106 protein-coding genes and 1 tRNA gene (2 of these 107 cut by a window edge) are annotated in these 113,557 nt (G+C 74.7%); 56 read left to right on the top strand and 51 right to left on the bottom strand.

What is annotated here, in order from left to right; genetic code table 11:
• The 4 genes from ACVJO7_RS00795 to ACVJO7_RS00780 form a co-directional block, all read right to left on the bottom strand.
• Positions 1–1,268, bottom strand: partial view of an FAD-dependent monooxygenase gene (locus ACVJO7_RS00795; protein ID WP_491671280.1) — the 5' portion only. Its footprint begins 1 nt before the window's first position; 1,268 of the gene's 1,269 nt are visible here — the first part of the coding sequence; the start codon lies at positions 1,266–1,268; only part of the stop codon is in view: it crosses the left edge, with 2 bases visible at positions 1–2.
• A gap of 139 nt (positions 1,269–1,407) precedes the next feature.
• Positions 1,408–1,920: a MarR family winged helix-turn-helix transcriptional regulator gene (locus ACVJO7_RS00790; protein ID WP_425563618.1), complete on the bottom strand. Its 513-nt coding sequence runs from the start codon at positions 1,918–1,920 to the stop codon at positions 1,408–1,410.
• A 67-nt stretch (positions 1,921–1,987) separates the two neighbouring features.
• Positions 1,988–2,302, bottom strand: a complete 315-nt coding sequence (locus tag ACVJO7_RS00785) for a hypothetical protein (protein ID WP_491671279.1) — start codon at positions 2,300–2,302, stop codon at positions 1,988–1,990.
• Positions 2,303–2,387: 85 nt separating this feature from the next.
• The gene (locus ACVJO7_RS00780; protein WP_344022658.1) at positions 2,388–2,981 is read right to left on the bottom strand and encodes a TetR/AcrR family transcriptional regulator; all 594 of its coding nucleotides are present in this window, start codon (positions 2,979–2,981) and stop codon (positions 2,388–2,390) included.
• Between the two features lie 274 nt (positions 2,982–3,255).
• On the opposite strand from ACVJO7_RS00780, the gene ACVJO7_RS00775 reads away from it, so the two are divergent.
• A complete protein-coding gene (locus tag ACVJO7_RS00775) occupies positions 3,256–4,152 on the top strand; it encodes an SDR family NAD(P)-dependent oxidoreductase (RefSeq protein ID WP_344022660.1) in 897 nt (298 codons plus the stop codon).
• Between the two features lie 53 nt (positions 4,153–4,205).
• Here ACVJO7_RS00775 and ACVJO7_RS00770 read toward each other — a convergent pair whose 3' ends face one another.
• Positions 4,206–5,909, bottom strand: coding sequence for a glycoside hydrolase family 13 protein (locus ACVJO7_RS00770; protein ID WP_491671278.1), 1,704 nt, complete (start codon positions 5,907–5,909; stop codon positions 4,206–4,208).
• A 90-nt stretch (positions 5,910–5,999) separates the two neighbouring features.
• Between ACVJO7_RS00770 and ACVJO7_RS00765 the strand changes: the two genes are divergently transcribed.
• Positions 6,000–7,022 (top strand): LacI family DNA-binding transcriptional regulator, encoded by a 1,023-nt coding sequence (locus ACVJO7_RS00765; protein WP_491671277.1) that lies wholly within the window; start codon positions 6,000–6,002, stop codon positions 7,020–7,022.
• Positions 7,023–7,041: 19 nt separating this feature from the next.
• On the opposite strand, the gene ACVJO7_RS00760 is transcribed toward ACVJO7_RS00765, so the two are convergent.
• Positions 7,042–8,166: a DUF418 domain-containing protein gene (locus ACVJO7_RS00760; protein ID WP_491671276.1), complete on the bottom strand. Its 1,125-nt coding sequence runs from the start codon at positions 8,164–8,166 to the stop codon at positions 7,042–7,044.
• A gap of 74 nt (positions 8,167–8,240) precedes the next feature.
• On the opposite strand from ACVJO7_RS00760, the gene ACVJO7_RS00755 reads away from it, so the two are divergent.
• The 6 genes from ACVJO7_RS00755 (at position 8,241) to ACVJO7_RS00730 (ending at position 14,020) form a co-directional block, all read left to right on the top strand.
• Positions 8,241–8,822: a TetR/AcrR family transcriptional regulator gene (locus ACVJO7_RS00755; protein ID WP_491671275.1), complete on the top strand. Its 582-nt coding sequence runs from the start codon at positions 8,241–8,243 to the stop codon at positions 8,820–8,822.
• A gap of 597 nt (positions 8,823–9,419) precedes the next feature.
• The gene (locus ACVJO7_RS00750; RefSeq protein WP_491671274.1) at positions 9,420–10,898 is read left to right on the top strand and encodes an NUDIX hydrolase; all 1,479 of its coding nucleotides are present in this window, start codon (positions 9,420–9,422) and stop codon (positions 10,896–10,898) included.
• On the top strand, positions 10,898–12,772 hold the full coding sequence (locus tag ACVJO7_RS00745) for an ABC transporter ATP-binding protein (protein ID WP_491671273.1): 1,875 nt from the start codon (positions 10,898–10,900) through the stop codon (positions 12,770–12,772). Before ACVJO7_RS00750 ends, ACVJO7_RS00745 begins: the two co-directional genes overlap by 1 nt.
• A 172-nt stretch (positions 12,773–12,944) precedes the next feature.
• A complete protein-coding gene (locus tag ACVJO7_RS00740; RefSeq protein WP_344022676.1) occupies positions 12,945–13,157 on the top strand; it encodes a hypothetical protein in 213 nt (70 codons plus the stop codon).
• Positions 13,158–13,173: 16 nt separating this feature from the next.
• Positions 13,174–13,545, top strand: a complete 372-nt coding sequence (locus ACVJO7_RS00735; RefSeq protein ID WP_491671272.1) for a cupin domain-containing protein — start codon at positions 13,174–13,176, stop codon at positions 13,543–13,545.
• A 49-nt stretch (positions 13,546–13,594) separates the two neighbouring features.
• Positions 13,595–14,020, top strand: coding sequence for an META domain-containing protein (locus tag ACVJO7_RS00730; RefSeq protein WP_344022680.1), 426 nt, complete (start codon positions 13,595–13,597; stop codon positions 14,018–14,020).
• Positions 14,021–14,036: 16 nt separating this feature from the next.
• Here the strand turns inward: ACVJO7_RS00730 and ACVJO7_RS00725 are convergent, their stop codons facing one another.
• Together ACVJO7_RS00725 and ACVJO7_RS00720 are read right to left on the bottom strand one after the other, a co-directional pair.
• A complete protein-coding gene (locus tag ACVJO7_RS00725) occupies positions 14,037–14,813 on the bottom strand; it encodes an alpha/beta hydrolase (protein WP_491671271.1) in 777 nt (258 codons plus the stop codon).
• A complete protein-coding gene (locus ACVJO7_RS00720; RefSeq protein ID WP_491671270.1) occupies positions 14,813–15,868 on the bottom strand; it encodes an alpha/beta hydrolase in 1,056 nt (351 codons plus the stop codon). Before ACVJO7_RS00720 ends, ACVJO7_RS00725 begins: the two co-directional genes overlap by 1 nt.
• Before the next feature lie 248 nt (positions 15,869–16,116).
• Between ACVJO7_RS00720 and ACVJO7_RS00715 the strand changes: the two genes are divergently transcribed.
• A complete protein-coding gene (locus ACVJO7_RS00715) occupies positions 16,117–17,721 on the top strand; it encodes an alpha/beta hydrolase (protein WP_491671269.1) in 1,605 nt (534 codons plus the stop codon).
• A 349-nt stretch (positions 17,722–18,070) separates the two neighbouring features.
• Entirely contained in the window at positions 18,071–18,538 is a 468-nt protein-coding gene (locus ACVJO7_RS00710) for a hypothetical protein (protein WP_491671268.1), read from the top strand.
• Positions 18,539–18,571: 33 nt separating this feature from the next.
• Here the strand turns inward: ACVJO7_RS00710 and tgmC are convergent, their stop codons facing one another.
• A complete protein-coding gene (tgmC, locus tag ACVJO7_RS00705) occupies positions 18,572–19,759 on the bottom strand; it encodes an ATP-grasp peptide maturase system methyltransferase (protein WP_491671267.1) in 1,188 nt (395 codons plus the stop codon).
• Between the two features lie 416 nt (positions 19,760–20,175).
• On the opposite strand from tgmC, the gene ACVJO7_RS00700 reads away from it, so the two are divergent.
• Together ACVJO7_RS00700 and ACVJO7_RS00695 are read left to right on the top strand one after the other, a co-directional pair.
• On the top strand, positions 20,176–20,637 hold the full coding sequence (locus tag ACVJO7_RS00700; RefSeq protein ID WP_344022692.1) for a DNA-processing protein DprA: 462 nt from the start codon (positions 20,176–20,178) through the stop codon (positions 20,635–20,637).
• A complete protein-coding gene (locus ACVJO7_RS00695) occupies positions 20,634–21,926 on the top strand; it encodes an NsdA family TPR-like regulatory protein (protein WP_491671266.1) in 1,293 nt (430 codons plus the stop codon). Before ACVJO7_RS00700 ends, ACVJO7_RS00695 begins: the two co-directional genes overlap by 4 nt.
• A 70-nt stretch (positions 21,927–21,996) precedes the next feature.
• Here the strand turns inward: ACVJO7_RS00695 and ACVJO7_RS00690 are convergent, their stop codons facing one another.
• The 4 genes from ACVJO7_RS00690 to boxC all read right to left on the bottom strand — a co-directional run bounded on the left by ACVJO7_RS00690 (position 21,997) and on the right by boxC (position 27,367).
• The gene (locus ACVJO7_RS00690) at positions 21,997–23,487 is read right to left on the bottom strand and encodes an NCS1 family nucleobase:cation symporter-1 (protein WP_491671265.1); all 1,491 of its coding nucleotides are present in this window, start codon (positions 23,485–23,487) and stop codon (positions 21,997–21,999) included.
• 74 nt (positions 23,488–23,561) lie between these two features.
• On the bottom strand, positions 23,562–24,200 hold the full coding sequence (locus ACVJO7_RS00685; protein WP_344022696.1) for a helix-turn-helix domain-containing protein: 639 nt from the start codon (positions 24,198–24,200) through the stop codon (positions 23,562–23,564).
• An 18-nt stretch (positions 24,201–24,218) separates the two neighbouring features.
• Entirely contained in the window at positions 24,219–25,640 is a 1,422-nt protein-coding gene (gene boxB / locus ACVJO7_RS00680) for a benzoyl-CoA 2,3-epoxidase subunit BoxB (RefSeq protein ID WP_344022698.1), read from the bottom strand.
• Positions 25,641–25,645: 5 nt separating this feature from the next.
• Positions 25,646–27,367 carry a 2,3-epoxybenzoyl-CoA dihydrolase gene (boxC, locus tag ACVJO7_RS00675; RefSeq protein WP_491671264.1) on the bottom strand — a complete coding sequence of 574 codons (1,722 nt, stop codon included), beginning with the start codon at positions 27,365–27,367 and terminating at the stop codon, positions 25,646–25,648.
• A 154-nt stretch (positions 27,368–27,521) separates the two neighbouring features.
• Between boxC and ACVJO7_RS00670 the strand changes: the two genes are divergently transcribed.
• The gene (locus ACVJO7_RS00670) at positions 27,522–28,103 is read left to right on the top strand and encodes a DUF3558 family protein (protein WP_491671263.1); all 582 of its coding nucleotides are present in this window, start codon (positions 27,522–27,524) and stop codon (positions 28,101–28,103) included.
• Positions 28,104–28,116: 13 nt separating this feature from the next.
• Here the strand turns inward: ACVJO7_RS00670 and ACVJO7_RS00665 are convergent, their stop codons facing one another.
• Both ACVJO7_RS00665 and ACVJO7_RS00660 read right to left on the bottom strand, forming a co-directional pair.
• Positions 28,117–28,560 carry a GNAT family N-acetyltransferase gene (locus tag ACVJO7_RS00665; protein WP_491671262.1) on the bottom strand — a complete coding sequence of 148 codons (444 nt, stop codon included), beginning with the start codon at positions 28,558–28,560 and terminating at the stop codon, positions 28,117–28,119.
• Positions 28,561–28,677: 117 nt separating this feature from the next.
• The gene (locus ACVJO7_RS00660) at positions 28,678–30,285 is read right to left on the bottom strand and encodes a benzoate-CoA ligase family protein (protein WP_491671261.1); all 1,608 of its coding nucleotides are present in this window, start codon (positions 30,283–30,285) and stop codon (positions 28,678–28,680) included.
• Positions 30,286–30,399: 114 nt separating this feature from the next.
• On the opposite strand from ACVJO7_RS00660, the gene ACVJO7_RS00655 reads away from it, so the two are divergent.
• Together ACVJO7_RS00655 and ACVJO7_RS00650 are read left to right on the top strand one after the other, a co-directional pair.
• Entirely contained in the window at positions 30,400–32,340 is a 1,941-nt protein-coding gene (locus ACVJO7_RS00655; RefSeq protein ID WP_491671260.1) for an AAA family ATPase, read from the top strand.
• Between the two features lie 26 nt (positions 32,341–32,366).
• Positions 32,367–33,179: a PIG-L family deacetylase gene (locus ACVJO7_RS00650; RefSeq protein WP_491671259.1), complete on the top strand. Its 813-nt coding sequence runs from the start codon at positions 32,367–32,369 to the stop codon at positions 33,177–33,179.
• Here ACVJO7_RS00650 and ACVJO7_RS00645 read toward each other — a convergent pair.
• Positions 33,165–34,301, bottom strand: a complete 1,137-nt coding sequence (locus tag ACVJO7_RS00645) for an acyltransferase family protein (RefSeq protein WP_491671258.1) — start codon at positions 34,299–34,301, stop codon at positions 33,165–33,167. The two genes, ACVJO7_RS00650 and ACVJO7_RS00645, sit on opposite strands and share 15 nt — an antisense overlap.
• A 358-nt stretch (positions 34,302–34,659) precedes the next feature.
• On the opposite strand from ACVJO7_RS00645, the gene ctaD reads away from it, so the two are divergent.
• The 3 genes from ctaD to ACVJO7_RS00630 are packed head-to-tail and all read left to right on the top strand — an operon-like array spanning position 34,660 to position 38,400.
• Entirely contained in the window at positions 34,660–36,414 is a 1,755-nt protein-coding gene (ctaD, locus tag ACVJO7_RS00640) for an aa3-type cytochrome oxidase subunit I (protein WP_344022714.1), read from the top strand.
• Positions 36,415–36,457: 43 nt separating this feature from the next.
• The gene (serB, locus tag ACVJO7_RS00635) at positions 36,458–37,681 is read left to right on the top strand and encodes a phosphoserine phosphatase SerB (protein ID WP_344022818.1); all 1,224 of its coding nucleotides are present in this window, start codon (positions 36,458–36,460) and stop codon (positions 37,679–37,681) included.
• A gap of 5 nt (positions 37,682–37,686) precedes the next feature.
• Complete coding sequence (locus ACVJO7_RS00630) at positions 37,687–38,400, top strand: peptidyl-tRNA hydrolase (protein WP_491671561.1); 714 nt, start codon at positions 37,687–37,689, stop codon at positions 38,398–38,400.
• A 22-nt stretch (positions 38,401–38,422) separates the two neighbouring features.
• Here ACVJO7_RS00630 and ACVJO7_RS00625 read toward each other — a convergent pair whose 3' ends face one another.
• A complete protein-coding gene (locus ACVJO7_RS00625; RefSeq protein ID WP_491671257.1) occupies positions 38,423–39,949 on the bottom strand; it encodes an FAD-dependent oxidoreductase in 1,527 nt (508 codons plus the stop codon).
• 89 nt (positions 39,950–40,038) lie between these two features.
• Here ACVJO7_RS00625 and ACVJO7_RS00620 point away from each other — a divergent pair, with 89 nt between their 5' ends.
• Complete coding sequence (locus tag ACVJO7_RS00620) at positions 40,039–40,596, top strand: TetR/AcrR family transcriptional regulator (RefSeq protein ID WP_491671256.1); 558 nt, start codon at positions 40,039–40,041, stop codon at positions 40,594–40,596.
• Between the two features lie 142 nt (positions 40,597–40,738).
• Here the strand turns inward: ACVJO7_RS00620 and ACVJO7_RS00615 are convergent, their stop codons facing one another.
• The 3 genes from ACVJO7_RS00615 to ACVJO7_RS00605 all read right to left on the bottom strand — a co-directional run bounded on the left by ACVJO7_RS00615 (position 40,739) and on the right by ACVJO7_RS00605 (position 44,304).
• Positions 40,739–41,644, bottom strand: coding sequence for an alpha/beta fold hydrolase (locus ACVJO7_RS00615; RefSeq protein ID WP_491671255.1), 906 nt, complete (start codon positions 41,642–41,644; stop codon positions 40,739–40,741).
• Positions 41,645–41,720: 76 nt separating this feature from the next.
• On the bottom strand, positions 41,721–42,137 hold the full coding sequence (locus ACVJO7_RS00610) for an organic hydroperoxide resistance protein (RefSeq protein ID WP_491671254.1): 417 nt from the start codon (positions 42,135–42,137) through the stop codon (positions 41,721–41,723).
• Between the two features lie 88 nt (positions 42,138–42,225).
• Positions 42,226–44,304, bottom strand: a complete 2,079-nt coding sequence (locus ACVJO7_RS00605) for an ATP-dependent DNA helicase (protein WP_486362824.1) — start codon at positions 44,302–44,304, stop codon at positions 42,226–42,228.
• A 144-nt stretch (positions 44,305–44,448) separates the two neighbouring features.
• On the opposite strand from ACVJO7_RS00605, the gene ACVJO7_RS00600 reads away from it, so the two are divergent.
• On the top strand, positions 44,449–45,339 hold the full coding sequence (locus ACVJO7_RS00600) for a thioesterase family protein (RefSeq protein ID WP_491671253.1): 891 nt from the start codon (positions 44,449–44,451) through the stop codon (positions 45,337–45,339).
• 100 nt (positions 45,340–45,439) lie between these two features.
• Here ACVJO7_RS00600 and ACVJO7_RS00595 read toward each other — a convergent pair whose 3' ends face one another.
• The gene (locus ACVJO7_RS00595) at positions 45,440–46,003 is read right to left on the bottom strand and encodes an isochorismatase family protein (protein ID WP_344022726.1); all 564 of its coding nucleotides are present in this window, start codon (positions 46,001–46,003) and stop codon (positions 45,440–45,442) included.
• 8 nt (positions 46,004–46,011) lie between these two features.
• Positions 46,012–47,316, bottom strand: a complete 1,305-nt coding sequence (locus tag ACVJO7_RS00590; protein WP_491671252.1) for a nicotinate phosphoribosyltransferase — start codon at positions 47,314–47,316, stop codon at positions 46,012–46,014.
• 37 nt (positions 47,317–47,353) lie between these two features.
• On the opposite strand from ACVJO7_RS00590, the gene clpS reads away from it, so the two are divergent.
• Both clpS and ACVJO7_RS00580 read left to right on the top strand, forming a co-directional pair.
• On the top strand, positions 47,354–47,662 hold the full coding sequence (gene clpS / locus ACVJO7_RS00585) for an ATP-dependent Clp protease adapter ClpS (protein WP_344022730.1): 309 nt from the start codon (positions 47,354–47,356) through the stop codon (positions 47,660–47,662).
• A gap of 22 nt (positions 47,663–47,684) precedes the next feature.
• Positions 47,685–48,236 carry a DUF2017 domain-containing protein gene (locus ACVJO7_RS00580; RefSeq protein WP_344022732.1) on the top strand — a complete coding sequence of 184 codons (552 nt, stop codon included), beginning with the start codon at positions 47,685–47,687 and terminating at the stop codon, positions 48,234–48,236.
• A 16-nt stretch (positions 48,237–48,252) separates the two neighbouring features.
• Here the strand turns inward: ACVJO7_RS00580 and ACVJO7_RS00575 are convergent, their stop codons facing one another.
• Positions 48,253–48,642, bottom strand: coding sequence for a 5'-nucleotidase C-terminal domain-containing protein (locus ACVJO7_RS00575; protein ID WP_491671251.1), 390 nt, complete (start codon positions 48,640–48,642; stop codon positions 48,253–48,255).
• A 729-nt stretch (positions 48,643–49,371) separates the two neighbouring features.
• On the opposite strand from ACVJO7_RS00575, the gene ACVJO7_RS00570 reads away from it, so the two are divergent.
• The 10 genes from ACVJO7_RS00570 to ACVJO7_RS00525 all read left to right on the top strand — a co-directional run bounded on the left by ACVJO7_RS00570 (position 49,372) and on the right by ACVJO7_RS00525 (position 55,915).
• On the top strand, positions 49,372–49,866 hold the full coding sequence (locus ACVJO7_RS00570) for a M67 family metallopeptidase (RefSeq protein WP_491671250.1): 495 nt from the start codon (positions 49,372–49,374) through the stop codon (positions 49,864–49,866).
• 114 nt (positions 49,867–49,980) lie between these two features.
• Positions 49,981–50,256 carry a MoaD/ThiS family protein gene (locus ACVJO7_RS00565; protein WP_344022738.1) on the top strand — a complete coding sequence of 92 codons (276 nt, stop codon included), beginning with the start codon at positions 49,981–49,983 and terminating at the stop codon, positions 50,254–50,256.
• 64 nt (positions 50,257–50,320) lie between these two features.
• A complete protein-coding gene (locus ACVJO7_RS00560) occupies positions 50,321–51,268 on the top strand; it encodes a PLP-dependent cysteine synthase family protein (protein ID WP_344022740.1) in 948 nt (315 codons plus the stop codon).
• Between the two features lie 107 nt (positions 51,269–51,375).
• A complete protein-coding gene (locus ACVJO7_RS00555) occupies positions 51,376–51,990 on the top strand; it encodes a rhomboid family intramembrane serine protease (RefSeq protein ID WP_491671249.1) in 615 nt (204 codons plus the stop codon).
• Entirely contained in the window at positions 51,987–52,859 is an 873-nt protein-coding gene (gene murI / locus ACVJO7_RS00550; protein WP_491671248.1) for a glutamate racemase, read from the top strand. Before ACVJO7_RS00555 ends, murI begins: the two co-directional genes overlap by 4 nt.
• Positions 52,856–53,221, top strand: coding sequence for a hypothetical protein (locus tag ACVJO7_RS00545; protein WP_344022746.1), 366 nt, complete (start codon positions 52,856–52,858; stop codon positions 53,219–53,221). The genes murI and ACVJO7_RS00545 overlap by 4 nt, the downstream gene beginning before the upstream one ends.
• A complete protein-coding gene (locus ACVJO7_RS00540) occupies positions 53,214–53,624 on the top strand; it encodes a hypothetical protein (RefSeq protein ID WP_344022748.1) in 411 nt (136 codons plus the stop codon). The genes ACVJO7_RS00545 and ACVJO7_RS00540 overlap by 8 nt, the downstream gene beginning before the upstream one ends.
• 8 nt (positions 53,625–53,632) lie before the next feature.
• Entirely contained in the window at positions 53,633–54,418 is a 786-nt protein-coding gene (locus ACVJO7_RS00535; RefSeq protein ID WP_491671247.1) for an MBL fold metallo-hydrolase, read from the top strand.
• A gap of 22 nt (positions 54,419–54,440) precedes the next feature.
• The gene (gene rph, locus ACVJO7_RS00530; RefSeq protein WP_491671246.1) at positions 54,441–55,244 is read left to right on the top strand and encodes a ribonuclease PH; all 804 of its coding nucleotides are present in this window, start codon (positions 54,441–54,443) and stop codon (positions 55,242–55,244) included.
• Entirely contained in the window at positions 55,241–55,915 is a 675-nt protein-coding gene (locus ACVJO7_RS00525) for a non-canonical purine NTP pyrophosphatase (RefSeq protein ID WP_491671245.1), read from the top strand. The genes rph and ACVJO7_RS00525 overlap by 4 nt, the downstream gene beginning before the upstream one ends.
• Before the next feature lie 39 nt (positions 55,916–55,954).
• Here ACVJO7_RS00525 and ACVJO7_RS00520 read toward each other — a convergent pair whose 3' ends face one another.
• Positions 55,955–56,359, bottom strand: coding sequence for a carboxymuconolactone decarboxylase family protein (locus ACVJO7_RS00520; protein WP_344022758.1), 405 nt, complete (start codon positions 56,357–56,359; stop codon positions 55,955–55,957).
• A gap of 130 nt (positions 56,360–56,489) precedes the next feature.
• Between ACVJO7_RS00520 and ACVJO7_RS00515 the strand changes: the two genes are divergently transcribed.
• Positions 56,490–57,116 (top strand): TVP38/TMEM64 family protein, encoded by a 627-nt coding sequence (locus ACVJO7_RS00515; protein WP_491671244.1) that lies wholly within the window; start codon positions 56,490–56,492, stop codon positions 57,114–57,116.
• 1 nt (position 57,117) lies between these two features.
• Here the strand turns inward: ACVJO7_RS00515 and ACVJO7_RS00510 are convergent.
• Positions 57,118–57,190 (bottom strand) — tRNA-Leu (locus ACVJO7_RS00510).
• A 579-nt stretch (positions 57,191–57,769) separates the two neighbouring features.
• A complete protein-coding gene (bcp, locus tag ACVJO7_RS00505) occupies positions 57,770–58,237 on the bottom strand; it encodes a thioredoxin-dependent thiol peroxidase (RefSeq protein WP_344022765.1) in 468 nt (155 codons plus the stop codon).
• 243 nt (positions 58,238–58,480) lie between these two features.
• On the opposite strand from bcp, the gene ACVJO7_RS00500 reads away from it, so the two are divergent.
• Entirely contained in the window at positions 58,481–58,702 is a 222-nt protein-coding gene (locus ACVJO7_RS00500; RefSeq protein WP_344022767.1) for a DUF3618 domain-containing protein, read from the top strand.
• A gap of 15 nt (positions 58,703–58,717) precedes the next feature.
• On the opposite strand, the gene ACVJO7_RS00495 is transcribed toward ACVJO7_RS00500, so the two are convergent.
• The 4 genes from ACVJO7_RS00495 to ACVJO7_RS00480 form a co-directional block, all read right to left on the bottom strand.
• On the bottom strand, positions 58,718–59,914 hold the full coding sequence (locus ACVJO7_RS00495; RefSeq protein WP_491671243.1) for an NAD(P)/FAD-dependent oxidoreductase: 1,197 nt from the start codon (positions 59,912–59,914) through the stop codon (positions 58,718–58,720).
• A 122-nt stretch (positions 59,915–60,036) separates the two neighbouring features.
• A complete protein-coding gene (locus ACVJO7_RS00490) occupies positions 60,037–60,813 on the bottom strand; it encodes a SigB/SigF/SigG family RNA polymerase sigma factor (RefSeq protein ID WP_491671242.1) in 777 nt (258 codons plus the stop codon).
• Positions 60,810–61,241, bottom strand: coding sequence for an ATP-binding protein (locus ACVJO7_RS00485; protein WP_491671241.1), 432 nt, complete (start codon positions 61,239–61,241; stop codon positions 60,810–60,812). The genes ACVJO7_RS00490 and ACVJO7_RS00485 overlap by 4 nt, the downstream gene beginning before the upstream one ends.
• A 119-nt stretch (positions 61,242–61,360) precedes the next feature.
• Entirely contained in the window at positions 61,361–61,780 is a 420-nt protein-coding gene (locus ACVJO7_RS00480; protein ID WP_491671240.1) for an STAS domain-containing protein, read from the bottom strand.
• Positions 61,781–61,946: 166 nt separating this feature from the next.
• Between ACVJO7_RS00480 and ACVJO7_RS00475 the strand changes: the two genes are divergently transcribed.
• Positions 61,947–64,223, top strand: coding sequence for a PP2C family protein-serine/threonine phosphatase (locus ACVJO7_RS00475; protein WP_491671239.1), 2,277 nt, complete (start codon positions 61,947–61,949; stop codon positions 64,221–64,223).
• A 276-nt stretch (positions 64,224–64,499) separates the two neighbouring features.
• Positions 64,500–65,051, top strand: a complete 552-nt coding sequence (locus tag ACVJO7_RS00470; RefSeq protein ID WP_344022781.1) for a hypothetical protein — start codon at positions 64,500–64,502, stop codon at positions 65,049–65,051.
• A gap of 205 nt (positions 65,052–65,256) precedes the next feature.
• Here the strand turns inward: ACVJO7_RS00470 and ACVJO7_RS00465 are convergent, their stop codons facing one another.
• The 3 genes from ACVJO7_RS00465 to ACVJO7_RS00455 form a co-directional block, all read right to left on the bottom strand.
• A complete protein-coding gene (locus tag ACVJO7_RS00465) occupies positions 65,257–65,580 on the bottom strand; it encodes a WhiB family transcriptional regulator (protein ID WP_344022784.1) in 324 nt (107 codons plus the stop codon).
• A 241-nt stretch (positions 65,581–65,821) separates the two neighbouring features.
• The gene (locus ACVJO7_RS00460) at positions 65,822–66,268 is read right to left on the bottom strand and encodes an STAS domain-containing protein (RefSeq protein WP_491671238.1); all 447 of its coding nucleotides are present in this window, start codon (positions 66,266–66,268) and stop codon (positions 65,822–65,824) included.
• A gap of 146 nt (positions 66,269–66,414) precedes the next feature.
• On the bottom strand, positions 66,415–67,797 hold the full coding sequence (locus ACVJO7_RS00455) for a DivIVA domain-containing protein (RefSeq protein WP_491671237.1): 1,383 nt from the start codon (positions 67,795–67,797) through the stop codon (positions 66,415–66,417).
• Positions 67,798–68,172: 375 nt separating this feature from the next.
• Here ACVJO7_RS00455 and cds1 point away from each other — a divergent pair, with 375 nt between their 5' ends.
• A complete protein-coding gene (gene cds1, locus ACVJO7_RS00450) occupies positions 68,173–69,276 on the top strand; it encodes an L-cysteine desulfhydrase Cds1 (RefSeq protein WP_491671236.1) in 1,104 nt (367 codons plus the stop codon).
• Between the two features lie 6 nt (positions 69,277–69,282).
• On the opposite strand, the gene ACVJO7_RS00445 is transcribed toward cds1, so the two are convergent.
• Together ACVJO7_RS00445 and ACVJO7_RS00440 are read right to left on the bottom strand one after the other, a co-directional pair.
• Complete coding sequence (locus ACVJO7_RS00445) at positions 69,283–70,491, bottom strand: amidase family protein (RefSeq protein WP_491671235.1); 1,209 nt, start codon at positions 70,489–70,491, stop codon at positions 69,283–69,285.
• Positions 70,488–70,880: an STAS domain-containing protein gene (locus tag ACVJO7_RS00440; protein ID WP_491671234.1), complete on the bottom strand. Its 393-nt coding sequence runs from the start codon at positions 70,878–70,880 to the stop codon at positions 70,488–70,490. The genes ACVJO7_RS00445 and ACVJO7_RS00440 overlap by 4 nt, the downstream gene beginning before the upstream one ends.
• 237 nt (positions 70,881–71,117) lie before the next feature.
• Between ACVJO7_RS00440 and ACVJO7_RS00435 the strand changes: the two genes are divergently transcribed.
• Positions 71,118–71,582 (top strand): acyl-CoA thioesterase, encoded by a 465-nt coding sequence (locus ACVJO7_RS00435; protein ID WP_491671233.1) that lies wholly within the window; start codon positions 71,118–71,120, stop codon positions 71,580–71,582.
• A 78-nt stretch (positions 71,583–71,660) separates the two neighbouring features.
• Here ACVJO7_RS00435 and ACVJO7_RS00430 read toward each other — a convergent pair whose 3' ends face one another.
• Positions 71,661–72,941, bottom strand: coding sequence for a glycosyltransferase family 2 protein (locus ACVJO7_RS00430; protein ID WP_491671232.1), 1,281 nt, complete (start codon positions 72,939–72,941; stop codon positions 71,661–71,663).
• 468 nt (positions 72,942–73,409) lie between these two features.
• Between ACVJO7_RS00430 and ACVJO7_RS00425 the strand changes: the two genes are divergently transcribed.
• A complete protein-coding gene (locus ACVJO7_RS00425; RefSeq protein WP_491671231.1) occupies positions 73,410–74,702 on the top strand; it encodes a competence/damage-inducible protein A in 1,293 nt (430 codons plus the stop codon).
• Between the two features lie 72 nt (positions 74,703–74,774).
• Here ACVJO7_RS00425 and ACVJO7_RS00420 read toward each other — a convergent pair whose 3' ends face one another.
• On the bottom strand, positions 74,775–75,374 hold the full coding sequence (locus tag ACVJO7_RS00420; protein ID WP_358488644.1) for a superoxide dismutase: 600 nt from the start codon (positions 75,372–75,374) through the stop codon (positions 74,775–74,777).
• Between the two features lie 108 nt (positions 75,375–75,482).
• Positions 75,483–76,037: a DUF1697 domain-containing protein gene (locus tag ACVJO7_RS00415; RefSeq protein ID WP_491671230.1), complete on the bottom strand. Its 555-nt coding sequence runs from the start codon at positions 76,035–76,037 to the stop codon at positions 75,483–75,485.
• A gap of 231 nt (positions 76,038–76,268) precedes the next feature.
• Between ACVJO7_RS00415 and ACVJO7_RS00410 the strand changes: the two genes are divergently transcribed.
• The gene (locus tag ACVJO7_RS00410; protein ID WP_491671229.1) at positions 76,269–77,522 is read left to right on the top strand and encodes an FIST signal transduction protein; all 1,254 of its coding nucleotides are present in this window, start codon (positions 76,269–76,271) and stop codon (positions 77,520–77,522) included.
• On the opposite strand, the gene ACVJO7_RS00405 is transcribed toward ACVJO7_RS00410, so the two are convergent.
• Together ACVJO7_RS00405 and ACVJO7_RS00400 are read right to left on the bottom strand one after the other, a co-directional pair.
• On the bottom strand, positions 77,497–78,645 hold the full coding sequence (locus ACVJO7_RS00405; protein WP_491671228.1) for an epoxide hydrolase family protein: 1,149 nt from the start codon (positions 78,643–78,645) through the stop codon (positions 77,497–77,499). The genes ACVJO7_RS00410 and ACVJO7_RS00405 overlap by 26 nt on opposite strands.
• A 57-nt stretch (positions 78,646–78,702) precedes the next feature.
• A complete protein-coding gene (locus ACVJO7_RS00400; protein ID WP_491671227.1) occupies positions 78,703–79,659 on the bottom strand; it encodes an SDR family oxidoreductase in 957 nt (318 codons plus the stop codon).
• 153 nt (positions 79,660–79,812) lie between these two features.
• Here ACVJO7_RS00400 and ACVJO7_RS00395 point away from each other — a divergent pair, with 153 nt between their 5' ends.
• Positions 79,813–80,682 (top strand): helix-turn-helix transcriptional regulator, encoded by an 870-nt coding sequence (locus ACVJO7_RS00395; protein WP_491671226.1) that lies wholly within the window; start codon positions 79,813–79,815, stop codon positions 80,680–80,682.
• A 6-nt stretch (positions 80,683–80,688) separates the two neighbouring features.
• On the opposite strand, the gene ACVJO7_RS00390 is transcribed toward ACVJO7_RS00395, so the two are convergent.
• Entirely contained in the window at positions 80,689–81,462 is a 774-nt protein-coding gene (locus ACVJO7_RS00390) for an IclR family transcriptional regulator (RefSeq protein ID WP_491671225.1), read from the bottom strand.
• A gap of 69 nt (positions 81,463–81,531) precedes the next feature.
• Between ACVJO7_RS00390 and ACVJO7_RS00385 the strand changes: the two genes are divergently transcribed.
• From ACVJO7_RS00385 to ACVJO7_RS00360, 6 genes are all read left to right on the top strand, one after another.
• Positions 81,532–82,779 (top strand): 4-hydroxybenzoate 3-monooxygenase, encoded by a 1,248-nt coding sequence (locus tag ACVJO7_RS00385; RefSeq protein WP_491671224.1) that lies wholly within the window; start codon positions 81,532–81,534, stop codon positions 82,777–82,779.
• Positions 82,780–82,823: 44 nt separating this feature from the next.
• Positions 82,824–83,543, top strand: a complete 720-nt coding sequence (gene pcaH / locus ACVJO7_RS00380) for a protocatechuate 3,4-dioxygenase subunit beta (RefSeq protein WP_491671223.1) — start codon at positions 82,824–82,826, stop codon at positions 83,541–83,543.
• A complete protein-coding gene (gene pcaG, locus ACVJO7_RS00375) occupies positions 83,540–84,112 on the top strand; it encodes a protocatechuate 3,4-dioxygenase subunit alpha (RefSeq protein ID WP_491671222.1) in 573 nt (190 codons plus the stop codon). Before pcaH ends, pcaG begins: the two co-directional genes overlap by 4 nt.
• Before the next feature lie 508 nt (positions 84,113–84,620).
• Entirely contained in the window at positions 84,621–85,184 is a 564-nt protein-coding gene (locus tag ACVJO7_RS00370) for a GtrA family protein (protein WP_491671221.1), read from the top strand.
• On the top strand, positions 85,154–86,074 hold the full coding sequence (locus tag ACVJO7_RS00365; protein ID WP_491671220.1) for an alpha/beta fold hydrolase: 921 nt from the start codon (positions 85,154–85,156) through the stop codon (positions 86,072–86,074). Before ACVJO7_RS00370 ends, ACVJO7_RS00365 begins: the two co-directional genes overlap by 31 nt.
• A 439-nt stretch (positions 86,075–86,513) precedes the next feature.
• Positions 86,514–86,750 (top strand): hypothetical protein, encoded by a 237-nt coding sequence (locus ACVJO7_RS00360; protein WP_491671219.1) that lies wholly within the window; start codon positions 86,514–86,516, stop codon positions 86,748–86,750.
• A 108-nt stretch (positions 86,751–86,858) separates the two neighbouring features.
• On the opposite strand, the gene ACVJO7_RS00355 is transcribed toward ACVJO7_RS00360, so the two are convergent.
• A complete protein-coding gene (locus ACVJO7_RS00355) occupies positions 86,859–87,689 on the bottom strand; it encodes a methyltransferase domain-containing protein (RefSeq protein ID WP_344025650.1) in 831 nt (276 codons plus the stop codon).
• On the bottom strand, positions 87,686–88,546 hold the full coding sequence (locus ACVJO7_RS00350; RefSeq protein WP_344025648.1) for a glycine/sarcosine N-methyltransferase: 861 nt from the start codon (positions 88,544–88,546) through the stop codon (positions 87,686–87,688). The genes ACVJO7_RS00355 and ACVJO7_RS00350 overlap by 4 nt, the downstream gene beginning before the upstream one ends.
• Before the next feature lie 544 nt (positions 88,547–89,090).
• On the opposite strand from ACVJO7_RS00350, the gene ACVJO7_RS00345 reads away from it, so the two are divergent.
• Together ACVJO7_RS00345 and ACVJO7_RS00340 are read left to right on the top strand one after the other, a co-directional pair.
• Positions 89,091–90,080: a glutathione S-transferase family protein gene (locus ACVJO7_RS00345; RefSeq protein WP_491671218.1), complete on the top strand. Its 990-nt coding sequence runs from the start codon at positions 89,091–89,093 to the stop codon at positions 90,078–90,080.
• A gap of 83 nt (positions 90,081–90,163) precedes the next feature.
• Positions 90,164–91,372: a glycoside hydrolase family 3 N-terminal domain-containing protein gene (locus ACVJO7_RS00340; protein WP_491671217.1), complete on the top strand. Its 1,209-nt coding sequence runs from the start codon at positions 90,164–90,166 to the stop codon at positions 91,370–91,372.
• Positions 91,373–91,387: 15 nt separating this feature from the next.
• Here ACVJO7_RS00340 and ACVJO7_RS00335 read toward each other — a convergent pair whose 3' ends face one another.
• Positions 91,388–92,497, bottom strand: coding sequence for an epoxide hydrolase family protein (locus ACVJO7_RS00335; protein ID WP_491671216.1), 1,110 nt, complete (start codon positions 92,495–92,497; stop codon positions 91,388–91,390).
• A 59-nt stretch (positions 92,498–92,556) separates the two neighbouring features.
• On the opposite strand from ACVJO7_RS00335, the gene ACVJO7_RS00330 reads away from it, so the two are divergent.
• Complete coding sequence (locus ACVJO7_RS00330) at positions 92,557–93,573, top strand: helix-turn-helix transcriptional regulator (protein ID WP_344025640.1); 1,017 nt, start codon at positions 92,557–92,559, stop codon at positions 93,571–93,573.
• On the opposite strand, the gene ACVJO7_RS00325 is transcribed toward ACVJO7_RS00330, so the two are convergent.
• The 4 genes from ACVJO7_RS00325 to ACVJO7_RS00310 form a co-directional block, all read right to left on the bottom strand.
• Positions 93,545–94,312 (bottom strand): beta-ketoacyl-ACP reductase, encoded by a 768-nt coding sequence (locus ACVJO7_RS00325; RefSeq protein WP_491671215.1) that lies wholly within the window; start codon positions 94,310–94,312, stop codon positions 93,545–93,547. The genes ACVJO7_RS00330 and ACVJO7_RS00325 overlap by 29 nt on opposite strands.
• The gene (locus ACVJO7_RS00320) at positions 94,309–99,924 is read right to left on the bottom strand and encodes an ATP-binding protein (protein WP_491671214.1); all 5,616 of its coding nucleotides are present in this window, start codon (positions 99,922–99,924) and stop codon (positions 94,309–94,311) included. The genes ACVJO7_RS00325 and ACVJO7_RS00320 overlap by 4 nt, the downstream gene beginning before the upstream one ends.
• A gap of 110 nt (positions 99,925–100,034) precedes the next feature.
• Positions 100,035–101,996 (bottom strand): 3-oxoacyl-[acyl-carrier-protein] synthase III C-terminal domain-containing protein, encoded by a 1,962-nt coding sequence (locus ACVJO7_RS00315; RefSeq protein WP_491671213.1) that lies wholly within the window; start codon positions 101,994–101,996, stop codon positions 100,035–100,037.
• A gap of 527 nt (positions 101,997–102,523) precedes the next feature.
• Complete coding sequence (locus ACVJO7_RS00310) at positions 102,524–104,059, bottom strand: MFS transporter (protein WP_491671212.1); 1,536 nt, start codon at positions 104,057–104,059, stop codon at positions 102,524–102,526.
• A 150-nt stretch (positions 104,060–104,209) separates the two neighbouring features.
• On the opposite strand from ACVJO7_RS00310, the gene ACVJO7_RS00305 reads away from it, so the two are divergent.
• Complete coding sequence (locus ACVJO7_RS00305) at positions 104,210–104,659, top strand: VOC family protein (protein ID WP_491671211.1); 450 nt, start codon at positions 104,210–104,212, stop codon at positions 104,657–104,659.
• Here the strand turns inward: ACVJO7_RS00305 and ACVJO7_RS00300 are convergent.
• On the bottom strand, positions 104,617–105,756 hold the full coding sequence (locus tag ACVJO7_RS00300; protein WP_491671210.1) for a citrate/2-methylcitrate synthase: 1,140 nt from the start codon (positions 105,754–105,756) through the stop codon (positions 104,617–104,619). The genes ACVJO7_RS00305 and ACVJO7_RS00300 overlap by 43 nt on opposite strands.
• 71 nt (positions 105,757–105,827) lie before the next feature.
• Here ACVJO7_RS00300 and ACVJO7_RS00295 point away from each other — a divergent pair, with 71 nt between their 5' ends.
• Genes ACVJO7_RS00295 through ACVJO7_RS00280 form a run of 4 tightly spaced genes read left to right on the top strand, consistent with a single transcriptional unit; the run spans position 105,828 to position 109,142 of the window.
• The gene (locus ACVJO7_RS00295) at positions 105,828–107,171 is read left to right on the top strand and encodes a citrate synthase (protein ID WP_491671209.1); all 1,344 of its coding nucleotides are present in this window, start codon (positions 105,828–105,830) and stop codon (positions 107,169–107,171) included.
• A 33-nt stretch (positions 107,172–107,204) separates the two neighbouring features.
• Positions 107,205–107,615 carry a TIGR03618 family F420-dependent PPOX class oxidoreductase gene (locus tag ACVJO7_RS00290; protein ID WP_344025624.1) on the top strand — a complete coding sequence of 137 codons (411 nt, stop codon included), beginning with the start codon at positions 107,205–107,207 and terminating at the stop codon, positions 107,613–107,615.
• Positions 107,616–107,649: 34 nt separating this feature from the next.
• Positions 107,650–108,450 (top strand): MBL fold metallo-hydrolase, encoded by an 801-nt coding sequence (locus ACVJO7_RS00285; RefSeq protein ID WP_491671208.1) that lies wholly within the window; start codon positions 107,650–107,652, stop codon positions 108,448–108,450.
• Positions 108,447–109,142 carry a DedA family protein gene (locus ACVJO7_RS00280; RefSeq protein WP_491671207.1) on the top strand — a complete coding sequence of 232 codons (696 nt, stop codon included), beginning with the start codon at positions 108,447–108,449 and terminating at the stop codon, positions 109,140–109,142. The genes ACVJO7_RS00285 and ACVJO7_RS00280 overlap by 4 nt, the downstream gene beginning before the upstream one ends.
• Before the next feature lie 87 nt (positions 109,143–109,229).
• On the opposite strand, the gene ACVJO7_RS00275 is transcribed toward ACVJO7_RS00280, so the two are convergent.
• Both ACVJO7_RS00275 and ACVJO7_RS00270 read right to left on the bottom strand, forming a co-directional pair.
• Positions 109,230–110,699 (bottom strand): S1C family serine protease, encoded by a 1,470-nt coding sequence (locus tag ACVJO7_RS00275; RefSeq protein WP_491671206.1) that lies wholly within the window; start codon positions 110,697–110,699, stop codon positions 109,230–109,232.
• Between the two features lie 107 nt (positions 110,700–110,806).
• Positions 110,807–111,985, bottom strand: coding sequence for a thiolase family protein (locus tag ACVJO7_RS00270; protein ID WP_491671205.1), 1,179 nt, complete (start codon positions 111,983–111,985; stop codon positions 110,807–110,809).
• A 304-nt stretch (positions 111,986–112,289) separates the two neighbouring features.
• On the opposite strand from ACVJO7_RS00270, the gene ACVJO7_RS00265 reads away from it, so the two are divergent.
• On the top strand, positions 112,290–113,557 hold the 5' portion of the coding sequence (locus tag ACVJO7_RS00265; RefSeq protein ID WP_491671204.1) for a TMEM165/GDT1 family protein. It continues 61 nt past the right edge of the window; the window shows 1,268 of its 1,329 coding nt (coding positions 1–1,268); the start codon lies at positions 112,290–112,292; its stop codon lies off the right edge, out of view.

The following is a 113,557-nucleotide window of genomic DNA, read 5'->3' as shown; positions in this document are numbered from 1 at the left end:
TAGCGGGCGAACTGGTAGGTGATGGCCTCGTTGTCGGGGTCGTGCAGGGGGGAGCCGCGCCACAGCCAGTCGTAGGACACGTCGGACTCCCCGTCGAAGCGGCGCAGCTTGTCGTCGCGCTCGCGCTGCTCCGGGCCGTCGGGAAGGTGGTAGAACGCCATGTTCTGCAACGACGCGTCCTGCACCATCCCGGCGTGTTTCGCCCGCCGGTGGACGTAGCGTGCCAGCGCGCCGTCGATGCCGGACCGGCCGGCGGCGGCGAGCTCCTCGGCCAGCACGGCGGCGTCCTCCATCGCCTGCGAGGCGCCCTGGGCCTGGTAGGGGAGCATCGCGTGGCAGGCGTCGCCGAGCAGGGCGACCCGGCCGTCGATCCAGACCGGGTCGCGGCGGCGGCGGTACAGGGCGAACGCGGCGACGTCGTCCTTGGCCTTGGACAGCATCGCGGGCACCCGGTCGTCCCAGTCGGCGAACGCCTCGACCATCTCCTCGGCGGAGGCCGGCGCCGTCCAGTCCCGCTCGATCCGGTCGGTGCACGGGACGATGGCGACGACGTTGAGGTACTCGCCGCGGCGGATGACGTAGTGCACCAGGTGCTTGTCCGGCCCGTACCAGATCGTGGAGTGGTAGCGGTCGACCAGGAAGCGGGTCGCCGGGTCGGCGGCGATCAGGTCACCGGGGATCAGCGCCCGGTAGGCCATCTCGCCGGAGAAGGCCAGCGTGTCGTCGAAGCCGGCCAGGTCGCGGACCGCGGAGCGGATCCCGTCCGCACCGACCAGCACGTCGCCGGGGAACCGGTCGCCGCGGCCGGTGACCGCGACCGGGCGGTCCGGCTCGGTGCGGTCCAGCTCGACGACCTTCGCGTCGGTGTGCACCTCGACGACCGGGCCGGGCCCGTCCGGGTCCAGGCAGGCGTCGAGCAGGATCCGGTGCAGGTCGGCGCGGTGGTAGTGCCAGTAGGGGGCGCCGTAGCCCTCGACGACGGACCGGCCGAGCGGGAGCTGGGCGATGATGCTGCCGTCCGCCCACCGCCGCCGGACCTGGTCCTGCGGCGCGGTGTGGATCCGCTCCATCTCGCCGCGCAGGCCCAGCCCGATCAGCACCCGGCTCGCGTTCGGCGCGGTCTGGATGCCGGCGCCGACCTCGCCGAGCTCCGGCGCCGCCTCCAGCACGGTCACCCGGCAGCCCTGCTGGCGGAGGGCCAGCGCGGCGGTCAGCCCGCCGAGGCCGCCGCCGACGACCGTGATCTGCAGGGACTGGCTCGGTGCCACCGCTACCTCCTCGGATTCCTGTGATGCAGCCCGCATCGGGAACTAATCCGAGCACGTACTATCCGGATACGCAAGAGTTTGCCGAGGAGTGAATCGGACCGAAACCGGGGTTGATCTCCCGTTCACACGGGAGCGCGGCTCACCCGGGGTCGTCGAGCGGCGGCAGCTCGGCGACCGCCTCCCAGTGCGCGCCGAGCGTGTTGAGCAGGCCGGCGATCTCCCGGCGGCGGTCCTCGGGGACGGCCGCGAGCAGCTCCTGGTCCAGTCGCCGGGTCCGCCGGGTCACCTCGGCGAGCGCGGCGGCGCCGTCGTCGGTCAGCGAGAGCAGCTTGCGCCGGGCGTCGTAGGGCGACTCGGTGCGGGCGATCAGCCCGCGCCGCTCGAGCCGGCGGCAGACGTCGGCCATCGTCGAGGTGTCCAGCGCGACCGCGCCGGCCAGCGAGCTCTGGTCGGAGTCGGGATAGGCCCGGACCGCGGACAGCACGGCGAACTGCGGGCCGGTCAGGACGCTGTCGACGTGCCGGTTCCAGGCCGCCAGGTACGCCTGGTACATCCGGCGGGAGCCGTACCCGGGCGCGGCGACCAGGTCGGCGGGCGGGGCGGCGGACCGCGCCGCCCGGCTGCTGGTGCTCGACGGCAGCGTCTCGCCCACTGAACCCTCCGGCGTCGATCCGGACCGGGTGTCCGGAACTGCCCACCGATCTTACGTGTTCGGACGATCACGCCGGGTGCCGGCTCCGCCGCCGCAGCCGGACCGCCAGTGCGTGCAGGCCCACGTTCAGCACCGCCGGGCCGAACGCGGCGGGCCACCACAGCAGGGCCGGGAGCCGGTCGTAGAGCTCCGGGCTCGCCAGGTGCGCCCACGACCAGGGCAGGCCGAGCCCGATCAGCGGGAGCCCGACCAGGCCGGCGCCGATGTTCGCGTCCGGCCCGGCGCCAGCGATCCGGAGCGCACCGAACGCGGCGAACAGGACGGCCACCAGGGCAGCGTGGATCCGGACGGTCCACATCGGGCGTCGGTCACGGGTGTGCACGGTCACATCCTGCCGTGCCCCGGTGCGGCCCCGGCGCGCGCCGCCCGGTCGGTGTCCTGGCCCGGCCCGGCAGTGTGGCCCCGGCTCAGTGCTTGCGCAGCCCGTCCACCAGCAGGTCCAGCAGGCGCCCGGCCTGCTCCCGGCCCTGCGGGTCGGCGATCGCCATGCAGATGCCGCTGGTGCCGACCAGCACGTCGGCCGCATCCACGTCGGAGCGCAGTGTGCCGTCGGCCACACCGGCCTGCTGCAGCATGCGCACCGCCTCGACCATCCGCTCGCGGCTCTGCGCGAACGGGTTCCGGCCGCACGCGACCAGCGCGTGCAGCGAGTCCGCGAGGTGCTTCTTGGTGATCACGTAGTCGACGAACCGGTCCATCCAGGCGCGCAGCGCCCGGTCGGCCGGGAGCTCGGCGAGCAGTTCGCCCGCGGCCGCGCAGAGCCGGTCGAGCTCGTTGCGGTAGACGGCCTCGACCAGCGCGTCCCGGTTGGGGAAGTGCCGGTACAGGGTGCCGATGCCGACCCCCGCCTCCTTGGCGATGCCGTCGAGCGTGGTGGCCGGGCCGCCGGTGCTCTCCGCGGCGAACGCCCGGACCGCGGCGGCGAGCAGCAGCTCACGGTTGCGCGCGGCGTCCGCGCGCAGCGCGGTGCGGGTCCCGGATCGTCCGGTGCCGGTGGGCATGTCGTGCCTCCTCGAACGCGATCGGCTCCACGATACGGCTTGCGATCCGGAGGGTGCTCCGGATAGAGTTCCGAGTCATGCGGAGGATCCTCCGCTTTATACACCCGGATCCGCCCCGGCGCACCGCCGCATCGCAGCCGCCCGTGCCGCCGTCCGAGGTTTCCGGTGCTCAGAAGGGATCAATGCCATGTTCGTCCGGCCCGCATCCGTCCGATCCCAGCAGGTTCCGTCCCGCCCCGTCTCCGCACTGCCCGTGCCGGTGCCGCCCGCGGCTGTGGCACCCGCCGGTGCCGCGCCCGCCGCGGCCGGTGTCCCGACCGCCGCGCAGGTCCTCGCCGGAGTGGACCTGACCGGCCGTCGCGCCGTCGTCACCGGGGCCGCCGCCGGCGTCGGCCTGGAGACCGCCCGCGCGCTCGCCGGCGCCGGCGCCGAGGTCACCCTCGCCGTGCGCGACGCCGACGCCGGTGCCGTCGCCCGCGCCGCGATCGTCGCCGAGACCGGCAACGAGCGGGTCGCGGTCGGCGAGCTCGATCTCGCCGACCAGCGCTCCATCGCCCGGTTCGTCCGGCTCTGGGACGGCCCGCTGCACATGCTGGTCAACACCGCAGGCGTGTCCGCCGTCCCGCTGACCCGCACCGCCGAGGAGGAGTGGGAGCTGCACCTGGCCGTCAACCACCTCGGGCCGGCCGCGCTCAGCTCCGGCCTGCACTGGGCGCTGGCGGCCGTCGACGGCGCCCGGGTGGTCAACCTGTCGTCCAGCGCGCACCTCACCGCGCCGTTCGACCTGGAGGACCCGCACTTCATGTCCACCCGCTACGACAGCGCGCTGGCGCTCGGCCGGTCCCGCACCGCCGCCGTGCTGCACGCCGTCGAGGCGACCCGGCGCTGGTCCGGCGACGGGATCGCGGTCAACGCGGTCGCCCCCGCCGCGGACCGGCTGACCCCGCAGCAGGGGGCGGCGACGGTGGTGCTGGCCGCCGCGTCGCCGCTGGCCGGCGGGATCAGCGGGCGCTACTTCGAGGACCTCGTCGAGGCCGGGCCGGCCGATCCGCGGACCGGCCGCGGGGTCGCGGCGCACGCGCTGGACCCGGTCGTGGCCCGGCGGGTGTGGCGCTGGACCGAGCGCACGCTGCGCGAGACCTGGTTCTCCGGGCTGCCGGTGGTGGCCTGAGTGACCGGTGACACGCGGATCGGTGCACCCGCCGGTCGCCGTCCGGATCGGGCTCAGGAGCGGAGCCAGGCTGCGGTGTCGGCGGGGACCTCGCCGCGCGCGGTGAGCGGTCCGCTGGTCAGCATCACCTCGGCCTCCTCCGGCAGCGAGACCGGCGCCGACGACACGTTCACCAGCGCGGTGAAGCCGCCGTCGCCGTCGTCGGAGACCCGGGTGAAGGCCAGCGTGCCCTCCGGCGACGGCTGCCAGCTCAGCGTCCCGCCACCCAGCGCCGGATGCGCGCGGCGCAGCGCCAGCGCGTCCCGGTAGAGGTTCAGTACCGAGTCCGGATCGGCCGCCTGGACGTCCGCCGCGTGCCGGGCGAAGACGTCCGGCTGCGGCAGCCAGGGCCCGGGCCGGGTGGGGCTCACGTCGCTGAACCCGTGCCACGGCTCGCCGGCCACCCAGGGCAGCGGCACCCGGCAGCCGTCCCGGCCGCGCAGGGTGTGCCCGGACAGCTCCCAGGTCGGGTCGTCGAGCCGGTCCACCGGGATGTCCTCGACCTCGGGCAGACCGAGCTCCTCGCCCTGGTAGAGGTAGGCCGTGCCGGGCAGCGCGAGCATCAGCAGCGTCGCCGCGCGGGCCCGGCGCAGGCCCAGCTCCGGATCCGCCGGCAGCTCCAGCACGTCGTCGAGGTTCCACCCGCGGCCGGCCTCGGGCTTGCGGGACAGCCGGTTCGGGTGCCTGCACACGTCGTGGTTGGACAGCACCCAGGTCGCGGGCGCGCCGACGGCCGAGTTCTCGGTGATCGCGTCGTCGATGTGCGAACGCAGGTCCTCGGCCAGCCAGGCCGCGGTCAGGAAGTTGAACGAGAACGCCGTGTGCAGCTCGTCCGGGCGCAGGTAGCGGGCCAGGCGCTCCGGGTCCGGCACCCACGCCTCGGCGACGAACACCCGCGGCGGGTCGTAGGAGTCACCGATCCGCCGCCAGGACCGGAAGACCTCGTGCACGCCGTCCCGGTCGAGATAGGGGTGGCCGCCGTCCTGCGCGTCGTTGACGCCCTCGACGACGTCGGGCAGCCCGGGCTCCTTGACCATCGCATTGGCCACGTCCACCCGGAACCCGTCGACGCCGCGATCGAACCAGAACCGCAGGGTCTCCTCGAAGTCCGCACGCACCTCGGGGTGCTCCCAGTTCACGTCCGGCTGCCGGACGTCGAACAGGTGCAGGTACCACTGCCCGTCGGTTCTGTCGGCTCCGCCGGTGCCGTGTTCGGGCAGCCGCTCCCAGGCGGGTCCGCCGAACATCGAGCGCCAGTTGTTCGGCGGCTCGGCGCCGTCCGGGCCGCGGCCGTCGCGGAACAGGTAGCGCTCCCGCTCGGGCGAGCCGGGACCGGCGGCGAGTGCCTCCCGGAACCAGGCGTGCTCGTCGGAGTGGTGGTTCGGGACGATGTCGAGCAGCACCCGGATCCCGCGCTCGTGCGCCTCGGCGATCAGTGCCTCGGCCTGCGCGGTGTCGCCGAACATCGGATTGACAGCCCGGTAGTCGGCCACGTCGTAGCCGCCGTCGGCGAGCGGCGAGGGGTACCAGGGGTTGATCCAGATCGCGTCGACGCCGAGCCGGGCCAGGTGGTCGAGCCGGTTGCGCAGGCCGGCGACGTCGCCGGTGCCGTCGCCGTTCCCGTCGGCGAAGCTGCGGATGTACACCTGGTAGACGACGGCGTTCCGCCACCACTCGGCGGTCGCCTCCGGGCTGCGGGCTGGGTCGTGGGCGGTCATGCCTCTCCCCGGGTCGGAAGTGTGTCTCACGGTGTTTCACACTGTTCCATGCTGTTGCAACATCTGTCGAGGCGGGAGCAGACTGGCGTCGTGACCCAGGAGCGGGCAGGGCTGCGCGACGTGCCGCGCGACGTGCCGCGCCGGGCCGGGGTGCGGCGGGTGGCCGAGCTCGCCGGGGTGTCCCCGGCCACCGTCTCGCGCGCGCTGCGCGCGGGCACCCCGGTCTCCGCGGACACCCGCGAGCGGGTCCGGCGGGCCGCCCTGTCGGCCGGGTACCGGCTGCCGGCGCGCTCGCTGACGGTCGCGGTGCTGGCCCGCTTCCCGACCCGCTGGTTCTTCGCCGAGGCGGTTGCCGGCGTCGAGTCCGTGCTGGCCGCCGCCGGGCACCTCACCCAGCTGCACAACGTCGGCGATCCGGCAGGCCGGGCGCACTTCTTCGCCACCCTTCCGGTACGCGGCCGGGTGGACGGGCTGATCGTCGTCGCCTCCGCACTCGACGACGCCGAGCGGCGGGCGCTGGACGATCTCGGTCTGCCGGTCGCGGTGGTCGGCGGCGACATGCCGGGGCGGCCCCGGATCGGGATCGACGACCGGGCCGGCGCCCGGGCCGCCGTCCGGCACCTGGCCGGGCTGGGTCACCGGGAGATCGCGCTGGTGTCGTTCGACCCGTCCGAGGCCTGCGGCCGCACCACCACCCGGGACCGCCGGGACGGCTGGGCCGACGCGCTCGCCGAGTCCGGGATCGCGCCGGGGCCGGTCCTGGAGGTCGGGGCCGACGTGGCGGCCGGGGACGCCGCCGCCGGGCGGCTGCTGTCGCTGCCGCACCTGCCCAGCGCGGTCTTCGCGATGTCCGACGAGGCCGCGCTCGGCGTGAGCCGGACGCTGCGCCGGGCCGGGATCGACGTGCCCGGACGGGTGTCGGTGATCGGGTTCGACGACCACGAGATGGCCGCCGTCGCCGATCTCACCACGATCGCGCAGCCGGTCCGCCGGCAGGGCGAGCTCGCCGCGCGGGCGCTGCAGGCCGTCGTCGCCGGGGAGGAGCCGGCCGATGTGGAGCTGCCGACCCGGTTGGTGGTGCGGGGGACGACGGCGCCACCGGGCCGAGCCTGAGCCGGCGCCGGGCAGCGGCTCAGTGGGTGGGTTCGACCAGCCTGCGCAGCAACGCCTCCGCCGGGCCGGGCCGCCCGGCGCGCTCGGCGGTCGCCGCGACGCCGACGGTGACCGCCCAGACCCCCAGGCCGATCCCCGCCGCGCCGGCCGGGCCGACCGAGCCGCCGAGGTCGAGCAGGTACGGCTCGAACAGCAGCAGCCAGGCCACCGACTGGGCGAGGTAGCAGCTCATCGAACGCCGGCCGCAGGCGACGAGCGCCCCGGTCACGCCGGTGCGCGGCCGGGTGGCGAGATGTGCGGCGAGCAGCCCGATCGCGGCGGCGTAGCCGAGCCCGCCGGCGTATCCGGTGAGCGTGTGCAGGGCGCCCGCGGCGACCGCGCCGAGGGTGTCGGGTGCCCAGTACCCGGTGGTCCGGGCGGCCTGCGGCAGCGCGCCGAGCACCGCGATCGCGATCCCGGCGGTCGCGGTCCGGCGGAGCAGGGCCCGATGTGCCGCCGGGTCCTCCAGCAGCCCGCGCCGGGCGGCCCAGATCCCGATCAGGAACGGAGCGGCCGCCATCAGCGCGTTCAGCGGGGTCAGCACCGGGAACACGGTCAGCCGCAGCAGTGCCGACGACAGCGGATCGGCCGGCAGCTCGGCGCCGCCGGTCGGGTCGGGCACCGCGAGTACGGCCCCGTACACCGATGCGCCGACGATCCCGGCGAGCCCGGCCAGGACCAGCAGGCGCGGTCCGGGTGCGCGCAGCATCCCGGCCAGCACCAGGGCGAGCAGTCCGTACGCGGCGAGGATGTCACCGGTGAACAGCAGCGCGGTGTGTGCGATCCCGAACGCCACCAGCCACCGGCCGCGCCGGCGCAGCACCCGGCGTGCCCCGTCCGGGCCGAGCCGCTCCTCCCGGCTCCGCAGGATCTGGACCAGGCCGTAGCCGAACAGCGCGGCGAACATCGGATACGCACGGCTGTCGACGAGCAGGGTGAGCGCGGCCTGGGCGACCGTGTCCACCACCGGCGCCGCACCCGGGAGCGGTGCGAGCACCCGGCCGGTGAGCAGCTGGGCATGGGCCAGCGCGATCAGCGCCAGCATCAGCCCGCGGGCCAGATCGGGTGCGAGCGCACGCTCGCGGAGTGTCCGGGAGACGGGCACGATGACTCCAGATAAGATACGGAACAGTATCTAGGCAGAGTAAGATACGAATCCGTATCTAACAAGGAGGGCGAGTGGCGGCACGTACCCGACGCCGTGGCGACCAGCTGGTCGCGGCGCTCCACGAGTCGGTCCTCGCCGAGGTCGACGAGGTCGGGCTCGGCCGGCTGACGATGGAGGGGGTCGCCCGCCGGGCCGCGACCGCCAAGACCACCCTCTACCGCCGCTGGCCGACCCCCGAGGCGCTCCTGCTGGAGGCCATCGGTGCCGCCTACCCGGTGGAGCAGCCGTCGCCGGCCGCCGACGACCTGCGCGGCGACCTGATCCGCGCGCTGGAGCTGATGCTCGAGTGGTCGCGGCACCCGAGCGCCCGGGCCGTGCAGGCCATCCTCGCCGACCGGCGCCGGGTGCCCGAGCTCACCGCCGGTCTGCACGAGGTCTTCGGCGCCTCCGGCCGCCGGTTCACCGCGACCGTGCTGCACCACTACGCGCGGCTCGGGCAGCTCGATCCTGCTCTCCTCACCCCCGTCGTCGAGGACATCGGCGAGGCGCTGGTGTTCAAGCACGGCCTCGACACCGGGGAGGAGCCCGGCCGGGAACGGCTGGCGGAGATCGTCGACCAGGCGATCCTGCCCGCGGTCGGGATCGGCCGGTGAGCCGAGCCGCGCCCCGCACCCCGGTGCCCCCGCGCACCCCGGTGCCCCGCGCACCCCGGTGCCCCCGCGCACCCCGGTGTCGTCGCCGCACCCGTTCCAGCGGGTACGGGAGCGGGCTGGGGGGTGCGGGACGGCGCGAGGCGGGGTGCGCGCTCGCCGCCGGGGTGCGGGGCCGCTGCTCTGCTCACAGGGCGCTCGGCATCGGGCGTTCGGAACCGGACGCTCGGCATCCCGCGCCGGGCACCTGCACCCGGTGCTCTGCGCCGGGCCCCGGGCACTGTGCCGGCCGCCCCGCGCCGGCCGCCCCGCGCCGGGCACCTCGCGCCGGGCACCCGCATCGGGGCATGCGGCGCCGGGCCCCGCATCCGGGCAGCGCATCCGGGCAGCGCATCCGGGCACTCAGCACCGGGCCCCGCACCGGGCGCTTCTCGCCGCACCCCGGCGTCGTCCCCGCACCCGTTGGAACGGGTGCGGGGAGCAGGCCGGGCTGCGGCGACCGAGGGGTAAGCCTTCGCGCTCGGTCCTGTGTGGCCGGATTACCCCGCCTTAACCTTCGCGCAGCGTGCTCCTACGGGCCGTTCACCCACGGTTACCGGCGTGCAGAACCCGATCGCGGACACCGCGCCGCCCAGCAGCCCACCCGTCCGGGCGGCCCGTCCGGTGCCGCCGGGAACCGGCGCCCTGGCCCGGGCCCGGCTGGCCGGCAGCGCCGCCGCCGCGGCCTGCTGGCTGCGGGCGCTCGCCGAACCGGGCGGGGGTGATCCAGCCCCGGTCGCGGCGGCCCTCGACGCGCTCGGCACGCTGCGCACCGAGCTCCGGTCGCTGCGGCCCCTGCTGGACCGTGCCCGCGCGGTCCGGGCCCGGGCGGCGACCGACGCACCGGCCCGGGCGCTCGCCGCCCGGCACGATCTGGACCATCGGATCGCCCTGCTCGACGGCGCGCCCACCGACCCGGAGGCCACGGTGCTGCGCGCTCAGCTGGCGCGGGCCCGCCGGCGGGCCCCGCTCCCGGTGCTCGACACCGAGCTGCGCCGCGAGCTGGACGCGCTCGCCACCGGCCGTGTCCCGCTGCGCGGCGACGCGCCGCTCGGTGACCCGGAGCTCCCGGCGTCGGTGCTGCTGCCGCCGCTGCTGCACCGCCGGTTCCGGAAGCTGGTGCGCACCGATCCGGGGGCCACCGCGGACGTGCTGCGGCGGGCCGCCGAGCTGCGGATCGTGCTGGCGCTGGCGACCGCGGGCGGGCTCGACCGGGCCGACCCGAGCGCAACCGGCACCCCGGCCGCCCCGGGCGCCGCCGGCAGCCCGACCGGCACCCCGGCCACCCCGGCGACCCCGGTCGCTCCGGCGACTCCGGTCGCTCCGGCGACTCCGGTCGCTCCGGCGACTCCGGCCGGTCCGGCGACTCCGGCGACCCCGGCCACCCCGGGCGCCGCCGGCAGCCCCGGCCTCCCCACCGTCGACGCCGCCGCGGCTGCGCTGCTCGACCGCGCCACCGCCGCCCACGACGCCGAGATCGCGGCCGAGCTGGCCGACCGGCTCCCACCCGGCCCGGCCCACGACGCGCTCACCCGGATCGCCACCACCGGGCCCGGCCTGCGCACCGCGCTCGCCGACCTGGGCGGGCTGCGCGATCTCCTGCCGGTCGACGTCGACGGCCCGGCCAAGCGCGCCGCGGGCGGGGTGCTGCTGCGGCCCGGCCCGGACGGCCCCGAGGTGCTGCTCGTGCACCGGGTCCGGCACGGCGACTGGTCGCTGCCCAAGGGCGCCGTCGCACCCGGTGAGTCCGATCTGGAGGCCGCGCTGCGCGAGGTCCGGGAGGAGACCGGGCTGCGCTGCCGGGCCGGCGCCGAGGTGACCGGCGTCCGGTACCGGGACCGCAACCGCCGGGCCAAGCAGGTCCGCTACTGGCTGATGACGCCGCTCGCCGGTGCCGGCTGTCCCGATCCGTCCGAGGTGGACGGTGTCCGCTGGGTGCCGCTGGCCGACGCGCAGCGGTGGACCTCCCGGGAGCGTGACCGGGTCGTGCTGGACGGCGTCGCCCGCGAGCACGCCGGCCGGTCGGGGCGGGTGGCCTGATGATCGCGACGCTGTGGCGGTTCCGTGCCCTGCTCGCCGGGCACCGGATGCGACTGGCCGGTGGCGGCGCGCTGACCGTCGTCGCGGCCGGGCTGGCGCTGCTGCTGCCGTGGCCGCTGGCCGTCGTCGTGGACTCGGTGCTCGGCGGCGCCGGGGTCCCCGACCTGCTCGAACCGCTCACCCGGGTGGTCGGCACCGGTCCCGGGCTGGTGTGGGCGTGCGCGCTCGCGCTGTGCCTGGCCGCCGCGGCCGGGGCGGCCGCGACCTACGGCGCCGAGCGGGTGCTGGCCGGGGTCGGCGAGCGGATGCTGGCCGACCTGCGGCAGCGGCTGTTCGCGCACCTGCACGCGCTCGGCCTGCGCTACCACGAGGGCCAGCGGATCGGGGATCTCGGCAACCGGCTGACCGCGGACACCTCCACCGTGCAGACGCTGCTCGTCGCGGTGCTGTCGGTGCTGCTGCCGAACGCGACGCTGCTGGTCGGGATCGTCGCGGTGACCCTGGTCGTCGATCCGGCGTTCGCGCTGCTGTCGCTCGCGGTGGGGCCGACGCTCTACGTCGTCCTGGTGCACTACCGGAAGATCATCAAGTCCTGGGCGGCCGTCGCCCGCGCCGCCGAGGGCCGGGTCGCGGCGCACGCCGCCGAGTCGCTCGGCGCGATCCGGCTGGTCAAGACGTTCGCCGGCGAGGACCGCTCACAGGCGCGGTTCCGCGGGTACGGCCGGGAGCGGATGGTGGCCGGTCTGGCCAGGGTCGACCACGCCGCCCGGTTGCCCGCCGTCGTCGAGGTGCTGGTGCACGCCGGACGCGCGGTGGTGCTGCTCGCCGGCTCGCTGCGGGTGCTGGACGGGTCGATGGACCTCGGTGTGCTGCTGGTGTTCCTCACCTACAACGAGCGGCTCTACCAGCCCGTGCGCCAGCTCGCGAAGCTGCAGACGACGATCAGCAAGGGGCAGGCGTCGGCGGACCGGGTGTGCGAGGTGCTCGACACCGCACCCGAGATCGTCGACGCGCCCGGCGCCCGGCCGCTGCCCCCGCTGCGCGGGCACGTCGAGCTGCGCGACGTCCGGTTCGGCTACGACCCGGCACGACCGGTGCTGGACGGCGTCTCGATCGTCGCCCGGCCCGGCGAGACGGTCGCGCTCGCCGGACCGACCGGCGCCGGGAAGTCGACGATCGGCGGGCTGCTGCTGCGGCTGCACGACGTCCAGTCCGGCGCGGTCCTGCTCGACGGGCACGACGTCCGCGCCGTCACCGTCCGCTCGCTGCGCGACCAGGTGTCGGTCGTCCCGCAGGAACCGGTGCTGATGGCCGGCACCATCCTGGACAACATCGGCTACGGCGCACCGTCGGCGTCCCGCGCGCAGCTGGTCGCGGCCGCCCGGGCCGCGCACGTCGACGAGTTCGTCGAGCGACTCCCGGACGGCTGGGACACCGTGCTCACCGAACGCGGGTCCACGCTGTCCGGCGGGCAGCGGCAGCGGATCGCGATCGCCCGCGCGCTCGTCCGGGACACCCCGGTCGTGCTGCTCGATGAGCCGACGTCCGGACTGGACGCGGTGTCGGAGTCGCTGGTGATGGCCGGTCTGGAACGGCTGACGGCGGGCCGCACGGTGATCGTCGTCGCGCACCGGCTGTCCACGCTGCAGTCCGCCGACCGGATCCACGTGCTGGACCGGGGCCGGATCGTGCAGTCCGGCACGCACGCCGAGCTGGTCGCCGCCGACGGGCTGTTCCGCGACATGCACCGGCTGCTCACCGACGCCCCGGCGGACCCGCCGGCACCGGGGGACCCGGCCGGCCGCCCGGCCGCGGTCGACCCGGCGACGGTGTGGCTCACGCCGGGGCGCACCGCGGGCCGGCGGATCGCGTGAACGCGGGCGGGCCCGGCCGCCGGGCCGCCGGACCGGGACCGGCGCCGGGAACCGGGCCGCCGGGCGTGGCCGGACGGGGACCGGACCGGCGCCGCGCGTGGTCACCGGGCCGCAACCGTCGCCGTTGTCGGGGGTTCGTGGTTCCCTCGTCGGGGGAACCGGGAGGTGGGCCGTGGTCAGGGTGGACGGGCACTGGCGGAACCGCAGCTGGGTGCGCACGCACTACCGCCATCCGCTCCGGCCGGAGGCCGACCAGACGGTGCTGATCTTCCCGCGGGCCCGGCTGCTGCGGCCCGACCTGTCGGCGCACGGCGGGCCGTTCCCGTCCTCGCCGGTCGGCGGCGCACCCGGCCCGCGGCTGCCGGCGCCCCGGCCGCCCTCCTGAACCGGGCGGGGGCAGGATGGTCGGCGTGCCACGACTGATCGAGACCGCGAGCCGGGTCACCGCCGCCGGGACCCCGCCGAAGACCATCGACGAGTACGTCGGCCGGGTGAACACCGGCACCGACGCGCTGTCGGTCGCGCACATGCGCAGCCCGTCCGGCTGGGCCGAGCCCGGCCAGACCCCCGAGTTCGACGAGTACACCCTCGTCCTGCGCGGGGAGCTGCGCGTCGAGCACTCCGGCGGCGAGCTGACCGTCCCCGCCGGCAGCGCCGTGCACACCGCGCCGGGGGAGTGGGTGCGCTACAGCTCGCCCGGCCCCGAGGGCGCCGAGTACGTCGCGGTCTGCCTGCCCGCCTTCGAGATCGGCGCCGCGCACCGGGACGACTGATCCCGGCGGGCCGGTCGACAGCGGACGCCGCGGACGGTAGGTGTGGGGTGTGCTGAACCGGACACTGCTGGGATCCGCGCTGGTCGCCGCGCTCGCGCTGGCCGGCTGCGCGGACCCGCCCGCGGGCGCGGGCGGCCCGGCCGGCGACGGACCGCGCCCGGCCGTCGCCGGGGACCTCACCGGCGGCCACTGGTACCCGGCCGACGGCACCGCGCAGGGCCGCGCGTTCGCCGAGTTCGCCGCGGACGGGAGCTGGACCGGCTCCGACGGCTGCAACGGCCAGAGCGGCACCTGGGCGCTCGACGACGACGGCACCTTCACCGGCACCGCGGGCATGAGCACCCTGATCGGCTGCGAGAACGTCCCGGTCGCGTTCTGGATCGACGAGGCGGTCCGGGCCGGGACCGACGACGGCGACCTGCTCCTTCACGACGCGGCGGGGGAGACGGTCCGGCTGGTCCGCGAGCTGCCCTGACCGGCCGGGTGACCGCTCAGCGGGGGATCGGCAGCCAGTCCAGGACGTCCCGGATCCGGGCGTCCCAGTAGGCCCAGTCGTGCTCACCCGGCCCGTCGTGGCCGGTCACGTCGAGCCCGGCGGCGCGGGCGGCCGCAGTGAACCGGACGGACTGGTCGTGCAGCGGGTCCCCGGTGCCCGCGCAGACGAACAGCGGCGGCACCGCGGCCGGGTCCGCCCGCCCGAGGAGCGCGAACAGGTCGGCGTCGGTGCCGGTCACCTCCTCGCCGCCGAGGATCCGCTCCCAGATCCGCGGGTCCTCCTCGCGCGGCGGGGACCGCACCAGCTCCGCGACGTCCAGCGCCCCGGACAGCGACGCCGCCGCCCCGAACCGGCCCGGCTCGCGCAGCGCCCAGCCGATCGCGCCGTAGCCGCCCATCGACAGCCCGGCGACGAACGTCCGTGCCGGATCACCGGACACCCGGAAGAACCGGGCGACGAGCTCCGGCAGCTCCGTGCACACCCAGGTCCGGTACCGGCCGCCGTACGCCTGGTCGAGGTAGAAGCTGCGGTGCACCTGCGGCATGACGACGGCCAGCCCCAGCTCGTCGGCGTACCGCTCGATCGCGGTGTAGCGGGTCCAGGCGGTGTCGTCGTCGGACAGCCCGTGCAGCAGGTAGAGCACCGGCGGCCGCGCGTCCAGGTCGCGCACGCCGGCGCCGATCCGGGTGCGGGACGGCTGCGGGAGCAGCACGGTGATCGAGGTGGCCAGCCCGAGCGAGTCGGCGACGACGTCGCAGCGCAGCCGGGCCATCAGCGCACCCCGGCGAGGAAGTCGCGCAGCACCCGGGTCCAGCGGGCCTCGGCGTCGAACAGCGGCCCGTGCCCGGACCCGTCGAACCACTCGGTCCGGACGCTGCCGCCCGCGTCGGCGTAGCGCTCCAGCACGGTCCGGATCTGGGTGACCATCTGCTGCGGCGGGAACTCCTCGGCGCCCGGCCAGCCGGGGATCAGCCCGGCCCGCCCGAGGGTGCCCGCCTCGAGCATCGAGCCGTCGGCGACGATCAGGTCGTCGCTCCCGTGCGTCCACAGCACCGGCGGTTTCGGGTCGAGGCCGACGATCCCGTCCCAGCGCAGGTGCTTGGGCGACAGCGCGTTGAGCACCCCGGAGCCGCCGGGGGCGAAACCGGGCCAGTGCGGCGACGACGCCGCCGAACCCGGGTAGCCGCCGTCGCCGATGGTGGTCAGCAGGATCTCCTCGACCAGCAGGTCCTCCCGCTCCGGGGACAGCCGGAACGACGGCGACCAGTACGTCCGGCGCATCACGTTCCGGATCGAGAACGGGCTGTCGGCCGAGGCGTCGCGCTCGCGCAGCCGTCGTACGAACTCGGGGTTCGCGCCGGCCGCGCCGGAACCGGCACCGTCGGGGTGCACCGGGGTGCCGTCGTCGCGGACGCCGCCGTAGCCGTACGGCCCGACCGGGTCGACCAGCGTCAGCGACGCCGCCGGCCGGGTCAGCGCGAACCGGGCGATCGCGCCGCCGCCGGTGGACCAGCCCACCAGGTGCGGGGGCGCGTCGACGCCGAGGGTGCGCAGCAGGGCGGCGACGTCGTCGGCCCAGTCGTCGAGCCCGCGGGTGGCGTCCAGCGGGGCGGGCTCGCTGCGGCCGAACGAGCGCATGTCCGGCGCGAGCACCCGGAACCCGTCCCCGGCGAGCGCCGGCATCACGTGCTCGTAGAACCGGCCGGTCGAGAGGTTGCCGTGCACCAGGACCAGCGGGGTCCCGTCGGACGGGCCCGCCTCCAGCAGGTGGATCCGGAGCCGGTCGGTCGGTACCTCGCGCGTACGCACGCCGGGCAGCAGGTCCACGCCCGGATCCTCGCGGCGCCCGTGCGGCGCGGTCAAGGACCGCCGCGGAGCCGTTCGCCGCCCGGTACCCGACCGGGGGAGCCGCTCCGCGCGGCGTGCACGCGTCGCCCATTCTGGGGCCGTTCGTCCGAGTCCGTTACGCCGATCGCGTCCCTCTGCGGCGTGACCGTTGTGGACACGTGGTTGCGGGTGGCAACGTCGCGGCCCGACGTCGGGGGCGGGCGCGAGCCCGGGAGCGGGGGCCACACGTGCGCAGGACGACCGTCAGCAGGCTCGTCACGACGGTGCTCGCCTGCGCGGTCCTGACCGGCGCCGGGGTGCCGGGACGGACCGCCGCGCCCGCCGCGCCTGCTGTGCCCGCCGCGCCTGCTGTGCCCGCCGCGCCTGCTGTGCCCGCCCCGCCCGCCCCGCCCGCCCCGCCCGCCGGGCAGATCTCGTGGGGGCCGTGCCCGTCGCCGCCGCTGCAGCAGGCCGGGGCCGAGTGCGGGTTCCTGCCGGTGCCGCTGGACCACGCCGATCCCGGCGGCGAGCAGATCGAGATCGCGGTGTCCCGGGTGCGCCACACGGTGCCGGACGCGCAGTACCAGGGCGTCATGCTGGTCAACCCGGGCGGCCCCGGCGGGCCCGGCCTCGGGCTGAGCCGGCTCGGCGGCGCCGTCCCGGGCAACGCCGGTGCCGCCTACGACTGGATCGGTTTCGACCCGCGGGGCGTCGGCACCAGCAGGCCGGCGCTGAGCTGCGATCCCGGCTACGGCGGCTACGGCCGGCCCGACCACCGCCCGGAGCACGGCGCCGAGGCCGCCTGGCTGCCCCGGACGCAGGCGTACGCCCGGGCCTGCGCCGAGCGCGGCGGCGCGCTGCTGGAGAACCTGCGCACCGAGGACACCGTGCGCGACATGGATCTGCTGCGCGCCGCGCTCGGCGCCGAGCAGATCAACTTCTACGGCTTCTCCTACGGCACGATGCTCGGCCAGGTCTACGCCACGACGTTCCCCGACCGGGTCCGCCGGATGGTGCTCGACGGCGTCGTCGATCCGCGGGCCTGGTGGTACCAGGCGAACCAGAACCAGAACGTCGCGTTCGAGCGCAACATCGGGGTGTTCTTCGACTGGGTCGCGAAGAACGACGCGACCTACGGCCTCGGCGACTCCGGCGACGAGGTCGAGGCGCTCTACTACGAGATCGGTGACCGGCTGCGGGCCGAGCCGGCGGGCGGGCTGATCGGCCCGGCCGAGTGGACCGACATCTTCCTCAGCGCCGGGTACAACGTCGGCGCCTACACCCGGGTCGCCGACGCCTTCGTGGCCGGCACCCGGGGCGACGCCGCCACCCTGAAACAGGCCTACGACCAGGCCGGGTCACCGACCGACGACAACAACTACGCCGTCTACCTCGCCACCCAGTGCACGGACGCCCCGTTCCCGCAGGACTGGGCGACCTGGAAGGCCGACAACACCGAGACCGACGCCGTCGCACCCTTCGAGACCTGGGGCAACGCCTGGTACAACGCGCCCTGCCTGGACTGGCCGGTGCCGCCGGGCCCGGCGCCGGAGGTGCGCGGCACCCTCGCCGAGGGGCCGCTGCTGATCTCCGAGACCTACGACGGCGCCACCCCCTACGAGGGCGCGCTGCAGGCCCGCCGGACGTTCCCCGGATCGTCGCTGGTCGAGGGGCTCGGCGGGCACACGCACTCGGCGTCGCTGTCCGGGGTGTCCTGTGTCGACGACGCGGTCGCCGCCTACCTCGCCACCGGCGCTCTGCCGGAGCGGACCGGCGGCGACGGGTCCGACCTGCAGTGCCCCGCGGTGCCGCCGCCGGACCCGGTCGCGCCCGCCGCACCGCCCGGGAGTTGATCGCCCCGGGCCCGCTCCGGCCTGGCCCGGCCCGCCTTGCTCCGGCCCGGCCCGGCCTGGCCCGGCCCGCCCTGCTCCGGCCTGGCCCGCCCCGGCCCGGCCCAGCGCACCGAGATGCAGCTCACGGGGCGCTGGGACGAGCAACGACCGCGCTGAGCCGCATCTCGGCGCGCGGGGCCGGGACGGGCGCCGCATGCTGGGACGATGCCGGTGGGCGGGCTCGATCCCGTGGCGGACGTCCTGGTGCCGCTCGGGTTGCTGCTCACCGTGGTGACCACGGTCGGCACCGTGCACCGGCTCAAGGGCAAACCCGTGGCTGGCGCTGCTCGCCCCGCTGTCGGTGGTGTCGGTGATCGGGATCGCCGGGATCGCCCGGGTCGCGCGACCGGACTCGCCGTGGGCCCGCTGGCGCTACTCGCCCGACCGGATGGGACAGGCCCGGATCCGGTTCGGCCCGGGCGGCGCCGGCCCGGAGCCCCGGTGGGATCCACCCGCCACCGCCGGATTCGTGACGGTGCTGGCCGGGGTGGTCGCGGGCGTCCCGGCCGGTGCGGTGACCTCGTTGGCGGGCGGGGTGATCGTGGTGCACGCGCTGCTCGCGTCGGTGGGCCGGACGGCGTCCCTGCGGGTGTGCCGGTGGACGGTCGGCGGCGCCGCGGCCGGGCAGGCGGTGGCCGTCGCGCTCCTGCTGCCGGGCCTCGGCACGCTCCCGGGGATGGTGACGACGACGGTGACCGGGGCCGGGTTGGCGTTGCTGCGGCCGCGGGCCGGCCCGGGGGTCGATGCCCTCGATCCCGGCGAACCGCTCACCCGGTGAGCCGTGCGCCCGCCCGGCCGGCGCCGTCCCGGGTCAGATCGCCGATCGGTGCCAGGTGTGGGGGCCGCCGGGGTCGTCGAGCCACACCCGGTGACGGTCGGGGGTGACCGAGATCCCGAGGCGGGTCCGGTGCGGGGAGCCGGCCGCGACCCACTCGTCGTGTGCGTCCTCGATCAGATCCCACAGGTGCTGGGGTCCCGCCTGCTCGACCTGCTCGGTGGCGGGATCGCGGTAGGCCCACGACCCGTCGGAGTGCAGGAGCCATTGCACCGTTCCGCTGTCCCGGTGCAGCGTGACGCGGGTGATTCCGGGATGGCGCCGTCCGGCGAGTACGGCCCAGCCGGGGGCGGGATCGGGGACCGACCCGGTGCGGCGCACCTTCCGTCTGTGCCCGTCCGGGCTGGTGGCGGCCGCTCGGAGCAGCACGTCGACCGGGAGCGGCACCTCGGTCCGGGTGGGCATGAAGTGAGCATCGTCGGCGGTCAGACGGCCGTGCGCGTGACCGTGGTCGTCGACGACCAGCCGCACGATGAGCCCGGCTCCGAGGCCGTCGTTCAGGCTGGCGACAATGATGCCGCCGGGTCGCGTCTGGGCGACCCATTCCGACGGGACCGCGGTCACCCCGTAGGTCGCGATGACCCGATCGAACGGTGCGCGGTCCGGGACCCCGTGAGTGCCGTCGCCGACGGCCAGGTGGGGCCGGAGCCCGTGGTCGTGAAGGACGCGGAGTGCGTGCTCGGCGACGACGGCGTCGTACTCGATACTGGTGACCAGGCCCGCGCCCAGGCGGTGGCACAGCAGCGCCGTGCTGTAGCCGGTGCCCGTGCCGAGTTCGAGGACGTGCTGACCGCCGGCGACGTCCAGGGATTCGAGCATGCCGGCCATGAGGCTCGGCTGCGAGCTCGACGAGGTCACGGTCCCGGTGACCGGTCCGTGGGCTCGGGTGTGCCCCCACCGTGTCCCGTCGGAGTCGAGCTGCGTCGTGATCGGCTCGTCGGCATGGGCGAGATCGAGCCACCGGGGATCGTCGGCACCGATGGCCCGGTGAGCGCCGCGGTCGGGGGTGAAGGCGAACGCCCGTGGCACGAACAGGTGTCGCGGAACCGTCTCGAACGCCTCGCGCCATGCCGCACTCCGCAGCCAGCCACCCTCGACCAGAGTGCGGACGAGTTCCTGGCGCCGGTCCCGGGTGGGATCGGAACTCGTCGGTCCGGTTCTCATCGCTGCTCCCCGGTCGGTGTCTCGGCGATCGTGGATGCAACCGGCGCTCCGGTGGCGTCGTCGGACCGGTGCGCCTGCCCCGGCAGGCGGCGTGATCGTGGAGCACGCCCCGGTGGGCGGTGCCTCGATCCCGGCGAACCGCTCACCCGGTGGCCGTCGGGCGCCACCGCGCACTGCCTGGGAGACGTAGCCTCCATCGTGGTCGGTTCGCCGGGCAACGACGACGCCGGCAGGTCCACAGCCCTGCTCCCGGCGTCGTGAGGTCGATCGGTCTTCCGCATTCCCGGCACCGGCTCCGCACCAGCACGCTGGTCTCCAGTTCCTCGGTCGTCCGGCCACGCCGGCTCGCCGTCCATGGGACCGTGGTCGCGGCCGATGAGGACAGATGACAAGTGATGACATGCGGAGGAAGCGGCGTGTCCCGAGCGATCACGGTGACCGGGACCCGCGAGGTCACCTCTGAACCGGACGCCGGTCTCGGGGCGGTCTTCGCGGCCTACCTGCTGCCCTTCACGACGTCGTCGAGCACCGTGCACCTGGGCGGCGCGGCGGGCATCGACACCGCAGCCCTGGACTGGCTGGCAGCCCACACCGGTGCTGCGCTGATCGTCGTCGTCCCGTGCACGGTCGCCGACCAGCCCGAGGTGGCGGCCACGGCCGTCCGGCGGTGGCAACGGCGGGGCAGGCTCGCCGGCGTCGTCGAGCTGGGAGCCCGACGACCGGGCACCGGTGCCTTCCACGCCCGGAACCGGTGGATGGTGGACCGCAGCGATCTGGTGATCGGTTTCCCCCGGGGCGACGATCCGTCGAGCGGGACCCGGTACACGCTCGGCCACGCCGCCCGTCTCGGGCTGCCCCACCTGGTGGTGCCGGTGTGAGTCCGGGTGACGGTCCGGCGCGGAGGCTGCGACGGCTGCGTGAGCGACGCGGGTGGTCCTGGGCGGATCTCGCCAGAGGGCTGCGGGACACCGCCACCGAGGTGGGTGTGCCGCCGCCGTCCGGCGGGTCGATCGCCGGCGTGCGGCGCACCATCGCCCGGTGGAAGCGACGAACGGACGGCACGACGCCGGGGCAGCGGTACCGGGTGTTGTTGCTGCACCTGTACGCCCGCGGGCCGGACGGCGCGCCCGATCTCGGCCCGGGATCGGACTTCGCCGAGATCGTCGACGTCCTCCGGGAGGTCGGGGTTCCTGCCGCCCGGGTCGCGGAGCTCGTCGACCTGGTTGCCGGGCAGGTGGCAGCCGGTGTGCTCGTCGACCGGCCCGTGACTGCCTCAGCAGCCGGTACCGATCCGGCGGTGCTGTGGTCGCTGGGGCAGGCGCTCGCCCAGATCGACGAGGGGATCGGAACGGTCCCGTTCGTCCGATTGCAGCTGCAGCTCGCCCCGGTCCTGGAGTCCTCGCGTCGCGCGCTGCGGACCGGTCCGCAGGACGAGGTGATCGCGATGACCGCCGGAGTGTGCGCACTCGCCGCCAGACTGGCCTTCGAGACCGGCGACGACGCCGCCTCCCGGGCTGCCCACGACGAGGCAGTCGCGCTGGCCGGTCGGCTCGGCGACCGCAGCCTGCGCGGGGCGATCCGGACCAGCCGCGCGATGATGGTGATGCACGCGTTCGGCGGACCGCGGGCCGCGGACGGGATCGCCAGGGCCGCCGTGGCGGACTCCCACCACGGGTCGCGCAGCATCGTCCGGGCTCGTGCGCATGCCGTGTACGCCGAGGTCCGGAGTGGTTGCGGAACGGCGGCCGAGGCGGCCGTCGCGCTCGACCGGGCCCGACGGTGCATCGAGCAGCTCTCCGCGGACGACCGGTCCGGCTTCACCGAGGCCCGCCTCGACGGCTTCGACGGCCTCTGCGCCCTGCACACCGGGGACCTGCCCCGGGCCGAGCAGGGCCTCGGTCGGGCCCGGGCGGCGCTCGACGCGTCGCGGGACCGGATCCAGCGGGCCATCGTCGGGGCGGACCTCGCCCGCACCAGGCTGCTGCGCGGCGAGGCCCGCGACTGTGTCGAGCTGCTGCACGAGAGCGTCGACCTCATCGGCGCCACGGGCGGCCGCGTTCCGATGCGGAGGGTCCGCTCGGTCCGCCGGGACCTCCGGCCGTGGCGGACCGAGCCGTTCGTGGCCGATCTCGACGACCACCTGCACGAGGTACTCCTCGGGCGCTGAGCCCGGATTCCGTGTCTGACGGGTCGCGCGATTCGGGCACAGGCCCGATGGTGTTGAGCGCCGGTTCCGGTCAGCCGCTCGTCTCCCCGGCCGGCGCCGCGGTCCGGTAGTGCCACAGCAGCGCCGTGTACAGCGCCCCGCCCAGCGCGGCCCCGATCACCCAGGCGATCCCGCTGAGCTCGGCGAGCGCCGGGACCCACACCGCGGCGAGCGAGAACGTCCCGGCCAGGCCGATCGCGACGAGCGCCCTGATGTTCCAGCCGTGGCGGTAGTGGTAGCGGGCGTCCGGGTCCATCGTGAACAGCTCGGCGACGCGCACCGAGCGGCGCTGAATGACGTAGTAGTCGGCGATCAGCACGCCGTAGAGCGGCGCGAGCAGCGCGCCCAGGGTGTCGACGAACGTCGGCAGTCCGATCTCGTCGATCATCGCCACCCACAGCCCGCCGATCACGAAGCCGGCCGCCGCGGTGAGCAGCCCGCCGGTGCGGAAGCTGATCCGGCTGGGCGCCAGGTTCGCCAGGTCGTAGGCGGGCGGGATGAAGTTCGCGACCAGGTTGATGCCGATCGTGGCGACCACGAAGGTGACCGCGGCGATGATCGTCAGCACCGGGTTGCCGACCAGCCCGACGATGTCGGCCGGGTTGGTCAGCGGCTCGCCCTGCCCGTTCTGCAGCACGATGAAGGCGCCCGCGGTGATGAACAGGCTGAGGAAGGTGAACAGGGCCAGGCTCACCGGCAGCCCGGTGAAGTTCCCGATCCGCATCGACCGCTCGTCGCGGGCGAACCGGGCGAAGTCGCCGTAGTTCACGACGACCGCCGAGAAGTAGGCGATCATCGTGCCCATCACCCCGACGAACGCGCCGACCGCGGCCCAGCCCTGCACCTCGGTGTTGTCGAAGATCGCGCCGACGGCCGGGAGCAGCTGGTCGCCCGCCTGCACCCAGATGACCGCGAGCAGCGCGATCATCACGACGTAGACGGCCGGGCCGGCGAAGTTCAGGAAGCGCTCGATCCACACGATGCCGCGGGAGAACAGCGCGATCTGCAGCACGGCGACGAACGTGTAGGACAGCCAGTCCACCCAGTCCATGCCGAGGAACGTGGCCCGCCCCGGATCGGCCACGAACGCGTTGATCGCCAGCGCGACCGCGGTCGAGGCGAAGTAGGTCTGCGCGCCGTACCAGAAGATCCCGACGACGCCCCGGACCAGCGCGGGGAACCGCGCACCGCGCACACCCATGCTCGCCCGCGCCATCACCGCGTACGGGATCCCGTACCGGACGCTCGGCGTGCCCGACAGGTTGACCAGGAGGTTCACGAACGCGCCGGACAGCACGATGGCGGCGAACACCCACCAGCCGTTGATCCCCGCGGTGATGAACAGGCTGGCGGCCAGCGTGTAGCCGGCCAGGCTCTGCACGTCGTTCGTCCACACGTTGAAGATCGGGAACGGGCCCCAGCGCCGTTGCGCGGCGGGCAGCGGTGCCAGGTCGTCGTTGTGCAGGGTCGGATGCGGGTCGCTGCCGACATCGGAGTGCGTGTTCAGGACGGCGTCCGTCATGGGGGCTCCCGGGCCGGGTGTTTCGGACAACCGTGAAGCTATGGCTTAAAACGCCTGGTGTGGTTGCCGCCGGGTTAACCCTCTCGGAGGTCGACCGTGGCCCAGATGGCCACCGCGACCTCGCCGGTGCCGTTCTCCACCCGGTGCGGCCGCCCGGCCGGGAACGAGATGGTGCCGCCGGCCGGGACCTCGACGGCGCCGTCGGGGAACCGGAAGGTGAGCCGGCCGCGGACGATGCAGCCGGTGTCGTGGCCGTGGTGGGTGAGCATCTCGCCGTCCGGCGCGGACGACGAGCCGGGCGGGTAGGTCGACTCGAACAGGTCCAGCCCGGGCAGCGCGACCGGGGTGAGCCTGCGGTAGGTCACGCCGTCGCCGAGCTGTGCGTCCGCCGAGGGGAGGGCGACCTGCACGCCCGGCAGCGGCTGCGAGGTCTCGGCGCCCCCGGCGTCGTCCGAGCAGGACGGGCGGCGGGTGAACACGGCGTCGTCGAGTGCCGCCGACACCGGCACCCCGAGCGCGCCGACGATGTCGATCAACCGCTTGACCGACGGCTGCCGGGTGCCGACCTCGATCTGGGACAGCGCGCTCGCCGAGATCCCGATCTCCCGGGCCACCGAGGTCAGGGAGCGGCCCGCGCCGGTGCGCAACGCGCGCAGGCGCGGGCCGACGGCCTCCGGGAGCGAGGTCTGCAGGGTCCGGGGACTCTCGGTCACGGGCCCCAGCATGCCCGCTCAGGCGAAGTGCACGTACTCGTACTCGAAGGGCTTGCCGTTGATCCCGTTCGACGGCGGCGCGATCCAGCCGGCGATCTTGCCCGGCTCGTAGACCGGCCGCATCAGGTTCTGCACGTGCGTGCGGTCCGCGTCCGAGGGCAGCCAGTCGTCCTTGCGGGCCGCCCAGGCGTCCGCGCCGACGACGTCGCCCTTCGGCGTCACGTGGTGCCCGGAGAACAGCCCGACCTCCCGGTTGAACCCGACGTGCGGCAGGTGGACCCGGTCGTCGAACCCGTTCTTCTCGAGAATCTTGTTCCAGCGCTTGATCCCGGACTGGCAGTCCTTCACGTACTCGTTGCGCAGGTCCAGGTTCAGCGCCAGCAGGGCAGGCACCTCGTCGGTGACGATCCCGCCGTCGCGGACCTGCTCCATGCCGTAGCCGTCCTCGGTGAGGACGTGGTCGTCGCGGCGGCGCTCCTCCTGCCAGCGGCCCTTGAGCCCGGCGGTGAAGTAGTTCGCGGCGTTCGTGGACTGCTCGGAGCCGAACAGGTCCAGCGACACCGAGTAGTGGAAGTTGACGTACTTCTGGATCACGTCCAGCGGGACGCCGCCGTGCGGGGCGATGTCGGCGGTGTCGTGCTCGCGCATCAGCTCGCAGGTCCGCTGGACGACGCGGTCGATGCCGGTGGTGCCCACGAACATGTGGTGGGCCTCCTCCTTGAGCATGAACTCACACGTCCGCGACAGCGGATCGAAGGCGGACTCCTTCAGCGTGCCGAGCTGGTACTTGCCGTCCCGGTCGGTGAAGTAGGTGAACATGTAGAACGACAGCCAGTCCGGCGTCTCCTCGTTGAACGCGCCGAGGATCCGCGGCGAGTCGAGATCGCCGGAGTTGCGCTGCAGCAGCGCCTCGGCCTCCTCGCGGCCGTTGCGGCCGAAGTAGGCGTGCAGCAGGTAGACCATCGCCCAGAGGTGCCTGCCCTCCTCGACGTTGACCTGGAACAGGTTGCGCAGGTCGTAGAGCGACGGCGCGGTCTCGCCGAGCCGGCGCTGCTGCTCGACCGAGGCGGGCTCGGTGTCGCCCTGGATGACGATCAGGCGCTGCAGGTCGGCCCGGTACTCGCCGGGGACCTGCTGCCAGACCGGCTCGCCGCGGTTCTCGCCGAACGCGATCCGGCGGTCGTCGCCCCGCTCGGCCAGGAACACGCCCCAGCGGTACTCCTCCATCGCGACGTGGCCGAACTGCGCCCAGCCCTCCTTGCCGACGTCGACGGCGGTGCGCAGGTAGACGTCCTGGGTCGGGACGGCCGGGCCCATCGTCTTCCACCAGTTGATGAAGTTCGGCTGCCAGGACTCGAGCGCGCGCTGCAGCTTGCGGTCGCCGGCCAGGTCGACGTTGTTCGGGATCTTCTCGCTGTAGTCGATGGACCCTGTGCTCACTGTGCTCACACCCGCTTGCGGTCGAAGTCGGCCCTGCGGCCCGTCCCGTACTTGCGCAGCGCGCCCTCCTCGCCGGAGGCGTTGGGGCGCACGAAGATCCAGTTCTGCCAGGCGGTGAGCCGGCCGAAGATGCGGCTCTCCATCGTCTCCGGCCCGACGAACCGGTGATTGGCCTCCATCCCGGTCAGCGCGTCCGGGGACAGCGACGCCCGCTCCTCGAGCATGATCCGGACCTCGTCGTCCCAGTCGATGTCGTCCGGTGCGTCGGTGACCAGGCCCAGGTCGAGCGCCTCCCGGGCGTCGATCCGGCGGCCGGTCTCCTGGCGCAGCTTGGCGACGTGGTCGTCGTCGCCGTGGAACCGGGAGCCCAGCCGGGTCACGCCGTTGCCCATCGGGAAGGTCCCGAAGTTCGACGCCGTCAGCATGATCTGGGCCTCGTCCTGCTGCTCGTCGCTGTCCGGGTCGAGTGTCCCGTCGAGCATGTACTGCCGGTCGCAGGCCAGCGCCAGCTCCAGCAGCGCGCCGCCGAAGCAGGAGCCGGGCTCGATCAGCGCGATCAGCGACCGGGAGGTGACGTCGAGCCGCTTGAGGGTGCGCTTGAAGTAGTGCCGGATCTCCGAGACCAGCCAGTCCGATCCGGAGTGCTCCTCGATGACCTTCTCGAACGCCAGCGCGTCCTCGATGTCGCCGCGGGTCCGGATCACCCAGGTGCCCAGCTCCGGCTCGTTGGACCGCAGCCGCAGGATCAGGTCGTCGAGCTGGCGGGTCATCGCCAGCGGCCAGAACTCGGCGCCCAGCTCGCGCACCCGCTCGATCGACGACGGTACGCCGCCGTCCGGCCCGTCCACGGTGATCTCCACCAGACCGCGGTCGCGGTCGAAGCGGGCCCGGACGTGGGGGTACTCGATCCCGTCGGCGGTCTCGGTGCGCTGCAGCGGCGGCAGCTCGATCCCCTGCTCCGCGGGCAGCCGGGTGGACGCCCGGGCCGCGGCGACGGCCCGCTCGCGGACCGTCTCGTCCCACTTCCGCTTGGGGACGACCTCGTCGACCAGCTTCCACTCGACGGCCTGCCGCCCGCCGAAGCCCTCGGACTTCGTCGCGAACACGTCCGCCCGGTCCTTGCGGACCTTGCGCTTGTCGGTGACCCGGGTGAGCCCGCCGGTGCCGGGCAGCACGCCCAGCAGCGGGACCTCGGGCAGCGCGACGGTGGACGAGTTGTCGTCGATCAGCAGGATGTTCTCGCAGGCCAGCGCCATCTCGTAGCCGCCGCCGGCCGCGGTGCCGTTGACCGCGGCGATCCAGGTCTGGCCGGAGTGCTCGGTCGCGTCCTCGATGCCGTTGCGGGTCTCGTTGGTGAACTTGCAGAAGTTCACCTTCCACGGGTGCGACGAGCCGGCGAGCATCCGGATGTTCGCGCCGGCGCAGAAGTTGCGGTCCTTGGCGCTGGTCAGCACGGCCGCCCTGACCTGCGGATGGGTGAACCGCAGCCGCTGGGTGATGTCGTAGAGCTCGATGTCGACGCCGAGATCGTAGGAGTTCATCTTCAGCTCGTAGCCGGGGACGAGGCCGCCGGCCTCGTCGACGTCGAGCCTCACCCAGGCGACCGCCGGGTCCTCGGCGTCGATCTCCAGCTGCCAGTGCCGGTAGTGCGACGGATCCCGGTCGAAGTCGATCGAGGGGCTGTCGGCCGGGGCGTTCGCCTCGGTGGTGGGGCCGGCATCGGTCATGGGACGGGCGCCTCCTCGCGTCGTCGCGGCAACCCAAAGACTACAGGACAGTGACGCCGCGACGAAAGAGTGTGGAGTGTTCGCGTGTTCGCCATCGTGACCGTGCCCCGGCGATCCGCCATGGCGACGGCCGGCGGCTGTGACGGTGCCACCCGTGCGCAACCGACACCGACGACACCGATCCGTCCCCGACCTGCTCCCGCTGCCGGCCGTGCTCGCGGCGCTCGCCGTCCTCGCCGGCTGCGGCGCCGCGGCCGTGCTCCCCGGCGCCACGGCCCGCGACTTCCCGGCGGACGCCTGCTCCCTGGTCCCGGAGCCGGAGCTCGCCGGGCTCGGCCTGACCGGCCCGGGCCGGCCCGTCCAGTCGCCCGGGATCGGCTGCAGGTGGGATCCGGCCACGTCCGGGCCGGGGTCGTCGTCCGGGGTGCCGGGACCGGGCGCCGTGGTGCCCGTCGTCCTGGTCGGCGCGCCCGAGCCGGGCGACTACCGGAGGATGGTCGAGGTGCTCCGCGGTCAGGACGGGCCGGGCGGTCAGGACGGTCCGGGCGGCGGGCCGGGCGGGCGGGCGGCGGTGGACGTCGACGTCGCCGGACGTACCGGGGTGCAGCTCGAGCTCGGCGGGGTCGGCTGCTCGGTCGTGGTCGACCTGGATCCCGGCGTCGTCGTCGTGACGACCGGTGCGGGGTGCGACGCCGCCCGCGCGATCGCCGGAGTCGCTGCGGACAACGCCGGCTGACGCTGCCGGGTGGTCAGCGCGCGGCCGACGCCGCGGTGAGCGGCAGCTGCTTGCGGAGCTCGCCGACGTCGTTGCGGACGAAGCCGTGCGCGGCGAGCCACCCGGTGACCGGCTCGGGATCCGGGTGGCCGTCGGGCACCACGTTGTAGATGTAGTTCAGGCCGCGCCGGGCCGCCTCGTGCTCCAGCCGGGACAGCACGAACGAGCCGACCCCGCTGCGCTGCGCGTCCGGCCGGACCAGCACCAGGATCTCGGCGTCGCCCCAGGACTCGTCCAGCCGCCCGTAGGCGACGGTGTCACCGGCCGCGTCCTGCACCCGCCACCACTCGTCACCGAGCGCGTCCCCCACGGCCGGGGTGCCCAGCCCGAACAGGGCCGGGGACAGTGCCGCCAGCACGGCCGCCTTGCGGTCGTCCCAGCTCGCCGGGGTCTCCGGGATCCACTCCCACACGTCCACTCCGGCCTCCTCGCCGTCGGCTGCACATCCGGTGCCGTCCCGAGTGAACCCGCTCGATCGGGTCCCGCCAAGGGTGCGTCGCGAATAGCGACACCCGGCCCGCCGATCCGGGTCTCCTCAGACCACCGGCTCCGGCTGCGCGGCCAGCCCGGACGCCTGCTCGCGCAGCCGGAACCGCTGGATCTTGCCGGTCGGGGTCTTCGGCAGCTCGTCCACCGCGACGACCATCCGCGGCCGCTTGAACGCCGCCAGGCCCTCCCGGCAGAACGCCACCAGCTCGTCCGCCGACGGGGCGGCCGCGGGATCGCGCGGCACCACGAAGGCGACCGGCTTGTCCAGGCCGTCGGAGTCCGGCACCCCGACGACGACCGCCTCGGCCAGTCCGGGATGCTCCAGCAGCCGGGCCTCCACCTCGCCGGGGGAGACCCAGATGCCGCCCACCTTGAGCACGTCGTCGGCCCGGCCCAGGCAGGTCCACGAGCCGTCCTCGCCGCGCACGTACTGGTCGCCGGTGCGCATCCAGCGGCCCTGGAACACCTGCCGGTTCACCTCGGTACGGCACCAGTAGCCGGTGCACACCGAGTCGCCCGCCACGTAGAGCATGCCCTGCTCGCCGGGGCCGTCGATCACGCTGCCGTCCGGCCTGCGCAGCTCGATCTCGTAGCCGGGCACCGGGAACCCGGAGCTGCCCGGCACCACCTCGCCGGGCCGGTTGGAGATGAAGATGTGCAGCGCCTCGGTGGACCCGATGCCGTCGAGCACCTCGAAGCCGTACCGCTCGCCGACGCCGCGGAACATCCGCACCGGCAGCGCCTCGCCCGCCGAGACGCCCAGGCGCACCGTCGCGAACCGCTCCCGCGGCAGCCCGGCGGCGATCAGCGGGCCCCAGAAGCTGGGGACGGCGAAGAACAGCGTCGCCGAGTGCTCGGCGGCCAGCCGGGAGTACCGCTCCGGATCCGGCCGGGACGGCTCCAGCACCGCGCAGGCGCCGACCGACAGCGGGAAGAACATCGAGTTGCCGATGCCGTAGGCGAAGAACAGCTTCGCGACGGACAGGCAGACGTCGCCCGGCCGGATGCCGAGCACCTGCGCGCCGTAGGTCTCGCACACCGAGCGGATGTCGGCGTGCCGGTGCATGGCGCCCTTGGGCTTGCCGGTGGTGCCCGAGGTGTAGAGCCACAGCGCCTGCGACTCCGTCCAGGTCGGGTGCGGCTGCGCCATCGGCCCGCCGGCGGCGACCAGCTCGTCCCAGGTCAGGGACTCGGCCGCGGTCCCGGTCGGGAGGCGGTCCCGGCCGGTGAGCACCACCCGTTCCACGTCGGGTGCGCCGTCGACGGCCTCGGCGAGCGCACCGGCGAACGCGGCGCCACCGATCACCGTGGTCGCCCGCGAGTCCCGGACCAGGACGCCGAGCTCCCGGCCGGTCAGCATCGTCGACGACGGGACGGCGACCGCGCCGCACCACATGGTGGCCAGGATCGCGAGATAGAGCTCCACGTCGTCGGGCATCACCAGCAGCACCCGCTGCTCGGGCCGGACACCGGCCGCGCGCAGCGCGCCGGCCAGTCCGCGGACCCGGTCGGTGAGCTCGGCGTAGGTCAGTGATCCGCCCGGGAAACGGACGGCGGTGCGGTCGCCGTCCCCGGCCGCCACCCGGGCGGCGGTCAGGTGGGCGGCTGCGTTGAACGACGGGAAGGGCTGGTCAGCACGGACGACGTCGGCCATGGTGTGGTGGCTCCTGTGCCGGTTCGGGAGGCTGTGATGCTACACATGTGACGTGTGGCGTCAACGCTTCGTAGACCGTTCCGTTCGAGCGCCCGGATGTGATGAGCTGGCCCGGTGACGGCGTTGTCAGGGCAGGATCTGTCGGCGGGCGCGGCCCGCAACGGGACGCGGACCCCGGTGCCCGTGGTCGGGCTGGACCGCGAGCGCGAGGTGCTCACGGTCGCTCTGGACACCGGCCGGCACGTGGTGCTGGAGGGCCCGCCGGGCACCGGCAAGTCGACCCTGCTGCACGCGATCGCCCGCGGCTCCGGGCGGCGGATGGTGTTCGTCGAGGGCAACGCCGAGCTGACCCCGGCCCGGCTGGTCGGCACCTTCGACCCGGCCCAGGTGCTCACCGAGGGCTACACCCCGGCGGCGTTCGTCGACGGCCCGCTGCTCACCGCGCTGCGCGAGGACGGCCTGCTCTACCTCGAGGAAATGAACCGGGTCCCCGAGGAGACGCTGAACGTGCTGATCACGGTGCTCACCGAGGGTGAGATCAGCGTCCCGCGGTTCGGCACCGTCACCGCCGGTCCCGGCTTCCGGCTGATCGCGGCGATGAACCCGTTCGACGCCGTCGGCACCGCCCGGGTGAGCCAGGCGATCGCCGACCGGATGTGCCGGGTGGTGCTCGGCTACCAGCCCGAGGACGCCGAGCGGCTGATCACGTCCGCGGTCACCGGCCGGCCCGCCCCGGCCGTCGCGCTCGCGGTGACCCTGACCCGGCGCACCCGCGGGCACGCCGACGTCCGGATGGGCTCGTCGGTCCGCGGCGCCATCGACCTCGCGCACGTCCTGACCGGGCTGGCCGAGCTGCGCGGCGAGTCACCGCCCGCCCGGGACACCGCACGGGACGCCCTGCACGCCGCGCTGTCCGGCCGGATCCGGATCGCCGACGGCGTCGAGCGCACCCCGGAGTCGGTGCTCGACGAGATCCTCGACGACGTCTGGCCGCCGGAATCCGACGCCCCGCCGGAACAGCCCGATCCGGCGGAGGAGACGGACGGTGATCAGGGAAAAGCCGACGGCCCGGCGCCCGCTGACGGCGCGCCGGGCACCCCGTCCGCCGGTCCGCAGCAGCCGGGCCGCAGCCCCCGCCCGCCACGCGGGCCGCGCACCCTGGGCCGCGACCAGCTGGCGTCGCGGCACGAGGGTTTCGCCGAGGTCTCGCCCGGCCTCGGCGAGCTCGACGAGGGCGCGTTCGACGACGCGCTGGCCCGCGACCCGGAGACGGCAGCCGCGCTGCTCGCCGATCTCGCCGTCGCCACCGACGCGGAGCTGCGGGCCAGGGCCCGGCGGATCGCCGGACGGGTGTTCCTGCGGCTCGGCCGGGTCGGCCCGGCCCGCTCGCGCGGCACCCGGAGGCTCGGCCCGCGCCGCGGCGGGCACGGCGATCTCGATCTCGACCGCACCCTGGACGGCTGGCACCCGGGCGCGGGCCCGCCGCGCCCGGAGGACCTCGTCACCCGGGACTGGACCGCGCACCGACGGGCGATCTGCCTGGTCGTGGACGTGTCCGGCTCGATGCAGGGGGAGGCGGTCGCGCTCGCCGCGGTCGCCGCCGCCGGGGTGGTGCTGGCCTGCACGAACGGCGGCGCCGGCGGCTCCGCGCAGGACCCGGGGGTGCTCGCCTTCGGCTCCGGGGTGCAGACCCTGGCCACCCACGGCGTGCCGCGCCCGGCGCAGGACCTGGTCGCCGAGCTCGTCGCGCTGCGCGGGCACGGCACCACCGACCTGGCCGCCGCGCTGCGCGCCGCGTCCGGGCAGCTGGCCGGCGCGGTCGCCGAGGAGCGGACCGTCGTGCTGCTCTCGGACTGCCTGCACACCGCGGGCGACGACCCGCTCGGTGCGCTCGCCGGGATCGACCGGCTGCACGTGCTGCTGCCCGCCCCCGGCGGCCCGGACGCCGACGCACGCCGCGCCGCCGGTGCACTCGCCGCCCGCGGCGGTGGCCTGTGCGTGCCGGTCGCCCGGCTGGGCGAGGTCGGTGCCGCGCTGACCCGCGTCCTGACCTGATCGCGGGCTGCGTAGGCTCGCGCCACGTGGGGACACTGGTCAGCTTCCATGCCCATCCCGACGACGAGTCGATCGGCACCGCGGGCACGCTCGCCAAGGCGGTCGCGCTCGGGCACCGGGTGGTGCTCGTCTTCGCGACCCGCGGCGAGCTCGGCGAGCCGGTCCCGGGGGTGCTCGCCGACGGCGAGCAGCTCCCGGTGCGGCGCTCCGCCGAGTGCCACGAGTCGGCCCGGGTGCTGGGCGTGTCGCGCGTCGAGTTCCTCGGCTACGTCGACTCCGGGATGATGGGCGAACCGTCGAACGACGCGCCGTTTTGCTTCTGGCAGGCGTCGGTGGAGCACGCCGCCCGGCGGCTCGCGCTGATCCTCGAGGAGGAGGAGGCCGACGTCCTCACCACCTACGACGACAACGGCGGCTACGGGCACCCGGACCACATCCAGGTGCACCGGGTGGGCGCCCGCGCCGGCGAGCTGGCCGGGGTGCCGGTCGTCGCGCAGAACACCACGAACCGGGACTGGCTGCTGCGCGGCATGCGGGGCCTGCAGAAGGAGCGCGGCGCGGACTTCGAGCTGCCCGAGTTCACCGACGACCCGTCGTTCGGCAAGCCGGAGTCCGAGATCACGCACCGGGTCGAGGCCGTCGAGTACGCCGAGACCAAGCGGGCCTCGATGCGCGCGCACGCCAGCCAGATGGGCCCGGACCACTTCATGCTGACGATGCCCGATCCGGTCTTCGCGATGGGGCTCGGCACCGAGTTCTACATCGTCGCGTCCCCGCCGAACCCGGCGTCCGCACCGGAGATCTGGACCGAGGTGTTCGAGCCGCTACGCGGCGACTGAGCGGGCGGCGTCGCGGCGCGGGACGAACCGGTCCCAGGCGTCCATCAGGGCGCCGTGCGCCGGCCGCTCGACGAGCCGGGTGAGCAGCCAGCCCAGCACCAGCGCGGTGCCCAGCATCGCCGCCGACTGCAGCGTCGGCCCCACGCCGACGTCCTGCAGCCGCCGCATCAGCACGTAGCCGATCGTCTGGTGCACCAGGTAGACGCCGTAGGAGATGCCGGCCAGCCGGCGCAGCGCGAGCGCGACCGGCGCCGGCGTCCGCGATCCCGGGTTCGGCAGCCGGGACACCAGCGCGAGCACCGCGATGCCCGCGCACACCCCGGCGACGGCGACCGGGTCCACCCGCAGCACGCCGTCCGGGCCGGGCGCGAATCCGTGCAGGAACTGGGCCACGCCGCACACGGTGAGCAGAGCAACGGCGTGCGCCGGACCCGTCCGGCGGGTGGACCACAGCCAGATCGCGATGCCCGCGACGAACAGGTGCAGCCGGTGGAAACCGAGCCCGTCGACGACGATCTCGTACCACCGCGGCGGGTCCGGCAGCCCGCCCGGCGCTGCCCGCAGCGGCCACAGCAGCAGCGGCACCAGCACCAGCGCCCACAGCAGCATCCGGAACCGGCGGCCGGCGCCCCAGCGGGTGGTGCTCAGCACGGCCGCCGCGGTGAAGGCCATCAGCTGCAGCGGCAGCGTCCAGTAGGCCGGGTCCAGCCAGGGGAAGCGGGCGTCGTCCCAGTGCCCGAGCATCAGCCAGTTGGTGACGATCTCGCGGGCCGGCGGCTCCGCCCAGCCGTCCGGGCCGAGGAAGCGCAGCGTCAGCCACGCCACCGGCACCACGACCAGGAACGCCGGCAGCAGCCGGGCCACCCGGGCCCACCAGTACCGGCCGGGGGAGTGCCTGCCGAGGGTGGCGCAGGCGAAGTAGGCGGAGACGACCAGCAGCAGGCTGGCGCCGACCTGGTGGTCGAAGGAGAACCGGCGGTCGATCAGCTCCGGATGCAGCACCGGTCCCAGGTGGGTGGCGTGGTAGGTGACGACGAGCAGCACCAGCCCGATCCGCAGCGCGTCCCAGCCGGGCTCGCGGCGGGTGCCGGTGCGCCCGGCGTTCGGAGACGTCACGACCACCCCGACACGGTAGGAAGCCGGTGCGCAGGCCCCTCGGCCGCCCCCGGTCCGGACCCCGTTGCAGCGGGTCACACCGGTCGCGGCGGGTGCGGACCGGGGCGCCGGGGTGCGATCCGGTGCACGGCCGGCGTGGTCGCGGGCACGAACGGGGTGAAATCGGACCCGGCGGTGCGCCCGGGGGGTGTTCGTTCTACCCTCCGTAGAGCACAATCGGCGCGCGCCGTGCGGCCCGTCCGGAGCTCCCCAGTGCCAGCCGCTGTGGATCTCCGGGCCCGGTCGGGCGTCGTCCGCCGGTCGGGAAGTAGAGTCCTCCCGTCCGCGAGGACGTGCTCAGGTCAGGCAAGTGCAGGAGGACCAGGTGACAGCCGTCGAGCCGAAGCCGATCTCGACGCGCCAGTATCCGGCGCGGCGAGAGGGCAAGGGGTCCACGTTCCTCAGGATGCTGAGGACGACCGACCCCAAGGACATCGCGATCCTCTACATGGTCACGTCGTTCGGCTTCTTCGCCGTCGGCGGCGTGATGGCGCTGCTGATCCGCGCCGAGCTCGCGCGTCCGGAGCTGCAGTTCCTCTCGACCGAGCAGTACAACCAGCTGTTCACCATGCACGGCACGATCATGCTGCTGCTGTTCGCGACGCCGATCGTGTTCGGCTTCGCGAACTACATCGTGCCGCTGCAGATCGGCGCGCCGGACGTGGCGTTCCCGCGGCTGAACTCGTTCTCCTACTGGCTGTTCCTGTTCGGCGGCCTGATCGTCGTCTCCGGCTTCCTGACCCCGGGCGGCGCCGCCGACTTCGGCTGGTTCGCCTACACCCCGCTGTCCGACGCGGTCCGCTCGCCGGGCCCCGGCGGTGACCTGTGGATCATGGGCCTGGTGGTGTCCGGCCTGGGCACGATCCTCGGTGGCGTCAACTTCATCACCACGATCGTCTGCATGCGCGCGCCCGGCATGACGATGTTCCGGATGCCGATCTTCACCTGGAACATCTTCATCACGGCGATCCTGATCCTGATCGCCTTCCCGATCCTGACCGCGGCGCTGCTGGGCCTGGCCGCCGACCGGCATCTCGGGGCGAACGTGTTCAACCCGGAGAACGGCGGCGTGGTGCTCTGGCAGCACCTGTTCTGGTTCTTCGGCCATCCCGAGGTCTACATCGTCGCGCTGCCCTTCTTCGGCATCGTCTCCGAGATCTTCCCGGTGTTCTCCCGCAAGCCGATCTTCGGCTACAAGGGCCTGGTCTTCGCGACCATCGCGATCGCGGCGCTGTCGGTCGCGGTGTGGGCACACCACATGTACGCCACCGGCGCCGTGATGCTGGCGTTCTTCTCCTTCACGACCTTCCTGATCGCCATCCCGACCGGCGTGAAGTTCGTGAACTGGATCGGCACCCTGTGGAAGGGCAAGATCACCTACGAGACGCCGATGCTGTTCTCGGTCGGCTTCCTGGTGACGTTCCTGTTCGGCGGCCTGACCGGCATCCTGCTCGCGATGCCGCCAGTGGACTTCCACGTCTCGGACAGCTACTTCGTGGTGGCGCACTTCCACTACGTGCTCTACGGCACGATCGTCTTCGCGACCTTCGGCGGCATCTACTTCTGGTTCCCGAAGATGACCGGCCGGTTCCTCGACGAGACGCTCGGCAAGATCCACTTCTGGCTGACGTTCCTCGGGTTCCACCTGACCTTCCTGGTCCAGCACTGGCTGGGCAACGAGGGCATGCCGCGCCGGTACGCGGACTACCTGCCCTCGGACGGCTTCACCACGTTGAACACGATCTCCTCGATCGGCGCGTTCATCCTGGGCGCCTCGACGCTGCCGTTCGTCTACAACGTGTTCAAGAGCTACCGGTTCGGCCGGATCTGCGACGTCGACGACCCGTGGGGCTTCGGCAACTCGCTGGAGTGGGCGACGTCCTCGCCGCCGCCGCGGCACAACTTCACCGAGCTGCCCCGGATCCGCTCCGAGCGTCCGGCGTTCGACCTGCACTACCCGCACCTGGTCGAGAAGGCGCGTGCCGAGGCGCACGTCGGCAACCGGGCGCACCCGACGGAGGTGCTGGCCAAGGAGGTCGGCAAGGAGTCCTGGCCGGACGACGACCCCAAGTCCAACTGAGGTGACGGGCGGAACCGCCGCCTCCGGTCCGCTCCGGCCCACCGTGCTCGTCACGGTGACCGGGCCGGACCGGCCGGGTGTCAGCTCGGTCCTGTTCGCGGCGCTCACCGCGGCCGGGGTCGAGCTGCTCGACCTGGAGCAGGTCGTGGTGAACGGCAGGCTCACCCTCGGCGCGCTGGTCGTGCCCGAGGGCGACCCGGAGGACCTGCTGGAGTCGGTCGGCGAGGCGATGGACTCGATCGCGATGTCGGTGCACATCGAGATCCAGCGTGACGGCGACGTGACCGCCCGCCCGCCGTCGACGCACGTGGTCACGGTGCTCGGCCGGCCGATCACGGCCCGCGCGTTCGGCGCGATCGCCGCCGAGCTCGCCGCGGTCGGCGCCAACATCGACGCGATCCGCCGGGTCGCCGACTACCCGGTGACCGGGCTGGAGCTGCTGGTCTCCCCGGTGCCCGACGGCGACCCCGACGCCTACCCGCCCGGGACGCTGCGCAAGCGGCTGGTCGGGGTGGCCCGGCAGGCCGGCGTCGACGTCGCGGTGTCCCGGGCCGGGCTGGCCCGGCGCAGCAAGCGGCTGATCGTGTTCGACGTCGACTCCACCCTGATCCAGGGCGAGGTCATCGAGATGCTGGCGGCCCGGGCCGGCGCGGACGTCGAGGCGCAGGTCCGGCGGGTCACCGAGGAGGCGATGGCCGGGCAGCTGGACTTCACCGAGTCGCTGACCCGGCGGGTCGCCGTGCTGGAGGGGCTGCCCGCCTCGGTGGTCGACGAGGTCGCCGCCGAGATCGAGCTGACCCCCGGCGCCCGGACGACGATCCGCACGCTGAAGCGGCTCGGCTACCGCTGCGGCGTCGTGTCCGGCGGGTTCACCCAGGTCATCGCCGGTCTCGCGGACGAGCTGAAGCTGGACTTCGTCGCCGCGAACGAGCTGGAGATCGTCGACGGCAGGCTCACCGGCCGGGTGAGCGGCGAGATCGTCGACCGGCCCGGGAAGGCGGTGGCGCTGCGCCGGTTCGCCGAGGCGCACGAGATCCCGGTCGAGCAGACGATCGCGGTCGGCGACGGCGCCAACGACATCGACATGCTGTCCACCGCCGGCCTGGGGATCGCGTTCAACGCCAAGCAGGCGCTGCGCGACATCGCCGACACCTCGGTGTCGGTGCCCTACCTCGACGTCGTGCTGTTCGTGCTGGGCATCACCCGCAACGAGGTGGAGGCCGCGGACGCCGCCGAGGGCGTGCTCCGGCGGGTCCCGATCGCGTGAGCGGCGTGCTCGGCCTGCTGGCCGACCACTACGGCACCGGTGCCCGGCGCCGGGAGATCCCGCCGGAGGCGGACGGGATCGTCCGCGCGATGCCGGTGGTGCTGCGGATCGAGCGCGATCCGCTGCCCGGCCGGACGCCGCTGCTGGAGGCAGCCGCGACGGCCGCGCTCGCGGTCTGCCTGGACCCGCGGTCCCAGGAGGGCGGCGAGTGGCACGACGCGGTGCTGCCGTGGGTGGACGGGCGGATCCGCAAGATCGCCCGGCGGGCCCGCGGCGCGCACTGGCGCGCCGTGCAGGAGCTGCCCGGGGTGACGGTCGGCATCGACGGCGCCGAGGCGCGGGCGCTGCTGCCCGGATCGGTGGACGACGTGCCGAAGGTGGTGTCCCGGCTGCAGATCGGTGGCACCGAGCTGGAGCCCGACGAGCCCGGCCCGGCCCCGGACGGCGCCCCGCTGGTGCTGCTGAACCCGCACGTGACGATGACCGTCGGGAAGGCCGCGGCCCAGGTCGGGCACGCCACCATGATCCTCGGCGCGGTCCGCGGCTGGCCGGTGGCCGAGCCGGCCGACGTGCCCCGCTGCGCCGTGCGCACCCCCGCCCCCGGCGAGTGGGACCGCCTGCTCGCCGACCTGGCCGGCGGCGCCCCGGAGCTGGTCGCCGTCCGCGACGCCGGCTTCACCGAGGTCGATCCGGGCACCGTCACCTGCCTCGCCCGGTGAGGGGAACACCGGAGTAGCCCGATCATGGCCGGGCAGCACCGGTGTACCGCTCGCCGTCGCCGGGCGGGACGGTGAGCAGAGCAACGGCGGGATCGGGGCCGGCCCAGCCGATGTAGCCGTCCGGGCGGACCAGGTGCGGGACGACGCCGGGGACGGTGAGGGTGCGGACGCCCGGTCCGGGTGCGCGCAGCCGGGCCGCGCGCTCCGGGGTGACGGCTGCCCCGGGTGGTGCGACGAGCACCGGATGCCCGCCGCGCAGCGCCTCGTGGAGCCGGGTGCCGTCCGTCCCGGTGACGTCGGCGGCTCGGGTGCCGACCAGCCGGTGCGCGCCGCGCGGGCGCCGGTAGGCGATTCCGGTCCCGGTGAGCTGCCCGCGGATCCGCCGCCCCGGGCCGGGGAGCGCGAGCAGCGCGGCCACGATCCGGTTGCGCAACGCCCTGGCGATCCGCGGCCGCAGCATCGCCGCCCGGATCAGTCCGCCGCTGGTCCGCAGCACCGTCCGGCCGACCGGGTGCCGCTCGTCGTGGTAGCTGTCGAGCAGCGCGTCCGGTGCGGTCCCGTTCAGCACGGCCGCCAGCTTCCAGCCGAGGTTCGCGGCGTCCTGCAGGCCGGTGTTCATGCCCTGGCCGCCCGCGGGGGAGTGCACGTGCGCGGCGTCCCCGGCGAGGAACACCCTGCCCACCCGGTACCGCTCGACCTGGCGCTCGTCGCTGTGGAACCGCGACATCCAGCGCGGATCGCGCATACCCCGGTCGGTGCCGAACACCGCGCGGGAGATGCCGGCGACCTCGTCGAGGGTGACCGGCTCGTCGTCCGGGCGCTCGACGCGGCGGTCGCGGGCGATCACCCGGTACCAGCCGTCGCCGTAGGGGACGACGAAGCAGAACCCATCGGCGTTGCCGTCGGCGGTGAGCACGTCCGGTGGCGGATCGTCCATCCGGACGTCGGCGAGCACCAGCGAGCGGGCGACCGCGCGACCCGGGAAGCCGAGGCCGAGGGCGGTGCGCACGGTGCTGTGGTGACCGTCGGCGCCGACCAGGTAGCGGGCCCGGGTCGCGCCGGTCGGGCCGGTCGGGCCCGTCGCGCCGGCGGTGCCCGGGACCGTGCCGGAGCGGGTCCAGCTGACGGTGACCCCGTCCCCGTGCTGGACCAGGTGCTCGACCCGGATCCCGTGGTGCAGCCGGGCGCCCGCGGCGAGCGCCCGCTCCCGGAGCAGCAGCTCCACCCGGTACTGCGGCACGACCAGCAGGAACGGGAACCGGCTGGGCAGTCCGGTGAGATCGACCGTGGCCCGCCCGAACAGCCGGAACTCGTCGAGCCGGGTGCCGAGGGCGACGAGCCGGTCGGCGAGCCCGCGGGCGTCGAGCTGTTCGAGGGTGCGGGCGTGCACGGCGAACGCCCTGGTGAGCCCGGACGGCTCGGTGCGGCGCTCCAGCACGGCGACCCGGACGCCGGCCTCGGCGAGGTCCCCGGCGAGCAGCAGACCGGTCGGCCCGGCCCCGACGACGACCACGTCGGTCTCCGGTGCGGGGATGTCGAGGGTGCTCATGGCGGGTTCCCTTCTGTCAACAAATGTTTGCCAACGACTGTAGGCGTTGTCGATGCAGTTGCCAACGCCCGTTGGCATACGATGGCCGCATGGCCTTCACCGACCGCTCCCGGCCGGCCCGCGACGCGATCCTCGCCGCCGCCCGCCGTCGCTTCGCCGACGAGGGCTACGACCGCGCCACGGTCCGCGCGATCGCCGGTGACGCGGGGGTCGATCCGTCGATGGTGATCCGCTACTTCGGCAGCAAGCGCGAGCTGTTCACCGCGGCCGCCGAGTTCGACCTGCGGCTGCCCGACCTGACGTCGGTGCCCCGGGCCGAGGTCGGGCGGGTGCTCGCCGAGCACCTGCTGCTGCGCTGGGGGAGCGACGACGCGCTGGCGATCATGCTGCGCGGCGCGGTCACCGACGACGCGGTCGCCGAGCGCACCCGGGAGATCTTCGCCGCCCAGCTGCTGCCGGTGGTCGCCGCGCTGACCGGGGACCCGGCCGGGGCGCCGGAGCGGGCCGGGCTGGTCGCCACCCAGGCGCTCGGCGCGGTGCTGTGCCGCTACGTGCTCCGGTTGCCGCCGGTGGTCGCGCTGCCGGACGCCGAGCTGATCGGCTGGCTCGGGCCGACCCTGCAGCGCTACCTGGTCGGCGAGCGCTGAGCGCGGGCGCCGGTGCGGGCGGGCAACCGCCGGCCCGGCCCCGCCGGTCGACGGCCTGGTAACCGGCGGCCCGGCTCAGGCGCTCGCCGGCCCGGCCCGGCCCGGCCCGGCCCGGCCCGGCCCGGCACGGTCCCGGCCCGGCTCAGGCCGGCCGGCGCCCCGGCCCGGCCGCGTCGACCTCGTCGGCGAGGCCCAGGACGCGGCTGGTCACCAGCTCCGGGAACTCGCCGTTGAGCGCGTGCCCGGCGCCGTCCACGATCTCCACCCGGGCGTCGGACAGCAGCGCACGGGCGCGGTGCGCGGAGCGGCGGGCGTCGTGGGTGCGGCTGCGCCCGCCGAGCAGTGCGAGCACCGGGACCCGCAGTCCGCGCAGCTCGTCGTCGGTGGGCAGTGCGGGCGGCGGCGTGACGTTCCGGAACCCGCCCGCCGCGGCCACCGTGAGCCGGCCGATCGGGCCGTCGAACAGGTCGTCGCCGGTGCCGACGATCCAGCGCAGCGCCCGCCGCCGCAGGCGCTCCGGCAGCCCGGGGACGGTGAGCAGGCCCGCCACGACCAGGCCGGGCCGGATCCGGCCGAGCACCTGGGTCGGTTCGATCAGCGACAGCGACCCGATCCGCCCCGGTGCGCGCAGCGCGACCTGCACCGCGAGCCAGGCGCCGACGGACTGGCCGACCAGGTGCGCCGGGCCGGTGCCGAGGGTCTCCAGCAGCTCGTCGAGCCAGGCCGCCTGGTCGTCGGCGGTGCGGATCGGCCGGGTCTGCCGGGACGGGCCGGCGTCGCCCAGCGGCTCGACGGCGTACACGGTCCGCCGCCGGGCCCAGCCGGCCAGGTTCGGCAGCCACAGCGCGGTGGTGCCACCCCGGCCGGGGAGCAGCACCAGCGGCGGGCCCGCCGCGGAGCCGAACCGGTACACCCGCACCGTGCCGAACGCGGTGCGCAGGTCCTCGGTGCCCTCCGGTGCCGGGAGCAGTGCCATGGCCGCGTCGTAGAGCTCGCGGAACCGGGTCTCGGCCTCCGGGCCGGTGAACCGGCCCACGTCGGTCGTCATGCGGGCAGCCTGCCCGGCCGGGCCCCCGCCGCGGACGTGCCGGAGGTCATGACCGGCCTCCGGGCCGCGCCGCCGCTCAGACGGTCGCGGTGAGCGTGACCTCGACGTTCCCGCTGGTGGCCCGGGAGTACGGGCACACCTGGTGGGCGGCCTCGACGAGCGCGTCGGCGGCGGACTGCTCCAGCCCGGGCAGGTGCGCGGAGATGTCGGCGGCGACGTGGAAGCTGACGTCGTCGGGCTCGAGCCGGACGGTCGCGGTCACCGACAGGTCGTCCGGGACGGTCTCCTTGCGCGTGCGGGCGGCCAGGCGCAGCGCGCCGTGGAAGCAGGCCGCGTACGCGGCGGCGAACAGCTGCTCCGGGTTGGTCGCCCCGCCCGGGCCGCCCAGCTCGGGCGGCATCCGCAGGTCCTGGTCGATGAAGCCGTCGTCGGAGCGGACGTGCCCGTCCCGGCCGCCGCCGGTGGACGTGGCCTCGGTCGTGTAGGTCGGCATGCGGATCCCCTTGCCCGTCGGAACAACCCAGATCAGTTGTGCACAACTTATCTGAGCGGAGGGGTGCTCGCCGGGCGGGTGCGCGACCTCACTCCCCGCGCAGCCGGCGCAGCGCGCCCTGCACCTTCTCGCTGTCGGTGGTCTCCCAGAACGGCGGCAGCGAGGCCCGCAGGAACCCGCCGTAGCGGGCGGTGGAGATCCGCGGATCCAGGATCGCGACCACGCCGCGGTCGTCGGTGGAGCGCAGCAGCCGCCCGGCGCCCTGGGCGAGCAGCAGCGCCGCGTGCGTCGCCGAGACGGACAGGAAGCCGTTGCCGCCGCGCGCGTCGGTGGCCTTCTGCCGGGCCGCGACCAGCGGATCGTCCGGCCGTGGGAACGGGATCCGGTCGATGATCACCAGCGACAGCGACGGGCCCGGCACGTCCACCCCCTGCCACAGCGACAGGGTGCCGAACAGCGAGGTCTCGTCGTCCTCGGCGAACCGCTTGACCAGCAGCATCGTCGAGTCGTCGCCCTGGCAGAGCAGCGGCGTGTCCAGCTTGGGCCGCAGCGCCTCGGTGGCCTGCTTCGCCGCCCGGGTCGAGGAGAACAGGCCGAGCGTGCGGCCGCCCGCGGCGCGGACCAGCGCCTCGATCTCGTCGAGCGTCTGCGGGGCGAGCCCGTCCCGGCCGGGGGCGGGGAGCCGGCGGGCCAGGTAGAGGATGCCGGAGCGGCCGTGCGCGAACGGGGAGCCGACGTCCAGGCCGGTCCAGCGCGGCGCCTCCGGGTCCTGCACCGGACCGTGCCCCTCCTCGGTGGCCGGCGGGGTGTCGCCGCGCTCCTTCGGCTGCGCGGCCGGCAGGCCCCACTGCCGGGCGAGCGCGTCGAACGAGCCGCCCAGCGCCAGGGTCGCCGAGGTCAGCACGGTGGTCCGGGTGTTGAACAGGCGCTCGCGCAGCAGCCCGCCGACCGACAGCGGCGCGACCCGCAGCACCTTGTACCGGCTGCCGTCGGGCCCCTGCTCACCGAGCCACACCACGTCGCGGCGCTTCGCCGGGTCGGCCTCCTTGAACGTGTCGACCAGCCGCACCGCGGTGTCGGACACCTCGTCGAGCAGGGCCAGTGCGAGCTTGCGGGCGGCGGCGCCCTCCGGATCGGCGTCGTCGCCGCGCCGGTTCCCGCCGAGCGACTGCCGGCAGCCCGCCGCGGCCGAGAGGATCGCGTTCAGCGCGCCCGAGACGGGCCCGGGCAGCGCCTCCCAGCGGGCCGGCGGCAGGTCCTCGAGCACCGCGCCGAGGCCCTCGCCCGCCTCGGCGAGCCGGTCGGCCTGCTCCTGGTCGACGAGCCTGCCGCAGCGCCGCGCGGCGGCGGCGACGGTGCCCGCGGTCAGCTCGGCGGTGGCCGCGCCGGTGACCCGGTCGACCAGCTCGTGCGCCTCGTCGACGATCACCACGTCGTGCTCGGGCAGCACCTGGGCCTCGCCCATCGCGTCGATCGCGAGCAGCGCGTGGTTGGTGACGACGATGTCGGCCCGCCCGGCCGCGGCCCGCGCCTTCTCGGCGAAGCAGTCCTCGCCGACCGGGCAGCGGCTCGCCCCGAGGCACTCGCGGGCGGTCACCGACACCTGCCGCCAGGCCGGCTCCGGCACGCCGGGGACCAGCTCGTCGCGGTCGCCGGTCTCGGTATCCGACGCCCACTCGTGCAGCCGCTTCACGTTCCGGCCCAGCGCGGAGATCGCGAACGCGTCGAACAACTGGGCCTCCGGGTCCTCGTCGTCCCCCATGTCGCCGTGCAGCTTGTTCAGGCACAGGTAGTTGCGCCGGCCCTTGAGGATCGCGAACGTCGGCTCCCGGCCCAGCACCTTCTTCAGGCTCTTCGCCACCCGCGGCAGGTCCCGGTCGACCAGCTGGCGCTGCAGCGCGATCGTCGCGGTCGACACGACGACGGTGGTGTCCCGGGCCATCGCGTGCCGGATCGCGGGGACCAGGTAGGCCAGCGACTTGCCGGTGCCGGTGCCGGCCTGCACGGCCAGGTGCTCGCCCGAGGACAGCGCGCGGCGCACCGCGTCGGCCATCCGGTCCTGCCCCTCGCGCCGCGCACCGCCGACCGAGGACACGGCCGCCTCCAGCAGCTCGTGCACACCGGGCAGATCGCGGGTCGCCACGGGAGCGGACACGGGAGCGGGCACGGACCGAGGCTACCGAGGCCCACCGACACCCCGGGCCCCGACGGGACACGACGCCCGGGCGCGCGCCGTGACAACACCGTGCACCACGTGTGATATCGGACGCCGGTGGCCGGTGAGCGGCGACACAGCGTCACGATGGACGCTGTGACAGCTTCCTTGACCTCTCAGAGCAACGTCGAGCCCGGCGCGTTCCCGGTGCTGATCGAGCACGAGGCCCGCTACGCCGATCTGGACCCGAGCCGCCGGATCGGCCGGGACGCCCTGGTCCGCTGGTTCGAGGACGCCCGGGTTGCCGTCGAGCGCGAGACCTTCGGCGCCGATCTCGTCGCCCGCCTGCAGTCGCGGGTGCGGCTGCTGCTCGCCGCGGTCCGGGTCGAGGTGCTCGCCCCGCTGACCGTCGCCGGGTCGTACCGGATCGGGATCGGCGTCAGCAACGTCGGGTCCACCTCGTTCTCCTACCGCTACGCGGTGTTCGCCGGGGACGACCTGGTCGCCACCGGCGAGTCCACCTCGGTGCACACCGACGGCGAGAAGCCGGCGCCGCTGACCGACGAGGTCCGCGCCTCGCTGGAGCCGCTGCGGATCGACGCGCCCGCCTCGGCCCGCCCCGAGCGCGGCGAGGCCCGCCTGGTCCGGGAGAACTACCCGTTCCGCTGGGACGCCCGGGTCCGGTTCACCGACCTGGACACCAACCGGCACGTCAACAACGTCGCGCTGGCCGCCTGGTACCTCGACGGCCTGGCCGAGCTGCACGCCGACGTGCTCGGCTACCCGGTCGGCGGGCCGCTGGACGGGCTGTCGCCGTCGACGCTGTCGGTGCAGTACCTCGACGAGGTCCACTACCCGGGCATCTACCAGCTGCGGGTCGGCGTCGAGGAGATCGGCGAGGACACCGTCCGCTACGTCTGCGGCCTGTTCGACGAGCGCCGCTGCATCGGGCTCGCCGAGGCGGAGGGTTTCCACCACGCCCCCGGCGAGGACGGCGACCCGGTCCGCCTGGCCGAGGCACTCGCCCCGTTCCGCTTCGCCGGCTGATCCACCCCGGGCCCCGCACCGCACAGGTCCGGCCGGCACCGCACAGGTTCGAGCCTGTGCGGCGAGCCGGCGACCTGTGCGGCTGGGACGGTCAGGGGGGTCAGGGGGTGACGACGTGGACGCCGGCGTCGGTCAGGGTGGACAGGGCGGTGCGGGTCGTCTCGGGGGAGACCCCGGCGCAGTGCGCGAGCAGCACCCTGGTCGCCAGCCCGAGCCGGGCCGCGTCGAGCGCGGTCGCGCGGACGCAGTGGTCGGTGGCCAGCCCCACCACGTCCACCTCGGTGACGCCGCGCTCGTCCAGCCAGTCGGCCAGCGGTACCCCGGACTCGTTGTCGCTCGCGCCCTCGAAGCCGGAGTAGGCGCTGGTGTAGGCGCCCTTGTCGAAGACGCACTCGATCGGCGCGACGTCCAGCAGCGGATGGAACGAGGCACCCGGCGTCTGTGCCCGGCAGTGCGGCGGCCAGGAGTCCACGAAGTCCGGGGTGTCGCTGAAGTGCGGGCCCGGGTCGACGTGCACGTCCCGGGTCGCGACGACGTGGTCGTAGCCGCCGTCGCGGGCCAGCGGGCCGATCCCGGCGGCGACCGCGGCGCCGCCGTCGACGGCCAGCGCGCCGCCCTCGCAGAAGTCGTTCTGGACGTCGACGACGATCAGTGCGCGTGCCATGGATGCTCTCAGTGCTCCGTCACGAAGGTGGTGGGGATCGCGGGCTCGCCGCGGGACAGCTTCAGGCCCTCCCACGGTACGGCGACCAGCGCCGTCCGCAGCCGCTCGCGGGCGGCGTCGAGGCCGCCGGCCGCGGCGTCCGGGGTGAGCTCGCCGGAGCGGACCAGCGGCACCGGGAGCTCCCGGTCGTGCGGCCCGGCGGCGGGCGGGCGGCCGTGCGGGAACACGACCTCTTCGACCGCGGTCCCGGTCGGCTTGAACCGGCGCAGCGCCGACTTCCGGCCGCCCCGCGATTCCTTCGACGTCGACCGCTTGCTGACCGGCCGCCCGTCCACCTCGACCAGCTTGTAGACCATCCCCGCGGTCGGCGCCCCGGACCCGGTGACGACCGAGGTCCCCACCCCGTAGGAGTCCACCGGCTCGGCCCGCAGCGAGGCGATCGCGTACTCGTCCAGATCGCCGGACAGCACGATCCGGGTGCCGGTCGCGCCCAGCGCGTCGAGCTGCTCGCGGGCCTGGTGGGCCAGCTCGCCCAGGTCACCGGAGTCGATCCGGACCGCGCCCAGCCCGGTCCCGGCCACCTCGACCGCGTTCGCGATGCCCTTGCGGATGTCGTAGGTGTCGACCAGCAGCGTGGTCCCGGTGCCCAGCGCGGCGACCTGGCTGCGGAACGCGGACTGCTCGTCGTCGTGCAGCAGCACCCAGGCGTGCGCCGCGGTCCCGGCGGTCGGGATGCCGTAGCGCCGGCCGGCGGCCAGGTTCGACGTCGTCGCGAAACCGGCCAGGTAGGCCGCCCGCGCCGCGGCGACGGCCGCCTCCTCGTGGGTGCGCCGCGAGCCCATCTCGATCAGCGGCCGGCCGACCGACGCGGTCACCATCCGGGCCGCGGCGGACGCGATCGCGCAGTCGTGGTTGTAGATCGACAGGGCGAGGGTCTCCAGGATCACCGCGTCGGCGAAGGTGCCGGTGACGGTCAGCACCGGGGAGCCGGGGAAATACAGCTCGCCCTCCGGGTAGCCGTCGACGTCGCCGGTGAACCGGTAGTCGCGCAACCAGTCCAGCGTCACCGGGTCCACCACATGGGCGAGCAGCTCCAGGTCGGCCGGGCCGAACCGGAACCGTTCCAGCGCCGCGAGCAGCCGGCCGGTGCCGGCGACGACGCCGTACCGGCGGCCGTCCGGGAGCCGGCGGGCGAACAGCTCGAACACGCAGGCGCGCTCCGCGGTGCCGTCGGCGAGCGCGGCGGCCACCATCGTGAGCTCGTAACGGTCGGTCAGGAGGGCGGTGCTGCCCTCCGGGACGGGGCCGGTCATGGCTGGAGCCTATGCCCGTTGTGTCACCATGGGGCGCATGACCGCGCCGTCCCCGTCGCCCACCGAGCAGGTCTCGCCGGACGTCGACCCGGCTGTCGACGACGCCGCCTCGCCCGACACGCCGTGGCAGGCGATCGTGTGGAACGACCCGGTCAACCTCATGTCGTACGTCACCTACGTGCTGCAGAAGGTGTTCAACTATCCCGAGCCCAAGGCGAACGCACTGATGCTCGACGTGCACCACAAGGGCCGGGCCGCGGTGTCCTCGGGCGACAAGGACACCGTCGAGGGACACGTCGCGCAGCTGCACGCGGCCGGCCTGTGGGCCACCATGCAGCGCACATGACCCCGGCTGTGAGGTACCGCACATGAACGGCTGGAAGCGCAGCGGCCGCGGCGAGCGGGTCCGGTACACCTCCGGGTTCTCCGGCGAGGAGGCTGCCGTGCTGCGCGGCCTGTTCCAGGAGGTCCGCCAGATGCTCGCCGGCCGGGCCGCCCTCGCGCCCACCGACGAGCTCGCCGAGCTGACCGGGATCCGCACCGGGCCGACCACCCGGCCCACCGACCGGGTGCTGGCCCGGCTGCTGCCCGACTTCACCACCGAGGACTCCGACCTGGCGGGCGGCATGCGGTCGCTGCACGAGCCGGCGCTGATCGAGGCGAAGGACGCGGCGGCGGGGACCGTGCTGGACACGCTGCCCGAGGCGGGCGGCCGGATCGAGCTCACCGCCGGGCAGGCCGACGCCTGGCTGGCCGCGCTGAACGACGTCCGGCTGGCCCTGGGCACCGCGCTCGACGTCAGCGAGGACATGCCCGAGCAGCTGCCCGAGGACGATCCCCGGGCCCAGCACCTCGGCGTCTACCACTGGCTGACCTACGTCCAGGACTCGCTGGTCCGGGTCCGGCTCAAGTCCCTGTAGCGGCCGCCCGGCCCGTTCAGTCCCGGGTGACCCGGTCGGTCGGCGGCGCCGCCAGCCCCGGGCTGGCCTCCAGGTACCCGACGAACACGTCCAGGTCGACCGGCCCGCCCACCAGGTCGGTGCCCGCGGTGAACGCGTCGAACCCGTCGCCGCCCGCGGACAGGAAGTTGTTCACCGCGAGCCGGTAGCTCCCGGCGTCGGTCACCGGTGCGCCGTCCAGCTCGATGCCGGTGACCCGGTCGCCGGCGACCGAGTACCGCAGGTTCGACGACGTCTGCAGGACCGTGGGCCCGTCGTCCACCGTGAACTGCTGGTCCAGCACCGCGCGTAGCTGCGCGCCGGTCAGCGTCATCGTCTGCAGGATGTTGCCGAACGGCTGGACGGCGTACGCCTGCCCGTAGGTCACCCGGCCGTCCGGGCCGGGCGCCAGGTCGGCGCGGACCCCCGCCCGGGTTGGTCAGCGCGAGCTGCGCGCCGTCCCCGCGGGACGCGGCCAGCTGCGCGTCGGCGATCACCGTCCCCAGCGGGGACAGCCCGGACGGCGCCGCGGCCCGGGGGAGCGGCCCGGCGAGCGTGCCGATCGGGCGCTGCGCGAGCGGCTTCGATCCCTGCACCGCGGCGTCGACGATGCCCCGCGCGACCGGGTCCGGCGCGACGTCGCGGGTGACGATCTCGTTGCGCGCGGTGGTCGCCGCCCGGTCGACGTCCCCGTCGCCGGTCAGCGCGAGATCGACCACCGACACCAGCCTGCCGAACGACAGTCCCTGCACGAACGGCCGCGGCGCCCCGGCCGGGTCGGTGACGCTGCACACGTACTGCTCGTGCGAGTGCGCGGAGAACACGGCGTCCACGTCGGCCGAGACGCCGGCCGCGATCGCCGAGCCCGGCCCGCCCGGCTCCAGCGCGCAGCTGCCGGGGCCGCCGCCGGACCCGGTCCCGTCGCCCTGGTACACCAGCAGCACCTGGGCGTGCACGCCCGCGCGGTCAGCTCGGCCGACGCGGCACGGCAGTATCACGGCGCAACCCCGCGCGCGCCGTGGGCGGCGTCACAACCGGGCGTGACGAGCCGGTGAACGTCGTCTCCCGTGGCCCGGGGACGTGCGGCTCGGTGTGCGCGCAACGTATCGTGACCGGCGTGCTGGCCATCCGAGCGGACCTCGTCGACGAGATCGTCGCGCACGCCCGGCGGGAATTCCCGCTGGAGGCGTGCGGCCAGCTCGTCGGCCCCGACTCCGGTGAGCACCCCGAGCGGTACGTCCCGATGACCAACGCCGACGGGATCGAGAGCGACTTCGCGTTCGCCCCGGCCGAGGACATCCGGCTGGAGCGCGCGCTGGACGCCGCGGGCGAGCGCCGCATGCTGGTGGTGCACTCGCACACCCGGGTGCCGCGCCGGCCGCTGACCGACAGCGGGCTGCCCGAGGCGTACCCCTCGGTCAAGGACATCGCGCAGATGGAGTGGACGCCCGACCAGCACTGGCTGATCGTGGCCCTCGCCACCGCCGACGCCCGTCCCGAGATCCGGTCCTTCCACCTCGCCGGCGGTGCCGTCGTCGAGGACGAGCTGGCGGTCGTGGAGTCCTACATGTTCGCCCACACCGGATCCGACGACGTCCCCGACCGGAGCTGATCCACCCTCCCCCCGCACCCGCGCGGGCGAGGTCACGCGGGAATGGCGCCGGACACCGGTTGCGTTGCCGCGTACAGAGCACGACCGAGCAACCGACCAGGAGTGATCACCGAGATGGCCGTCTCCGTCTCCATCCCCACCATCCTTCGCACGCACACCGGCGGTGAGAAGACCGTCGAGGCGAAGGGTGACACCGTCTCCGCGGTCATCGACGACCTGGAGTCGCGGCACAGCGGCATCAAGGACCGTCTGATCACCGACGGCAAGCTGCACCGCTTCGTCAACATCTACGTCGACGACGAGGACGTCCGCTTCGCCGGTGGCCTGGAGGCCCCGGTCACCGAGTCGTCCACGCTCACCATCCTCCCGGCCGTCGCCGGCGGGCGCTGAACAGCAGTCCGGATCCCGGGTGCCGGGCGGTGGACCGCCCGGCACCGGTCCGTGAGGAGGACCTGTGCGTTACGACTCGCTGTTGCAGGCCGTCGGCGACACCCCGCTGGTCGGGCTGCCGTCGCTGTCACCGTCGGCCGAGGTGCGGCTCTGGGCCAAGCTGGAGGACCGCAACCCGACCGGCTCGATCAAGGACCGGCCCGCGCTGGCGATGATCGAGGACGCGGAGAAGCAGGGCCTGCTCACCCCCGGCTGCACCATCTTGGAGCCGACCTCGGGCAACACCGGCATCTCGCTGGCGATGGCCGCGAAGCTCAAGGGCTACGAGCTCATCTGCGTGATGCCGGAGAACACCTCCGAGGAGCGCCGCCAGCTGCTCGCGATGTACGGCGCGCAGATCATCTCCTCGCCGGCGGCAGGCGGCTCCAACCAGGCCGTCGCCGTCGCCAAGCAGCTGGCCGCCGAGCACCCGGACTGGGTGATGCTCTACCAGTACGGCAACCCGGCCAACACCGACGCGCACTACCGCGGCACCGGCCCGGAGATCCTGCGCGATCTGCCCTCGATCACCCACTTCGTGGCCGGGCTGGGCACCACCGGCACCCTGGTCGGGGCCGGCCGGTACCTGCGCGAGCACAAGCCGGACATCCAGATCGTCGCCGCCGAGCCGCGCTACGGCGAGCTCGTCTACGGGCTGCGGAACCTCTCCGAGGGCTTCGTCCCCGAGCTGTACGACGAGACCGTGCTGACCGGCCGGTTCTCGGTCGGCAGCTACGACGCGCTGCGCCGCACCCGCCAGCTCGTCGAGCAGGAGGGCATCTTCGCCGGGATCTCGTCCGGGGCGATCCTGCACGCCGCGCTGGGCGTCGCGAACAAGGCGCTGGATGCGGGCGAGCGGGCCGACATCGTGATCATCATCTGCGACGGCGGCTGGAAGTACCTGTCCACCGGCGCCTACTCGGGGGATCTCGGTTCCGCCGCCCAGGGCATCGACGGGCACCTCTGGGCCTGAGCCCGGTGCGTCCGACGGCAGGAACGCAGCAGGAACGCCGCCGGAACGCCGGGCCGTAACCGGGCAGGACGGGCGAATCGGGCAGGTCCGCCGGTACCGTCGGGGACATGACCGCATACCCGTCCGGCCGGGCCCCCGCCCGGGTGCTCCCGCCCGAGCCGAAGCGGGCCGCGGGGCTCATGCTGCTGTTCACCGCGGCGCTCTACCTGTTCGAGGCGATCGACGGCGCCTCCGGCCAGACCGTGCAGCTGGCGGGCGCGATCTATCCGCGCGACACGGCGGGGCTCGCCGGGATCCTCACCGCCCCGCTGCTGCACGACGACTGGGCGCACCTGATCGCGAACACGCTGCCGTTCCTGATCTTCGGGTTCCTCGCGATGTCCGGCGGGATCGCCCAGTGGTTCTCGGTCACCGCGACGATCTGGGTGATCAGCGGGCTCGGTGTCTGGCTGGTCTCGCCGGCCCCGGTGATCGGCGCCTCCGGCATCGTGTTCGGCTGGTTCCTGTTCCTGCTGGCCCGCGGCTTCTACGCGCGCAACGGCCGGCAGGTGCTGCTCGCGGTGGTGCTGTTCCTGTTCTGGGGCTCGCTGCTGTGGGGCGTGCTGCCCTCCGATCCGTCGGTGTCCTGGCAGGGCCACCTGTTCGGGGCCATCGGCGGCGTCGTCGCGGCGTCCTGGGTGGCGAAGGCCGACCGGCGGGCCGCCCCTACCCTGAGGGCGTGAGCAGCGCTCGGAACGGCGGCCCGGATCTCGACGCACCGATCGGGATCTTCGACTCCGGGGTCGGCGGGCTCACCGTCGCCCGCTCGGTGATCGACCTGCTGCCCGCCGAGCAGCTCGTCTACGTCGGGGACACCGCGCACAGCCCGTACGGGCCGAAGTCGATCGCGCAGGTCCGCCGGCACGCGCTCGCGATCGGCGACGAGCTCGTCGAGTCCGGGGTGAAGGCGCTGGTCATCGCCTGCAACACGGCCTCGGCGGCCTGCCTGGCCGACTTCCGCGAGCGCTACCCGGTGCCGGTCGTCGAGGTGCTCCGGCCGGCCGTCCGGCGGGCCGTCGCGGCCACCCGCAACGGCCGGGTCGGGGTGATCGGGACGCTGGCGACGGTCGCGTCCGGCGCCTACCCGGACGCCTTCGACGCGGCCCCCGACATCGAGGTCACCTCGGTGGCCTGCCCGCGGTTCGTCGACTTCGTCGAGCGCGGCACGACCAGCGGCCGGCAGGTGCTCGGGGTCGCCGAGGGCTACCTGGAGCCGCTGCAGCGCGCCGGGGTGGACACCGTGGTGCTCGGCTGCACGCACTACCCGCTGCTGTCCGGGGTGCTGGAGATCGTGCTCGGCCCGGACGTGACGCTGGTGTCCTCGGCCGACGAGACCGCCCGCACCCTGGTCCGCACCCTGCACGGCCGCGGTCTGCTGCGCGACGGCGCCGACGACGTCGCGCCGCCCGCGCCGCACCGGTTCCTCGCCACCGGCGACCCGGAGCCGTTCCGGCGGCTCGGCCGCCGCTTCCTCGGCCCGGAGATCGGCGCGGTGGTCGGCAGAGCCGGTGCACGGGCCGCCGGACCCTCCGGGGTAACGTCGCGGCCGTGATCGGTGCGCTGGTCCTGGTGATCACGGTGGCCCTCTCGGCCACCGCGTTGTTCGGCCTGGTCACGACGGTGACCAGCAGGCCACCGGGCCGGGTGCACCGGATCGCGGTCGGGGTCTGCGAGGCGCTGATCGTGGCCCAGGCCGCGATCGCGGCCTACCGGGTGCTGGTCGACGGCGTCACCCTCCCCGAGCAGACCACCTTCCTGATCTACCTGGTGGTCGCGGTCTGCGTCATGCCGATCGCGCTGCAGTTCGCCACCGCCGAGCCCAGCCGCTGGGGCGGCGCCGTGATCGCCGCCGGCGCGATCGGCACCCTGGTCGCGGTGCTGCGCCTGCAGGGCCTCTGGATCCCCGGTGCCTGACCGCGGCGAGGTGCGCGCCACCGCGACCGGTCCCGGCCGGGTGCTGATCGCCGTCTACGGGATCTTCGCCCTCGCCGCGACGGCCCGGGCCGGGGTGCAGATCGCCGAACGCTTCGACGAGGCCCCGCTGGCGTACTCGCTGTCCGCGGTGGCCGGCGTCGTCTACATCCTGGCGACCGTCGGGCTGGCCGGCACCGGGCCCGGGTTCCGCAGGCTGGCCTGGTTCGCGGTGGTCTTCGAGATGATCGGGGTGCTGCTCGTCGGCGCGTTCACGCTGCTCGTGCCGAGCGACTTCCCGCAGGAGACGGTCTGGTCGTACTTCGGCATCGGCTACGGCTTCGTGCCGCTGGTGCTGCCCTTCGTCGGGATCTGGTGGCTGCGCCGCACCGCGCGAACGGGTTAGGGTCGCGCATGCGGCTGATCGTGCTCGGGTGCTCCGGCAGCGGCCCCGGTCCCGGGTCCCCGGCGTCCGGCTACCTGGTGGAGGCGGGCGGCACCCGGCTCACCCTCGATCTCGGCAACGGCACCCTCGGCGCGCTGCAGCGCCATCTCGATCCGTGGTCGCTGGACGCGGTCGTCTTCAGCCACCTGCACGCCGACCACTGCTCGGACTTCGCCTCGCTCGTCGTGCACCGCCGCTACCACCCGCGGCCGCCGTTCGACGCCGGCGCGTCGCCGCTGCCCGTGCACGCCCCGGCCGGCGCGCACGACCGGTTCGCCCGCGCCTACGCGCCGACCGCCGACGAGCTCGCCGGGACCGACCTCACCGACGTCTTCACCTTCCACGATCTGGTCGCCGGCGGTGCCCGCACGATCGGCACCGGCGACGACGAGGTGCGGCTGACCGCCGTCCCGGTCGTGCACCCGTGCCCGGCCTTCGCGCTGCGCGTCGAGCACGGCGGGCGGGTCCTCACCTACTCCGGCGACACCGGCGCCTGCCCCGGTCTGGTCGACGCCGCCCGGGACGCCGACCTGCTGCTCTGCGAGGCGAGCTGGCCGCACGGCGCGGCCAACCCGCCCGGGGTGCACCTGTCCGGCCGGGAGGCGGGCGAGCACGCCGCGACGGCCGATGCGCGCCGGCTCGTCGTCACCCACGTGCCCGCCTGGTACGACCGCGACGAGCTCGCCACCGAGGCGAAGGACGCGTTCGACGGCCCGGTCGAGGTCGCCACGCCGGACGCGGTCTTCGACGTCTGAACCCGCTTCCTACGATGGGCGGGTGACACGAGTAGAGGGCAGAGCGGACGGACGGGCGGACGACGAGCTGCGCCCCGTGACGATCACCCGGGGCTTCCAGAAGCACCCGGCCGGATCGGTGCTGGTGGAGTTCGGTGACACGAAGGTGCTGTGCGCGGCCAGCGTGACCGAGGGCGTGCCGCGGTGGCGGAAGGGATCCGGCCTCGGCTGGGTCACCGCCGAGTACGCGATGCTGCCCTCGTCGACCGACACCCGGTCGTCGCGGGAGTCGGTGAAGGGCCGCGTCGGCGGCCGCACGCACGAGATCTCCCGGCTGGTCGGCCGGTCCCTGCGTGCCTGCATCGACCTGCGCGCGCTCGGCGAGAACACGATCGCGATCGACTGCGACGTGCTGCAGGCCGACGGCGGCACCCGCACCGCCGCGATCACCGGCGCCTACGTGGCGCTCTGCGACGCCGTCACCTGGCTCGGCGAGCACGGCAAGCTGTCCGACCCGAAGCCGATCTCCTGCCAGGTCGCGGCCGTGTCGGTGGGCGTCGTCGACGGCCGGGTCCGGCTCGACCTGCCCTACTCCGAGGACTCGCGGGCCGAGGTCGACACGAACGTCGTCGCCACCGAGACCGGCACGCTGATCGAGGTCCAGGGCACCGGCGAGGGCGCCACCTTCGCCCGCAAGACCCTGGACGCGATGCTCGACTCGGCGCTCGCCGGGATCGAGCAGCTCGCCCAGCTGCAGGTCGAGGTGCTCGCCGAGCCGCACCCGAAGCTGGCGGCGGAGCGGGCGGCCACCGCGGAGCAGGCCGCGGGCGGGGACGGCGCCGAGTGACCCGCGTCCTGCTCGCGACCCGCAACGCGAAGAAGCTCGTCGAGCTGCGCCGGATCGTCGCCGCGGCCGGGCTGGACGGCATCGAGATCCTCGGCCTCGCCGACGTCGACGAGTTCCCGGAGGCCCCCGAGACCGGCGCGACGTTCGCCGAGAACGCCCTCGCGAAGGCCCGCGACGCCGCCCTCGCCACCGGCCTGCCCGCGATCGCCGACGACTCCGGGATCACCGTCGACGCGCTCAACGGCATGCCGGGGATCTTCTCCGCCCGCTGGGCCGGGAAGCACGGCGACGACGAGGCCAACCTGCGGCTGCTGCTCGCCCAGACCGAGGACGTCCCGGACGAGCGACGCGGGGCGGCGTTCGTCTGCGCCGCCGCGCTGGTCACCGCGGACTGTGCCGACGCGCCGGTCACCCCGGACGGTGCCGACGCGCCGGTCACCCCGGACGGCGACGGCGACTGCGCCCCGGGCCGGATCGTCGTGCACGGCACCTGGCGGGGGACCCTGCTGCGGGCCCCGCGCGGGGAGAACGGGTTCGGCTACGACCCGATCTTCGCCCCGGAGGGGGAGAGCCGCTCCTCGGCGGAGCTGTCCGCGCAGGAGAAGGACGCCGCGTCGCACCGGGGGCTGGCCCTGCGCGCGCTGGTCCCGCACCTCCGGGCCGCGACCTGAGCGCGGCTCCACCCTCCTGCCGGGGCCGGGGTGGCCCGTTCACTCCGGGGGCGGCTCCGCCAGCACCCGCTGGGCGATCTTGAACGCCGAGTTGGCGGCCGGGACGCCGCAGTAGATCGCGGTCTGCAGCAGGATCTCGACGATCTCGGCGTCGGTGAGCCCGTTGCGCCGGGCGGCGCGCAGGTGCATCTCCAGCTCCGCCCAGTGCCCGTGCGCGATCAGCGCGGTCAGCGTCACCGCGGAGCGCATCCGCCGCTCCAGGCCCGGCCGGGTCCAGATCTCGTTCCACGCGTAGCGGGTGATCAGCTGCTGGAACTCCGCGGTCGTCCCGTCGGTGTTCGCCAGCGCGGCCGCGACGTAGTCGGCACCGAGCACCTCGCGGCGCACGGCGAGGCCGTCGGGGTCCAGCTCGGAGGGGTCGATCCCGTCGTTCGCAGTGCTCATGATCCGAGCTTCTCACGGTGCGATGACCGGTACGTCCCGTAACGCGAGGCGTGACGCCGGTCGCGCCGACCGTCTGAGTACCGTTCCTCCCGTGCGGTGGTGGCGTCCCCTTCTCGGTTGTCTCGGGCTGGTGCTCGTGGTCAGCCTCGTGGTGATGGTGGCGCGCGCCTACGGGCTGTCCGTGGTGCCGCAGTTCGGCGAGGTGCGCCGGGTCGTCGAGGCCGCGGGCCCCTGGGGGCCGGTGGTGTTCGTGCTGCTCCAGGTGCTGCTCAACGTGCCGCCGTTCCCGCGCACCGTGTTCACCGTGTCCGCGGGCGTGCTGTTCGGCGCGGTCGTCGGCACCGCGCTCGCCATCGTCGCGACGGCGCTGGCCGCGGTCGTCGCGTTCGCGCTGGTCCGGCTCACCGGCGGCGGGATCATCGGGCGCTGGGCCGAACACCCGCGCGCGCTGTGGGTCCGGCAGCGGCTGGATCACCACGGCACCCTCGCCGTCACCTCGATGCGGCTCATCCCGATGGTGCCGTTCGCGGTGATGAACTACCTGAGCGGGCTGTCGGCGGTGCGGTTCTGGCCGTACCTGGTCGGGACCGTGATCGGGTCCACGCCCAGCACCGTGGCGATCGTCACGCTCGGCGACGCGGCGACCGGGCACGTGCGGCCCTCGCTGCTGCTGGTCTCCGCACTGTGCGGGGTGCTGGGTCTGGCCGGGGTGGTCCTGGCCGCCCGCCGGCCGATCCCGGAGGAGCCCGCGGGCTGAGTGCCGGCGACGGGAGTCGAACCCGCACTGTCGGCCACCTAAAGACCGTGCCTCTGCCGTTGGGCTACGCCGGCTTGTTCTTCTTCCGTGCACACCACGTGTCGGTGAGCGCGTGGCAGTTCGGGCACAGGATACGGAGGTTCTCCAGCCGGTTGTCGGTGTGGTCGCCGTTGATGTGGTCGAGGTGCAGCGGCAGCGGACGACCGCGCCACTCTGCAACCCCGCAGTGCTCGCACCGGGCGGCCCTTGGCCCAGCTCCGGCCACGGAAGTGGCTGGTGTCCAGCCCGAGCCGCCGGATGTGCCCGACGACCAGCCGGTGCGTGCCGCCGCTGGGCTGGTAGCCGAGCCCGCGCAGCACCGCCGCGACGGTCTCCGAGCTGAGAACCAGCTCGGCGAGCTGCTCGTCGGTCCACTGATGCCTGCGGCGGGCGGACGCGGCCCCCGGGATGTGCCCGGCATCGGCCCCGACCCGCACGATGTGCGCCCGCAGCCGGTCGTAGCGGCCCGGCCGGATGCCGAGCAGCCGGCACACCTCGCTCAGCCTGCTCGAGGCCGCCACCGCGGCGACGAGCTGCGCGTCGGTCCACCGGCGGGCGCGCGGCATCACGCACCGCCGCGTCCACCGTCGCCCGCGCGGCGGACCGCGGGCATGTCAGACCTTCCAGTCCTTGCGGAGCTTGGCGACGTGGCCGGTGGCCCGGACGTTGTACTTCGCGTCCTCGATCGTGCCGTCCTCGCCGACCAGGAACGTCGAGCGGATCACGCCGGTCACCGTCTTGCCGTACATGGTCTTCTCACCGAAGGCGCCCCACGCGGTGAGCACCTCCCGGTCCGGGTCGGACAGCAGCGGGAAGGTGAGCCCCTCCGCGTCCCGGAACTTCGCGAGCTTCGCCGGCTTGTCGGGGGAGATGCCGATGACGTCGATCCCGGCGCCGTCGAGGTCGGCGAGGTTGTCCCGGAAGTCGCAGGCCTCCTTGGTGCAGCCGGGGGTGCTCGCGGCCGGGTAGAAGTAGACGATCACCTTCCGGCCCCGGTGGTCGGAGAGCGAGACGGGCTTGCCGTCGGCGTCGTCGAGGGTGAAGTCGGGGGCGGGGTCGCCCGCCTGCAGCCGGGTACTCATGAGGCCAGCCTGCCACCCGGTGGCCGCGGCGCCACGGCGAGTGTGCAGGCTGTGGACAACTCGTTCGTCCAGGTGCCGGTTGTGGACCGACGCGGCCCGTCGCGAGCGGGTGCCGGGCACGGTGGCTACGGTGTGGGCCACGCCGCCCGCGCCGAGCCCGACGATCCGGCTCCGGTGCGGTGGCGAGCAGCAGGAGAGTCCCGGGCGCGCACTGTGCGCACCGGCCGAGTCGGAGGAGACGTGGTGGCCCGCGACCCCGAGAACATCCAGCGCGAGATCGAGAAGACCAGGGACGCGCTGGCCGACAGCCTGGACGCGCTGGCGGACCGGGCGAACCCGAAGAACCTGATCGAGGGCGGCCGGGAGCGGATCGCCGAGAAGCTGGCCGACCCGAAGATCAAGTACACGCTGATCGCGGTGGGCACGCTGGTCGGGCTGGCGGTGATCCGGTCGATCCTGCGCTGAGCCGGCCCGCCCGGCTCAGGTGAGGGTGTCCCGGAACTCCAGGGTGGCCGCCCGGTCCGCACCCGCGGCGAGCGGCTTGCGGTAGCGGGCGATCCGCCGGGCCGCCCCGAACCCGACGACGGCGACCAGCTCGTCCCCGCGCAGGTAGCCGACCGTGGTGCCCTTGACGTCGCCGCCGTCGAGGCCGTCGCCGTGCAGCGGCAGCAGTGCGTCGGCGAGGTCCGGCCGCCCGATCAACTGGATCTTCAGCCCGAACTGGTCGGACCAGAAGTAGGGCACGGTCGGCGGCGGGGGCTCGGCCCCGGTGATGTCCCGGGCGACCACCGCGGCCTGGTCGGCGGCCGACGTCCAGTGCTCGTGCCGGGCGCGGCCACCGAACCGGGGATCGGTCCAGGCGGCTGCGTCGCCGACCGCCCAGACGCCCGGCAGCCCGTCGACCCGGCCGTGCTCGTCGCACGGGATGCCGCTGGTGAGGTCCAGCCCGGTCGGCTCCAGCCAGCCCAGGTCGAGCCGGCCGCCGATCCCGACGACGATCTCGTCGGCGGTCAGCACGGAACCGTCGGACAGGGTCGCACCGGTGTCGGTCAGCGACGTCACCGTGACCCCGCAGCGCAGGTCGGCGCCCGACTCGGAGACGAGCCGTGCGGCGAGCGCACCCACCTCGGTCCCGAGCACCCTGGCCATCGGCACCGGGCCGGTCTCCAGCACGGTCACCGCCAGTCCGCGGCCCAGCGCGGTGCTCGCCACCTCGGCGCCGATGAACCCGGCGCCGACGACGAGCAGCGACGACGCCCGGGTGAGCGCGTCGCGCAGCGCGTCGGACTCCTCGACGCTGCGCAGCACGTGCGCGGACGGCGGCTGGCCGTCGAGGGTGCGCGGTGCGACGCCGACGGCGAGCACGATGGCGTCGGCGTGCAGGGTGCTGCCGTCGTCGAGCTCGATCTCGCCGGGACGCAGCGCGACCGCGGCGCGCCCCAGGTGGGTCCGCACGCCCAGCTCGGCGAGTCCCTCGGCGGCGATCAGGTCGATCCGCGCCCGGTCCCACTCACCGGCCAGGTACTGTTTGGACAGCGGCGGCCGGTCGTAGGGCAGGTGCTCCTCGGCCCCGACCAGGCTGATCCGGCCGTCGAACCCGGTCCGGCGCAGGCCCTCCACGGTGCGCAGCCCGGCCAGGCCCGCTCCGACGACCAGTACGTGCTCCGGTCCACTCACCGTGCCCCCTCACGATCGGTGCCGGCACCACTGCCGACCGTTCCGGATGATCCTCGCCTCCCCGGGCACGGTTCGTGCGGGGGCATTCGTCACAGCAGGGTCGATCACAGCAGCGCCGGCACTCACAGTGTCCGGTCGTCCGGATCCAGCCGGTTCCGCAGCCGGGTGAGGGTCTGCGACAGCAGCCGGGAGACATGCATCTGGGAGATGCCGACCTCGTCCGCGATCTGGGTCTGGGTCCGGTTCCCGAAGAACCGCAGCATCACGATGGTGCGTTCGCGCGGCGCCAGCTCGGCGAGCAGCGGGCGCAGCGACTCCCGGTAGTCCACCCGGTCGAGCTCGGCGTCGGCGTCGCCGACCAGCTCGCCGACGGTGGCGCTGCCGTCCTCGGAGGACAGCATCTCGTCGAGCGAGGAGCTGCGGTACGCCTCGGCGGCCTCCAGGCCCTGCAGGACCTCGCTGACCGGCAGATCGAGGTGCTCGGCCAGCTCGGACGGCCGCGGGGCGCGGCCGAGCCGCTGGGACAGCTCGGAGACCGCCCCGTTGATCGAGACGTGCATGTCCTTGAGCCGCCGCGGCACCCGCATCGACCAGCTCTGGTCGCGGAAGTGCCTGCGCACCTCGCCGGAGATGGTGGGCACGGCGAACGAGAAGAACTCGCCGCCCTTGCCGGGATCGAACCGGTCGATCGCGTTGATCAGGCCGACGGTCGCGACCTGGACCAGGTCGTCGAGCGGCTCGCCGCGGTGGTTGAACCGGCGCGCGATGTGCTGGGCGACCGGCAGGTAGCCGGTGACCAGGCGGTCCCGCAGGCGCTCGCGGCGCGGGTCGTCGGCGTCCAGGCTCGCGTACTGCTCGAGGAGCGGGGTGAGGTTCGCGTACTCGGGGTCCGCCGTCACAGCCCGGGCCCGGCGAGTTTGTGCAACCGGATGGTGAGGGCCGGGCGGCCCCCGTCCTCCTCACCGGTCTCGATCGCGACCTGGTCGGCGAGTGTCTGCAGCACCCGCCAGCCGAAGCTGTCGGTGGGGAGCTCGGTGGCACCGCCGGTGACGACCTGTGCGGAGACGTCGATCCGCTCGCCGTGCACGTCGAAGGTGCACCGCAGGGAGGAGCCGGGTGCGGCGAGCCCGACCAGGGTCGCGCACGCCTCGTCGACCGCCATGCGGAGATCGGAGATGGCGTCGAGATCGAAGTCGGCGCGGGCCGCGAGGTCGGATGCGACGGCGCGCACCGTCGGGATCAGCGTAGGCCGCGCGGCCGTCCGGATCTCGACCGTCGGCGCGGTGCCCTGGTCGGCGGGAACGCTCGGGGAGTCCTCCTGGGCCACGCTGGGACGTCCTTTCATCGGCTCGCTGTGCATCGGGCTCGCTGTGCGTCGGCTCGGTGTCCGTGGACGGGGTGCATGATGGCGCGCCGCGGCGCCGCGTGCAGGGCGGGGGACGGCGGTCACGGCCCGGGGATGCCGGACCGGTCCGGGACGACGGTGAACAGCTGCGCGGAGCCGGTGACCTCGAGCGGGCGGAGCACCGCCCGGCTGGTCGCCACCACGAACAGCCTGCGGTCGTCGCGGGCGGCCCGCCGGGCGGTGTGGATGAGCGCGCCGAGGCCGCTGGAGGCGAGGAAGGTGACCCCTTCCAGATCGATCGCGATCTGCCGGTCGCCGCGCTCGAGGAGATCGTCGAGCGCGGCACCGAGATGCGGTGCGGTGAGCGTGTCGATCTCACCGGCCACGCTCAGCACGGTGAGGCCGCTGCGGGGCGCGGAGAACGACAGCTCGAGGCCGCCGGGGACGCATCCGGGACTGCCTGCCGGCTCGCCGTCGTCCCTGGACGGCTGCGCCGAGATCGATCCGGGCAGGGGGATCACCTCCAGTCGGGTCGCGGTGCGGCATCGACTCGTCGGGGCGCCCCCGCCGTGTTCTCGACGGGGCCTTGCGGACACGGTCACGACCGACCCCGTGGGGGCGGCTCCGGCGACGATACCGGCCGGTCCCGGCGGGCCGTGCCGGGCGCCTGGCTCTAGGCTCGGTGGGGTGAACCGGTACCCCGACCCCGGCCCGGTCGCCGCCGGCCCGCCGCCCGAGCAGGCCGTCGATCGGGCTGTCGACCAGGCCGTCGCGCTGTCGACCGGGCTCCTCGGCGACCGGGCCGCGACGCCGCCGATGCCGCACGTCCGCGGGGACACCAGGGTTGCCGTGCTGATGATCGACATCGGTGCGCGGCGGGTCGTCTACGCCAACACCACCGCCCTGGAGCTGCCCGGGAACGAGCTGGCGCTGCCGGTCGGCGTCCGGGAGTGGGCCGATGCGGTGCGGCTGACCGACCCGGACGGGCGTCCGCATCCGGCCGGGGCCTCCCCGCTGGACCGGATCGCGGCGGGTGAGCAGGTGCCGGGGGAGCCGGTCGCGCTGCACGGCCCGGGCGCGGTGCCCGACCGCGACGGTGCCCCGGTGGACGGCGGCGACGGTGCGACCGCCGCGACCAGCCTGGTCTGGATGACCGGATTCGCGCTGGCCGATCCGGCGACCGGGGCCACCGACACCTACGACGGCGCGCGCAGCCGGGCACTGGTCGTGCTGCTCCCGCTGGCCGGGCCGGGGGACCTCGACCGGGACCGGATGGAGTTCCTGCGGGACCGCGCCGTGCTCGCCACCGAGATGTCGTTCACCATCTCCGATCCGCAGCGCGAGGACGATCCGCTCGCCTGGGTCAACCCGTCGTTCGAGCGGCTGACCGGGTACCCGCTGGACGAGGTCGTCGGCCGCAACTGCCGGTTCCTGCAGGGGCCGAACACCGACCGCGCCGCGGTGGCCCGGATCTCCCGCGCGCTGCGCGAGCGGCGCCCGATCACCGAGGTGCTGCTGAACTACCGCCGCGACGGCACGGCGTTCTGGAACCAGATCTCGGTGTCGCCGGTGCTGGACGGCGAGGGCAGGCTGGTCAACTTCGTCGGGGTGCAGAGCGACGTCACCGAGCGGGTGATCGTCGAGCAGGAACGCCGGGCCGCGCTCGCCGAGGCCGAGGAGGCCCGCGCCCAGCTCCGCCTGCTCGCCGAGGCCACCATGCAGATGACCTCGGCGTTCGACGTCGGCGACGTCTGTTCCCGGTTCGCCCGGATCGCGGTGCCCGAGGTGGCCGACCTGTGCACGGTGGACCTGCTCGACGCACCGGACGGCGACAGCCGCCGCCGGCTCGGCGTGGCCGCCCGGGACGTCGCCGACGAGGGCCTGTTGGCGCGCTCCGGGCCGCTGGGCACGACCCTGCTCGAGGAGCCGGCCGCGGCCGCGGTCCGGGCCGGCCGCCCCTATCTGATCGGCGAGCTGCCCGAGCACGGCGGCGACGCCCACCCGGACGACCCGGTGGCGGCCGAGGAGTACGAGCGGCTGCGGTTGCGCAGCGCGATGGTCGTGCCGATGCTCGGCCGCGGACGGGTGCTGGGGCTGGTCACCTTCCACACCCAGTTCCCGTACGGCCGCCGCTACACCCACCGGGACCTGCACCTGGCCTCCGACCTGGCCGGCCGGGCCGGGCTGGCGCTGGACAACGCCCGGCTCTACGAGGTCGAGCGGGACGCCGCCGCGACCCTGCAGCACAGCCTGCTGCCGGCGCTGCCGGAGGTGCCCGGCCTGCAGGTCGCGGCGCGGTACGTGGTCGGCGCGGACGGCAACCAGGTAGGCGGTGACTGGTACGACGTGCTGCCGCTGCCGGACGGCTCGGTGGGCGCCGCCGTCGGCGACGTCGTCGGGCACGACCTGGCCGCCGCGGCGGCGATGGGTCAGCTGCGCGGTGTGCTGCGCTCCTACGCCTGGGGCGGTGACCGGCCGGGTTCGGTGCTGGACCGGTGCGACCAGCTCGTGCAGGGCCTGGACATCGCCGCGATGGCCACCGCGGTGTACGCCCGGCTGGGCCCGGCGGGCCCGGACGGCTCCCGGGAGCTCACCTACGCCAACGCCGGGCATCCGGCGCCGCTGCTGGTCGAGCCTGGCGGGGAGCTCGTCCGGCTGGACGCGCACCACTCACCGATGCTGGGCGCGGTGCCCGAGTTCGGCCACGCCTCCGGGCGGAACCGGGACGAGGCGACGCTCACCTGCGCCGCCGGCTCGCTGCTGGTCTTCTACACCGACGGCCTGACCGACCTCGTCGGCGAGGACGCCGACCACCGGGCCGAGCTGCTGGAGCGGACGGTCGCCGAGCTCGGCCGGGACGCCACGCCGGAGACCGTCGTGGAGCGGGTGCTGGAGACCTGCCGTCCCGACCGGCTGGACGACGACATCGCGCTGCTGGCGATCCGGCTCGACGGCTGCGGCTGACCCGGACGGCCGACCGGCGGTCACGGAGCGCTGACCACCGCCCGCCGGACGTGTGAGACCGTTCGACCGTCCGGCCGCCGATCACTACCGGTGGCCGTCCGCGGTCACTTTGCGATCGCATGACGCAGTGCGGTGCGGGAGGGTCGCGATCGTCGGCCATCCGCTCGCGGCGCGCGCGCATCCACTCGTCCGGACGGGGGTGTGCCCGGTGCGCCGCAGCGCCCCGTCCGCGGTCTAGTGTCCGGCGAGGGAGCAGCGGGCGGATCCGGAAGGCGCGTGATCGTCGTGGGGCAGGACGTGGCCCGGCCGCGCAGGCTGGTGGCCGTGGCGCTCACCGAGGCCGAGTCCGCCCGGGCCGGCGGCACCCTGGCCGAGCTGTCGGGCAGCGCGGGGGAGACCGACCTGCTGGTGGTGCGGACCGACCCGGCCGGCGGGCAGCGGCTGGTCGAGCCGGCCGACGCCGAGGACTATCCGGGCGACGGCGAGTCGGCCGAGCCGGAGCCGATCACGATGCCGGTCACCCGGGTGCCGTCCGGGAAGGTGCGGCTGCACCGGCTCGGGCTGCGCTGGACCCTGCAGGACGGCGACGAGGAGGATCTCGTCGCCGCGCTGTCCGAGCTGGTCGGCTTCGATCCCGACGAGGACACGTTCTGCGTGGCGCCGGCCGCCACCGGTGCGGTGGCCGATCCGGAGATCGAGGTGGTCCGGCGGGCCGTCCGCCGGGTGGCACGGGTGTACGGGCTGCCGGTGCTGCCCTACCGGCCGCTGGGCTGGGCCGGGCCGGTGCACGACGACGCCCGCGCGGCCCCCGCGGTGCCCGGGGACTGACCGCCGGGCGGCTGCCGTGCGCGAGGGCCCGGAACGGTGCGCAGGCTCCCGGCTGCGGGACGTGTGCGGTCCGCGAGAGCGGGCCGGTGCGCGCCGGACGGGCTCCGGCCGTGGGACGTCTGCGGTGCCCGGGGGAAGGACGGTGCGCGCCGCGCGGGATCCGGCCGGGGTGGCGTGCTGCGGTGCCCGGGCTCGCGGTACCCGCTCAGCCCGCGGCGGCGACCAGGCCCGGCGCGTCCGCGGTACGGGCGCTGTCCCGGCGCTCGAGAACCGCGCGCCGCTCGGACTCGCCCAGGCCCCCCCAGACGCCGAACGGCTCCCGGCTCGCCAGCGCGAACCGGCGGCACTCCTGGATCACCGGGCAGCTGCGACAGACCTGCTTGGCCTGCTCGGTGCGCCGGGACCGCGACGGATTGCGCTCGCCGTCGGGATGGAAGAAGACCGCGCTGTCCATCCCGCGGCACGCTCCGAGGCGCTGCCACTGCCACTCGTCGTCCATCGGCCCGGGAAGCCGGGAAATGTCGCTCACGTGCTCACCTCGTCATTCGGCACCCGGGGGGCGGCTGCTGTTGCCATCCGGTTCCCTACGGTGCCCCGCGGCAAACGTGCCCTACCCGGGGGTCGGCTTCAGGAGCGGGTGTTGCCGAACTTCCGGTCGCGGTGGTGCCATCCGGTTCGGGACCATCGGCCCTGCTCACGGCCCGGTCACCGGAGACGGGCACGGCCACCGGTTGCCTGACGACGAGAAAGTGTGATCTATATCACAATCCTTAGGAGCTCAGTGCCGTGGTCACGTCGCCGTGGATGTCGAACAGGTGATGCAGCCCGGCGATCCCGATCGGCCGCAGCACGCGTCGTTCGGTACACGCGATCCGCAGCTCGACCCCGGTCCGGTGGGCCTGCTCGCGCAGCTCGATCAGCGCGGCGAGCCCGCTGGTGCCGAGGAACCGCACGCCGTCGAGGGCCAGCACGACCAGCTCGACCGACGGGATCCGGTCGGCGACCGCCGCCCGCAGCTCGGGGGCGGTCAGCATGTCCAGCTCCCCGCTCACGGTGACCACGACGACCCCCTCGGCGGGGGTCGCGGTGCCGATCTCCAGGCTGTCCGCGGGATCGACGTCCTCGGGGCCGTCGACCTGCGGCGTCGCGTCGGTCCGGGTCGTCCCACCGGGTGCGCCGTCGGTGTCACCGGGGCCTGGGCGGCGGGGATCGGTCATTGGCACGACGGTAGGCACCCGGGTGCGGGCGCGCCACTCGGGGGACTGCGCCGTTCGGGGCTGCCGCGGGCAACGATCGGCGCAGCCGCACCGGGCGCCGCCGGGGTCGCCGCCGGTGCGTGCGGCGGCCCCGGCGCCCCGGGCGTTCAGTCCTCCGGATCCGGTACCCGGATTTCCGGTCGGACGCCTCCCGGCTCGTCCGCGGGCAGCGCCCCGGCGGGCACCCGCTCGCCGGACGTGTCGGCGTGCTCCGCCCCGGTGGGCGCCCGGTGACCGGACGCGTCGGCCGCGCCGGTGTCGGCGGATCCGCCTGCGGGGTTGCGGTCGCCGGTCCCGTCGGCCGGGTCGCCGGTGCCGCCGTCGGGCGCCTCCGGCTGCTCCGGTCCGCTCCTCGGTGCCCGCTGCGCGGGCAGCGAGACCACGGGCAGCTCCCCGGTGTCCGGGCCGGTGTCCCCGGCCGGTCCTGTCGCTGACGCCGGATCGCGCAGGGCGTGCGCGGGCGCCGGGCGGGGCCGCGGGGACGCGGTGCCCGGCACGACCGGGACCGGGCCGGTGTCCGCGGGCTGCGCACCCGTGGGCCGCGGCGCGCCCTCCCGCGGGCGGTCCAGCGGCGGCGGCCCGTCGAGCTTGCCGATCTCCGCCCCGAGCAGGGCGTGCACCCGGGCCAGCTCGGCGCGCACGCTGCTGCGCAGCCCGTTGACGTGGGCGTGCATCGACGCCGCCGTGTCGGCGACGAGCTCGCTGTCCCGGCGCGCGGTCGCCCCCGCGGCGCGGGCCCGCTCGACCTCGGCCCGGGCGTCGCCGGTGATCCGCACCGCCTCGGCACGGGCCTCGGCGGCGATCCGCGCGGCCTCGGTGCGAGCCTGCTCGCGCAGCGCCTCGGTCTCGGCGCGGGCGTGCTCGCGCAGTGCCTCGGCCTCGGTCCCGGCCTCCCGGCGGCGCTGGTCCGCCTCGTGCTGGGCCATCCGCAGCACCTTGTCGGCGCGCATCCCGAACGTCTCCGGCGGCGCGGCGCGGACCCGCTCCAGCTCCGCCGCGAGCGCCTCGGCCCGCCGCTCGGCCTCGGCACGGGCGATCTCGGCCTCGGCCAGCGCGCGCTCGGTGGCGGCCAGCCGGACCAGCAGCTCGTCCGGCGCGGGAACGGGGCCGGCGCTGTCGGCGCCGTCGCCACCGCGGGTCACCACTGCGTCGTCACCGCGCGGCAGCCCGCCGGTCCAGGAGCCGGTGGTGGACCGGGTCCGCTCGTCGTCGCGCACGTCGTCCGCCTCGGTACCCGGGCCGCCGCCCACACCGCGCCCGGCCGCCGGGGTCCCGGCCGCACCGGCGCTGCCGCCCGGACCGGCGCTGCCGGCGGTGCTGTCCGTGCCGTCCGGACCGGCGCTGCCATCGAGGCGGTCGAGGCCGACCGGCCCGGCGGTGCCCTCGAGGCCGACCGGGCCGGCGGTGCCCTCGAGGCCGTCCAGACCGTCCGGGTCGGCGGTGCCGTCCCGGCCGGCGCTCAGGCCGTCCCGGCCGGCTGTGCCGCTCACGCCGTCTCGGCTGCTGCTCACGCCGTCCCGGCCGGCTGTGCCGCTCACGCCGGCCGTGCCGCCGTCCATACCGTCCACGCTGCCGCCGGTCCCTTCCGATGCGGCCCCGGAGTGCCTGCGCCCGAGGAACTCGCTCCACCGGTCCGCCGTGCCGCCCGGGCGCCGCTCGCCGCGCATCCTGCTCACGCTGTCCTCACGGTGCGTCAGTCTCGGTGTCCGGACCGTTGCCGCGCAGCCCCCGTTCGGCGGACGGAGCCGGTCCGGCGGCCGACGGCGGGTGACGCTGTCCGGCAGGCCGACCGGCGATTCCGGACGCCGTCCGCCGGTCCGGACGACGATCCCGGCGACCGGCCGGGGTCGCCTAGGCTCGGCCCGGTGCAGCCCGTCGACAGATCATGTGCCCGTACCCGCGCCTGGGTGGACGAGGCGATGCGCCGGGTCCAGGCCGACGCGAACCGGTCCGCCGACACCCACCTGCACGTGCTGGACCTGCCCGCCGACTGGGGTGTGCACGTCTACCTGAAGGACGAGTCGGTGCACCCCACCGGCAGCCTCAAGCACCGGCTGGCGCGGTCGCTGTTCCTCTACGGGCTCGCGTCCGGCTGGATCACAGAGGGGACCACGGTGGTCGAGGCCAGCTCCGGTTCCACCGCGGTGTCCGAGGCGTACTTCGCGCGGCTGCTCGGACTGCCGTTCGTGGCGGTGATGCCGCGCTCCACCAGTCCGGAGAAGGTCGCGCTGATCGAGCGCGAAGGCGGCCACTGCCATTTCGTGGAGCACGGCGTGCAGGTCTACGCCGAGGCGGAGCGGCTGGCGGCCGAGTCCGGCGGGCACTACCTGGACCAGTTCACCTACGCCGAGCGGGCCACCGACTGGCGCGGCAACAACAACATCGCCGAGGCGATGCTCGGCCAGCTCGCCGAGGAACCGCATCCGGTGCCGGAGTGGATAGTCGTCGGTGCCGGCACCGGCGGGACGTCGGCGACGATCGGCCGCTACCTGCGGTACCGGCGGCTGCCGACCCGGCTGGCCGTCGTCGATCCGGAGAACTCGGCGTTCCTGAACGGCTGGGCGCTCGGCGCCCCGGATCACGCGACCGGCCTGCCGTCCCGGATCGAGGGGATCGGGCGGCCGCGGATGGAACCCAGCTTCGTGCCGTCGGTGATCGACCGGATGTTCCCGGTGCCGGACGCCGCCAGCATCGCCGCCGCCCGGCACCTGCGCGAGCTCACCGGCCGCTGGGTGGGCGGCTCCACCGGCACCAACCTGTGGGGCGTCTACCAGCTGGTGGCCGAGATGGTGCGGGCCGGGCGGCGGGGCAGCGTCGTCACACTGATCTGCGACGGCGGCGAGCGGTACCGGCACAGCTACTTCGACGACGACTGGGTCGCCGCCCAGGGGCTGGATCTCGCCCCGTACACCGCGGCCATGGAGTCGTTCCTGGACACCGGCCGCTGGGAGCCGCCCGCGGCCGGGTAGCGGCGTTCAGCCCGGCCCGAGCAGCGCCGCGGTCGCCAGCATTCGCCGCTCCGATCCCGGCCGCCCGACCAGCTGCACGCAGGCCCGGCCCGCGCCGGGGTGCACCGGGGTGACCAGCGAGGGCAGCCCGGCGAGGTTCCACGCGGCCAGCCCGGTCGATCCGGCGCCGGCCGGTCCGGCGGTCGCGGGCAGCAGGGCGGCCTCGGCGCCGGACGAGTCCAGCCAGCCGATCATGCGCTGCCGCCAGGACGCGGGGGTGGCCGGTCGCAGCCCGCCGAGCCGGCGCACCCGGCGGCCCCGGCGCAGCGCGCTGCGGGCCGCCCGCGGCAGCTGCGCCGGATTGAGCTGCAGGTCCTCGACCCGGCGGGCCAGCCCGGCCTGCCTGCGCCGGGCGCCGTGCACCGGCAGCACGGCCCGGTACGGCGGGTCGGCGGCGACCAGGCCGATCCCGGCGGCGTCGAGCAGCCGGATCGCCCCGTGCACCCCGGCCGCGGCCGCCGGATCGGCGAACCGGGTCCGCCCGGTGCGCAGCGAGCAGGCGAGCGAGCCGACCGGCGGGTCCGGGTCGGGAGCCGGGCCGTGGCCGTCGCGGATGGTGGTGAGCGCGTCCAGCACGGTGCGCAGATCGGCCGGGCCTGCGGCGACCAGCGTGGTCTCGGCCAGCCCGGACCAGCGGCGTTCCTCGCCGGGCGGCAGCGGGAGCACCCGCCGGCCGGGTTTGAGCGCGGCCAGGCCGTGGGCGGCCGCGGCGGCCCGCAGTGCGCCGTCGCCGTCGATCCCGATCCCGAGCGGCACGGTGCCGTCGGCGACCGCGGCCGCCGTCGCCCGGCCGCCGGGGGAGCCGTCCGGGCCGATCGCGAACGCCGCGGTGCGCGCCCGGCCGGCGATCAGCGCGCCCGCGGCGCGCAGCAGGCGGACCGGCTCGTCGCCGCGCCCGGCGATCGAGATGCCCTCCTCCACCGCGACCGCGACACCGGCGAGCGGCAGCGCGAACCGGTCGGCGCGGCGGTCCACGGCGGTGGCCGCCGCCCGCAGCGGCTCGGCGTCGACGGTGAGCAGCGGGGGACCGGGATCGGCCCGGCCGAGCGCGCCGAGCAGTGCGTCGGCGATCCCGGCCGCGGTCCGGCGGCCGGCCCGGACGTCGTCGGCCGTCCGGCCGAGCACGCCGGGTGGCGCCGGGTCGGTGTGCAGGCTCATGGTGCGGGCCCGGGTCACGCCGTCCGGAGCGCCTCCGGGACCCCGTCGGCGACGTCGAACAGGGACAGCAGGCTGGTCGCCTCCAGCGCGCGGGTCACGGCGTGCGAACCGCACACCAGCCGCAGCCTGCCGTCGGCGCCCTCGGCCTTCTCCTTGGCCTCGACGAGCGCGGCCAGCCCGGCCGACCCCAGGAACGTCACCTGGGACAGGTCCACGACGAGCAGGCTCGTGGCCGCGATCTGGTCGGTCAGCCGCTCGGTGAGTACGGGTGCGGTCATCGTGTCGATCTCGCCGTGCACGTGGACGACGACGGCGCCGCCCGCGTGCTCGACCACCTCGAAGCGGACGACCTCGCCGACGTCGGGGCCGTGCTCGTCCCCCACCCCGGTGGGCGTCTCACTGCTCATGTGCCTCGTGCTCCCTCGACAGTCGTCGCCGTCGGCGGGCCACCCGCGCTCCGCGGGGCCTCACCGTGAGTGATAACCGGCCGCCGTTGCTTGACGTGCCGTTGGTGCTGTTCAGGTCCCACCCTAGTCAGGACGGCCCTTCACCCTACGGCCGCGGTCGGGGGTCGCACAAACGTTCCGCGCGCCCGGGTGAGTGACGTTCCACCGGCTGCCGGACGGGATGCCAGGGTGGCGTCCATGAGCGCAGAGCAGGCCGCCCGGTTCGCCGTCCGGATCGGGGTACGGAGCTACGAGATGGACGTGAACGGGCACGTCAACCATGCCGTCTACCACCAGTACGCCGAGCACGCCCGGATGGAGCACTTCCGCGCGAGCGGGTTGTCCGAGCACGCACTGGCGGGCCACGGGCTGACCGTCGTCCTGTTGTCGACGACTGTTCACTTCCGCGCCGAGCTGCGCGCCGGGGAGACCGTCGACATCGACTCGGAGATCGCGTTCACCCGGCGGAAGCCGTTCACGATGAGTCACCGGATCCGGCGGGTCGCCGACGGCGCCGGGACACCGGTGGACCAGCTCGCCGCCGAGGCGGAGTGCACGATGGGCGTGCTGGACCTCGGCACCCGGCGGCTGGTGGCCGATCCGTACGCCCGGTTGAGCGCGGTCGCCACGGACCCGGCGCTGCTGGGCCCCGCGCCGGACTGAGCCCGGGCCGGACTGAGCCCGGGCGGACCGCGCCGGACCGGGCCGGACCGCGCCGGACCGCGCCGGACCGGGCCGGGCTCAGGCCGGGATGACGGGCGGCTGCTCGGCGGCCGGCTGCCCCGCGACGACGACCGACGGCGCCCGCCCGATCAGCGGCGGCACCGCACCGCCGGCCCGGCGCACCGCGCGCCGGGACCGCAGGTAGGCGCGGGGTCCGGTGAGCAGGCCGCGGGTGCGGGTCTGGTCGGCGTCGGTCGGGATGGCGTCGCCCGCGCCGGCCTCGCGGGCCGAGATGTGCCGCAGCCGGGCCAGTGCCGCGGGCAGCCGGCGCAGCGCGACGGAGCGGCCCTGCGGGGACAGCGCGACCTTGGCCAGGAAGCTGCCCAGCCCGACCGCGTAGCCCTCCAGCTGGGCGCGCAGCGCGTCCTGGTCGGGGCGGTGGTGGTGCCAGAGGTAGGCGCCGGGCGCGTAGCCGAGGACGTGCCCGGCCAGGATCATCCGGACCAGGAACTCGCAGTCCTCGCCGCCGTGGGTGGGGGTGCCGGGGCCCATCGCCTCGTCGAAGCCGCCGACCGAGCGGGCGGCCGCGGCGCGCACCGCGAGGTTCGCGCCGATGCCGAACAGGCCGGGCGCGAACGGGAAGATCGGCGAGTCGGCGGGCGGGTCGTCGAGGGAGAACCGGCGCGCGGTGAAGCCCTTGTTCCAGGCGAGTGCGACGTCGGCGGCGCGCTCCTCGGCGCTGCCCAGCCGGGCGGCCAGGACCGGGCCGGACACGCAGGCCAGCTCCGGGTCGGCGGCGAACGCGCCGGCCATCCGGGACGCCCAGGCCGGGTCGACCTCGGTGTCGTCGTCGGTGAAGGCGACGATCTCGGTGCGGGCCTCGGCCAGGCCGCGGTTGCGGCCGACCGACGCCCCGCGGCGGGCCTCGCGGACGTAGCGGACCCGCGGCGAGCCGGTCGCCCGGACGGCGTCCCGGGTGAGCTCGTCGTCCGGGTCGTTGTCGACCACGATCACCGACAGCGCCGGGTGGTCGGAGGCGAGCACCGCGGCCAGGCAGCGGGCCAGGGAGGCCGGGCGATTGCGGGTCGCGATCACCACGGTGACCGGCTCCGCCGCGACCGGCGCCGGGGCGATCCGCTCCGGCGGGCCGAGGGTGATCAGGGCGGCCTCCAGGTCGGCGGCCGTGGCGCGGCCGGCGCACAGCGGCACCGTCACCTGTCCCTGCGGGGTGCCGCCGACGGTGACCAGCAGCCGGGCGGCGTGGAACCCGGGCCCGACCCGCAGGTCGCGCAGCGGCAGCAGCCGGTCGAGCTCGCCCACCCAGGTCGCGGCGTCCGCGGTCGCACAGTTCCCTGACATGCGACACAGTGTCGTCCACCGGCGCTGAGACCACACTGAGAGTGGCCGCCGCTGCACCGATCGGAACGCAGCGTCAGCACCGCGGACCGGTTCACCGGTTCCGGTGCACACCGCGGTGTCCGTGCTGGTCCGGACCGCGGGCCGGTGGTCAACCTCCGGTCAGGGGGGTTGCCCCGGGCCGTTCGGTGCGCCGACGAACGGCCCGGATCACGCGGGGACACGCCGTGCACGCCGGCGGCTCGGCGTGTCCGGCGCCGGATCGCCGACCTGATCGGGTGACGCTGTCCACAAATCACGCCGACGTCGCCGTCGAGCTGCGGTGACGGTGGTCGCGCCGGCCCCGATGGGGTGAACCGGTGCTGTCCGTTTCGGTCGACTTCGGACGCTCCTGACCGGTTCGGTCGCCGATCCGGCGGCTGCGGCCGTTCGCCGGGCGTGCCCGGCGGCCCCCACGGGTAGGTTCGGATCATGGCCGAGTCCCGCCCCACCGCGTCCGTGCTGGTCACCGGCAGCGAACTGCTGACCGGCCTCGTCGCCGACGCGAACGGCCCCTTCGTCTCCCGCGCGCTGGGCGATCTCGGGTTCGAGGTGCGCCGGGTGCTGCTGGTCGGGGACCGGCCCGAGGACCTGCGGTCCGGCCTGGAGTTCGTCGCCGGGGACGATCTCGTCGTCACCACCGGCGGGCTCGGCCCGACCGCCGACGACCTGACCGCCGAGATCGTCGCCGAGTTCTGCGACGCCCCGATGGCGGTCGACACCGCGCTGCAGGAGCGGATCCACGCCAAGGTCGCCGGCTGGGTCGCCCGGACCGGCTGGGCCGGGCCCGCGCTCGACGACTCGATCGCCAAGCAGGCCCGGGTGCCGCGCGGCGCCGCCGTGCTCGAACCGGTCGGCACCGCACCCGGCCTGGCGGTCGCCCGCACCGGCGGGCCACTGGTCGTCGTCCTGCCGGGTCCGCCGCGCGAGCTCACCGGGATGTGGCCCGCCGCGCTGGCCTCCCCGCCGGTCGCCGAGCTGCTCGCCCGCACCCCGCGGGCGGAGCCGGTGCTGCTGCGCTTCGCCGGGCTGCCCGAGTCCGAGATCGCCGCGACGCTGCGCGCGATCGAGCGCGAGCTGGACACCTCCCGGGTGGAGGTCACGACCTGCCTGCGGCGTTCCGAGCTGGAGGTCGACCTGCACCCGCTGCCCGGCGCCGAGGACACCGCCCGCGAGCTGGCCGGCCGGATCGTGGACGCCCACCGGCACCGGCTGATCAGCGACGACGGGCGCAGCACCGACGAGCTGCTCGCCGGTGCGCTGCTGGACCGCGGCTGGACGGTGGCGACCGGCGAGTCGTGCACCGGCGGCCTGCTGGCCGGGCGGCTGATCGACCGCGCCGGCTCGTCGGCCTACGTCGCGGGCGGCGTGGTCGCCTACTCGAACGAGGCGAAGACCGCGCAGCTCGGCGTCGATCCGGAGCTGATCGCCGCGCACGGCGCGGTGTCGCCGGAGGTCGCCCGGGCGCTGGCCGACGGCGCCCGGGAGCGGTTCGGCGCCGACGTCGGGATCGGGATCACCGGGGTCGCCGGGCCCGGCGGCGGGACCGAGGCCAAGCCGGTCGGCTACGTCTGCTTCTGCGTCACCACCGCCGACGGTCAGGTCCTCGCCCGCGACCCGCAGCTGCCCGGCGGGCGGGCCGACGTCCGGGAGCGGTCGGTGGACCTGGCCATGCACCTGCTGCTCCGGGTCACCGGGGTGACCGGGCCGGGCGCACACCGCTAGACCGGTGGACGCACGCGTGCCCCGCCCGGAGCGGATCCGGACGGGGCACGCGGCAGCGCTGCGAGGCGGGTGTCAGCCCTTCGCGGCGGCGAGACGCTCGGCGGCGTCCGCCCAGTTGACGACGTTCCACCAGGCCTTGACGTAGTCCGGCTTCACGTTCTTGTACTGCAGGTAGAACGCGTGCTCCCACATGTCGAGCAGCACGATCGGGGTCTGCCCGGCCGGCAGCTGGGACTGCTGGTCGTAGAGCTGGTGGATCAGAAGCTTCCCGCCGAGCTGGTCGTAGCCGAGGATCGCCCAGCCGGAGCCCTGGATGGTGGTGGCGGCGGCGGTGAAGTGGGCCTGGAAGGCGTCGAAGGAGCCGAAGTTCTCGTCGATCGCCGAGGCGAGGTCACCGGTGGGCTTGTCGCCGCCGTCCGGGGACAGGTTCTTCCAGAACGCGGAGTGGTTGACGTGCCCGCCCAGGTTGAACGCGAGGGTCTTCTCCAGACCGACGATCGCGCCGAAGTCGTTCTTCTCCCGCGCGTCGGCGAGCTTCTCCAGGGTGGCGTTCAGGCCCTGGACGTAGGTGTTGTGGTGCTTGGAGTGGTGCAGCTCCATGATCTCCGGCGCGATGTGCGGGGCGAGCGCGCTGTAGTCGTACGGCAGATCCGGGAGCGTGTACTCGGCCATCGGTTGTCTCCGACCTCCTCGGTGACGGGGCGCGGCGGCTGCCGCGCGGATCTCGTCCACTATGTCTCACGATACGACTACCCGCGACGCCCGGCGCGCACGCATGCGTCACCCGAGCAGTTCCAGGAGCTTGCCGACCGTCGCCCAGTTGCGGGTGGTCCCGCCGCCGTCCGGGGCCCCGGAGCGGGTGGCCAGCCGGGCGGCGAGCGTGGACCGCCCCATCCCGTCCGGCAGGTACAGGTGCACGACCCGCCCGACGACGGCGGCGTCCCCCCGCCCGCCGGCGGCCCGCTCGGCGGCCAGCGCGGCGTCCAGCCGCTGCAGGTCGTCGTCGGACGGGGGCGCCGCCCGGAACACCGTGTGCAGCTGGGCCGGCGACCCGGAACCGGTGAACGGGTTCGACCCGACGACCGCGGCGTACTCGTCCCGGCCGAACACGACCACCGGGCGGGGCACCGCGAAGTCGTCCCGCAGCACCTGTTCCACCGTCGCCGCGATCTCCGCCGGTTCGGCCGGGCTGCCCAGCACCACGTTGCCGGACTGGATCCAGGTGCCGACGTCGGTGAACCCGCGACCGGTCAGTGCGCTGCGCAGGTCGGCCATCGGGACCTTCCCGGTGCCACCGACGTTGATCCCGCGCAGCAGCGCCACGTGCGTCCGCACGCCTCAGCCCGCCCGCCCGGCGATCCCGGCGTGGGCGGTGCGCAGCTCGTCGGCCGATGCGTCCACCGCGCGGAGGGTAGCGGCCCCGCCCGCCCGGCGGCGCGTGATCGGTGCCGGCCCGGCCTGATGGCAGTGCCCGCGGCGCTCCCGTAGCGTCGCGGCGAGCACCGGCGGCAGCCCGTCGCCGGGTGGGAACGAGCGCGCCCGGCGGGCGTCGCGGACGGAGGCGGCATGACACCCCCGGCGACCGGACGACGGGTCGGCGACGGGCTCGCCGTCGGGCCGGATCTCACCGGCGCCGCGGAGGTCGCGACCGCCCAGGCGCTCGGCGCGCTGGACGGGACGCCGCCGGACCTGGTGGTCTTCTTCGTCTGCCCGGGGGCCGGGCCGCAGCTGCCCACCGAGGAGGTCGAGGCCGCCGGGCTGCGGGTGATGGAGCTGGCCGGCGCGGTCGCCGCGATCGGCGCCACCGCGCACGGGGTGATCGCCGACGCCCGCGGTGTCGAGGGCGAGCCCGCGGTGTCGGTCTGGGCGGCGAGCCTGCCGGGCAGCCGGCTGCGGGCCGTCGCCCCGGTCGCCGAGCGCCGCCCCGGCGCCGGGCCGGACGGCGCCGACGCGATGACCGTGCGCGGCCTGCACAGCCCCGCCACCGACGACTGCGCCGCGATCCTGCTCGCCGACCCGTACGAGTTCCCGATCTCCGGCGTCCTGGACCGGATCAACGACACCCGGCCCGGTTTCCCGGTGATCGGCGGGATGGCCAGCGCCCCGGGCGGGCCCGCGGTGAACCGGCTGTTCGTCGACGGGCGGGTGCACCGGGGCGGCGCGGTCGGCGTGCTGATCGGCGGCGATCCGGCGCCGCGGATCGTGGTCAGCCAGGGCTGCCGGCCGATCGGTCCGCCGATGGTCGTCACCCGGGCCGAGCACAACCGGATCGCCGAGCTGGCCGGCCGCCCGGCGGCCCGCCGGTTGCGCGAGATCGTCGGGGCGCTGCCGCCGGGTGAGCAGCAGCAGGCGCTGCGCGGGCTGCACATCGGCGTCGCCGTCGACGAGCACGCCGGCGAGCTGGGGCGCGGCGACTTCCTGGTCCGGCCGGTACTGGCGGTGAACGCGGAGGAGGGCTCGGTGGTCGCGGGCGACGTCGTCGACGTCGGGACCACCGTGCGCTTCCAGGTCCGCGACGCGATCGGTGCCGCGCAGAACCTCTACGAGCTGCTCGGCCCGGTCCGCCGCTCCGGCCCGGCCGCCGGGGCGCTGCTGTTCTCCTGCAACGGCCGCGGCGCCGGGATGTTCGGCGATCCGGACCACGACGTGCGCGCCGTGCTGACCGGCCTCGACCCGCGGGCCGCCGCCGCCGATCCGGCCGTCGGGCGCCCCGGCCCGGACCGGCCGCGGATCGCCGGGTTCTTCGCCGCCGGCGAGATCGGGCCGATCGGTGGCCGCAACCACCTGCACGGCTTCACCGCATCGTTGCTGGTGGTCTGACGCCGCGGAAGAAGGTGCGCAGCTCCTCGACGTAGGTCTCGGGCTGCTCCAGCGAGGCGAAGTGCCCGCCCACGTCGGGACGGGAGAAGTGCCGCAGGTCGGTGAACCGGCGCTCCAGCCAGGACCGCGGCAGCTTCACCATCTCGTGCGGGAACTGGGCGACCCCGGTCGGGACGTCGACGTCGTCCATCCGGCGGCGCGCGAAGCTCTCCCAGTACAGCCGCGCCGAGGACGCACCGGCGCCGTTGAGCCAGTACTGCATCACGTTGTCCAGCAGCCGGTCCCGGCTCACCACGTTCTCCGGGTGCCCGGCGCAGTCGGTCCAGTCCCAGAACTTCTCCACAATCCAGGTGCACTGCGCGGCGGGCGAGTCGACCAGCCCGTAGCCGATGGTCTGCGGCCGGGTGGACTGCTCGGCGGAGTAGCCGGCGCCGTAGCGGTCGAAGCTCTTGGAGAACGCGATGTCCGCCTTCTCCTGCTTCGTCAGCGGCAGGTCGAGATCGTCCGGCTTGGGTGCGAGCGCCATCGTGAGATGGATGCCGTAGAGCATCTCCGGCGCCGCCGTCCCGAGCGCGGAGGTGATCATCGACCCCCAGTCGCCGCCCTGCGCGGCGAACCGCTCGTAGCCGAGCCGGTCCATCAGCTGCGCCCACGCCACCGCGATCCGCTCGACGCCCCAGCCCGGCACCGCCGGTTTGCCGGAGAACCCGAAGCCGGGCAGCGTCGGCAGCACGACGTGGAAGGCGTCGGCCGGGTCGGGCGGATCGGTCAGGGCGGGCAGGACGTCCAGGAACTCGACGACCGAGCCCGGCCAGCCGTGCGTGAGCAGCAGCGGCATCGCGCCCGGGTGCGGTGAGCGGGCGTGCACGACGTGCACCTCGACCGCGTCGTCCCCGCCGCCGTCGAGGCCGGTGCGGAACTGCGGCCAGGCGTTGATCTCGGCCTCGACGCGGCGCCAGTCGTAGCGGGTCCGCCAGTACTCGCAGAGCTCGCGGGCGTAGTCCAGCGGGACGCCCTGGCCCCAGCCCTCGACGGTCGGCGGCTCGGGCCAGCGGGTCCGGCCCAGCCGCTCGCGCAGGTCGTCGAGCTCGGCCTCGGGAATCTCGATGCGGAAGTCGCGCACCCCGCCACGGTGGCACGCCGGGGCGCGGGGCGCGGCCTCGGATCGATCACGATGCGGTCAGCGCCGCGCGGGGCCGGGGGTGAGGGGGACGCCGATCAGCGTCTCCGAGGTCTCCCAGATCCGCTGGGCCCCGGCGGCGTCCTCCAGCGTGCTGTAGAGCTTCTGCTCGGCCGGGGCGCCACCCAGGTTGCCCGGCCCGCGCGGCCCGTAGAGCCGGCCGCCGCGGGAGTCCGGCGAGGTCGCCGCGAGCAGCGCGGGCAGCCCGGCGGACTCCGCCGTGCCGACCAGGATGCCGCGCCGGGACAGCGCGCCGATGATCCGCCTGCCCATGGTCTGCCGGGCGCGGCCGACCTCCGGGCGCGCGGACAGCAGGTTGGTGGCGGCGACCCCGGGGTGCGACAGGGTGCTGGTGATGCCCCAGCCGCCGGCCCGGCTGCGCCGCTCCAGCTCCAGCCCGAACAGCCCGTACGCGATCTTCGACTGGCGGTAGGCGCCCATCCCGTCGTAGGACCGCTCCCAGTTCAGGTCGTCCCAGTTGATCGTCCCGCTGGACGCGGCGATGCTGATCTGCGAGGTCACCCTGGCGTTGCCGTCGCGCAGCAGCGGCAGCAGGTGGGCGACGAGCGCGACGTGCCCGAGGTGGTTGGTGCCGAACTGCAGCTCGAAGCCGTCGGCGGTGGTCTGCCGGTCCGGCGGGGTCATCACGCCGGCGTTGCCGATCAGCAGGTGGATCGGGGCGCCCTCGGCGTTCAGCTTCTCGCCCAGCGCCGCCACCGACTCCAGCGAGGACAGGTCGAGCTCGCGCAGCGAGACGTCGGAGCGGGGATGCGCCTGGCGGATGGTGGCGAGTGCCGCCTCGCCCTTGCGCGGGTTGCGGACCGGCAGGACCACCTCGGCGCCCGCCGCGGCGAGCCGGGCGGCGATGCCGAGGCCGACGCCGTCGCTCGCACCGGTGACGACGGCGCGCCGTCCGGTCAGGTCGGGAACGGTGATCTCGGGGGTGCGGCGTGGCATGGGTTTCTCCCTGCTCCTCGTGGGCTGTGCCCGGTGGGGTGTGCCATCCACACTGGTCGTGTTGCGCGGGGTTATCCACGGACTGCCGATCCGTGGCTGCGGCGCGCGTCCGGCGGTAGGAACGATTCAGTACCCGAACAGAGGCGGTGGGCCATGATCGACCGGGCCGGGCTGGCGGCGTTCCTGCGGAGCCGCCGGGAGGCGATGCAGCCGGAGGACGTCGGGCTGCCCCGCGGGCGCCGCCGGCGCACCGCGGGGCTGCGCCGGGAGGAGGTCGCGGCGCTCTGCCACATGTCCGCCGACTACTACGCGCGGCTGGAGCGGGAACGCGGGCCGCACCCGTCCGAGCAGATGCTGGCCTCGATCGCGCAGGGCATGCATCTCTCGCTCGACGAGCGGGACCACCTGTTCCGGCTGGCCGGCCAGCACCCGCCGGCCCGCGGGGCCACCAGCGAGCACATCAGCCCCGGGCTGCTGCGCATCCTCGACCGGCTCGCCGACACCCCGGCCGAGATCGTCACCGAGCTGGGGGAGACGCTGCGGCAGACCCCGCTGGGCGTCGCCCTGACCGGCGACGCGGACCGCTACACCGGCCCGGCCCGCAGCCTCGGCTACCGCTGGTTCACCGATCCGGCGTCCCGGAACATCTACCTGCCGGAGGAGCACGCGCTGATGTCCCGGATGTACGCGTCCGGGCTGCGCGGGGTGGCCGCGCGGCGCGGCCCCGGTTCCCGGGCCGCGCAGTTCGCCGAGCTGCTGCTGGCCCGCAGCGCGGAGTTCCGCGAGCTGTGGGAGGCGCACGAGATCGGGGTGTCCCCGCAGGAGGTCAAGCGGCTGGTCCATCCCGAGGTCGGGGTGCTGGAGCTGAACTGCCAGACGCTGCTCGACCCGCACCAGTCGCACCTGCTGTTCGTGTACACGGCCCCGCCGGGCAGCGAGAGCTACGAGAAGCTGCAGCTGCTGTCGGTGCTCGCCGGGCAGTCGCTCGGGCCGTCCGACGCGACCGCCGACCGGCGCCCGTGACCGGGCTCAGCCGCTCCCGGCCGGCCGGCCCAGCGCCCGGCTGATCCCGCGGGCCGCCGCCCGGACGGCGGGCACCCAGGTGTGCGGGTTCGTCCCGTCCGCGGGCACGACGACCGACAGCGCCGCGACGACCGGGCCGTCGCCGGCCCGCACCGGGGCCGCCACCGACAGCGACACCGCCTCGATCTGCCGGTCGGAGACGACGAACCCGCTGGCCCGCGCCCGGGCCAGCAGCGCCCGCACCCCGTCCGGATCGCAGACCGTGTGCGGGGTGAACCGGCGCAGCGGGCGGGCGAGCACCCGCTCGACGTCCTCCGGGCCGGCGTGCGCGAGCAGCGCCAGCCCGACGCCGGTCGCGGTCGAGGGCAGCCGCGATCCCGGCCTGCTGACGATCGAGACGGCGTCCCGGGTGGACAGCCGCTCGACGTAGACGACCTCCGCCGGGTCGTCCTGGTCGAGCACCGCGAGCTGCACGTTGTGCCGGGTGACCTCGTGCAGGTCCTCCAGGAACGGCATTGCGGTCTCGCGCAGCCCGCGGCTGGCCGGGGCGAGGTGCGCGATCTCCCAGAGCCGCAGCCCGATCCGGTAGCGGCCGTCCTCGCCGCGTTCCAGCGCCCGGCCCGCGGTCAGCTCGCCGACCAGCCGGTGCGCCGTGGTCAGCGGCAGCCCGGAGCGGCGCGCGATGTCGCTCAGCGCGAGTGCGGGCGTCGACGCGGTGAAGGCCCCCAGCACGTCGAGCACCCGGGCGGTGACCCCGGACCTGGCCGGACGCGTGCTCATACCGTGCAGTCTTCCGCAGAGCGGAAGCGCGGTCGAGCCGGGTCCGGCGGGTCGGGGACAGTACCGCCCATGACGAGCCCCGCCCCGCGACGACGCGAGACCCGGACCCAGGTCGGCATCATCGGTGCCGGGCCGGCCGGGCTGGTACTGGCCCGGATGCTCGCCCTCGCCGGGATCGACTCGGTCGTCCTGGAGGCCCGCGACCGCGGCTACATCGAGGCCCGGGTCCGCGCCGGCGTCCTGGAGGCACCGTCGGTCGCGCTGCTGCGGGAGCTGGGCGTCGCCGCCCGGCTGGACCGGGAGGGCATGCCGCACACCGGGATCGCGCTGCGGTTCGGCGAGGCCCCGGGCGCGCCCGCGGCCGACCACCGGATCGACTTCGCCGATCTCGTCGGCACCGGGATCACCGTGTACGGCCAGCAGGAGGTCGTGAAGGACCTGCTCGCCGACCGGATCGACGACGCCGGGCTGCCCGTCGAGTTCGAGGTGTCCGGGGTGGCCGTGCACGACGTCACGACCGACGCGCCGTCGATCACCTACACGGCCGCCGACGGCACCGACAGCGTGCTGCGCTGCGACGTCGTCGCCGGGTGCGACGGGTTCCACGGCGTCTCCCGGCCGGCCGTGGCGGCGGGCGGGGAGCTCACCGTCGCCGAGCGCGTCTACCCGTTCGGCTGGCTCGGCGTGCTGGCCAGGGCCGCCCCGACCACCGACGAGCTGGTCTACGCCCACCACGACAACGGCTTCGCCCTCTACTCGATGCGCAGCCCCGAGGTCACCCGGCTCTACCTGCAGGTGCCGCCGGACGCCGATCCCGGCGACTGGTCGGACCGGCGGATCTGGGACGAGCTGCAGACCCGGCTGGCCTGCGACGGGTTCACCCTGAACGAGGGCGAGTTCCTGGAGAAGCCCTCGGTCACCCCGATGCGGAGCATGGTCGCGGCGCCGATGCGCCGGGGCAGGCTGTTCCTGGCGGGCGATTCGGCGCACATCGTCCCGCCGACCGGGGCGAAGGGGATGAACCTGGCGGTCGCCGACGTCCGGGTGCTGGCCGACGCGATCGCCGGCTTCTACCGCACCGGCTCGGAGACCGGCTTCGACGAGTACTCGGCGACCTGCCTGCGCCGGGTCTGGCGGGCCGAGCACTTCTCCTGGTTCATGACGTCGATGCTGCACCGCTTCGATCCCGGCACCGAGGCGGGCGACGCGTTCGGGATCGGCCTGCAGCGGTCCCAGCTGCGCTACACCGCGACCTCCCGCGCCGCCGCGACCAGCCTCGCCGAGAACTACGTCGGCCTCCCGCACGGCGCGGTCTGAGCCCGCTCGCCGTCCCACCACGCACCGCACGAGAGGAACCGCCGATGACGCCGCCGCTGCTACAGCCACCGGGCTACGTCCCGGTGCCCGAGGGCACCAACCCGCCGCTGAACTCGCCCGGCTACAAGAGCACCGGGCTGCGCGCCCCCGCGCAGCAGCCGATCGTGCTGCCGCACCGGCTCACCGAGGTCACCGGCCCGCTGCTGACCGGCCCGGTGAACCCGGGCGACGACGACCTGACCATCGGCGCGAACGGCGAGGCCGTCGGCCAGCGGATCGTCGTGTTCGGCCGGGTGCTCGACTCCGACGGCCGGGCGATCCCGGACACCCTGGTCGAGATCTGGCAGGCCAACGCCGCCGGCCGGTACGCGCACCGCTGGGACAACTGGCCCGCCCCGCTGGACCCGAACTTCACCGGCGGCGGTCGCACGCTCACCGACGCGCACGGCAACTACTCGTTCACCACGATCAAGCCGGGCGCCTACCCGTGGGGCAACCACCACAACGCGTGGCGGCCGGCGCACATCCACTTCTCGCTGTTCGGCCGGGCGTTCACCCAGCGCCTGATCACCCAGATGTACTTCCCGGACGATCCGCTGTTCGCCCAGGACCCGATCTACAACTCGGCGCCGGAGGAGTCCCGGCACCGGATGGTGTCGACCTTCGACCTGGACGCGACCCGGCCGGAGTGGGCGCTCGCCTTCCGCTTCGACATCGTGCTGCGCGGCCGGGTGCACACGCCGTTCGAGGAGCCGCACGCATGACCGGGACCCCGCTCGCACTGACCCCGTCGCAGACCGTCGGCCCGTACCTGTCGATCGGGCTGCCCTGGCCGGACGGCCCGGACGTCGTTCCGGCCGGCACGCCGGGCGCGATCACGATCCACGGCACCGTCACCGACGGGAACGGCGCCACGATCGCCGACGCGATGGTCGAGACCTGGCAGGCCGACCCGGCCGGGCGCTTCGACCATCCCGACGACCCGCGCGGCGCGGTCTCCCCGGCCGGGTCCGGGCACCCGGAGTTCCGCGCCTTCGGCCGCGCCCCCACCGACGACGACGGCCACTGGAGCATCCGCACCCTGCTGCCCGGCGCGCTTCCCGATCAGGCCCCGCACATCGACGTGTCGGTGTTCGCCCGCGGCCTGCTCGACCGGGTCGTCACCCGCATCTACTTCCCGGAGTTCGCCGAGGCCAACGCCGCCGACCCGCTGCTGGCGGCGGTGCCCGGGGAGCGCAGGCACACGCTGATCGCGGTTCCCGACGGCGAGGGCCGCTACCGCTTCGACGTACGCCTGCGCGGCCCCGACGAGACGGTCTTCCTCCAGCTCTGACCGGCCCCGGCGCCGGTGCTCGACGCCCGGCGCCGGGCCTCGCACCCTGCCCGAGGCCCCGCACCTACGCGCGGCCTCGCACCCCGCCCGCCGCCTCGCACCCCGCCCGCGACGTCGCACCCCGTGTCGGTCCTCGCACCGGTTCGAGCGGGTGCGGGGGCGTGCTGAGGGTGCGGTTCAGCGCCGTCCGCTCGATGTCGCACCCCGTGGCGACGCCCGCACCCGTTCCAGGAGGTGCGACGCCGAACGGGAGGTGCGGCGTCGGGCCGGGGACGCGGCGCCGCGTGAAGCCGTGGCCACCCACCCACGCGCCCCACCGCACACCCGACGCCCCGAGGCAGCCGGCGCCCGACCTCGCACCCCGCCACCTCACCTCACACCCCTTTGTTGCGGTGCACACCCCACGCGACGGGTGTGCACCGCAGTAAAGGGGTGTGACGCGAACGGTGGGTTCCGGGCGCATCCGGTGGGTACTCCTGCGAAGATCGGGCGGAGGGGGTGTCGGGCGGTGGACGCTGCAGCCATGTTCGGTGCGGGCGACGGTGCGTCGGCGCGCGCGAGCGCAGGCGTGCGTGCACTGCTCGGCCCGGTGTTCCGGTTCGTGTCCGGTCGTCCGTTGCTCCGCCAGCTCGGCCGCTACGCCGCCGTCGGCGGGTTGGCCACCGCGTTGAACGCGGTGCTGTTCCTGCTGTTCCGGCCCTGGCTGGCTGCCGTCCCGGCGAACGTGATCGCTCTGATCCTGACGACCGCGCTGAGCACCGAGCTCAGCCGCCGGTTCGCGTTCGGCGGGCCGCCCGCCTTCCGGCTCCGGGAGTGGGTGCAGGACGTCGGCACCGTCGCGTTCTACGCCTGCTACAGCTCCGTCGTGCTGCTCGCGCTGCACGCCCTGACGGCGGCCCCGACGCCCGCGGAGGAGGCCGCCGTGCTCGTGCTGGCGAGCCTCGGGGGTGGACTCTTCCGGTTCGCCGTGCTCCGATTCTGGGTGTTCGATCTCCGCCCGGCGCGCGGGGACGACCCGACGTTCCCCGGAGGTGGGCCACGGTGCTCGGCGATCTCACCGCCTTCGACCTGACCGTCGGTGCGCCGGGGGAGCAGGTCTCGGTGCACGGCGTGCGGGGCGGACAGGGGCCGCCGGTGCTGCTGCTGCACGGCTTCCCGCAGACGCACGCGATGTGGGGTCCGGTCGCGGCCGACCTGGCCCGCGACCACACGGTGATCGCGACCGACCTGCGCGGGTACGGCGCGTCCGACCGGCCCGGGTCGGGGCCGGACCACGCGGGCTACTCGTTCCGGGCGATGGCCGGCGACCAGGTCGAGGTGATGGAGCGGCTCGGGTTCGACACCTTCACCGTGCTCGGGCACGACCGCGGCGCCCGGGTCACCCACCGGATGCTGCTCGACCATCCCGGCCGGGTCGAGCGGGCGGCGTTGCTGGACATCCTGCCGACGGCTTACGTCTACTCGCACGTCGACCGCGCCCTCGCCACCGCCTACTACCACTGGTTCTTCTTCATCCAGCCGGCCGACCTGCCGGAGCGACTGATCGCCGGGGACCCGATCGGCTACCTGCACCGGATCCTGGGCGGCTGGGGCTCGGGCCTCGACGCGCACCCGGCGGAGGCGCTGGCGTCCTACGAGCGCGCGTTCGCCGATCCCGCCGCGCGGCACGCGATGATGGAGGACTACCGGGCCGGTGCGTCGATCGACCTGGAGCACGACGCCGCCGACGCCGCGGCCGGGAACCGGATCTCCGCGCCGACCCTGGTGCTCTGGGGCGAGTCGGGTGTGGTCGGGGCGAACGCCGAGAGCCCGCTGGACGTCTGGAAGCGGGAGGCGGCCGATCCCGCGCTGGTCACCGGCCGGGCAGTCGCCCGGGCCGGGCACTTCCTGGTGGACGAGCAGCCGGCCGACACACTGGCCGCGATCCGCGGTTTCCTCCTCGCCGATCCCGCGGGCGTCTGACCCCGCACCGGACCGCACCGGACCGCGACCCGACACGCCGAGCCCCGACCGCGTCGCGCCGCACCGCGCCGGGCTGCGCCGTGCCGTGCTGCGCCGCGCCGTGCCGTGCTGCGCCGCGCCGTGCCGTGCTGCGCCGCGGCGCCCGGCGCCTCGACGCCCGCCGCATCGCACCTCGTCGCGCTGCATCGCACCCCGTCGCTCGGCGAGATGCAGCTCAGCGGGCCGCGGAGATCAACAATTCCCGCTGAGCTGCATCTCGGCGGACCGAGGGGTGCGAACCCGCCGCGCGATCGATCCGGACGGACGCTGACCCGCCCACGGAGCAGCGCCGCGGGCCCGGCGAGCGACGCGGCCGGAGGGCGCCCGCCGGCACGATGACGACGAGGCGGGCGGGGAACCCGGCCACGCGACCCTGCCGGGACCGGGCGCACTCGGACGCATGCGACGCACAACGCTCTCCCGGACACTGCTCGGGCTCCTCGCTGCACTGGCACTCGTGTCCACCACCGCGGCGTCCTGCGGCGGGGCCGAGGCGCCCGCACCGACCCAGCAGGAGCAGCAGCAGGGCGGCGACGGCGACGGCGACAACAACGGCGACGACAACGATGGTAACAACGGGGACGGCGACGACCAGGACGGCGCCGGCGGCGGGGACGACGACGGCGACGACGGCTGATCGGCCGCGGCAGGCCGGAGGCCCCGCGCACCGGTCGCCGCCCGGCACACCGAGGTCCGGCACACCGAGGCCCGGCACCCACCAGGTGCCGGGCCTCCGGGCTCGTCCTCAGCCCTTGACGGCGTGCACGATGCCCCAGGTGAGCTTCCCGGCGTTGCCGCCGTCCACCCAGTGCTGCAGGCCCGCCTTCATGTTGGCGATGTAGCTCTCCGAGATGGTCCCGGCCAGCTCCGGCTCGCGGGCGACCAGCTCCTCACGGACCCGCCGGTAGTGCGTCGGCAGCTGCGCGGCGTGGTCGTGGAAGGTCACCGCGGACGCGCCGCGCGCCGTCAGGCCGTCGGTGTAGAAGCCGGGCGTGGCCATCGTCGAGAGCTGGATCCGGTCCAGGATCGGCTGGATCGACGACTGGTCGAGCCCGTCCACGGCCATCGGGTCGGTGAACACGACCTGCCCGCCCGGGCGGAGCACCCGGACGACCTCGTCGAGCACCCGGCCCCGGTCGCCGGAGTGCAGGAACGCGTCCTGCGACCAGACGACGTCGACCGAGCCGTCCTCGACCGGCACGTCCTCGAAGGTGCCGGTCGCGACGGTCACCAGCCCCTCGAGACCTTGCTCCTTGGTGAGGCGGACGTTGCGGTCGTTCTCCACCGGGGACAGGTTGAGGCAGTGCACGCTCGCCCCGAACCGCGCAGCGAGCTGGCGGGCGGCGCCGCCGTAGCCCGATCCGAGGTCGAGGATCCGGGTCCCGGACGCGACACCGGCGACCTCCGCCATCCGGGCCACCGTGCGGCGGCTGGCGGCGGCGATCTCCTCGTCCGCGGTCTCGTAGAGGCCGACGTGGATGTCCTCGCCGCCCCAGACCAGGGAGTAGAAGTTGTCGGCGTCGGCGGAGTCGTAGTAGCTGCGGGCCGTGTCCTCGGCCGTCCGGGCCTGCGTCACGGGTTCTCCACCTCCGACTCCAGGTAGGCCTTCTCCGCGATGTGCACGAAGAAGTCCGGCTCGTCGTCGGAGTAGCTGGACTGGAAGTCGCCGTAGGTCTCGATCTTCTGGAACCCGACCTCGTGCATCAGCCGCCGCGTGTAGTCCTTGCGCAGCGGGAACATGTTGAGGTGGTACTCGGAGCCGTCGGAGAACTGGTACCGGAACCGGGCCAGGCCGTCGTCGACGTGCTCCGGCTCGGCGACGACGCCGTCCCCGCAGTAGTAGTACTGGTGCTTCGACGAGAACCCGTTGTCCAGGATCGCGTCGTAGTTGCGCTGGTCCAGGATCAGCACGCCGTCGTGCTTGAGCATGGCGTAGAACTCGGCGAGCGCCTTGCGCCGGTCCTTCTCCGAGAACAGGTGGGTGAAGGAGTTGCCGAGGCAGATGATGGCGTCGTACTCGCCGTGCACGTCGCGGTTCAGCCAGCGCCAGTCGGCCTGCACGACGCGCAGGATGTGCCCGCCGAACTTCATGCCGTTGTCGAACGCCTTCGCCAGCATCTCCGCGCTGCCGTCGGCGGACACGACCGTCTCGAAGCCCTCCTCCAGCAGCCGCACCGAGTGGAAACCGGTCCCCGTCGCGACGTCGAGCACGCTGCGCACACCGCGCTGGCGCAGCTGCTCGACGAAGAACTTGCCCTCGCTCTCGTAGCGGGCACGCCAGTCGATCAGTTCGTCCCACTTGTCGACGAACGTCTGCACGTACTCGTGCTTGTAGTGGGTGGACTCCCGGACCTCGGTCGGGGAGTCTCCGAACTCCTGGACGGTCCTTCCGAGCTCGGGCAGCTCGCTGTCGGTACGGTGGTCGGCCGTCATGTACCGCGTCTCCTCGACAAGTCTTCGGGTGCTGCGGGTCGGCTCGACGGTAGATCGGACAGCAGCACCCTGTCCGGATCGCCGCGAGGGGTCTGGATCGGGCCGCGACGTTGTGTTATACGCAACGAACCTGTGACGACCAGTGGTTTCGGCCACATTTCGTCGGTGTGGCGAGGATGGTCACATGTCCGCTCTGCGGGCGGTCCCACCAGTGACGGGAACGGACGGCGGCGCCCCGGGCCATCGGCCCCGATCCGAGGGGGTCGCGGTGACGACGCGCACCGCGACACGCCGTGGCTGTTCCGCCCGGCGCAACGCAAACCGAATCTGTGACCTCCGACACTGCATGGATTCCAGGTTCACCCGTTCGCGCCAACGACGCCACTCCACGGGACGTCGAGAGATCGGCCGCGTTCGATGAGAGTGCAGCCCCCGACCGGCGGGGTCGCACGGACCGGTGACGCGCCGGTCCGGACGTGCGGCCGGAGCGCCGTCCCGCCCGGGCGACCTGCGGCGACACCGCGGGCGCACTACCGTATCCGGCATGGCTGGCGACGACGGTTCCGGTGAGTTCGTACGCGAGCCGCTCGGCGTGGCCGAGCGGATCACCGCCGACGGGTCGTCGTCGTGGCCGGTCGAGGCCGGCCGCTACCGGCTGATCGGCGCCCGGGCCTGCCCCTGGGCGAACCGGGTGATCATCACCCGGCGGCTGCTGGGCCTGGAGGACGCCATCTCGCTCGGCATCGCGGGCCCGCTGCACGACGAGCGCAGCTGGCGGTTCCATCTCGATCCCGGCGACGTCGATCCGGTGCTCGGCATCGAGTACCTGCGCGAGGCCTACGAGAAGGCGATCCCCGGCTACGACGCCGGCGTCACCGTCCCGGCGATGGTCGAGGTGTCGTCGGGGAAGGTCGTCACCAACGAGTACGCGGCGCTCGAGCGCGACCTGTCCACCCAGTGGCGGGAGCTGCACCGGGCCGGCGCACCGGACCTGTGGCCGGATCCGGACGCGATCGAGCGGATCGGCGAGGGGATCTTCCACGACGTCAACAACGGCGTCTACAAGTGCGGTTTCGCCTCGTCGCAGGCCGCCTACGAGCGCGCCTTCCGGGCGCTGTGGGCGCGGTTGGACGAGCTGTCCGAGCACCTGGCGACCCGCCGCTACCTGGTCGGCGACACCATCACCCAGGCCGACGTGCGGCTGTGGGTGACCCTGGTCCGGTTCGACGCCGCCTACCACGGCCACTTCAAGTGCAACCGGCACAAGCTCACCGAGCTGCCGGTGCTGTGGGCCTACGCCCGGGACCTGTTCACGACGCCCGGGTTCGGCGACACGATCGACGTCGACCAGATCAAGCAGCACTACTACGGCGTGCACACCTCGATCAACCCGACCGGCGTGGTGCCGCTCGGGCCGGACACCGCGGACTGGCTGACCCCGCACGGCCGCGAGGAGCTCGGCGGGCGCCCGTTCGGCGACGGCACCCCGCCCGGCCCGCCACCGCCCGGCGAGCGGGTGCCGGACATCGCCTGACCGCGCCACCCGTCGGCGCCACCCGTCCGTGCCGCCGTGGGTGCCGGGACGCCGCCCGTCGGCGGCTGTCACGATGGACCGTGATGCGAGGACGGAACCACCCGGTCACCGGGTCCCGCCGGCGCCGCGGCGCCGGCCTGCTGACCGCGGCCGTCGCCGGCGCGCTGGTCGCCGGGACGGTGACCGTCGTCGTCGGCACGCCCGCACTCACCACGAACCACAGCGCCGCGCCGCAGGCGGCGCCCGCGAGCAGCGGGCAGGCCGCGCCGGAGGCGATCGACACCTGCGCCCCGATGGTGGCGGCGCTGCCGCCGCGCGACCGGCTGGCGCAGCGGCTGATGGTCGGCGTCGACGCCGACGATCCCGAGGGTGCCGTGACGATCGTGCGGGACTCGCAGGTCGGCGGGGTGTTCCTCGGCGGCAACGGCACCGCCCTGCTGCAGGACGACCGGCTGGCCGCCCTGCAGGAGGCGTCGGACACCGCGCTGGCGGTCGCCGTCGACGAGGAGGGCGGCCGGGTCCAGCGGATCGACGAGCTCGACGGCGACATCCCGAGCGCCCGCGAGATGGCCGCCACCCGCACCCCCGAGGAGGTCACCGCGATCGCCCGCGAACGCGCCGGGCAGCTGAAGGCCCGCGGTGTCACCTGGAACCTGGCACCCACGGTGGACGTGTCCGACCAGCCGCGGACGTCGGTGATCGGCGACCGCGCCTTCGCCGCCGATCCGGAGACCGTCACCCGCTACGCGAGCGCCTGGGCCCAGGGACAGCGGGAGGCCGGCGTGTTCGGCGTCCTCAAGCACTTCCCCGGGCACGGCAGCAGCTCCGGCGACTCGCACGAGGGCTCGGTGAGCACCCCGCCGCTGGAGCAGCTGCAGCGCAGCGACCTGCTGCCGTACGAGGCGCTGGTCGGGCCCGGCAGGCCGCTGGACGGGCAGGTCGGGGTGATGCTCGGGCATCTCGACGTCCCCGGGCTCACCACCGACGTCCCGACCAGCGTGGAGCCCGCCGCCTACCGGCTGCTGCGCGAGCAGTACCGGTTCGACGGCGTCGTGATGACCGACGACCTGGGTGCGATGAAGGCGATCACCGACCGGTTCGGGCTGGCCGAGTCGACCACGCTGGCGCTGGCCGCCGGCACGGACATCGCGCTGTTCTCCAACGTCACCCCGGTCGGCCCGCTGCTCGACGCCGCCGAACGGGCGCTCGCCGACGGCCGGATCACCCCGGAGGCGAACGACGCCGCCGTCGCCCGGGTGCTGGAGTCGAAGGGGCTCTGCACCCGCGGCTGAACCGGGCCGCCCGGTTCAGCCGGCGAAGAACGCCCGGATGTCGGCGGCCAGCTCGGCCGGCCGCTCCAGGGCGGCGTAGTGCCCGCCCTCGTCGAAGGTCGACCAGTGCTCGATCCGGGAGTTGTCCCGCTCGGCGAACACCCGCACCGTCCGGAAGTCCGACGCGAACACGGCGACCCCGGTCCGCGCGTGGTTGACCCGGTCCGCGGCGCCCGCCCGGGCGTCCTCGAGGTAGAGCCGGGCCGCGGACGCCGCGGTGTTCGTCAGCCAGTACAGCGACACCTGGGTGAGCAGCTGGTCGAGGGTCACCAGCGCGGTGCCGTTGCCGAACGAGACGAACAGCTCCGAGTAGGCGAGCTGGGCGGCCGGGGAGTCGGCCAGCGCGGCGCCGATGGTCTGCGGGCGGGCGGCGTTCATCGCGTTGTAGCCGGCGACCGAGCCGAACCACTCCATGAACTCCAGGGCGGCGTGGTCGTCCGGGCCGAGCCGCTCGAACTCGGCCGGGTCGCCGGACGGGAACGAGAACAGCTGCAGCACGTGCAGCCCGCGGAACCCGGGCGGGTCGAGCAGGCCGAGCTCGCGGGCGATCAGCGCGCCGGCGTCGCTGCCGTGCACCCCGTACGACTCGTAGCCGAGGTCGCGCATCAGGGTGTCGACGGTCCGCGCCACCCGGGCGGAGGTCCAGCCGCCCGCGGCGAGCGGGGTGCTGAAGCCGAACCCGGGCAGCGAGGGCACCACCACCGAGCAGGCGTCGGCGGCGTCCCCGCCGTGCGCGGCCGGATCGGTGAGCGGGCCGATCAGGTCCAGGAACTCGGTGAACGAACCCGGCCAGCTGTGCAGCAGCAGCACCGGTGTCGCCCCCTCGACGGCGGAGGGGACGTGCAGGTAGTGGATCGGCTGGCCGTCGATCTCGGTGAGGTACTGCGGGAACGCGTTCATCCGCTTCTCCTGGGCGCGCCAGTCGAACTGCTCGCGCCAGTAGCCGACGGTCTCGGCCAGCCAGCCGTTCGGGGTGCCGTAGGTCCAGTCGTCGCCGGGCGCGGGCCGGGGGAGCCGGGTGCGGGCCAGGCGGTCGGCGAGGTCGTCGAGGTCGGACTGCGGGATCTGCACGGTGAAGGGCCTCATGGAAGCTACCCTGCACCCCGATCAGGCACGTTTCGTTCCTGATTCGGGAGGGGTTTCTCGTGGCCGACACCGCCGCGCGGATGCTGACCCTGCTGGGGCTGCTGCAGTCCCGGCCGGAGTGGACGGGACCGGAGCTGGCGCGCCGGCTCGGGGTCGGCGAGCGCACCGTGCGCAACGACATCGCGCGGCTGCGCGGGCTCGACTACCCGGTGCACGCCGTCCGCGGCGCGGCCGGGCACTACCGGCTCGGGGCCGGTGCCCGGCTGCCGCCCCTGCAGCTCGACGACGCCGAGGCGGTCGCCGTGGCGATCGCGCTGCGCACCGCAGGCGACGGCGGCGGGCCGCTGGGCGAGAGCAGCGGCCGGGCGCTCGCCAAGCTCGACCAGGTGCTGCCGGACCGGCTGCGCCGCCGGGTCGCGGCGATCCACGACAGCACCGCCGCCGGCCCGCGCAACACCGACACCGCCGATCCCGATCCGGAGGTCGACCCGGCGGCGCTGACCGCGCTGGCGTCGGCGATCCGGGACCACGAGCTCGTCCGGCTGGACCTGCCGGGTCAGCAGTGGCCGGCCACCGTCGAGCCGTACCGGCTGGTCGCCTGGCAGGGCCGCTGGTACCTGGTCGGCCGCGCGGAGGCGGCCTGGCGGACCTGGCGGGTCGACCTGGTCGGCCTGCGGCCGCCGACCGGGCGCCGGTTCGCCCCCGATCCGCTGCCCGGCGGCGACTACCCGGCGCTGGTGCTGCGCGAGGTCGCCTCGACCGGCTGGAAGGTGCACGTGCGGATCACCGTCGAGGCGCCCGCGGCGACCGTGCTCGCCCGGATCAATCCGGCTGTCGGCATGGTCGAGGAGATCGACGACCGGCGCTGCGTGCTGGTGACCGGCGCCGACAGCATCGGGACGGTCGCGGTGTACATCGGCCTGCTCGACCTGGACTTCCACGTGACCGAGCCCCCGGAGCTCGTCGACCGGCTCCGGGTGCTCGCCGCCCGCTACGCGCGGGCCGCCGGCCCCGTCCCACCCCCCGACGGCGGGGCGGGGCCGGAGCTCAGGACGCCATGTCCAGACCACCGTTGACGCTGATCACCGAGCCGGTGACGTACCCGGCGCGGTCGTCGACCAGGAACTGGACGGCGCGGGCGATCTCGTCGGCCTGGCCGAGCCGGCCGACCGGGACCTTCGCGATGATCTTCTCCAGCGCCTTCTCCGGCACCGCGGCGACCATCTCGGTCTCGATGAAGCCGGGCGCCACGCAGTTGACCGTGATGCCCTTGCGCGCGACCTCCTGGGCGAGCGACTTCGAGAACCCGATCAGACCGGCCTTCGACGACGCGTAGTTCGCCTGCCCGATGGAGCCGGTCTGGCCGATCACCGACGAGATGTTCACGATCCGGCCGAACTCGTTGCCGGTCATGTGCTCCAGCACGGCCTTGGTCATGTAGAAGGCGCCGGACAGGTTGATCCGCAGCACCGCGTGCCAGTCGTCGACGGTGAGCTTGCGGACGGTCTTGTCGACCGTGATGCCGGCGTTGTTGACCAGGTAGTCGACCCGGCCCTTCTGCTCCAGCACCTCGGCGACGACCCGCGAGCAGTCGTCCGGCTCGCCGACGTTGCCCTGGTGCACCGAGACCGACGCGCCCTCGGCGCCCAGCTTCTCCCGCAGCTCCTCGGCGGCCTTGGAGTTCGACGAGTAGCCGGCGGCGACGTGCACGCCCTGCCGGGCCAGCGCGGTGGTGATGGCGGCGCCGATGCCGCGGGCACCGCCGGTGACGATGGCGACGCGCTGTTCCGGGTGGGTGTCGGTGATGGCGGTCATGCCGTTCCTCCTGTGGTGCCGCTCGTGGCGGCGTCGAGAGTGCGCTTCATGCCCCGCTGCACGGCGTCGGCCAGGTAGGGACGCAGCTGGTCCGGGGTGACGATCCGGTGCACCGAGCCGACGCTCTGCGCCCGCTCGATGGAGTGCTTCGTGTCGAACTCGTCCGCGACCTGGCCGAGCTTCTCGGAGCGGACGTCCGGCCGGAGCGTGGCGAGCTCGCCGCGCAGCCGGGCCGCCTCGGCCTCGTCGCCGGCCCCGGTCGCCTCGGCGATCCGGGCCTCCAGGCCGGTGATCCGCTCGTCCTTCGCGGTCCGGTCGTTGACCTCGCTCGCGAAGACGACGGCGGCGGCGGGCGCGCCGCCCAGCACGGAGGCGTACGAGCCGGTGATCGCGGCGACCTCCATGTTGTCGTTCAGCGTCCCGGAGAACACCACGAACGCCCCGCCGTGGTAGCGGGAGACGACACAGAACACGATCGGGCCGTCGAAGTTGACGATGGCCCGGCCGATCTCGGCGCCGTTCTCCAGCTGCAGCCCGCGCAGCGACTCCGGCGAGCCGTCGAACCCGGACAGGTTCGCCAGCACCACCAGCGGCCGGTTGCCGGACGCGGCGTTGATGGCCCGCGCGCACTTGCGCGAGGACCGCGGGAACAGCGTGCCCGCGGTGAACTGCGACGGGCCGTCCACCGGGCTCGGGCCGCGCCGCGGCAGCGGCCGCGACTCGATGCCGATCATCGCGACCGGCTGCCCGCCCAGGTGCGCGTCGAGCGCGACGACCGACTCGGCGTCGTGCATGTCGGCCCACCGCTCGGACGTCGGGTGGTCGGCGTCGGCGACGCCGCGCAGCACGGACCGGATGTCGAACGGCTTCTTGCGCTCCCGGTTCGTCTCCGGCGCCCAGATCTCGCCGAGCGTGCCGAACTCGCAGTTCGGCCCGGCGTGCGGGGCGGTCGTGACGTCCCGGGACACCGGGTCGGTGGTCGGCGCGGGCCGCGGGAACCGCTCGCCGGGCAGCGTCCAGGTGTGCGCGTAGTGCGCGAGCAGCACGCCGACCGCGCCGGACAGGTCCGGCGCCCAGTACTGCGCCTGGCCGTTCGGGCCCATGATCCGGTCGTAGCCGCCGATGCCGAAGTTGTCCTCGGCGGAGACGCCGCCGGAGAAGTCCAGCGAGTGCTTTCCGGTCAGCACCATGGCCGAGTCCGGCGTCATCACCAGGATGCCCCTGGTGTGCATCAGCATCGTGGCCTCGGCGTTCCAGTAGGGCTGGGCGCCGACGTTGATGCCGGTGACGACGACGTTCAGCTCGCCGCCGTCCTGGGTGAACTCGATGATCCCGCGCAGCACCCGGGAGATCCAGTCCATGTTCTCGGTGCCGGAGTCCATCGCGATCTTCGCGCCGGCCGAGACGGCGAACCACTCGACGGGCACGTCCAGCTCGCGGGCCAGCTCGATCGCGGCGAGCACCCGGCGGCACTCCGGCTCGGCGATCGCGCCGAGCGCGCGGGTCGGGTCGCCGAGCAGCACCACCCGGCGCATGCCCTCCGGGTAGCGCAGGGTCGGCACGGTGACGACGCCGAGCACCAGGTTGGCGGTGTTGCCGCCGGGGGCGCGATCGACCGGGTGCGGGCTGCCCGCCTCGTCCAGGTCGTACTCCTGCCAGGAGCCCGGACCGGCGTCGATCGGGGCGGTCAGCAGCGGGACGATCTCGTACGGGTAGACGGCGCCGCGGCGGCGCGCCTTGAGCACCTTCTGGTCGTAGGAGTCGAGCTCGCGCATCGGCTCGGTCGGCGGCTGGTCCAGCCGCACGGTGAGCCCGGCGCCGGGCGGGCGGGACATCCGCAGCAGCATCGACCGCGGGCCGCCCTGGCCGCCGGTGACCGCCGCGTCACCGCTGCGGAACTCGACGAGGACCTGCTCCAGGCCCAGGTTCGCGGTGCGCGGGGCGAGCCGGCGGACCACCGAGTCCAGCTCGGCCAGCGGCACGTCGACCTCCGGCCAGACGTAGAGCTGGATCCGGTTCCAGGAGGTGCGGGCGAGCGTGCGGTCCCCGGCGCGCGCGCTGCGCAGCGAGTTGATGCAGGCGTCGAGCGCCCGCTCGAACTGCGGCAGCGACCGGATCCGGCCGGTCTCGTCGTCGCGCAGCACGGTGAGCTCGCGGACGTCGGCCATCGCGACCAGCCGGTCGTCGGCGGTGACGTTGCGGCCGACCGCGCGGAACAGGTGCACGTCGGTGGCCGCGGGCAGCCGGGTCAGCTCGAAGTCGCGGAAGCGCCACAGCCGCAGCCGGTCGGCGACCAGCGGGTGCATGCCGCGCAGCGTGCGGTCCTCGACGAGCTCGCCGTCGCCGTCCGGGCGGAAGGTGAACCAGGTGGGCGGCTCCGCGGCGTCGTCGGTGCCGGCGCCCGGGTTCGGCCGCACCGCGACCGCGACCCGGTGCAGCGCCGCGGGGACCCGGCCCAGCGCGGCCCGGACCCGCTCGGCGCGGGCGTCCGGGTCGCCGCCGTCGTCGGCCTTGGTGGAGGTGACGTAGAGATCGACCAGCGCGGTCCGGCCGCTGTCCAGCTCGCCGACCCGGCGGCGCAGCTCCTCGGCGGTCGCCAGCGCGCCCTGCGGGTCGTTGTTGTCGATCACCGTGGCGAACAGCGTGCGGTCGTTGCCGAGGTGCTGGTAGCGCGCGGTCAGCAGCGGCCGGCCGGCGTGCTCGGCGAGCTCGAGCTCGCGCAGCGGGCGGACCCGGTAGTAGCGCCGCGTCATGACCTCCAGCAGCACCGCGTCGTGCCGGTCGCCGAACACGCCGAGGATCGGCTCGGAGGAGCCGACCAGCGCGTCGATCCGGCGGTTGCGGTCGGCGGTGCCCGGGTCGGCGGCCAGCACGTCCAGGCTCTCCCGGACCTCGCTCAGCACCCGGCTGCGCTCCGCGGCGACCACCGGCGCGTCGAACGCCCGGTAGCGGACCAGCCGGGCGGTGTCGCCGACGACCGGATGCCGCAGCTGGGTGGCGACGACGACCTCGTCGAGCGTCCGCAGGTACTCCTCGCGGGCCGACGCGGACAGCCCGGCGACCGACTCCGGGTGCTGCAGCCGCCAGTTCAGCAGGTTCAGCACGACCGGGACCTGCTGCGGGGCGCGGCGGTGGGCCAGGAACATCCGGTAGAGCGCGGGCCCGAGGTCCGGCCCGGCCGCGATGTCGGTGACGCCGTAGTGCGCCAGCGCCCGGCGCAGCTTGGCCTGGAACGACTCCGGCAGCCCCTCGTCGTCGGGATTGCGGCTGCGCAGGTAGGCGTAGAGGTACTCCTGCGGGTTCCGCTCGGTCTCGCCGGTCTCGTCGTCGGTCTCGGAGCGGTTCCGGGACAGCGCGCAGAGGTCGGCGAAGATCCGCAGCACGGTCGTCTCCCCGGCCAGCACCGCCGGGTCGTCGGCCGGGAGGTCCGCCCGGGCGGCGGCGAGCCTGCCCAGCTGCGGCCGGGCCTGGCCCTCGTCGACGTCGAAGCCGAGCACCTGGAACCGGAGCGCGGACAGCGCGTCCGCGGCGGTCCCGGCCGGGTCGCCGGTGTCCCCGGCGGCGCCGAACGCGGACAGGTCCACCCGGTCCCCGGCCGCGGCGACCGCGCCGGCGTCGGCATCGGCCAGCGGCTCCAGCCGGACCAGCTTCGTGCCGCCGTCGACCTGGGTGTTGGCCGGGACGAGCAGCTCGGCGACGGTCCCGTCGAACGGGGCCCGCAGCGAGGTCTCCAGCTTCATCGACTCGACGATGGCGAGCGTGTCGCCCTCGGCGACGGTGTCACCGGGGGAGACCGGCAGCGCCACCACCATCGCCGGGGCCGGTGCGCGCACGATGCCCGCCTCGCCGCCGGAGATGCGGTGCACGGCGCCGTCGACCTCGACCAGGTAGTCGGACTCCTGGGCGACCGACAGCACCGTCCAGCTCTGCTCACCCACGGTGAGCCTGCGCTCGTAGGCGCCGTTGCGCTCGACGTCGACGTCGACGCTGACACCGTCGAGCTCGACCCGGTAGCGCCCGGCCCGGGTGCGGGCGACCGTCAGCTTGTAGGACTGCCCGGCCGCGGTGACGTCGGTCTGGTGCCAGGTCTCGTACCCGACCTCCGGCCGGCCGGCCTCGGCCGAGCGGAACAGCCGGTCCTGCTGGCGGGCGACGTGCCCGTCGTGCGACTGGACGGCGGTGGCCAGCAGCGCCACGTCGAGCCGCCGCGGCGGGGTGTACCCGGCCGCCATCATGGTGTCCAGCCAGGTCGTCTCGACCTCGCCGGAGCGCAGCTCGTCGCGGTCGAGCAGGTCGAGCAGGAACGCCTTGTTGGTGGAGCCGCCGTCGATCACCGCTGCGGTCTGGCGCAGCGCCCGGGACAGCCGGGCCCTGGCCTCGTCGCGGTCCCGGCCCCAGGCGATCACCTTGGCGATCATCGAGTCGAACTGCGGCGGGATGACGTCGCCCGCCGCGACGCCGGTGTCCACCCGGATGCCCGGCCCGCTCGGCAGGGCGAGGTGCTCGATCCGGCCCGGGGCCGGCGCGAACTCGCGCTCCGGGTCCTCCGCGGTGAGCCGGGCCTCGATCGCCCAGCCCTGCGCGGCGGGCGTCTCGCGTGCGACCTCCGCCAGGGTGCCGCCACCGGCGATGTGCAGCTGGAGCTTCACGATGTCGACCCCGGTGCACGCCTCGGTGACCGGGTGCTCGACCTGCAGCCGGGTGTTGACCTCGAGGAAGGAGAGCAGCTTCTCCGCGGGCTGGTAGAGGAACTCCACGGTGCCCGCGTTGACGTAGCCCGCGGCCCGGGCCAGGTCGGCGGCGGCGTCGCGGAGCAGCCGCTCCTGCTCGGGATCGAGCGCGGTGGAGGCGGACTCCTCGATCACCTTCTGGTTGCGCCGCTGCACCGAGCAGTCGCGCACGCCCAGCGTCCACACGTCGCCGGTGGCGTCGGCGACGACCTGCACCTCGACGTGCCGGCCGCCGGCCACCGCCCGCTCCATGAACACGGTCGCGTCACCCGCGGTGCGCGCCGCCTCGGACGCCGCCCGCTCGAACGCCTCGTCGAGCTGTTCCGGCCCCGCCACGAACCGGATGCCGCGGCCGCCGCCGCCCGCGGTCGCCTTCACCATCAGCGGGTAGCCGATGCCCTCGGCCGCCTTGCGCGCCGCGTCCGCGTCGGCGACCGGCCCGCCGGACCACGGCGCCATCGGCACGCCCACCGACTCGGCCAGCTGCTTCGACGCGATCTTGTCCCCGAGCCGGCGCATGACGTCCGCCGACGGGCCGACGAAGGTGATCCCGAGCCGCTCGCACAGCTCGGCGAAGTCGGCCTTCTCCGACACGAAGCCCCAGCCCGGCCAGACCGCGTCGGCCCGGGACGCGCGCAGCGCGCGCTCCAGCTCGTCGTGGTCGAGATAGGGGCTCGCGCCCATGTGGTCCGGGTCGTCCGGTCCGATCAGGACGGCCTCGTCGGCCTCCCGGACGTACATCGCGCGGCGGTCGACCGCGGTGTACAGGGCGATGGTGCGCAGGCGCCGGTCGGGCGCGTTCTGGGCGTTCCACTCCCGGACGGCGTTGATCAGTCGCATGGCGGGTTCGCCGCGGTTGACGATGGCGATGCGCGAGAACATGGCGGGTTTCACTGCTCCTGACGTGGGCGCTGCTGCGGCGGCGGTGACGGCGGGTCGGCGGGACGGGCGGGGATCGCCCGCACCGTCCTACCGGTAGGGACCCATCCTCGTCACTCGCCGAACGCGATGCGAACGTCGTCGGACGTCGGGGCTGTCGCGGCCGCCGTGCCGGTCGGCTGCCCCGGCGCGCCTGCCGGGTCGAGGAACACCTCGGGTGCCATCACGGCCGGGTCCACCTCCAGCACGGCGTAGCCGCCGACCGCGCCGGCGCCGAAGCCGGGCGCGAAGACCCGGGTGCGGCCGGCCACCACACCGTCGGCGACGGCGTCGAACATGGCGATCGGGATGGACGCCGCCGAGACGTTGCCCATCGACTCGATGTTGAAGTACAGCTGCTCGGCGGAGAGCCCGGCCTTGGCCGCGAGCTGCAGGATCATCGTCTTGTTGGCCTGGTGCGGGACGATCAGATCGATCGCGTCGAGCATCGACCCGGTCCCGTCCGGGCCGCTCTCGCCGGACAGCTCGGAGATCATCTGCGCCAGGTAGCGGGAGACCAGCGCCTTGACCTCCGGCCCGTAGACGGTGATGTCGTTGTCGAACTCCGGGTTCGGCCAGATGATCGAGTTGACCTCGGAGGCCGGGCCGGACGCGTAGGTCTGCAGCAGGTCGATGTCGCCCGGCTCGCCGTCCGGCGCGGGGGCGACGACCATCGCGGCCGCCCCGTCGCCGAAGATCATCCGGGAGGTGCGGACGTTGCCGATCTTGTCGGAGAACTTCTCGACGCAGACCAGCAGCACCGGCCGCTGCACCTCCTGCAGCTGCCGGACGGCCTCGGACAGGCCGTAGGGCAGCCCGGCGCAGGCGGCGATGATGTCGGCCGAGCAGTGCGTCTGGAGCAGGCCCAGCTCGCCGGACAGCCAGGTCGACAGCGACGGGATCAACCGCTCGCTGGTGCAGGTCGCGACCAGCACCGCGCCGATCTCCTCGCGCCGGCGGCCGGAGTGCTCCAGCGCGCGCACGGCCGCCGACCAGGCCAGGTCCTCGATGTCGAGCTCGGTGTAGCGGCGCTGGTCGATGCCGGTCTTGGCGGAGATCTCGTCGGCGCTCATCGGCGACCAGGAGAACGCGGTGTTGCGCACGACGTCGGTGTTGGAGCAGACGTGCTCACCCCGGACGACGGCCAGCGCCTCCACCCTGGGCTGCACCCGGAACGCCTCGCGGACCCGGACCGGGGGCAGCGGGGACTCCGGTGTCACCGGCTCGGAGCGGGTGGCGAGCCGGCCGCGGCGGGCCGGCCGGGCGCCGGTGGCCCGGTCCAGGAAGGCCTCGACGTCGCGGTTGCGCGGATGGAACGCGATGACGTGGTCGTCGTCTCCGATCTCGTCGGCGGTGCGCAGCTCGGTGGCGGCGCGGTCCCACGGGTACTGGTTGTGCAGCACCATCGCCCACCGGGTCAGCGCCTCGAGCTCGGGCACCTCGGCGTGCGCGTCGAGGATCTGGTTGAACGAGAAGACCGGGTAGTCCGGGTCGTGCCGGGGCACGACGAAGGTCATCGCGCCCGGGGTGGCGAGGAACTGCTCGACGGTCGGCTTCACCGCGGGCAGCTCGGTGGCGTGGTGGCGGCGGTGGCCGAACACGTCGAAGAGCAGATCGAAGATGCCGCGCTCGGTCTCGTCGTCCCAGGTGGCCGGCAGCGTCTCGAACGCCTCGCGGACCGCGCGGACCTTCTTGTCACCGTCCTCCCACGGGGTGAGCACCGGGAGGAAGACGTCGGCCCGGTGCCTCGGCAGGTCCCGCCAGCGGGTCGGCCGCTTCTCGAACATCGTCATGGAGAACCGGTTGACCCAGAACAGGTTCTGGCTCATGTCCCGGAGCAGCCCGAAGCGGCTCTCGTAGGAGCCCGCGGTGATGCGCTCCAGGATCTCGGTCCCGGTGGGGGCCTTGGCCTCGAAATCGCGGCCGACGATTGCCGTGAATTGGTCGAGATCGTCGATGACCGAGAAATCGAGCTCAGCCAGAAAATTGGCGGGAAAGACCAGACGGTCGTGGTTGTTGACCACGAACGGCTTCATGGGCGACCTCCTGGAGCAGCGCCGGCCGGGCGGGAATCACCAGGCTGGACGCGTGCACTAGCCAGGCGATGGGATCGGATGCGGTGCGTGCAACGGTATCGGCGGACGGTCACGATCGGAATGTGATCCAAGCCCTGGAGTGTGCGCGCTCACGGATAGTCGGTCAACTCGGACGGTTACCGGGGAGAATGTTACCGAGTAGTTCTACCGGCAAGTTTTGGATGCATTTTCGGTGAAACGGCAGGTGGGCGGCGGGTGGGTGTCCACAGTGGAGATCCACCGGAGGCCGCCGGGCACCCTCCGCGCACGCACCGGCACGCAGTGCCGGGCAGCGGCGGGAGTGTGCACCGCCACGATGTGGCATCACCCGGGCAGTGGGCCATCCGGTGGGTCCGTTCGGTGGAACGGGGCCGGGGGGATCGGAGTCCCTGATGGACGGTCGGCGGTGCGGGGAGCGCCCGTGCCGGCCCGTGCTCGCCCTTGTCCGGCCGCCGCCCGTCCTGCACGGCCGCCGCGGTCGCCGGGTGTCAGTGCCGGCACGCCTCCGGCGTCGTGGCCGCGGTGCGGGTGCCGTGCTCCGGCCCGTGGTCCGGCCCGTGGTCCGGCCCGCGGTCCGGCCCGCGGTCCGGCACTGCCGGCCGCTCCGGGGCGGGCGCCGGCGTGACGGCGACGAGCAGCGTCGCGAGCAGCCCGGCCGCACCGGCCCCGGCGAACGCGATCGTGTAGGCGATGCCGGCCGGGAGGATCCCGTCGTCGAGCACGAACGCCGTCGTCACCGCGGCCACGAAGGCGGTGCAGGCGCTGGTGCCGAGCTGGCGGGCCAGCGTGTTGAGGCTGTTGGCCGCGGCCGTCTCCGACTCCGGCACCGCCCGCATGATCAGCAGCGGGATGGCGGAGTAGGCGAGCGCGGCGCCGATCGCGGTGAGCGTCGCGACCAGCATCAGCAGCCAGATGGTCCCCGGCAGGGTCGCGAACGCCAGGTTCCCGGCGCCGAGCACCAGCGTGCCGAGCACCAGCGTGGTCCGCGGCCCGCGGGCCCGGGACAGCCGCGCCGACGTCGAGGAGAACAGCACCATCGAGCCGCCCATCGGCAGCAGCACCAGGCCGGCGACGAGCAGCGACTGGCCGAAGCCGTAGCCGGTGGCGACCGGTGCCTGCAGCAGCTGGGTGGTCAGCACGAATCCGGCGAACATGGAGAAGCCGACGAGCACCGTCGCCGTGTTGGTCAGCAGTACCGCGGGCCGGGCGGACACCCGCAGGTCGACCAGCGGCGTGCGCGTCCGCAGCTCGTACCGGCCGATCACCGGCGCGAGCACCAGCGCGGCGACGAACAGTCCGATCACCTGTGGCGACGTCCAGCCCCACTCGTTGCCCTTGGAGACCGCGAGCAGCAGGGAGACCAGCAGCGCGCCGATCCCGACGGCGCCTACGGCGTCGAACCGGCCGCCGGTCCGCAGGCCCGACTCGGCCACCAGCCTGCGCACCAGCACGATCTGCACGAGCGCGAGGACCGCCGCGCCGGCGAACAGCCAGCGCCAGCTGGTGAACTGGGCGACCACGCCGGTGATCGGCAGGCCGATCGCGCCGCCGAAGCCGAGCGAGGACGACATCAGCCCCACCCCGGAGCCGACCCGCTCCGGCGGGAGGATGTCGCGCATCAGGCTCATGCCCAGCGCGATCACCCCGAACGCGGTGCCCTGCAGCACCCGGGCGACGAGCAGCAGCTCGATGCCCGGGGCCAGCGCCCCGATCACCGATCCGACCCCGACCAGGACGAGTGCGACCAGCAGCATCCGGCGCTTGCCGAACATGTCGCCGAGCCTGCCGAGCACCGGCGCCGACACCGCGCCCGCCACCAGGTTCGCGGTGATCAGCCAGGACGCCGTCGACGGGGTCACCGACAGCAGCTCCGGGAACCGGGGGAGCAGCGGGACCACCATCGTCTGCAGCAGCGACACCAGCAGGCCGCAGGAGGCGAGCACGGCGATCGCCACCGCCGGGCGGGCGCCCGGGCCGGTGCGTGCGTCCGGGTCCTGAGCGGGGCGGGTTCGGGCCCGGAACACGCGACCTCCGTGGCGGCGAGAAGTGGTGGTGCCCGATCAGATGAGCACGCCACCGTGTCCCGCAGCAACCGGAAAGTTTGCATTGCCACCGATCTCACCCGCGTCTCGCCCGTGTCACGGCCGCGTTCCGGACCGCTACCGTGCGGCCTCGTGGAGATCCTCGCCAGCCGCGCCATCCTCCGTCCCGCCGATCCCGCGACGGCCGTCGCCTTCTATCGCGACACCCTGGGCCTGGCGATCTCCCGGGAGTTCCCCGGCGGGACCGTCTTCTTCCTGGGCAGCGGGTTCCTGGAGGTCTCGGCGTCGCCGTCCGGGGCGCCGGACGGCGACCCGGGGACCGATCCGGGCGGGCTGCGGCTGTGGCTGCAGGTCCGCGACCTGGCGGCCACCTACGCCGAGCTGGCCGCCGCGGGCGTCGCCGTGCTGCGCGAGCCGAAGCAGGAGCCGTGGGGCCTGCACGAGATGTGGGTCGCCGATCCGGACGGCACCCGGATCGTGTTCGTCGAGGTGCCGCCCGAGCACCCGATCCGCCGCGACACCCGCGGCGACCGGGCCGGTCAGACGGCCGGGACCGGCTCCGGCGCCGGCGGTCCGGCGTAGGTCGCGGACGGCCGGATCAGCCGGCGCTCGGCGGCCTGTTCCAGGACGTGCGCGCACCAGCCGACGACCCGGCTGGTCGCGAAGGTCGGGGTGAACATCCGCCGCGGGATGCCGCAGCCCGCCATCACGACGCCGGCCTGGAACTCGACGTTCGCGTGCAGCGGCCGGTCCGGGCGCAGCCGGGCCAGGGTGTCGGTGATCCGCCGCTCGACGTCGGCGGCGCGTTCGGGCAGCGGTCCGCCGAGCCGGGCCGCGACGTCGCGCAGCAGCGCCGCGCGCGGGTCCGGGCCGCGGTACACGGCGTGCCCGAACCCCATGATCCGTTCGCCGGCGGCCAGCCGGTCGGCGACCCAGCGCTCGGGTGATCCGCCGGCGTCGCGGTCGATCAGGTCCAGCGACTCCAGCGCCCGGTCCGGTGCCCCGCCGTGCAGCGGCCCGGCGAACGCGCCGATCGCGGCGACCACGCAGGACGCGACGTCCGCGCCGGTCGAGGCGACCACCCGGGCGGTGAACGTCGACGCGTTGAACCCGTGGTCCACGGTGCTCACCAGGTAGGCGTCGACGGCCCGGACGTGCTCCGGGGCCGGTTCCGCTCCGGACAGCATCCACAGCCAGTTCGCGGCCGGGCCGAGATCGGCGCGCGGCGGCACCGGTTCCCGCCCCTCGCCGAGCCGGTACAGCGCGGCCAGCACGGTCGGCGTCGCGGCGCACACGGTGAGCGCGTCCTCGGCGCCGCGCTCCGGGCCGGCGTCCCACAGCGGGCGCAGCCCGTGCAGCGGGCCGAGCACCGACAGCGCGGTGCGCAGCCCCGCCGCGAGATCGGTGCCGCAGGCGTCGGCGATCGAGGGCAGCAGTGCCTGTACCGCGTCCGGCAGTGCGCGCCGGGCGGCGATGCGCGCGTCGAACCGGGCCCGCTCGCCGAGGTCCGGGAGCCTGCCCTCGGCGAGCAGGAACCAGACGTCGGTGAACGTGCGGCTGCGGGCGAGCTCGACGGCCGAGTACTGCCGGTAGTGGTAGAAGCCCTCGTCCCCGCGGACGTCGCCGATGCTCGTGCTGGTGACGGCGATCCCGCGTAGGCCCGGGTCGGTGATGGTCATGTGGCGCACGGTCCGCCCCACCGGGAAACATTGTCAATATTGATCGGGTCAATGTTGATAGCGTCAACCTGGTGGACTTCCTGACGGTCGAGGAGACCGCCCAGCGGCTCGGGGTGAAGCGCGAGACGGTGTACGCCTACGCCAGCCGCGGGCTGCTGACCAGCGTACGGGGCGCCCGGCGGCGGGGCAGCCGGTTCGCCAGGGCCGAGGTGGAGGCGCTCGCCGCGCGCGGCCGGGAGGCGGGCGAACCGTCCGGCGTGGTCGAGCGGATCCGGACCGGGATCACCCTGGTGGCCGACGGCGGACCGTGGTTCCGGGGTGTCCCGGCCGCCGGGCTGGCCGCCCGCGCTGACCTGGCCGAGGTCGCCGCGCTGCTGTGGGACGTGCCCGGCCCGGTCCGGTTCGACGCCGATCCGGAGCTGCTGGCGGTGGCCGGTGCGGCCCTCGCCGCGCTGCCGGCGCGGGCGCGCAGCACCGACCGGTTCCGGGTCGCGGTGGCCGCGGTCGCCGCCGCCGATCCGCTGCGTGCCGACGTGCGCCCGGCCGCGGTGACCCGGACGGCGGCGACGCTGCTGGGGACGGTCGTCGCCGCGCTGGGCGGGGCCGCGTCCCCGGCCGCACCGGCTGCACCGGCCGCACCGGCTGCACCGGCCGCACCGGCCGCACCGGCCGCACCGGCTGCTCCGGCCGCACAGCCCACCCCGGCCGCACCAGCGTCCCCGGCTGCACCGGAGCCGCCGCCCGGGCCCGATCCGGCGGTACTGCTGTGGCCCGCGCTCGCCCGGGACCCGGCCGCCGACCCCGGCACCGGCCCGGACCACCTCCGGGCCGCCCTGGTGCTGCTCGCCGACCACGGTCTCGCCGCGTCCACGGTCGCCGCCCGGGTCGCCGCGAGCACCCTCGCCGACGTGCACGCCGTCGTCTCGGCCGGGCTCGGGGCGCTCGACGGCCCCCGGCACGGCCTCGCCGGGACGCTCGCCCACCGCTTCCTCGCCGAGGCGCTCGACGATCCGCACGCAGCCCTGGCCGCCCGGCTGCGGGCGGGGGAGCGGGTCCCCGGGTTCGGGCACTCCGTGTACCGGGGCGCCGATCCCCGGGCCGTCGCGCTGCTCGATCGGCTGCGCACCGATCCGCGGGCGGACCGGGTGCTGGCCTGCGTCGACGCGCTCACCGACGGGATGGCCCGCGGCGACGGCCCGGCACCGAACGTCGATCTCGCGCTGGCCGCGCTGATGCACGCCCACGACCTGCGGCCGGACGCCGGCGAGCTGGTGTTCGCCACCGCCCGCACCGTCGGCTGGGTGGCGCACGCCCTGGAGGAGTACGCGGAGCCGGGTCCGCGGTTCCGGCCGCTCGGCGTCTACACCGGGCCGCGCCCGCAGACCCCGCAGCACACCCCGCAGCGCCCCGGGTGAGCAGAGCAAGGGACGGTTGGCGAGGATGTCGGCGTGACCCGACGCCGCTCCCTCGCCGACGGCGTCTCCGACACGTTCCTGCAGCTGTGGTCGGAGCGCCGCCCGTGCATCCTCGTCACCACCCGGCGCGACGGCACCCCGCACGCCGTCCCGGTCGGGGTGACCGTCGACGTCGAGGAGCGGATCGCCCGGGTGATCTGCCGCGGCGGGTCGCAGAAGGCCCGCAACGTCGCCGCGGCGGGTCCCGGTGGCGCCCGGGTCGCGGTCTCCCTCGTCGAGGGCCGCACCTGGTCGACGCTGGAGGGCGTCGCCGTCGTCCGGGACGACCCGGAGGCCGTGCGGGACGCCGAGCGCCGCTACGCCGCCCAGTACAAGGAGCCCCGGCCGAACCCGGAGCGGGTGGTGCTGGAGATCGCCGTCGACCGGGTTCTCGGCAACGCCTGACCGCGCACGCCCGGACACGGGGATACTCGGCATCGTGGACCTGCCGGAGACGACCTTCCTCGGCCACAGCACGCTGCGGCTGCGGATGGGTGGACGCACCGTCCTGACCGATCCGCTGCTGACCGCGGCGGTGGGCCCGCTGCGCCGGATGGTGCCCGCGGTGCACCCGGCCGCGCTCGCCGACGTCGACCTGGTCCTGATCTCGCACCTGCACGCCGATCACCTGCACCTGCGGTCGCTGCGGCTGCTGCCCCGCGACGCCGAGGTGGTCGTCCCGGCCGGGGCGACCGGCTGGGTGCGCCGGCGCGGCGTGGCCCGGGTGTCCGGGCTCGCCGTCGGCGAGACCAGGACCTTCGGCGGCCTGCGGGTCACCGGCACCCCGGCCGAGCACTCCGGGCACCGCTGGGGCCCGCGGCTCACGCACGGCCCGCAGGCCGACGCGATGGGGCACCTGCTGGAGGCCGACGGGCTGCGGGTCTACGCGGCGGGCGACACCGGGCTGTTCCCCGGGCTCGACGACGTCGCCGCGCAGGGCCCGATCGATCTCGCGGCGCTGCCGGTGTGGGGCTGGGGGCCGAGCCTCGGGCCCGGGCACCTCGACCCGTCCGGCGCGGCCGAGGCGGTCCGCCGGCTCGCCCCGAAGGTCACCCTGCCGGTGCACTGGGGGACGCTCGCCGTGACCGGCCTCTGCTCGGTGCCCGGCCGGATCGGCGGCCGGATGCGCGAGCTGCTGGTGCACCCGCCGCACGAGTTCGCCGCCGCCGTCACCGCGGCCGGACTGCCCACCCGGCCGCTGGTGGTCGAGCCGGGCGCCCGGGTCGGGGCGACGGTGTGAGCGTGCTGCTGGCCGCGCTCGCGACCGCACCGCTCCCGGCCGAGGAGTGGATCGAGGCCGAGCTGACCCCGGACGCCGGCCGGATCGCCTATCTCGTCGTCGGCGGCGGGGTGCTGTTCGGCTCGATCCTGCCGGTCGTGCCGACCGGCGCGATCGTCGGCGCGGCCGCCGCGACGGCCATGACCACCGACGCGTTGTCCCTGCCGCTGGTGCTCGGGCTGGCCTTCGTCGCCGCGCTGGCCGGGGACGTGGTGACCTTCGCCGTCGCCCGACGGGGCAGCGTCCCGGTGCTCGACGCGGTCGCCGGCGGCCGGTTCGGCGGGGAACGCACCGGGGCGCGGGTGGCGCGGATGCGGGACGCCTTCGCCGAACGCGGCTGGCTGCTGGTGCTGGTCGGCCGGGTCGCCCCCGCCGGACGGGTGCCGACCCTGATCGCCGCCGCCGCGTCCGGGATGGCCTGGGCGAAGCTGCTGCCCGCGGTCGCCGGTGGCGCCCTGCTGTGGACGCTGCTCTACGGCGTGCTCGGCGTGCTGACCGGCAATCTCACCGACTCGCCGCTGGTGGCCGCCGGGCTGGCGGTGGGGCTGGTGGCCGTGGTCGGGACGGTGTCGGCGGTCGTGGGACGGCTGCGCGCGCGGCGCCGCGACCGTCGTGCCCGGGACTCGGGGGACCGGGCCGACGCTCCGCGGTGACGGCCGGGAGGCCGCGGGCCCGGGACGGGCGAGGACCGGCCGGGCGCGACGGGAGGGATGTGCCGCGCCCGGCCGGAGCGGGTGGGGTCAGTTGCCGTCGCCGAACGGGCTGAACCCGAAGGGCAGCTCGCCGCCCGATCCGTCCGGTGTGCTGCCGTTCTGCGCGTTCGCCGCGGCCGGGGTGTCCTCGACGCTGCCGAGGGTGACCGGGACCTGGCGGGCGTCGTTCCCGGTGCCGACGGTCAGCGTGACCTGCTGGCCCGGGGCGAAGTTGCCGATCCGGGCGATCAGGTCGGCGAAGCTCGACACCGGGTACTCGTCGACCTCGGTCACCACGTCGCCCTCGCGCAGGCCGGCCTGCGCGGCGGCCGACCCGGGCTGGACGGCGGCGATCTCCGCGCCGGCGCCGGTGGCCGCGGCCCGCGAGGCCGCCACCGATCCCTGCACGCCGAGCTGCGGCTTGGTGGCGACGCCGTCGGACATGATCTCCTGGGCGACCCGCTTGGCGGTGTCCACCGGGATCGCGAAGCCCAGCCCGATCGAGCCCTGGCTCTGCCCGGTGGTGGCGATCGCCGAGTTGATCCCGACGACCTGGCCGGCCAGGTTCACCAGCGGGCCGCCGGAGTTGCCCTGGTTGATCGGGGCGTCGGTCTGCAGCCCGTTGTAGACGACCGGGGCCTCGCCGTCGCCGCCCGCGGCGACCGTCCGGTTCATCGCGCTCACGATGCCTGCGGTGACGGTGCCGGACAGGCCCTGCGGCGATCCGGTCGCGACGACCTGCTCGCCGACCTGGACGCCCGACGACTCGCCGAGGGTCGCCGCGGTCAGCCCGGACGCGCCCTGCAACCGGATGACCGCGAGATCGTAGCTGGGGGAGGTGCCGACGACGGTCGCCTCGTGCCGGGTCCCGTCGGACAGGGTCACCGTGATCTGGCCGCCCTGGGCGGCGCCGGACACCACGTGGTTGTTGGTGAGCACCTCGCCGTCGGCGGTCAGGATGACGCCGGACCCCTCGGACACGCCCTGCGCCGTGCGGACCTGGATGTCCACCGTGCTCGGGGTGATGGCGGCGGCGGCCCCGGCGATCGAGCCGTCCGCGGCGCGGGCCGGGGTGCCCGGGTCGGCCGCGCTGGCCAGCGTCGGCTGCCCGGAGCCGGACGAGCCGAGCACCGCGTACGCGCCGCCGAAGCCGACCCCGCCGCCGACCAGGCCGGCCGCCAGGGCGAGCGCGACCACGCTGGCACCGAGCCGCTTCGGCGGCTTCGGGGGGTGGCCGCCGTTCGGCGGCGGGAACGGCGGGTACACCGAGGTGGGTGGGCTCCCCGAACCGTGCGCGGGCACGCCCGGCCGGGGGCCGGCCGCCGCCCACTCGGGGGACGGGCTCCGCTGCTCGGTGTCGCTCATCTCGGGTGCCTCCTCTGCGCGGGTGTCGTCGGCGTCGCCGGTGCGCGCGTCGCCGGAACGTCGGTCGGGCCGGGCCGGCCCCGGGCCGCCGCCGCCGTCGGCGGCGGTGCGTCCGTCGGGGCTCCCGCTCGGACCCGGTCCCTGCTCGGTCATGTCAGTACTGTGCGGCCCGACCCTGAGACGAGCCTGTGATCGCGCTGGGAATCGCTGCGGCGTTCGGTGTGATGTCGTGGCAGGCGGCCGCGATCAGGTGCCGCCGGTCACCCGGAGTGCTCGACGAGCTCGACGATCGTGGCGTTCGCGGTGCCGCCGCCCTCGCACATCGTCTGCAGGCCGTAGCGGATCCCGCGGTCGCGCATGTGGTGCACGATCCGGGTGAGCAGCACGGTGCCGGAGGCGCCCAGCGGGTGCCCGACGGCGATCGCGCCGCCCAGCGGGTTGAGCCGGGCCGGATCGGCGCCGAACTCGGCCTGCCAGGCCAGCGGGACGGGCGCGAACGCCTCGTTCACCTCGAAGGCGCCGATGTCGGCGACGCCGAGCCCGGCCCGGCCCAGCACCTTGCGGGTCGCCGGGATCGGCCCGGTCAGCATCCGCAGCGGATCGGCGCCGGACACCGCGCCCGAGTGGTAGCGCACGATCGGGGTGAGGCCCAGCTCGCGGGCCCGCTGCGGGGTGGTGACCAGCACCGCGGACGCGCCGTCGGAGATCTGCGAGCTGTTCCCGGCGTGGATCACGCCGTCCGCGGCGAACGACGGCGTCAGCCCGGCGAGGGTGCCTGCGGTGGTGCCGCGGCGCAGTCCCTCGTCGGCGTCGAAGCCGGGCGCACCGGGGACCGCGGCCAGCTGCCCGTCGAACGCGCCGGAGTCGATCGCGGCGGCGGCGAGCTCGTGCGAGCGGGCCGCGTACTCGTCGAGCTCGGTGCGCGAGAGCTTCCAGTCGCGGGCGATCCGCTCGGCGCCGACACCCTGGTTGAAGTCGGCGTTCGGGAACTCGCCGGAGGTCAGGTCGGCCCGGTAGCGCTCGCGGACCAGCGGCCCGTACGGGCGGCCCAGGTCGCGTCCGGCGCCGAGCGGCACCCGGGTCATCGACTCGACGCCCCCGGCGACGACGACGTCGTACTGCCCGGCGAGCACCATCCCGGCGGCGAAGTCGAACGCCGACTGGCTCGACCCGCAGGCCCGGTTGATCGTCACGCCGGGCACCGTCTCCGGCCAGCCGGCGGCGAGCAGCGCGTACCGGCCGATCTGCGCGGCCTGGTCGCCGACCTGGTTCACACAGCCCCACACCACGTCGTCGACGACGCCGGGATCGATCCCGGTCCGCTGCGCCAGCGCGTCGAGCACGGCCGCCGACAGGTCCACCGGGTGCACCCCGGCCAGCGATCCGTTCCGCTTCCCGATCGGCGTGCGGACGGCCTCGCAGACGACGGCCTCGGGCATGGCGGGTCCTCCTCGGTCACCGGTGACGCGGATTCGTTCGCGACGCTAAGCCATCCGGGCCGGTCCGTGTGAGAGGGCGGTCACAGGATCGGGGGTCGAGCGGATCTGGATCGGTGCGGTAACGTCCACCGGGTACGCGAAGGGGAGTAGCTCCCAACGCTGCGCTCGACATACTGGGCACGCCCTCGGTGGCGGCCCCGGGTGCGGCGGCCTGACCACCACCAGGCGAGCGAGACCTTCGATCCGGCAGTGCCGGATCGAGGATCCCCATTACCTCGATCCGGCGCGAGATCGAGGGATGGACATGGACGGTTTCCTGGTCGCGTTCGCGGTCAGTTTCGGTGTCATCTTCGTGGCCGAGCTCGGCGACAAGTCGCAGCTCATGGCCCTCACGTTCGCGACCCGCTTCAAGGCGATCCCGGTGCTCATCGGGATCACGATCGCCACCTCGGTGACCCACCTGGTCTCGGTGGCCGTCGGCGTCGGCCTGGGCGCGTCGCTCCCGACCGGCTGGATCTCACTGGTCGCGGCGGTCGCCTTCATCGGCTTCGGCGCGTGGACCCTGCGCGGGGACTCGCTCACCGACGACGAGGAGCGCAAGGCCAAGCGGGCCGGCGGCTCGGCGGTGGTCGCCGCGTCGGTCGCGTTCTTCCTGGCCGAGCTGGGCGACAAGACCATGCTGGCCACCATCACGCTGGCCACCCAGTACAACTGGTTCGGCGTCTGGCTGGGCTCCACGCTGGGCATGGTCGCCGCCGACGCGATGGCGATCGTGGTCGGCCGCAAGCTCGGCCAGCGGCTGCCGGAGCGGGTCATCTCGATCGGCGCCGCGCTGATGTTCTTCGTCTTCGGTGCCTGGCTGTTCGTCGAGGCGGTGCCCGAGGTGTGGGGGCCGGACGCCTGGTCGGACGCCGCGGCGCTGATCGACGACCGGGTCGCCGGCTGGGCCGCGGTCCTGCTCGGCGTGCTCGGGGTCGGAATCACCGTCTGGCTCCGGGGCCGCGCGCACCGGGCCCGCGGCGAGCGCCGGCTGGAGGTCGTCCGCACCCCGGGCAGCCCGGCCTGGTGGGCCCGGCTGCTGCTGCTCGTCGCCGCGCTGCTCGGCTTCGGTGCCCCGCTGCTGGTCGCGCTCGGCGTGCTGGAGCCGATCGCGGTGCTGGCCCGGCCGGGTGTCGCGGTCGTCGGGGCCGGGCTGCTGCTGCTCGGGTTCGCGGTGGTCGCGATCGCGACACTGCAGCTCGGCACGGTGTGGCGGCGGTCGGCGACGGAGGCGGGTGCGGCGGTGGCCGGCGGCACCGAGCCCGGCCCTGCTGCCGCCGCAGCTGCACGCCGGCCGGTCCTCGCGACCGGCGGCCTGCACAGCCGGGTGCGCAATCCCGCGCTGACCGGCCTGATCGTGGGCTGCGCCGGGATGCTGTTCATCTCGCCGACGCTGCTCGGTGTACTGGCCGGGGTGCTGATCCTGGTCGCGGTGCAGATCCAGGCCCGCGCGGTGTACGAGCCGGGACTGGGCAGCGCGCTGGGCGCGGAGTACGACGCCTACCGCAGCCGCACCGGCCGCTTCCTGCCCCG

This window comes from Pseudonocardia sp. DxW (genome assembly GCF_058448985.1).
This window is presented reverse-complemented; position numbering and strand designations above follow the sequence as displayed.

What these genes read in the sequence shown, in the direction of transcription:
- ACVJO7_RS00425 (WP_491671231.1), top strand. Translation starts at nt 73,410, where the DNA reads ATGGCCGAGTCCCGCCCCACCGCGTCCGTGCTGGTCACCGGCAGCGAA.
- ACVJO7_RS00520 (WP_344022758.1), bottom strand. Translation starts at nt 56,359, where the DNA reads ATGAGCACTGCGAACGACGGGATCGACCCCTCCGAGCTGGACCCCGAC.
- ACVJO7_RS00435 (WP_491671233.1), top strand. Translation starts at nt 71,118, where the DNA reads ATGAGCGCAGAGCAGGCCGCCCGGTTCGCCGTCCGGATCGGGGTACGG.
- ACVJO7_RS00735 (WP_491671272.1), top strand. Translation starts at nt 13,174, where the DNA reads ATGGTCGGCGTGCCACGACTGATCGAGACCGCGAGCCGGGTCACCGCC.
- ACVJO7_RS00345 (WP_491671218.1), top strand. Translation starts at nt 89,091, where the DNA reads ATGGCTGGCGACGACGGTTCCGGTGAGTTCGTACGCGAGCCGCTCGGC.
- ACVJO7_RS00410 (WP_491671229.1), top strand. Translation starts at nt 76,269, where the DNA reads ATGACACCCCCGGCGACCGGACGACGGGTCGGCGACGGGCTCGCCGTC.
- pcaH (WP_491671223.1), top strand. Translation starts at nt 82,824, where the DNA reads ATGACGCCGCCGCTGCTACAGCCACCGGGCTACGTCCCGGTGCCCGAG.
- ACVJO7_RS00460 (WP_491671238.1), bottom strand. Translation starts at nt 66,268, where the DNA reads ATGACCGATCCCCGCCGCCCAGGCCCCGGTGACACCGACGGCGCACCC.
- ACVJO7_RS00430 (WP_491671232.1), bottom strand. Translation starts at nt 72,941, where the DNA reads ATGTCAGGGAACTGTGCGACCGCGGACGCCGCGACCTGGGTGGGCGAG.
- bcp (WP_344022765.1), bottom strand. Translation starts at nt 58,237, where the DNA reads ATGAGTACCCGGCTGCAGGCGGGCGACCCCGCCCCCGACTTCACCCTC.
- ACVJO7_RS00595 (WP_344022726.1), bottom strand. Translation starts at nt 46,003, where the DNA reads ATGGCACGCGCACTGATCGTCGTCGACGTCCAGAACGACTTCTGCGAG.
- ACVJO7_RS00535 (WP_491671247.1), top strand. Translation starts at nt 53,633, where the DNA reads ATGCGGCTGATCGTGCTCGGGTGCTCCGGCAGCGGCCCCGGTCCCGGG.
- ACVJO7_RS00580 (WP_344022732.1), top strand. Translation starts at nt 47,685, where the DNA reads ATGAACGGCTGGAAGCGCAGCGGCCGCGGCGAGCGGGTCCGGTACACC.
- clpS (WP_344022730.1), top strand. Translation starts at nt 47,354, where the DNA reads ATGACCGCGCCGTCCCCGTCGCCCACCGAGCAGGTCTCGCCGGACGTC.
- tgmC (WP_491671267.1), bottom strand. Translation starts at nt 19,759, where the DNA reads ATGAGAACCGGACCGACGAGTTCCGATCCCACCCGGGACCGGCGCCAG.
- ACVJO7_RS00660 (WP_491671261.1), bottom strand. Translation starts at nt 30,285, where the DNA reads ATGGCCGACGTCGTCCGTGCTGACCAGCCCTTCCCGTCGTTCAACGCA.
- ACVJO7_RS00625 (WP_491671257.1), bottom strand. Translation starts at nt 39,949, where the DNA reads ATGAGCACCCTCGACATCCCCGCACCGGAGACCGACGTGGTCGTCGTC.
- ACVJO7_RS00360 (WP_491671219.1), top strand. Translation starts at nt 86,514, where the DNA reads ATGCGACGCACAACGCTCTCCCGGACACTGCTCGGGCTCCTCGCTGCA.
- ACVJO7_RS00270 (WP_491671205.1), bottom strand. Translation starts at nt 111,985, where the DNA reads ATGCCCGAGGCCGTCGTCTGCGAGGCCGTCCGCACGCCGATCGGGAAG.
- ACVJO7_RS00395 (WP_491671226.1), top strand. Translation starts at nt 79,813, where the DNA reads ATGATCGACCGGGCCGGGCTGGCGGCGTTCCTGCGGAGCCGCCGGGAG.
- ACVJO7_RS00440 (WP_491671234.1), bottom strand. Translation starts at nt 70,880, where the DNA reads ATGAGCAGTGAGACGCCCACCGGGGTGGGGGACGAGCACGGCCCCGAC.
- ACVJO7_RS00325 (WP_491671215.1), bottom strand. Translation starts at nt 94,312, where the DNA reads ATGACCGCCATCACCGACACCCACCCGGAACAGCGCGTCGCCATCGTC.
- ACVJO7_RS00350 (WP_344025648.1), bottom strand. Translation starts at nt 88,546, where the DNA reads ATGACGGCCGACCACCGTACCGACAGCGAGCTGCCCGAGCTCGGAAGG.
- ACVJO7_RS00340 (WP_491671217.1), top strand. Translation starts at nt 90,164, where the DNA reads ATGCGAGGACGGAACCACCCGGTCACCGGGTCCCGCCGGCGCCGCGGC.
- ACVJO7_RS00300 (WP_491671210.1), bottom strand. Translation starts at nt 105,756, where the DNA reads ATGACCATCACCGACCCGGGCCTACGCGGGATCGCCGTCACCAGCACG.
- boxC (WP_491671264.1), bottom strand. Translation starts at nt 27,367, where the DNA reads ATGACCGATGCCGGCCCCACCACCGAGGCGAACGCCCCGGCCGACAGC.
- ACVJO7_RS00565 (WP_344022738.1), top strand. Translation starts at nt 49,981, where the DNA reads ATGGCCGTCTCCGTCTCCATCCCCACCATCCTTCGCACGCACACCGGC.
- ACVJO7_RS00390 (WP_491671225.1), bottom strand. Translation starts at nt 81,462, where the DNA reads ATGAGCACGCGTCCGGCCAGGTCCGGGGTCACCGCCCGGGTGCTCGAC.
- ACVJO7_RS00590 (WP_491671252.1), bottom strand. Translation starts at nt 47,316, where the DNA reads ATGACCGGCCCCGTCCCGGAGGGCAGCACCGCCCTCCTGACCGACCGT.
- pcaG (WP_491671222.1), top strand. Translation starts at nt 83,540, where the DNA reads ATGACCGGGACCCCGCTCGCACTGACCCCGTCGCAGACCGTCGGCCCG.
- ACVJO7_RS00400 (WP_491671227.1), bottom strand. Translation starts at nt 79,659, where the DNA reads ATGCCACGCCGCACCCCCGAGATCACCGTTCCCGACCTGACCGGACGG.
- ACVJO7_RS00335 (WP_491671216.1), bottom strand. Translation starts at nt 92,497, where the DNA reads ATGAGGCCCTTCACCGTGCAGATCCCGCAGTCCGACCTCGACGACCTC.
- ACVJO7_RS00745 (WP_491671273.1), top strand. Translation starts at nt 10,898, where the DNA reads ATGATCGCGACGCTGTGGCGGTTCCGTGCCCTGCTCGCCGGGCACCGG.
- ACVJO7_RS00725 (WP_491671271.1), bottom strand. Translation starts at nt 14,813, where the DNA reads ATGGCCCGGCTGCGCTGCGACGTCGTCGCCGACTCGCTCGGGCTGGCC.
- ACVJO7_RS00420 (WP_358488644.1), bottom strand. Translation starts at nt 75,374, where the DNA reads ATGGCCGAGTACACGCTCCCGGATCTGCCGTACGACTACAGCGCGCTC.
- ACVJO7_RS00555 (WP_491671249.1), top strand. Translation starts at nt 51,376, where the DNA reads ATGACCGCATACCCGTCCGGCCGGGCCCCCGCCCGGGTGCTCCCGCCC.
- ACVJO7_RS00690 (WP_491671265.1), bottom strand. Translation starts at nt 23,487, where the DNA reads ATGACGGACGCCGTCCTGAACACGCACTCCGATGTCGGCAGCGACCCG.
- ACVJO7_RS00320 (WP_491671214.1), bottom strand. Translation starts at nt 99,924, where the DNA reads ATGTTCTCGCGCATCGCCATCGTCAACCGCGGCGAACCCGCCATGCGA.
- ACVJO7_RS00610 (WP_491671254.1), bottom strand. Translation starts at nt 42,137, where the DNA reads ATGCCGACCTACACGACCGAGGCCACGTCCACCGGCGGCGGCCGGGAC.
- ACVJO7_RS00275 (WP_491671206.1), bottom strand. Translation starts at nt 110,699, where the DNA reads ATGACCGAGCAGGGACCGGGTCCGAGCGGGAGCCCCGACGGACGCACC.
- ACVJO7_RS00620 (WP_491671256.1), top strand. Translation starts at nt 40,039, where the DNA reads ATGGCCTTCACCGACCGCTCCCGGCCGGCCCGCGACGCGATCCTCGCC.
- ACVJO7_RS00770 (WP_491671278.1), bottom strand. Translation starts at nt 5,909, where the DNA reads ATGACCGCCCACGACCCAGCCCGCAGCCCGGAGGCGACCGCCGAGTGG.
- ACVJO7_RS00780 (WP_344022658.1), bottom strand. Translation starts at nt 2,981, where the DNA reads ATGCCCACCGGCACCGGACGATCCGGGACCCGCACCGCGCTGCGCGCG.
- ACVJO7_RS00385 (WP_491671224.1), top strand. Translation starts at nt 81,532, where the DNA reads ATGACGAGCCCCGCCCCGCGACGACGCGAGACCCGGACCCAGGTCGGC.
- ACVJO7_RS00615 (WP_491671255.1), bottom strand. Translation starts at nt 41,644, where the DNA reads ATGACGACCGACGTGGGCCGGTTCACCGGCCCGGAGGCCGAGACCCGG.
- ACVJO7_RS00315 (WP_491671213.1), bottom strand. Translation starts at nt 101,996, where the DNA reads ATGAAGCCGTTCGTGGTCAACAACCACGACCGTCTGGTCTTTCCCGCC.